Origin of the sequence: Leucobacter sp. NPDC058333 (genome assembly GCF_042726155.1) — a bacterium.
In the GTDB taxonomy this organism is placed as follows: domain Bacteria; phylum Actinomycetota; class Actinomycetes; order Actinomycetales; family Microbacteriaceae; genus Leucobacter.
In genome coordinates this window covers 399,744-515,086 of sequence record NZ_JBHXHV010000003.1, presented here as the reverse complement: position 1 = coordinate 515,086, position 115,343 = coordinate 399,744, and the positions used below count along the sequence as shown (strand labels likewise).

The following is a 115,343-nucleotide window of genomic DNA, read 5'->3' as shown; positions in this document are numbered from 1 at the left end:
GGAGCCGCAGACACGTTCCGCGCCGCAGCGGTCGAGCAGCTCGCAACGTGGGCGGATCGCGCGGGCGTCGATATCGTCAAGCCGCAACAGGCTGGGCAGGATCCCGCATCGGTCGCGTTTCAAACCGTGCAACGCGCTATAGAGGGCGCCTACGACATTGCGATCATCGACACCGCTGGGCGGCTGCAGACCAAGGGCGGGTTGATGGACGAACTCGGCAAGGTGCGTCGCGTTATCGAAAAGCAGGCGCCGGTTGCCGAGGTATTGCTCGTGCTCGACGCGACTACGGGCCAAAATGGACTGGCGCAGGCGGAAGCCTTCATCCAACACGCTGGAGTCACGGGCCTCGTGTTGACGAAGCTCGACGGTTCGGCGAAGGGCGGGTTCGTGCTGTCTGTACAAGAAAAGACGGGCCTTCCGGTAAAGCTCGTTGGTCAGGGCGAGGGCATTACCGACCTCACTGGCTTCACGCCTCACGTGTTCGCCCAGCAGCTCATCGGATGACGGTGCCCACCCCGGGCGAACAGGCACCCCTCGGCGATGCACTGCGTGCCGCCTGGGAGGCAGTGGAAAGCGGTGACCGCGCTCGCATTGCTGAGGCAGAGCATGCCTTTCGCGCGCTGATGCCGCGGGCGATTGCCGCGGCGGGCGAGGGTGGCGTGCCGCACGCATCGGCCCTCAGGGGTCTCGCGGCGGCCGTCGAGGCCGTGGGTCGCCACGCCGAGGCGGCAGAGCTCTTCGAAGTGCTCGCCGCAGTGCTCGACCGTGAGGTCGCTGACGAGTCGGTCGGTGCGCGAGAAGTGCGCACCGATCAGTTGCTGCAGGCCATGGCTCTTGCGGTTACAAATAGCGCGGCGGCTGAACGCTCGGCCGGCGGTGTGGCCGTCGCTGGCGACGGCACCGATCCCGGTGGCGCTCTCCCGCGCATTGACGGCATCATCGCACGCGCCGAGGCCGAACTTGGCGGCACACACGGTCGCACCCTCTGGCTTCTCGCGCGTCGCGCGCAACTGCACACCCGAATTCGCGGCGCAGCGGGTCTTCCGAGCTTCGATCTGTTGATCGCGCGAGCCGCAGCGGAGGAGGAGAACGGCGCGAATCACCTGACGGCACTCGCCGAGAAAGCGACCGAGTTATCACGACTCGACCTTGACGGTGATTCGGCGCTGCTCTGGGAACGCGTGGTCGAGGGGCGACGGCTGCTGTTCGGCTTCGACCACCCTGAGACGCTGAGCGCGTGGTGGTGGGAAGCTCGCACACTGCTCTGGTCAGGCGACGCTGAGGGCGCCGAACGCGAATTCGGCCTGCTCATTCCTGCGCTGCAGCGCACGCTGGGCGATGACGCACCAGGCACGCTCGACGCGATGCGAGCCAGGGTCAACGTGCTGCAGCGGCTCGGCCGGGAGCGATGGGGCGAGGCCCTGGAAATCGCGCGGCGCATTGCGGTGCTTGAGGCCGCCCGTTTCGGGCCAGAGAGCCGCCAGGTGCTCGAGTCGCGTGGCAAGGCGGTTGACCTCCTCGACGATCTCGACCGACTCGACGAGGCGGAAAGCGAATCAGCTGAGCTGTGTGACGAGGCCCTCGCAGAGCTGGGCGAGGCAGCGCAGCTGCCGATCGTGCTCGGCCGCACCAGGCAGTGGATACTGCGCCGGATGCGCGACGCTGAAACCGACCGCGATGCTGCCGAGAGTGGCGCGGTTGCCGCCCAGCTCACCGCGACCGGGATCGCGCTCTGTGACCGTCTAATCGATCTCGCAGAAGCACGCGCACGATCGGTCGGTGGAGACCTTGCCAACGGCGATGCCGATCCTGCCGATCCTGGCGACGGGCTCGCGGATCGCATTCGTCTCTTCGGGCAAACGCTGCACGATCGCGCGAACTGGCACCAGGCGGGGAGTGATGAGAGTATTGCCGCGCTTGCGTCGGCGATCACGCGCGTGGACGCAGCCGACTTTGCCGAAGGGATTGCCGAAGGCACCGAACTGAGAATCGCGCTGCACGACCGCATCGCGTCGGAGCTTTTCTCGGCGGAGCGTCCAGACGAGGCGCTGACGCACTACACCCGATCGTGGGAGCTTGAGCGCGAATTGGCTGTCGTTCCCTCGCGTGCGAGTAGTGCCCCTGAGCGCATTGCACAGTCGGCGAAATCGGTCGGCTCAACACTGCGCAGGCTCGGTCGCACTGAAGAGGCAGAGGCCTGCTTCGCTGACGCACTCGTTGCCGCCGCCGCCGGGGGAGTCAGCGACGGCACCGTCGCGGAGCTGCGCAATGTGCGGGCGCTCGCGCTGCAAGAACTTGGCCGCACTGACGAGGCCGCGCTCGAAATGCACGCACTCTGGGAGGCGAATGGCGATCCGAGTGACGCAGTGGACCTCGCCGTCGTCTATCTCGCGGGCGACCGGCCCGCGGAGGCCGAGTCGCTGCTGAGGGGCGTGCTTGCACAGCTCGAAGCGTCGGGCACGGCTCGCACCCTGACAGCGACCCGCTTGATGGGCAATCTCGCGCTCGCCGCGTGCCACCAGGATCGCGATGCCGAGGCCGCCGCAGCCTACGATCGCCTGCTCGACGTGCAACGTGAGCTGTTCGGAGACACGCACCGCGACGCCCTCACGACGCGCCACAATCGCGCGCTCGAGGAGCTGCACCTGGGCCGAAGTGCGGAAGCGGCTCGGCGACTCGAAGAGGTGTGGCGGCTGCGGGTCGAACATCTGGGGGAGCGCGATCCGCAAACTCTGAGCACCCTCTCGAACCTTGCGGTGGCCGCGCGCGAGGCCGGCGACCTCGACCGCGCCCGCGAGACAGGGCAGCGCGCGCTCGAAGCTTCGCGGGAGGTGCTCGGTGCCACGCATCCCGCGACGTTACGACGCACGCGCGAGCTCGCCCGCACTCTGGAACTCTCCGGGGCGTCGTCGACGGAGCGCGCCGAACTTGATGACGCGGTGCGAGCGGCGGTGCAGCAGCACGGTGCGGGCGACGCGCCCACAGTAGCGACGACGCTGCGCTATGCCGAACACCTGTTGCAGCAGGATCGACCGGGTGACGCGCTGATCGAATTTGCCCGCGCACGAGACGCGAGCTCGGTGACCGGCGCTGGCTCGCACGCGCGGCCGGGCGCGGGTGAGGGCACTTCGGGAGTTTCCGGATCCGGCGCGCTCGATCGGCTCGCTGCGGAGCGCGGTATTGCGGCCTGCCACCGAAAGCTCGGTAGTCACCGCGAGGCAGCAGCCGCGTTCGCCGCGGTCGCAGCACAGACCGAACAGGTGCTCCCGAATGATCGTTGGGCGATAGTCGACGCGCTGAATGAGCAGAGCTTCGCGCTGTCAAAAGCAGATCGCGTCGACGAGCTCGTTGCGCCGCAGCGGCGCGCAATCGTTCTGGCCGAGGCGCTGGGGAACGACCCGAGACGGACCCTGCAGCTGCGGGTGTGGTTGGGGCGTCGGCTCGCGGGCCACGGGCGTACCGAGGAAGCGCTCGTCGAATACCGAGCGGCCTACGAGCTCGCCGTACCTGAGCTCGGCCGCGCCGATGCCCTGGCGGTCGACGCAGCCGATGACGTCGCAGAATCACTCGCGAAGCTGGGGCGCAGTCGCGAGGCGCTCGCGATCTACCGGGAGAACATCCCGCTGATGGAGCGTGCGTTCGGAGTCGACTCGCGTCAGGTACGCCGTGCCCGCGCCAAGCAGAAAGAGGCAGCGACCTTCGTCAGTCGTCTGCCGCGGATCGCTGGGTCAGTGGTGCTCGCTATAGGTGTCATCGGGCTGGTGATCTGGAACACCTTCGGGTGAAGCACTGGTGAAGGGCGGCGGGCTCCGTGCTCTGGGTGGACGCTGCGTGCGGTTCGGGCGACACCGGCTAGAATGAACCCGCTATGGCTACTTTCGGAAACCTCTCGGCGCGACTGACCGACACCCTCAAGAACCTTCGTTCGAAGGGCAAGCTTTCTGCGTCCGACGTCGACAGCACTGTGCGCGAGATTCGCCGCGCGCTGCTCGAAGCCGACGTCGCACTCGAGGTGGTCAAGGAGTTCACCGGCAAGGTGCGCGAGCGCGCACTCGGCGACGAGGTGAACCAGGCGTTGAACCCTGCGCAGCAGGTCGTGCAGATCGTGAACGAAGAGCTCGTCGCGATCCTCGGCGGCGAGCAGCGCCGCTTGCAGTTCGCGAAGAACCCGCCGACCATCATCATGCTCGCTGGTTTGCAGGGTGCGGGCAAGACGACCCTCGCGGGCAAGCTCGCGAAGTGGCTGCGCGATCAGGGTCACACGCCCCTGCTCGTCGCGTGTGACCTGCAGCGCCCCAACGCCGTGACCCAGCTTGGCGTGGTCGCTGAGCAGGCCGGCGTCGAGATCTTCGCACCAGAGCCAGGCAACGGCGTCGGCGATCCGGTGCAGGTTGCGAAGCGCGGTGTCGCCGAGGCGCGCTCAAAGCATCACGATTTCGTCATCATTGATACCGCTGGCCGGCTCGGCGTTGACGCCGACATGATGCAGCAGGCCGCAGACATTCGCCGGGCTACCGATCCCGACGAAGTGCTCTTTGTGATCGACGCGATGATCGGTCAAGACGCGGTGGCGACCGCGCAGGCCTTCCAGGCAGGCGTCGACTTCACCGGTGTCGTGCTGACGAAGCTCGACGGTGACGCGCGCGGCGGCGCCGCACTCTCGATTCGCCGCGTGACCGGTCGCCCGATCCTGTTCGCATCGACCGGCGAGGGGCTCGGCGACTTCGAACCGTTCCACCCCGACCGCATGGCGAGCCGTATTCTCGACCTCGGCGACATTCTTACGCTGATCGAGCAGGCGCAGTCCGCGTTCGACGAGGACGAAGCGCGCAAGGTCGCCGAAAAGATCGCCAAGGACGCGTTCACGCTTGACGACTTCCTCGGGCAGATGCAGCAGCTCCGCAAGGCCGGATCCCTCAAGAAGATGATGGGCATGCTGCCCGGCATGGGCAAGATGCAGGCCCAGCTCGACAACTTCGATGAGCGCGAGATTGTGCACACCGAAGCAATCATCCAGTCGATGACACCGGCGGAGCGCGAAAATCCGAAGCTCTTGAACGGCTCACGGCGTCTGCGCATTGCGCGCGGTTGCGGCATGACCGTGACCGACGTGAACCAGCTCGTGCAGCGCTTCGAGCAGGCCGCGAAGATGATGAAGACGGTCGCGCGCGGTGGCGTGCCGCAGATCCCAGGCATGGGCCCCGTGCCCGGCATGGGCGGTGGCGGTGGACGTAAGAAGCAGCAGCCCAAGGGCAAGGGCAAGCAGCGTTCGGGCAATCCGGCGAAGCGTGCCCAGGAGGCCGCTGGGATCGCAGCGAAGCCCGACGCGGCCGCTGGCGGCTCAGGATTCGGTCTGGCCGGTGGCGGCGCGGCCGCTCAGCCCACCGAAGACGACATGGCTAAGTTGCAACAAATGCTCGGCAAGGGTCTGCGCTAACGACACTCGGCGCCCCGCGGAGCGTGCCGGGGCGGCGACGACACTGACACGGAGGCGTGCGTGACGACCGACGGATCAGACTTCCGACATGACGAGCGCCTTGCACTGTTTCGGTCGGAGTGGCCGCGGCGGGTGAGCTGGCGCGAAGTGCACGAGGCGGAGCCCCGCGTGTTCGCTTCGGCGGCAAAGGGCGTACTGTTACTCATTCCGGCGATCCTGGCCACACTGGCGTGGGGATGCCTCGCACTGGAATTTCCGACCGCACTCACGCTGCCCGACTGGATCGACTGGAGCCGGCCATTCCTCACGATCGCGTCGGCCTTGGCCGCCGTGACATTCTGGATTTGGGCCGCGGCGCTGATGTCGATGCCCGCCGAGACGCGGCGCGAGCTCGCCGTTCAGCGCTTCGCGCAGAACCGCGGGCTGACCTACGCACGCTTTGGCGCGCTGCCCGAACGTATCGGCATCTTTTTCGGTGAGGCCGGGGGAGCTCCGGTGCTCCCCGCACGACTCCGCGATCGGCCGGACCCGGCTCGAAAGCCGCTGTACAACTCGCGGTTCTCGCTGTCAGAGGGGCGCGGCTCTGTGGCTCTCGATCCGCCACTCCAGATAGCGATCGCCGGTTACACAGGCGGTAAGAACGACCCCAAGGGTCCCCGGCCCATATTTCGTTATCTGTCAATGCGGCTGCCGCGCGCCTTGCCGCACCTGATGATCGATTCGCGGCGTAACGGGAGCCTGCGCGCATTTCTGCCCGGATCGCAGCGACTTTCTCTCGAGGGTGACTTTGATCGCCATTTTTCCGCGTACGTCCCGAACGGGTATGAGCGCGACGCCCTGGAACTGCTCACCCCCGACGTCATGGCATGCCTAATCGATCACGGGCGACGCTGGGACATTGAGGTCATCGAAGATCGGCTCATCGTCGCGTCGAGCCGGTTTCGACGCGTTTCCGATCGAAGGGAAGCGACGGCGCTGCTGCGTTTTTCCGAGCTGGTCGGGGCAGAGCTCGGGCACCAGGCGAGCACCTACACCGATCCGCGATCGCCGCGCCCGCGCTCGCAGATCTCCGCGGCCGGGAGCAGGCTTCGACGCCGATCCGGGGCATGGACCACGGCGATCTTCGCCGGTGTGGTGGCTCTGATGCTCGCATTTCCGCACGTGCTGGGCTGGTTTCTTGACCGGTAGCGCCCCAGCCGTCCATTAAAACTCCTGGTCCCATCGAAAATTGCAAATATAGCCCTGGTGTGGCACTATTGATGAGTTCGTGCATCTCGCGCGCCCACGCTTCCGCAGCGGGCAACTCACGCCCCGGCCGCGGCATCGTCCAACGATTCAAGGAGTCATCATGGCTGTCAAGATCCGCCTCAAGCGCCTCGGCAAGATCCGCGCCCCCTACTACCGCATCGTCGTCGCCGACTCGCGCACCAAGCGCGACGGCCGCGTGATCGAAGAGATCGGCAAGTACCACCCGACCGAGCACCCGTCGTTCATCGAGGTCGACTCGGAGCGCGCGCAGTACTGGCTCAGCGTCGGCGCGCAGCCGACCGAGCAGGTCGCGGCCATCCTGAAGCTCTCGGGCGACTGGGGCAAGTTCACCGGCAAGGGTGACACCGAGTCGAAGATCGTCGCCCCCGAGGCAAAGGTTCCCTTTGAGGCCAACGCCTCGAAGAAGACCGTGCTGCGTCCCAAGGCTGAGAAGCCCGCAGCAGCTCCCGCTGAGGAAGCTCCGGCCGAAGAGGCCGCAGCCGAGTCGACCGAGGCCTGAGCCTCTTGGCTCAGCAGGCGCTCGCCGAGGCGCTCGCGCACCTCGTTCGCGGCATTGTCGACCACCCCGATCGCGTGCGCGTAGACGCTCGTGATGCGGGGCGCGGTGATGTACTCGAGGTGCACGTGCACCCGAGCGATCTCGGGCGCGTGATTGGCCGGGGCGGTCGTACCGCCTCGTCGCTGCGCACGCTCGTGTCGTCGCTCGCCGGTGGCGAACGCGTGCGAGTCGATGTCGTCGACACCGACGACGCTGAGAATGATGACTCCGAGGGCGCGATCAGCGCTCAGGCCCCTGAGGGTGTCGCCTAATGGCCGACCCCAACGGGCGCACGCAGGCTCCCCGTCCCGCTAGCGGGGTGGGGAGTTTGCGCGTCGGGCGCCTCACGAAACCGCACGGCCTCAAGGGTGGCCTGAAGGTCGAGCTGTTCACTGACAACCCAGAACTCCGGTTCGTGCCCGGCGCCGAGTTCCATCTGCAGGTGCCCGCCGAGTCCCCGTGGTTTGGGCGCACCATCACGATGCGCGAGCTGCGCTGGTTCAATGAGTCACCGGTCGGCTTCTTCGCCGAGGTGCCCGATCGGAATGCTGCTGAGAGCATCGTTCGTGCCATTCTTTGGATCGATGAGCAGGCAGTGGCCGAGGGCGAAGAAGAAAACGCCTGGTATCACCATCAGCTCGTCGGGCTCGATGTCGTGCGGCCCGCGGATGAGTCTGGCGGGGACCCTGTCAAGCTCGGTGTCGTCGCTGAGGTGCAGCACCTCCCCGCGCAAGACCTGCTCGTTGTAACCACCCCGCAGGGTTCCGTGCTCGTGCCGTTCGTGGAAGCAATCGTGCCGAGCGTTGATCTTGAGGCCGGTGTCGTCCACATGACCCCTCCGGCAGGGCTGTTTGACGAGTCTGAAGCGGAATCCGACGGCACGAACCTGCCGCATTCCGCGGCCGGAGACGACGCGTAATGAAGATCGACGTCGTCTCGATTTTCCCGGGTTATTTCGATGCGCTCGAGCTATCACTGCTGGGAAAAGCACGCGAGCGCGGGATCATTGATCTGCAGGTCCATGATCTGCGTGAGTCGGCGCACGACAAACACCGCACGGTCGACGACACACCCACGGGCGGCGGCGCCGGCATGGTCATGAAGCCCGAGCCGTGGGGAGTGGCACTCGACGGCATTTTGAGCGCTGCCCCGGCAGACGCCGACCCCCTCGTGATATTTCCGTCGCCCGCGGGCGACGTCTTCACGCAGTCGATGGCCCGCGAGCTGGCCACCGAATCGCACCTCGTATTCGGCTGCGGCCGCTACGAGGGCATTGATCAGCGTGTGTTCGACGAGTACGCCGCCCGCGGCCGCGTGCGGCTCGTGAGCATTGGTGACTATGTGCTGAACGGGGGAGAGGTCGCGACGATCGCCATGATTGAGGCGATCGGGCGTCTCGTTCCCGGCGTGGTGGGTAATCCCGAGAGCCTCGTGGAAGAATCCCACGAAGAAGACGGTCTGCTTGAGTACCCCAGCTTCACGAAACCGGCAACGTGGCGGGACCGCGCGGTACCGCAGGTGCTGTTGAGCGGCAATCACGCGGCGATCAGCACGTGGCGTGATGAGCAGCGTATCGAGCGCACTCGCCGTGTGCGGCCAGAGCTGCTGCCGCCCGAGCATCGCGGCGAATCCCGCGGTCGGCACGCGGCCGAGTGATACCGCACGCGGCCGAGTAATCCGGCGCGCGTGCACGTCGCGCTCGGCTGCTGGCCCTAGGCTTAAGAACATGCGTGATGTGCTCTCAGCCGTCGTTGGAAAGTCGGTGCGCCAGGTCGCCCGGTTGCGGGGCGGCGGTTCGGCGCTGCCCGGCCTCGTTGTCGAAAAGCTTGACCCGGGCTTCTTAGGTCGCGTGCTCGGACGACTGCCGTACGGGGTAGTTGCGGTCAGTGGCACAAACGGGAAGACAACGACGACGAAGATGGTCGTGGAATTGCTCGAGGCTCGTGGCCTTCGGGTATTCACGAACCGCACCGGCTCGAACTTCTCTCGCGGCGTCGTGGCTGCCGCGATTCAGGAGTGCGACGCACGCGGACGACTCGACGCCGACATCGCAGTGCTCGAACTCGATGAGGCGCACGCGATGTACTTCATCGATCGGGTCGCGCCCCGGTTTACTCTGCTGTTGAACGTGCTGCGCGACCAGCTCGACCGGTTCGGTGAGATCGACACCACCGCGAAGCTGCTGCAGAGAATCGCTGACGCCACGACGGAGGGCCTCGTTGTGAATCGCGAGGATCGCCTCGTCGCGGCAATCGGGGAGCGCACCCGCGAGCGCATCGACGCGAAGCTCGATGTGCGAGAGTTCGGTCTGTCTGACGCACTGCTCGCGACCTTCCCGAGCGACGACGACTTTCACCCGTCGATGACGGCCGCCGAAGCTGAGCGCGTCGAACGGCCCGCGGCAGACGTGATGCTGCTCGAGGTGGGCGATCACGAAGCTCTGTTCGGGATCGACGGCGGCGAATACCGGACCTCCCTGAAGCTCGAGGGCCTGTACAACACCTTCAACGCTGCGTCGGCGCTCGCGCTCGTGCGTCAGGTGCTCGAAGCCGGGCCGATTGCGCCGGGCGCTGTGACTGGACGCGCCACTGCAACAACTGACGAGCTCGTCGAGGCGTTGGCCGTGATTAGGCCTGCGTTCGGTCGCGGAGAACAGCTGGTGCTCGACGGGCAACCGCTTGAGCTGGTACTGGTGAAGAATCCGGCCGGCTTCCGGCTCGGTCTGGCCTCCTTCCAAGCGGACGGCGTTGCTGCGATGATCGCCATTAATGACCAGTACGCCGACGGTCGCGACATGTCGTGGCTCTGGGATGTCGACTTCACCTCGCTTGCCGAGACGGGGGTGGACACGGTTGGCGGCACGCGGGCGTGGGATATGGCGCTCAGGCTTGAACACGACAACGTCGCGGTCGGCTTCGTCGCCGAAGACCTGCGCGAAGCTCTGACGCAGTTTCGCGAGCGCACCGGTGGTCGGCCCCGACGCATCTACTGCACGTACACGGCGATGCTTGAACTGCGTCGTGCCCTCGCCGATCTCACTGATGTGGAGGATGTCTGGTGACCGACATCGAACGCGAACTCGTCATCGTCTCGCTGTATCCGCGAGACATGAATATCTACGGCGACCGCGGCAACGTGCTCGCGCTGTCGCGTCGAGCGGAGGCGCAGGGGTTCACTCCTCGCATCGTCGAAATTAATCCCGGCGACCCGCTCCCCGATACCATCGACATTGTCATTGGCGGCGGCGGCCAAGATTCCGGCCAGGGCCGCGTTGCGCTCGACCTTGCGACGCGAGCCGATACGGTTCGCGGGCTCGCTGACGACGGCGTACCGATGCTCATGATCTGTGGCCTGTATCAGCTGTTCGGTCATCGCTTCGTGACGCATGCCGGTGACGAGCTCACCGGCATCGGTGTGCTCGATGTCGAAACGCTCGGTGGAACGGAGCGCATGATCGGCAATATCGTGCTTGACACCGACGAGTTCGGCGAGATCATCGGCTACGAAAACCACAGCGGTAGCACGCACCTCGGGCCGGGCTCCGTTCCGCTCGGGCGCGTGGTGCAGGGCGCGGGCAACGCGCCCGACGCGGGTGCCGAGGGTGCGCGAACTGGCAACGTCATCGGCAGCTACCTGCACGGCTCGCTTCTCCCGAAGAACCCTGCGATCAGCGATTTCCTGATTGGTGAGGCTGCGCGCAGGCGCTATGGCAGTTTCACGTCCGTCGCACCCGTAAATGAAACGGTCGTGCGCGCCCGCGAAAGTGCCAAGCGGCGACCTCGCTAGCACTCTGCTGCGCGCCGCAGCGGAAACTTTTTTCGGACGCCGGGAATATTCGTCTGCATGTAATAGTTGTGATCTTCAGAACCTCGCAAGACTAACGAAAGGCACGACATGTCAATTACTGCAGAGCAGATCCCCGGTTACCGCGTCGGAACGTGGGCTGTTGACCCCACTCACTCCGAGGTTGGCTTCTCCGTTCGTCACCTCGCCATCAGCAAGGTCAAGGGCAAGTTCGAGAATTTCGAGGCTACGTTCACCACGGCGGAGAACCCCCTCGATTCGACCGTCACCGCGAGCGCGGATGTCGCCTCGGTGAACACGAACGAGAAGAACCGCGATGGCCACCTCGCCACCGGTGATTTCTTTGCAGCTGACGAGTTCCCGAAGCTCACCTTCGTCTCGACCGGCGTCCGTGAAGAGAACGGCAACTTCTTTGTCGATGGCGACCTGACGCTCCGCGGTGTGACGAAGCCTGTCACGTTCGACTTCGAGTTCGGTGGCTTCGGCGAGGATGCCTACGGCAACTACAAGGCTGGTTTCACGGCCACCACCAAGATCAAGCGCGAGGACTTCGGCCTGACCTGGAACGCTCCGCTCGAAAAGGGCGGCCTGCTGCTCGGCTCCGACGTCACGATCACCCTTGATGTGCAGGCAGCGCTGGTTAAGTAGCGAAGCCGCAGGGTTCGCTGCCAGCGCTGCTGAGGCTACAGCCTCAGTGGTTAAGTAGCGAAGCCGCAGGGTTCGCTGCCAGCGCTGCTGAGGCTACAGCCTCAGTGGTAAAGTAAAGCCCCCTGTCACCCTCACCGCCGGTCTCCGCATACGCGGGGCTGGCGGTGAGTTGTGTCAGTCGAGTGTGCCTGTGATGCGCCCGCGCACGCGGCGCAGATCCTCCATCAGTGAACCGATGAGCACCCAGTGCTTCGGGTTCGGCCGGGGAATCGTGAGCGGTTTCGTGAGCGCCGGCATCTCGGGCGCTTCGCTCCCGGAGGTCTCGGGTGCAACGAGTAGTTCGAGGTCGTGGGCCGCCCGCCGCATTTCCTCGGCCATGCCGATGACAAAGGGGTCTTCGGCGAGCTCGGGGTCGTAGAGGTCGGCGAGCGCGCGCGCCATGCCGATGATCTGCGTCACGATGCGTTGCAGTCGCTGAAACTGCTCGTCGTCTTCGGCGAGTCCTTCGCGATAGCGTCGGCTGCGCGGATTGAACCTGAGGCTCTCGCGCGCCTGCCTGAGTAGGGCGTGTACCCGGGTGCGTTCCTCCTGGAGCCCGCGCGCATCTGCGAGCATCTCAGCCAACCACGGACCCTCGCGTGGGGCGTCGAGCGCGTCGGCGATGCGTCGGAGCACCTCCGCCGAGTGCTCCGTGAGGTCGACGATCGCGAGGTGCACTGACGAGGTACGCACGGGGGCTACGACCAGTGCATTCAGTAGCACTCCGATGAGCGCGCCGATCGCCGTCTCGATGAGGCGCTCAGCGCCGTAGTGCAGTTGGATGCCGCCGAGAGCGATCATCAGGAGTGCGCTGATCGCGACCTGATTCGCGGCAGACGGTGTCATGCGCAGCAACCAGCCGACGCCCATCGCGACGATGATCGCCGCGATGAACAGCCACGACTGCGGGCCGAAGAGAGCGCCAGCGCCGATCGCTACGGAAACGCCGACGAGTACACCGACCACGCGTTCGATACCGCGCGTCAGTGACTGGTCGACGTTGTCTTGCATCACGATCAGCGCGGCAATCGCACCGAAGATCGGAAGCTGCTCCGGGAAGATCGCGAGGCAGACGAACCAGGTCAGGATCGCAGCGGCCGCGCCCTTGGCGAGTTGCCACCACGCGGGTCGCACCGGCACCATGAAGCGTCCCGTGAGATCGCGCTCGAAGCGTCGCCATGGGCGGGTGACGGGGCTCGTCACAGGAGTCCCAGCTTGCGCAGCTCCTCGCGCAGCGTCGCGCCATCGGGGCCGTATACCCACGGCACGCCGCTCGTGCTGCGGTGCAGGCGCGCCTTCGACCTGCCGCCGGCGAGTACTGCCTCGCCCACCGAGAGCTGGCGGATGAGCACGGCGGCCACGTTTTCGGGGTGTGCGGTTGCGAAGTCGTGGTAGAGGGCCTCGTCGTGTTGGCCGTCATCACCGATCAGTACCCAGCGCACTCCAGGGAACTCGCGCACGATGCGGCGCAGCTCGCGACTCTTGTGCTCGCGGCCGCTGCGGAACCAGCGATCGTGAGTCGGACCCCAGTCAGTGAGCAGCAGTGGGCCCATTGGGTACAGGTTGCGCGCGAGGAAGCGGCTGAGCGCCGGGGCGGCGTTCCAGGCACCCGTCGAGAGATACAGCACCGGGGAGCCGGGATGCTCTGCGACGAGATGGTCAAGCATCACGGCCATGCCGGGTGTCGCCGAGCGCGCGTGCTCGTCGAGCACGAAACTGTTCCAAGCGGCGACGAACGGGCGCGGCAGCGCTGTAATCAAGATTGTGTCATCGATGTCAGAGATGACGCCGAGCTTCGCCTCCGGGTTCACGACGTTGACGGGCGCGTCAGCGGCCTCGCTGTCACCGGCCTGCAGCGTGACGGTGTGCCAGCCCGGTTCCAGTTGCACCGGGACCATTGCGTCGATGACGCCTCCCCGGTCGGCGATGACCTCGGTCACCGGCTCGCCGTCGATGAGCACGCGGACGGTCTGGTGCGGCACGGACAGGCTCGTGAACGTGCGCCAGCCGCGTACGCGCGAGACCTCGGCGACGTCGGGCCGAAATCGGGTGTGTTCGCGACTCTCGGGGCGAAGATAGAGCACGCGCCCAAGAACACGTACCCACTCAGTCGTGCCGTACCCGATGTACGGAATAACAGAGGGCTTCTTACCGCGCGAGATGGCGCGCCGAGCCCGGCGCACGTGTAGCCAATCCTCCAGGCGAGCCGCAATGCGGGGTCGGTGGTCTGGCTGGGGGGACGAAGTCACCCAGTCAGTCTAGGGCGTGGGGGTGTGCGGCGCCTCGGTGTCAGAACCAATATCTTGCGTGGCGTTTCCGGCCGCGGCTGAGGCGGCGTCGAGGTGTCGCTGTTCGCGCTTCAGGAACCAACGCTTGAGACCCCAGATCGCAATCGCGACGACGACGGCGAGCCCGGCGAACACAAAGCCGGCGCCCTTGACGCGCCCCGCAAGCTGCTCGTATCCCGCCGCGGCACCCGACCCGAGTGACACCACGATGAGCGCCCACACGACGCTTGCCGAGGCTGTCCACGCGAGGAAGCGACGATAGCGCATGCCCGCCATGCCGGCACTCAGTGGAATCAGTGAGTGGAGTACCGGGAGAAAGCGCGAGAGAAATACTGCGATACCGCCTCGTTCCCCGAGATAGTGCTCAGCAATTCGCCAATTGCGCTCGCCGAGCTTGCGACCCAGTCGGCTCGCGCGAATTCTGGGACCCGCCCAGCGGCCGAGAAAGAAGCCAATACTCTCTCCGGCGATCGCTCCGATGACCAGCGCAACGACCAGCCACACGAATTCGGGGGGCGTCGTGACGCCAACTGCAGATACGAGGGCGATCGTATCGCCGGGCACCACGAGGCCGACGAACACCGACGTTTCGAGCATCATGCCGAAACCCGCGAACAGTGTGCGCAGCACTGGATCTAAGTCTTGGATCCACTCGATCAGCACGGCGAGGAAGTCGGTCACGCCCCCGAGTGTAACCAGGGAGGCTCGGGATCTTCGGAGTACCGCTTCGACGTCGAGAGATATACCGTTCGAGGCCGAGTGAAATATAGTTCGACGCCAAACCGCATTCGCAGCAAACTCACAGTTTCGATAGAATTGAGCCAGTCGGCAGCCCGCCGACGGCTCCGGCGAGAATCACATCTCGTAGCGGATCTCACTAAGGGAGTGCAGCCCTTAGTAGGCCGTGCGACCTTCGTTCTGGAGCGTTACATGAACGAATTTTTTGATCCTCTGACACTGTCTCGATGGCAGTTCGGACTCACGACGCTGTACCACTTCATCTTCGTGCCGCTCACGATCGGCATGTGCCTGCTCGTCGCGATCCTGCAGACAGCCTGGGTCAAGACCGGCAAGCTCAAGTATCTGCGCTTGACACGACTCTTCGGCAAGATCTTCCTCATCAACTTCGCGATGGGCGTCGTCACCGGCATCGTGCAGGAGTTTCAGTTCGGCATGAACTGGTCGAACTACTCGCGCTTCGTTGGCGACATATTTGGCGCTCCGCTCGCTATGGAAGGCCTCATTGCCTTCTTCTTCGAGGCCACCTTCATCGGTCTCTGGATCTTTGGCTGGGACAAACTCCCCAAGAAGATTCACCTCATGACTATCTGGTTCGTCTGGATCGGCACCGTCGCCTCCGCGTACTTCATCCTGGCCGCCAATGCGTTCATGCAGAACCCAGACGGCTTCACCATTAATGAGGAGCGAGGCCGGGCCGAGCTCGAAAGCATCGGAGCGGTGCTCACCAACCCCGTCGCGCTGACGCAGTTTCCGCACACGATCTTCGCGGCCGTCATGTTCGCCGGCGTCGTCGTGGTGTCGACCGCCGCATGGCACCTGCGGCGTGGGCAGTACCTCGAAGAAATGCGCACGGCACTGCGATTCGGTGCGTGGACGAACATCATCGCGTTCATGGGGGTCGGCCTGACCGGTCACACGCTCGGCATGGTCATGACTGAGACGCAACCGATGAAAATGGCCGCGGCAGAAGCGCTGTATGAAAATGCTTCGGGACGCGACGCCTCGTTTTCAATCTTCAGTCTGGGGACGCCCGATGGGGCGCACGAGATTTTCTCGATCCGGATCCCATACCTCCTCTCGTTCCTCTCGAACGGCAACTTCAACGGTTCCGTCGAGGGTATTCGCGACCTGCAGGCCGAATACACCGCGCAGTACTGCGGCGCCGATTCGCTGCTGACGTGCCCGACCGACGGACAGTTCGCCCCCATCATTTGGGTGACCTATTGGGCGTTCCGCTGGATGATCGGCCTCGGTGCGCTCGCTGCGCTGGTGTCGGTCGTGGGACTGTGGATCACGCGCAGGAACATGGATCTGCCCGACTGGGTGTGGAAGGTCGCTATCTGGACGGCACCGCTACCGATGCTCGCTTCGCTGGTGGGCTGGGTCTTCACCGAGATGGGCCGTCAGCCGTGGATTGTGTTCGGGGTGATGACCACGGAGCAGGGAGTGTCGCCGGGAGTGCCCGGATGGGCGGTGCTGATATCGCTCATAGTCTTCACGATCGTGTATGGCGCGCTGGCGGTGGTCGAATTCAAACTGATCACGAAGGCCGCGAAGGATGGCCCGCCCGAGATCGCGCTCAGCGAGGGGACCGACGGCGCCGCCGGCGATCCCGATCATCAGCAGCTCGCGACGGTCTACTAGGAGACGAACATGGAACTCACGACACTCTGGTTCTTTATCGTCGGCGCGATGCTCATCGGGTACTTTGTGCTCGACGGCTTCGACTTCGGCGTCGGAATGTCACTCCCGATCCTCGGGCGCGATGACACTGACCGCCGCCTCATCATCAATACGATCGGCCCCGTTTGGGATCTGAATGAGACCTGGCTGATCGTCGCGGGCGCATCGCTTTTCGCCGCCTTCCCCGAGTGGTACGCGACGATGTTCTCGGGCTTCTACCTCGCGCTGCTCGTGATTCTCGTCGCGCTGATTCTGCGCGGCGTGTCTTTCGAATATCGGCACCAGGGCAAGGGGCGCCGATGGACGCGCTGGTTCGACCAGTTCATCTTCTGGGGCTCCGTGATTCCGCCGCTGCTCTGGGGCGTCGCGTTCGCGAATCTCGCTCAGGGGCTACCGATCGTGCCGATGGAAAATGGCGGTTGGCTCTACGAGGGCACGCTGCTTACGCTGCTGAACCCCTACGGTCTGCTCGGCGGCATCACGATGCTGCTGATCACGTTCGCTCACGGCCTCATGTTTATCTCGCTGAAGACCGCGGGAGAGATGCGGGATCGGGCCCGCGCGCTCGCGTCGAAGGTCGGGATCGCGGCGATCGTCGCCGGAGCCGTCTTCCTTATCTGGACGATTGTTCAGCATCTCGACAGCCCGACGCTCTGGGTGATCGTGCTCAGCTCGGTGATCGCGGCGGTCGCGCTCATCGGTGGCTGGGTCGCGAACGTCTTCGGACGCGAGGGGTGGGCCTTCACAGCCAACGCCGTCGCGATCGCGTTTGCGCTCCTTGCGATCTTCATGGCGATGTTCCCGAATCTCATGGCGTCGACCATCGATCCGTCGTACTCGATGTCGATAGTCGGTGCCGCGAGCTCTCAGAAGACCCTGGAACTCATGACGTGGGTGGCGGTGTTTACACTGCCGCTCGTGCTTGCCTACCAGGCGTGGACCTACTGGATTTTCCGTAAGCGCCTCACCCGGGAGGCAATCCCGGTGGGCGCGCACTAGCGCCCACCGGCCGGCCCGGGGTTTCATCTGATGTGAGACCCCGGGCTCCCGTAGACTGCCCCGAGCGGCTGCGCCTTGTGCGCCCTGTGCCGCCCGCGCCTCGACCCTCAGGAAGCCCGTGAAACCCTTCGATCCGAGATTGCTCCGCTACGCCCGCGCCGCGCGCGGCGTGCTGCTCATCGGCGCTGGCCTGGGGCTGCTGCGCACGTTCGCTGTGCTGGCGTGGGCGTGGTGCCTCGCGCAGGCGATCACGACTGCGGCGCTTCCGGTAATGGACGGTATCCCAGGTCTGCGGGGGCGAGTGGACCAGGGCGCGTTCGGCTCGGAGCAGCTCCCGTGGTTAATGCTGGGCGGTCTTGCAGCACTCGCGGTTCGCGCTCTGACCGGTTGGGGCATGGACCTCGTCGCGGCGCGCGGCGCCGTTCGCGTGAAAGCTCAGCTGCGTGCTGCTGCACTCGACGCGCTTGATGCACGGTCCCCGCAACGCGACGCCGGACCGAGCAATGCTGAACTTGCCGTCTCACTGGGACGTGGCCTGGATGCGCTCGACGGCTATTTCTCTGGCTATGTTCCGCAGCTGCTGCTCACCGCCGTGGCCACGCCCATTCTCGTACTCGCGGTGCTGCTCGCCGACCCGCTGAGCGGGCTCATCGTGATTGTCGTGTTCCCCGTGATCCCGGTGTTCATGATCCTGATCGGTCTTGCGACTCAGGCTGTGCAAGATCGCCAGTGGGACCAGTTGCAGCGGCTCTCCTCGTCTTTTCTCGACGTTGTGGCGGGTCTCGCCACGCTGCGCATCTTCGGGCGAGAGCGGCGGCAGGTCGACCGCATCGCGCGCGAGACTGACGAATACCGCTCGCGCACGATGACGGTGCTGCGAGTCACTTTCCTCTCTGGGTTCGTGCTCGACCTCGCCGGCACGTTCTCGATCGCGCTCGTCGCGGTGACCGTTGGCACGCGGCTGGTCGGTGGAGAGTTTCCGCTCGGCATCGGGTTGTTCGTGCTGCTGTTGTTGCCAGAGGCATTTGTGCCTATCCGGCAGGTGGGCGCGGCCTTCCACGCGTCAACCGAGGGGTTGTCGGCTGCGTCGCGGGTGTTCGAGATCATCGAATCGAATGGCACGTCCGCGGGTGCTGCGTCGCAGGGCGCATCCGCACGCTCTGCGTCGCGGGTCACCTCGCAAGCGGGGATCAGCTTCGACGGCGTGAGCGTTTCCCGCGCCGGCCGGCGGGTCGTCGGCCCGGTGACCTGTGACGTCGCGCCCGGCGAGTTCGTCGCCGTGTCAGGCCCGTCCGGTGCGGGCAAGTCAACGCTGATTGCAATCTTGCTGGGCTTCGTCGTGCCTATTCGCGGCACCGTATCGGCGCCCGACCCGATCGCCTGGGCGGGGCAACGACCGGGACTTCTGCACGGCAGTGTCGCAGCGAATGTAGCCCTTGGCGCAGACAACCCTGATTCTGCGCTCGTACGCCGCGCGCTCGATACCGTCGGGCTCGAATCGCTCGACGCACGCCTTGAACTTGGGGTCTCGGGCGCGGGGGTCTCAGGCGGCCAGGCGCAGCGAATCGCTGTGGCGCGTGCGCTCTACCGGGCCTGGGCACTCGATTGCGGTGCGCTCGTGCTCGACGAGCCCAGCTCAGCGCTCGACGCGGCCAGCGAACAGCGAATCTGCGACGCGCTGCGTGCCGAGGCCGACGCTGGCCGGGCGGTGCTCGTGGTGAGTCACCGCGAGGCTGTGCACCGCGCGGCCGACCGGGTCGTTCGGATCACGCCCGCGCAGCCAGAACCCGACCCCGAACCGATTGCAGCGGGGAGCGACGCATGAGCGTGACGACGACCACGAACGCCGTGTCAACCGCGTCAACCGCATCAGGCCTGCGCGCCCAGCAGCGGCGCGCGGTGCTCGAGCGCGCGATGCCGAGCCGTTCGCGGCGCACGCCGGGCATCTTGCTGGGGATACTCGCCGATGCGAGCATCGTTGGCCTGCTCGGGCTGAGCATGTGGTTGATCGTGCGGGCGGGGGAGCAGCCACCGATCCTCCACCTGACGTTCGCGATCGTCGGCGTGCGCGCGCTGGCAATTGGCCGCGCTGCGTTCCGGTACGCGGAGCGACTCTTCAGCCACGACGCCGCGCTCGCACAGCTCGCGACACTGCGCTCGCGCACGTTCGCGGCACTCGTGCCGCGCGTACCGGGCGGCCTCGAAGCGCACCGCCGCGGCGAGGTGCTCGCGGCGTTCGTCGACGATGTCGATCAGCTGCAAGATGAGCCGCTGCGCGTGCGCCAGCCGCTGATCGTGAGTGGCGTGGTGACCGCGCTCAGTGTCATCGTGATTGCACTCATCTCGGTGCCCGCGGCACTCGTGCTGCTCGTCGCGCTGGTGCTCGGCGGGGGAGCGGCTGTGCTGCTTGCGCGCCGCCTCGCCGGGGATCAGGATCGTGACGTCAGCGCCGCGCGCGCTGCGGTCGTGGACGCGCTGCTCGAACGCTTCTCTGCCGGTGACGTATTGTCGGCGTTTGGCGCCCTCGGGCTGCAGCGAGATCGCATCGCCGCCGCGGAGCACAGGCTCGCCGAGGTGCAGTTGCGCCGCACGCGAGCTGCGGGGCTCACCGGGGCAATCCTCGGCTTCGCTTCGGGCGCCGCGTCGCTGCTTGCGATCCTCGTCATGCTCCCGAATCTGGGCGACGGGCTCACCGCGCCGCTGTTTGCCGCCGCCGTTGTGGTGCCGGCCGCGGTATTCGAGGTCTTTGCGCAGGTGCCCGTCGCGATCAGCGCGCGGCGGGCTGTTGAAGCAAGCGCCGACCGAGTTGCGGTGCTCACCGAGGGCGAACTGCCCGGGGAGCTCGTGGCGGATAGCGGCGACACCGTTGACGAGGACGATGCGAATCGCGTCCTGCGCCCAGTGCCCGGCGCGCCGCTGCTTGAGGTGCGTGGCCTCGCAGCTCGCCACCCCGGGTCCACGGCCGACGCGATCACGGGCGTGTCGTTCACGCTGGATGCCGGTGACACACTCGTTGTGACCGGGGCGAGCGGTGCGGGCAAGAGCACCCTTGCTCTCGCGCTCGTGCGCTTTCTCGAATCACGCGGCGAATACCGCATTCGCGGCGTCGATGCGCGGTCGGTCCCGGCAAGCGCAGTTCGTCATATCGTTGGGCTGTGCGAACAGCGTCCGTACCTCTTTGATTCCGATCTACGTCAGAATCTGAAGTTTGCACGTGACTCGGAGGCGCGCGGAACGGCGAGCGACGACGACCTGTGGGCGGTGCTTGATCGCGTGGGACTCGCCGACTGGGCGCTCGAACGCGGTGGCCTCGATGCTCGCCTCGGTGCTGACGGAGCGTGGGTATCGGGCGGTCAGGCGCAGCGCATTGCGCTCGCGCGGGCGATTCTCGCCGACTTCCCCGTGGTCGTGCTTGACGAACCGACCGCGGGCGTTGATCGCGAGCTGGCAGACCGACTCATCACCGACCTGCTGGGGGCAGTCCCGCGCGATAGGGCCGTCATACTCATCACGCACACTGAGCTTCCCGACACCGTCAGTTCCGTGCAGCTGCGACTCTGACCGGTTCCCAGCGGCGATCGAGCATGCGCTGCACGCGGGCGAGTCGTGTCATGTCAGGCTCTGGATAGGAGACACCGTCGATGTGTGTGACTTGGCGAATACCGTGCAGCGCGTTGACCGCCCATATTTCGTGTTCGGCGAGCTGAGCGAGGGTCACAACGCGAGGTTCGAGCTGCGTCGCATCGCGAATAAGGGCCTCGGTTATCGACGGGACGCGGTCGGGGAGCGCGGAGAATGCGCCAACGCCTGTCGCGGGGTCCCACCAAATCAAGCTGGTCGTGGCGCCCTCGAGCACGCGCTCGGCAGAGTCGAGCAGCAGTGGCTCGCTCAGTAACTCGCGTCGCAGCGAGGCGTACGCCGCGATGTTCGGGCCCTTTCGTTCCGCGTGAGGAAGCGGCCCGCCGGGCGCAGAGCTGAGGGCGATTGCCGACGCGAGCGGCGGCAGCGGTCGCAGAGCAAGCTCGAAGCGCGGTTCGCGTTCACCAGGAAACCTCCAGAGTTCCAAACGCGGGAAGCCGTCGCCCGCGGCCGCGATGTGCTCGCGCGACGCCGCGATGAATGCCGCGATCTTTGCCGCGACAGCGTCGGGGTCAGTGACCGGCACATTCTCGCGCCACGCGGCCGATGCGGCCCCCGCAAATCGCGCGAGATGCCGTTCGAATCCGCGCACCGCTGCTTCTTCGCCCCGCCCGCGCACGCGAAACGAATCAGCCGCGAGCAGCTTGTGCGCGTCGCTCACGGGGCTACACCCACGGCGCGCTCACCGGCGATTCGGTCGGGCTCGTGCATGCCGTGAGCGTATCACCGGCGCTACGCTGAGACGATGCTCGACTCGACGCCTCAGCCGGCGGTGCGCGCCGTCTGGGCGTCTGTCACCGCTGGCGACCTTGCGCGACGGTTTGCCGCGACCGGAGCACCGTGGTTCTGGTTCGACGGCGAGGCCGCCAGCTCGGGCGAGCCGCGCGTGTCGACGCTCGGCCTCGCGAGTGAAGTGCGACGCGCGGTGCGCGGCGAGGAACAGGAGTTTTTGTCGCTCCTCCGCGAGAGTAGCCTCGTGCAAAATCGTGACGTAGCGGAGGCCCCCGACCCGCGCGTCTCCGCAGGTGTTTCTGCGGGGTTCGGCGGCGGCTGGGTGGTGGCGCTCTCCTACGAGTTCGGCGTTGGCCTGCTCGGGATCACGGCGGGCGGGCACAACGAGCCCGGGATCGAGCACGAACCCGAGTCCGAGTCGGCGATCGCTCTCCGGTGCGACGTCGTCGTCGCAATGGATCACGACTCAGGCGTGGCAGAGCTGCGCGGCCCAAGCGACGCGGCAATCGACGCGTGGTTGGTGGATCACGGCGAGTTGCTTCGACGCCACGCTGATCCGGAACTGCCCGTCGACGTTGCTCCGCATACCGATCAGTCTGATCCGGCCGACTCTGCTGACCTTGCCGATCCCGCCGACCCCGCCGACCCCGCCGACCCCAGCGCCGCCCCGCGGTGGCGCCGCGACGACGCTGAATACGCAAGCGCCGTGGAACGATGCCGCAGCGCGATTCGCGAGGGGGACGCCTACGTGCTCTGCCTCACCGACACCGCCGAGGTACGCGGCGAGTTCGACGCCATTGAGGTCTATGGTCGGCTCCGCGCGGCCGGGGTTCCCATCCGGGGCGGCATCATCGACGCGGGATCGCGGGTGCTCGTGAGCGCCAGCCCCGAGCGCTTTCTCTCGGTGCGCGGCGAACGTGTCGCCACACACCCGATCAAGGGCACGAGACGCCGCAGCGCGGTGTCTGCCGACGACCGCGCGCTGGCTGTTGAACTGGGCGCAGACCCGAAAGAGCGCGCTGAAAACCTGATGATCGTGGACCTCATGCGCAACGACCTCAGCCGGGTATGTGAACCGGGTTCCGTGCGGGTCGAGCGGTTCTTGGCGGTCGAGACGCACGCGCACGTGCATCAGCTCGTCAGTACTGTGGCGGGCACGCTCGCGGCGGGTGTCGACGTCTGGGACGCGGTGGGGGCTGCGTTCCCGGGTGGTTCAATGACCGGGGCACCGAAGCGGCGTGCGGTGCAACTGCTGGCGGCAATTGAGGGAGGACCGCGCGGCCTCTACGCCGGTTGCTTCGGCTGGATTGACCGCGGCGGCGACGCCGAGCTTGCGATGACGATTCGCAGCGTCGAACTTCGCCGGGGCGACCGCCCGTGCGCCTACGTCGGGGCGGGCGGCGGTGTCACTATCGACTCGATTCCCGAGCGTGAAGTCGCCGAGAAGCACCTCAAGGCCGCGGCGCTGTTCGCCGCCCTTGCGCCTCAGCCCGAGTGATCCTCGGTTAGACCTCGCTCTCCGCGAGCGCAGCGAGCGCGTCCGTCACCATGCCCCAGCCCTCGACGAATCCGAGCGCCTCGTGCGACGCGCGATCCGCTGCGGTCGCGTGCCGCGCGGTGGCGCGATACTCAGTGCCTTCGGGGTGATCGGTGAACACGAACTCCGCGGTCAGCGGCACCGGTGCGGGCTGCGCGGGGCGCCAGTCAGCATCGATGGCGTTCGTGAATACGATGCGCCGCGATGCCTCAACGGTAACGAAGACCACATTCATGTGCGGTACGAACGTCTCGCCGTCCTCGCTCATGCGGGTGACGAATGCGCCCCCGGGAACCAACTCGAGCCGGTCGACCCGCAGTGACATTGGGGCCGGGATCCACCACTTGGCCAGCCGATCGGCGTCAGCCCACGCACGCCACACGAGCGCCCGCGGTGCGCGGATGACCCGCGTGATTGAGAGGTCGAGCTCAGCGTCGAGCGCGGCAGCAAACGGCGTCACGAGCGGTGCATCAGCGGGGGCGTGAGAGTCTGACATGCGGGCTCCTTCGATAGCGTTGCGCGCACACATCGCAAGTGTGCGCGGGATAACGGGGTGTTGCCCAGTATGCAGTGGCGGTCGGGGCGGCGCTACTGCAGCGCGGCGTTCTCCCTGGTCGGTTTGTGGCCGAGCGGCATGCCGCCGTAACACGGTACTCTGGTCGGAAGTGTGCGCTCACGAATGTGGGCGAATCAATGTGAGATCGAGGTATGTGTGACCGAGCAGCAGGGGCGCGACGCCGAGGGCTATGACTTCCAGGCGATCCAGGATCGTTGGCTCCCGATCTGGGACGAGCTGAAGCCCTTCGAGATCGACACTTCGGGGGCAGCGGATGCCGCTGCGGCCGGGCGTCCGAAGAAATACGTGCTCGACATGTTCCCGTACCCCTCGGGCGACCTCCACATGGGCCACGCCGAGGCGTTCTGCTTCGGCGACGTGCTCGCCCGCTACTGGCGCGGGCGCGGCTACGACGTGCTGCACCCGATTGGTTGGGACTCGTTCGGCCTGCCGGCTGAGAACGCCGCGATCAAGCGCGGTGTCGATCCGCGCGAGTGGACGTACGCAAACATCGCGCAGCAGAAGGCATCGTTCCGGCTGTACGCGCCGTCATTCGACTGGAGTCGCGTGCTGCACACGAGCGACCCCGAGTACTACAAGTGGAACCAGTGGCTGTTCCTGAAGATGTACGAGAAGGGCCTGGCGTACCGCAAGGCAAGCTGGGTGAACTGGGACCCGGTAGATCAGACCGTACTGGCGAACGAGCAGGTGCTCGCCGACGGCACCTCGGAGCGCTCGGGCGCAATGGTCGTCAAGAAGAAGCTGACGCAGTGGTACTTCCGCATTACTGACTACGCGGATCGCCTGCTCGACGACCTCGACAACCTTGAGGGCCAGTGGCCCACCAAGGTGCTCAACATGCAGCGCAACTGGATCGGCCGCTCACGCGGTGCCGAGGTCGAGTTCGAGATCGAGGGTCGCGAAGCAAAGGTGCCCGTCTTTACGACGCGCCCCGATACGCTTCACGGAGCCACATTTATGGTCGTGGCGCCCGATGCTGACCTCGCTGCAGAACTCGCCGCTGGTGCTTCCGACGAGGTGCGCGCGAGCTTCCAGGAGTACCTGGCGCAGACCCAAAAGCAGACAGAGATCGAGCGCCAGAGTGCCGATCGACCGAAGACGGGTGTCTTCCTCGATCACTTTGCGGTGAACCCGGTGAACGGTGAGCGCATTCCCGTGTGGGCCTCCGACTACGTGCTCGCTGACTACGGTCACGGCGCGATCATGGCCGTGCCAGCGCACGACCAGCGCGACCTCGACTTCGCCCTGAAGTTCGAACTCCCCGTTCGCGTCGTAGTCGACGTGCGCGACGCTGATGGTGAGCCGCTGCCCAACCCCGCTGAGAGCGGCGTCGCAACCGCCGGCGAGGGCGTGCTCATAAACTCGGGCGAGCTCGACGGTCTTCCGAAGGCCGACGCCATTGCGCGCGCTGTCGAGGTACTTGAGACCCGCGGCACCGGCCGTGCGACGACGACGTACCGACTGCGCGACTGGCTGATTTCACGTCAGCGCTACTGGGGCACGCCGATCCCGATTCTGCACAACGAAGCGGGCGAGATGCGTCCGGTCGCGGCCGACGCCTTGCCGGTTGAACTGCCCGCATCTGAAGGGCTTGATCTGAAGCCGAAGGGGGCGTCGCCGCTCGGCGCTGCGACCGAGTGGGCCACGGTGGTCGATCCCGACTCGGGGGAGACCTGGACCCGCGATCCTGACACGATGGACACCTTCGTGGACAGCTCGTGGTACTACCTGCGGTTCTTGTCGGCCAACGACTCGACGCAGGCGTTCGACCCGGCGCTCGTCAACGCGTGGGGCCCGATCGACCAATACGCGGGTGGTGTCGAGCACGCCATCTTGCACCTGCTCTACTCGCGCTTCATCACAAAGGTGCTGCACGACCTCGGATACCTTGACTTCGACGAGCCGTTCACGGCACTGCTGAACCAGGGCATGGTGCTGCAGGACGGTGCGAAGATGTCGAAGTCGAAGGGGAATCTCGTCGAATTCGCGAGCGAGCTGCAGGCGCACGGTGCCGATGCACTGCGCGTGACCCTGGCCTTTGCTGGCCCGCCGGAGGACGACATTGACTGGGCCGATGTCTCGGTGCAGGGCTCCGCGAAGTTCCTGGCCCGCGCGTGGCGCGTGGTCGACGATGTGCAGGCCGCGGGTGCCGCGAAGGGCACATCGTTCGCTGCGGGAGACGCGGCGCTGCGGCGCTCGACGCACCACCTGCTCGCGGATGCGCCCGGTCTTATTGAGGCCTATAAGTTCAACGTCGTCGTCGCCCGGCTCATGGAGCAGGTCAACGTCACGCGCAAGGCGATCGACTCGGGTGTGGGTGTCGCCGATCCCGCAGTGCGCGAGTCGGCCGAGGCGCTCACCGTGATCCTGTCGCTGTTCGCGCCGTACGCGGCCGAAGACATGTGGTCGAAGCTCGGCTACGAGCCGAGCGTGGCGCTCGTTGAGTGGCCGATCGCGGATGAGTCGCTCCTCGTCGAAGACGAGGTCACGATGGTGGTACAGGTCGACGGCAAAGTGCGCGACCGCCTCACGCTTCCGGCGTCGGTTTCGGAGGCCGAAGCAGAAGCCGCGGCTCGCGAGTCAGCAGCAGTGCAGCGCGCGATCGGTGATCGTCAGATCGTGAACGTGATCGTGCGCGTGCCGAAGATCGTGAGCATCGCTACGAAGCCGGCTGCCTAGTTCGTTCGGGGCCTGGTCCCGCCAGGCCCCGAACCAGCCGCGCGAGCAGTGGCTCGACGGTGGGTACCGGTTCAGATATTCGCTCACAAGTGGCGCCAGTTCGCTGTGCTGAGCCAACCCTCCACAGATTGTCCTGCCCTCTCAATTCAAGACAAGACCAACGTACGTTGGGCGCATGCGCAACGACCACACGCCCCAGACCCATAGCTCCGAGCGACCGCCTGCAGCACAGAGCAACGAGTTACGGCCGACTGGGCGAGCGCCGACCGTCGCGAAACACGCGTTTTCGAGTGAGTCGATTCTCGCTGCACTAGGTGGTGGGGAACCTGGTGGTGACTGCGGCGATACTGCTCCTGGCCACTGGCAGCGAAGTGATACGACGCGACTGAGTGAACCTGCGCCGTTGCGCTGGGAACGTACCCGATCGATCCGTGACCGGGTACGTCGCGCGGTTACCGTGCCCGCGGCGGTCGGAGCAATCGTATTCGCGACGGCTGTAGCAATTGCCATCGTCATCACCCTCGTTCGCGGCGGTGGTGCAGAGGCGATCCCGGCCGAACCGATTTCTCGCGGTGACACGGCCAGTTCGTCCTCGGAATCCGAGGGGGCCATGATCGAACCGAGCCCCGGGATACCGCCTGCTGTGCCTCACGCTGCGGTGTCCGGTCCGAGTGACCGGGTCGACTCCACCGTCTCGAGGGTGACGGTGCACGTCGTGGGCCAGGTATCGGAGGGCGGCATCGTCGAACTGTCACCGGGCGCGCGGGTGTCAGACGCGATTGAGGCCGCCGGGGGCGCGACTGAGGCGGCAGTACTTGACGCGGTGAACCTGGCGCGGCCGGTCACGGATGGCGAACAGCTTGTGGTGCCAGATGCTGACATGGCCGCGAAGTGGGCCTTGCAGCCGACCGGCGCTGGCGCCTCCGTCGGCGGGCCGGCTGCTGCGGGCTCACCGAACGCTGCTGATCCTCATGCTGCTCCCGGTGTCACCGGAGCGGCGACGGTTTCGCTGAACTCCGCTGCAGCTGCCGATCTTGAAACCCTGCCGCGAATCGGCCCGGCGCTCGCACAGCGCATCATCGATTGGCGAGATGCGAACGGGGGTTTCGCGGCCGTCGAAGATTTGCTCGATGTATCGGGCATCGGTGCGAAGACGCTCGATGGTTTCAGGGAGCTCGTTACGCTATGACCGTCGCCTCGCGTTCGCCTCCGGGAACATGGCGCGTTCTGGCACCGGCCTTCGCGTGCTGGGGCCTTACCTCGATAGCGGTCGTTCGACCGGGCACGGGGCTCTGGCTCGCTCTCGGCAGTGTTATCGGCGTCACTGCGGGAATAGCTGTGGTCGTCGTCTTTGGAGCCGCGTACCAGGCATCGCATGCTTGTGCCGGTCGAACTCGTAATAGCAACGCGAGTATCGATCGCACTCGAGTGTGGTGTTCGACCGTCGCGGTCGGGTGCGCGATGCTTCTCCTCCTGGGGGTTCGCATCGATGCCCTCGAAGGAGCGCGCTCCGATCCCGTGCTCACGCAGGCCGCACAGAGTGAGCGATCGCTCGACATCGACGTCACCCTGCGCGGATTTCCCAAGAGCGTCGACTCCGCAAACGGTGCCGCAGCAGCTTGGGTGCCCGCTACTGCAGATGCGTCGGGCGGCGCAGTTCCGGTTGTGCTCTGGTGTGACGACATTGCGACCTCATCAGAGGAGTCGGCGCGCTGGGCGCCCGGTACGCAGCTTCACGCGGTTGCTCGAGTCGTTGCGCTTGACCCAGGGTCGACGGCGGCGTTTGGATTACGGGTTGCGAAGCTCACCCCCGTCGATGGCGCAAAGCGCCCGGGAGGAGATACGGGGGTCGGCGGAGTGTTCGATTCTGTCGCCCGCCGGATCGGCGAGCGCGCGGCACACCTCCGACTTGGTCTACGCGATATCTCATCGCGTATTGTCGGAGCGCAACTCGTACCCGGACTGGCGGTTGGCGATACGTCCCTGGTCTCCGAGCAGCTACGCACGCGGATGCAGGAAAGCTCGCTGACGCACCTGGTCGCGGTGTCGGGAGCGAATTGCGCCCTGGTGGTGTCGGCCATCGCTGGAGTGGCGGGCCGGCTGGGGGTGCTGCGCCGTGGCAAAATTTTGCTCGCGGGCGCGGCGCTCGCTGGTTTCGTCATGATCGTCGGTCCCGACCCGAGTCTGCAACGTGCAGCGGTCATGGCGACGGTCGTATTGATTTCGTCGCTCGGTGGCAAGCGTGCACTTGCTCTTCCCGGGTTGGGCGTCGCGGTACTGGCACTGCTCATCGCTGATCCGTGGCAGGCACTCCAGCCGGCCTTCGCCCTCTCGGTGGCCGCGACCGCGGGAATTCTGCTGTGGGTTCCTGATATCGCGTCCGTGCTGGGTCGTGTTGGGCCCATTCCTGCCTGGATACGCACACCCGTCGCGGTCGCCATTGCCGCACAATTCGCGTGTGGCCCGTTGCTCTTGCTCGTGCAGCCCGGGTTTCCGGCGGCGGGCCTCCTCGCAAACGTGATGGCGGCTCCCGCCGCGCCCTGGGGAACAGGTCTCGGGCTGCTCGCGATGCTCGCGGCACCGCTGAACGAACCGATCGCCACCCGCTGCGCGTGGCTGGCGAGCCTCGCAGCTCGTTGGATCGCCGCCACCGCCGAAGTGACTTCAGCTCTGCCCGGTGCGCGCTGGGCGTGGCCTGGCGGGTGGGAGGGCGCGGTGCTCCTCGCCGGCGTTGAAGCCGCGGTGCTTGTCGCCTGGTGGTTGATCGACCGGCGCTTCGGCGAACGCGGCGACGTCGGAGACGGCATCGGCATCGGCGCCAACGGCATCCGATGGGCGGGCTACGTGCCGTGGCGTGGCACGCTGCCACATACCCGACGCGTCGCGACTGGTATCTCCGCGCTGATGTGCGGGGCGACGGGTGTATTCCTCGGGCCAACGTTGATTCATCCGGCGACGGAACGGATGAGCGCACCCAGCGATTGGAGTGTCGTCGCCTGTGACGTCGGGCAAGGCGATGCGGTGCTACTGCGCGACCCAGTGACGCCCAGCGAGGTGATGCTCGTGGACACGGGCGACGCGCCCGAACTCTTACGCGCGTGCCTCGACAGATTCGGTGTGCGACGCATCGCCCTCTTGGTGCTGACGCACGATGACCGCGACCACGTCGGGGCGCTCGGCGAAATCGCCACCCGCACAGACAGTGCCCTCGTCGCCCCGAACAATCGTGAGGACGGCGGCGCCCGAGCCGTGCTGAAGCAACTCGCGGTCGCGGGCATTCCGACGAGTGTTGGATCAGCAGGCGTCTCAGCGTCTCTGGGTGGCCTGTCCTGGCAGTTGCTCGCGCCCAAGCCGGACGCCGTCCCCGCCGATACAAACAGCGCGAGTCTCGTGTTACGGGTGCAGGCTGGTGAGCTCTCTGTGCTGTTGCTCGCAGACACCGGCGAAGATGAGCAGCGCGCGCTCCGCGCTCCTGACCTCGACGCCACGGCGCTCGACTCCGACCCCAGCGCGACCCGCCTCTCGGCCGACGTGCTCAAGATCGCCCACCACGGGTCCGCCGATCACGATCCTGCGCTGTTTCAAGCGATCAGCGCCGACGTCGGTTTGGTATCTGTCGGAGCAGATAACTCCTATGGTCATCCATCGGCGCCAACCATCGAGCACGCTCAGCGCGCAGGAACCGAGGTGTACCGCACGGACCGATCGGGGTCGATAGCCGTGAGCGGCGCACCCGGGGCGATCCGAGTGTGGGCGGCGCGCTCCGAAATCGGTACCCGCGCGGAGCCGACAGACACCGAGCTACACGCGGGCGGCTTGGCGGGTCTGCAGTGTGCTCGGGACTGTGCCACCGTCGCAGTCAAGCCCCGACGCGATAAGCGTTTCGTAGTGGGCGATCTTCGCTTCGAGCGTTGCCTCAGCGAGTTCAATGCGGCTGCGGCGCTCATGAAGCATCGCGCGGCTCGATTCGAGCAGTGTAATTCTGCGGCCGTGGCTCGCCGCGCCCTCGCCGAGCAATTCTACGAACTGCTTCATCGCGGCGGCGCTCATCCCGGTGTCGCGGAGCGCGACGAGCAGGGTGACGATTCCCTGTTCACGCGCGTCATACCGACGGTGCCCTGCTGCACTGCGCGTCACTCGCGGCAGGATGCCCTCACGCTCATACCAGCGCAGCGTGTCGACGCTGAGCCCCGTGGACTCTGCCATCTCGGCGATGGTCAACCATGCTCGCTCACTCACATGCAGAGCGTAACTCCTGGAGTGCACTCCAGGTCAACCTGCCGCACCCGCTTGACAGTCACCGCGACTGACAGCCTCAGCGCGGCCCGGGGCGATGACTGACTTGCAGTGGACTGACTTGCAGTGGAGTGCGCTCCAACTTCTAGGCTCACGGGTGCACTCGCCCCCCCCCAATTCAAGGAGAAGCCATGCGCTCGCTCACCATTACCGATACGACCCCCAGCACCAGTTCTGTGTCCCAAGCACCGGGTCAGACGCCTCATCCGCCCCTCCGGAGTCTCGCCGTGACCGATTCCGAAATTCCGGAGCCAGGTGCTGGGGAGATTACCATCGACGTCGAAGCCGCCGGCGTTGGCCTCATTGACGCGTTCTGGGCGACCGGTGTGATGCCGCAACACGAGGGCTTCATTCCGGGCATCGAGGTCGCCGGCACCGTGCGCGCAATTGGGGGAGGGGACATCTCCCTCGTCGTCGGCCAGCGTGTCGCCGCGTTGCTCCCCGGTGCCGGCGGATTTGCCGAAGTGGTGCGCGCCCGCATGGACCTCGTCGCTCCGATACCGGGCGGCATGAGCAGCGCACAGGCCGCCGTCGTTCCCATCAACACCGTTACTGCCCACCTCGCGCTGACGAGAGTTGCGCGGTGTGAGGCAGGCGAGACGGTGCTTGTGCACGCCGGTATCGGGGGCCTCGGATCTCAGTTCGGTCAGATTGCGCGCGTGCTGGGCGCATCCCGTGTGGACGCGGTAGTGGGCACTCCCGACAAACAACAGGCGGCGCTCGAACTCGGTTACGACAACGCCTACCTGCGAAAAGACCTGTCGGCCATCCACGCGGGCACGTACGACATTGTGGTTGATCCGGTCGGTGGTGAGGCGACACGAGACGCATTCCGCGTACTTCGCGGGGGCGGTCGGATGCTTCGCGTCGGCAACGCTTCACAGTCGGCGGATGTCTCAGTGAGCACAATGGCTCACTGGCTCGAGAATAAGACGACGGCGGGCTTCAACGTTGGAGCGTGGCTTGGTACGCACCCCGAACAGGGTGCGGATTCGCTGCGCTGGGCGCTCACCGCCGTCGCCGACGGATCAGTGCGGGTCGACCTCACCGCCACCACGCAACTCGGAGACCAAGACTCACTCATCAGCGACCTGCTTGCGGGCCGGACCACTGGAAAAGTTGCGATTGTGATGCGGTCGTCGACGGCTCTCCGCGCGCACGTGCAGTGAGCGGGGGCCCGAAGCGCGGCGTCGCCATGCCTCGCGACCGGTAGTCTGGAAGGGTGGCAGCAGCACGGAAACCGGCCCCTCGGGCAACGACTTCGCGGGCGAGCGCGAAGATCCCGCAGATCGACTGGAGCGAGGTGCGCCCCGCACCGGTGGTTCTGATTTCTGGGCCTGAATCCTTCCTCGCGGACCGCGCGGGCCAGGCGATTCGAGCGGCGCTCCTCGAAGCCAACTCAGACCTTGAAGTGCACGACGTAGACGCGGCCTCCTACACATCGGGCGAGCTCTTCACGATCGCGAGTCCGTCGCTCTTTGCGGAGCCGCGGCTCATTCGCGTCGAAGGCGTCGAGAAGTGCTCCGATGCGTTCCTTGAGGACGCGAAGCGATACGTTGCCCAACCCGCTGATGACACAACGCTCGTGCTCAGGCACTCGGGTGGTCAACGCGGCAAGGCCCTGCTCGACCTCGTGCGTGGCGGAGCTGGCGGCGGCATCGAGGTCGTGTGCGCTGAGGTGAAAAAGGACCAGGATCGCCTCGCGTTCGTGCAGGCAGAGTTCCGGCGCTTGGGTGCCCAGGCGACTCCCGGAGCCGCCCGCAACCTCGCAGCCGCCTATTCCGGCGGCATCGGGGAACTCGCGGGAGCGATCGGGCAGCTCGTCTCTGATGTCGGCACGAGGATCACCGAGGACCAGGTCACCCGCGCGACCGAGGGTCGTGTCGAGACGAACGCCTTCCGCGTTGCCGACGCTGCAACCGCAGGGCGCGCCGCGGATGCGCTGGTGCTGTTGCGCCAGGCGTTCTCCACCGGCACCGATCCGATTCCGATGCTCGCGGCGCTCAACATGAAGGTGCGGGCGATGGCGCGGGTGTTCGGCGCTGGGGGATCCGGCGGCCAACTCGCGAAGGAACTGGGCATGGCGCCGTGGCAGGTCGATCGCGCTCTCCGCGAGGTGCGCGGCTGGCGCGAAGAAGACCTCGCACGCGCGATCGATATGGCAGCGGAGACGGAGTGGCGCCTGAAGGGCGGCAGCCGCGATCCCGAGTACGCGCTCGAAAAATACCTGCTGTTTGTTGCGAAGCGCGGCCGCGTCTAGACACGAAAAAGGCCCCGCAGAAGCGGGGCCTGAATCGACTGCGAGCGCGAGTTAGAGCGCTGCCACCTGAGCGGCAAGCTTCGACTTGCGGTTCGCTGCCTGGTTCTTGTGGATGACACCCTTCGAGGCTGCCTTGTCCAGCTTGCGACCAGCGGTCTTCAGCTTTGCTTCTGCAACGGCCTTATCGCCACCGGCGATAGCTTCGCGCGCAGCGCGCACAACGGTGCGGAGCTCGCTCTTGTACGCCTTGTTGCGGTCAGTCGCCTTTTGGTTGGTCTTGATGCGCTTGATCTGCGACTTAATATTTGCCACGTGTAAAAGTGTCCTTTAGATCCGGTTGACGGGATGTTCCGCACGGTGAGAGAGGGCACCTTGCGGGTTGTGTGGTGAAGACCACACGCAAGCCAAGAACCAACTCTATCAGAAGTCGGCGGCGATCACAGGGGTTTCAGTTGCGTGCGGCGCTGCTCGACTCACTCGTCAAGGAGTTCGACCTCGTCGCCGACGCTGACCGTGCCCCACACCGCCGTGCCTAGCGAGGTACCCGCTGGCATCGGCTCGTGCAGTGCGGCGGGCAACAGGAGCCTGCCGAGTGTGGGTTCTTGCTGACCGAAACGCTTCGTGAGGGTGGTCAACACGCGGGCATCGCGCTCGCCTGTGTCGGGGTTGGCGTGCGTTGCGAGACAGCGCACGATCGGGGCGGCGGCGCGAAATTCGAGCGTGCCGATGCGAATGCGCCCCTGCCAGGCCAGCTCGTCCCACGCATCGAGACCTTCGATGACAATGTTCGACCGGAAGCGACGACTATCAATGTCGAGCGACTCACCGCCATCGCTCGCGAGTGCATCCGCGAGCGCGCGCACGCTCGCTTCACTATGCACAGACACGTAGCCCTGGGCGCGATCCTGAAATCGCGAGTGGACACCGTCGCCAACGAGTACGAGCGGCAACCGGCCCGGGCGCCCAAGCCGTGTCGACTGAGCACTGTCGAGCACGAATGCCGTCACGGCGTCGACGAGATGCTGGCGCCCCTCGGTATCGAGCCCCGCTTCCACGATTCGGGATCCCGCGTGCGAGACGTCGAGCCGACGAGTGACCTCGTCGTAGCTGAGGCGGAGCGCCGCAAGTGCCGGAAAATCCTGGAGCGACAGCCCCCGCGCTTTCGGCCAATAGTCAAGGCCGTCGCGTTTCTCGGGGCTCGCTGCTTCGGCGAACCGGAAAGCGAGCACCCGGTCGCCCAACACCCGACCGTCGCGCTGAATCGTCAGCTGCGTGCGCAACTCAGGGGTGAAGCCCTTGACGGGATGGCGGTACAGGGCGGCGACGCGAGGCATGCGGGTATTGTCGCAGATCCGGGATTGTCAGGGCCGCGTTCGACGCGCTTGGTGTCCGGCGCGTGGTTTGCGCCCGGCGCGTGCGATAATTGCGAACAATGTCTCCACGCAGCATGAACCCCCCAGCTCCGGCGTCGACCGACCCCGCGATGATTCGCAACTTCTGCATCATCGCGCACATCGACCACGGTAAGTCGACGCTCGCCGACCGCATGTTGCAGGTGACGGGCACCGTTCCCGACCGCGAGATGCGGGCCCAGTACCTCGACCGCATGGATATCGAGCGCGAGCGCGGCATCACCATCAAATCGCAGGCCGTGCGCATGCACTGGCAGACCGACGCGGGCGACTTCGCCCTCAACATGATTGACACCCCAGGGCACGTCGACTTCAGCTACGAGGTATCCCGCTCACTCGCCGCGTGCGAGGGTGCGATCCTGCTCGTTGATGCGGCACAGGGCATAGAGGCACAGACACTTGCGAACCTCTACCTCGCCATGGAGAACGATCTTGAGATCATCCCGGTGCTCAACAAGATTGATCTCCCGGCCGCTGACCCCGAGCGGGTAGCGCGCGAGATTTCCGATCTCATCGGCGGCAATCCCGACGACATTCTCAAGGTGTCCGGCAAGACGGGCGCCGGCGTTGAAGAGTTGCTCGACCTCGTCGTGCAGCGCATCCCAGCACCGGTCGGCAATGCCGACGGACCGCCCCGAGCCATGATCTTCGACTCCGTCTACGACGCCTACCGCGGCGTAGTGACCTACGTGCGCATGATCGACGGCAAGCTGTCACCGCGCGAGAAGGTCCAGATGATGTCGACCGGTTCCGAGCACGAAGCGCTCGAGGTGGGCGTCTCCGCCCCCGAACCGACCCCGACGAAGGGTCTCGCCGTTGGCGAGGTCGGGTACCTGATTACCGGCGTAAAAGACGTTCGACTTTCGAAGGTCGGCGACACGGTCACGGCGAAGCGCAACCCGGCGACGGTCGCACTGCCCGGGTACACCGATCCGAAACCGATGGTCTTCTCGGGCCTGTACCCGCTCGACGGCAGCGATTACCCGGTTCTGCGCGAGGCTCTCGACAAGCTGAAGCTTGAAGACGCTGCTCTGCAGTACGAACCCGAAACCTCTGTGGCGCTCGGATTCGGTTTCCGATGCGGCTTCCTTGGGCTCCTGCACCTCGAGATCATTTCTGAGCGCCTGCGGCGCGAGTTCGATCTCGACCTGATTGCTACGGCCCCGAGCGTGATCTATCAGGTCACGACCGACGACGGCCGCGAGATCACGGTGACGAACCCGTCAGAGTATCCCGACGGAAAAATTTCCAGCGTGCGTGAGCCCGTGGTGAAGACCGCGATCCTCGCCCCGAAGGACTATGTCGGCGCGATCATGGAACTCTGCCAGAGCCGCCGCGGAAATCTGCTCGGAATGGAGTACCTCGGTGAGCGTGTGGAACTGCGCTACAGCATCCCGCTCGGCGAGATTGTGTTCGACTTCTTTGATCACCTCAAGAGCCGCACGCAGGGGTACGCGAGCCTCGACTACGAGCCAATGGGTGATCAAGAGGCGGATCTCGTGAAGGTCGACATCCTGCTGCAGGGTGAGGCAGTCGACGCGTTCAGTGCGATCGTGCACCGCGACAACGCCTACTCGTACGGCACGATGATGGCCGAACGCCTGCGCAAGCTCATCCCGCGTCAGCAGTTTGAGGTGCCAATTCAGGCCGCCATCGGTGCACGCGTGATCGCCCGAGAGACGATTCGCGCGATCCGCAAGGACGTGCTCGCGAAATGCTACGGCGGCGATATCAGTCGTAAGCGGAAGCTGCTTGAAAAGCAGAAAGAGGGCAAGAAGCGCATGAAAATGGTGGGACGCGTCGAGGTGCCCCAGGAGGCATTCATCGCGGCGCTCTCCGGGGATGTGGAGGGTAAGGAAGGTTCGAAGCGATGAGCAAAGAACAGCCGCCCCGCCGCAGTAGCCACGTTGAGATGCCGGTCGCGTATGCCGCCGTTGGTGCCTCGAAAGATCCTGACATCGTGCGTTATCCGCCCGAAGGCATGACGCCCTACGAAGAGGAACTGCGTCTCGGCAGCGGCCAGGAGCGATTCCTGATCGCGTCGAGCCTGTTGATGACCTGGGGCGCCCAGCGCGGCGCCGGAGTGCGCGTCACCGACATTGTGCGCGGGTCCGGATCGGAATACGTGGGTCCGAGCTTCACGGACGACGGCATACCCGAAGCCGCGAGCGAAATCGAAGAGCAGTTCGGCCCAGACGGTGAACCCTACCTCGTCGCCGGGACAACCGCGGTGCTGCACACCGAAGGTCAGGATCCCCGCAGCGTTCTGGTGATCTACACCGTTGACGAGGAACGCCGCGTTGGATTCGCCTGGGGTACGTGCGACGAGGCTGGCGCCGTTGGCGAGCAGCGCTTCGTCATCGAGTTTCGCGCGGACGACACGGTGTGGGCGGTGGCGCGCGGATTCGTCGCAGCACCGAAGAACGGCCTGCTCGGTCTCCGCGGACGCGCCGACGTGCGTACCGCTCTCGACGCAGTGAAACTCCACCTGGCTGCGCTCGCACCGGGTGCGCAGCCGGTCCAGGGACTGGGATCGGATGCCGAACCGGAAGCGGACATCTCGACGGTTGCGACGCCCGAATCGGAGCCAGCAGTGGCCGAGGAGTCGGAGGCCGCAGTGGCTCAGGAGACGGAGCCAGAGACTCCGCCTGAATCCCCGCTCAGTACGGAATCCGAGAACGCGCCCGCGCCTGCGCCTGCGCCTGCGCCTGCGCCTGAGCCAGAACTTGCGCCTGAGCCTGAGCCTGCGCCCGAGCCAGAACTTGCGCCCGCGCCAGAAGCCGAACCAGAGCCCGAACCGGCAGTGTCCACTCACAAGCGTCGGCCGAGCAAACGCCAGTGAGCGTGTCGTCCGCGGCGCGTGACCGCGAGAGGACTCTCGGTGCCAAGCGCGCTGCCTGAGGGTGATCCGGCTCCCGAAGACGGCTCGCTGCCTCCCGAGGTGGCGGAGGGAGCCGAGTCCCGCAACTTCGGGGTCTACGTGCACGTGCCCTACTGCCGGGTGCGCTGCGGGTACTGCGACTTCAACACGTACACCGCGAGCGAACTCGGCGGCACGACCCGCGGCGACTACGCTGCCCAGGTGGGCGTTGAGCTTGCGCTGGGCGCCGGCGTGCTGCGGCGAGCTGGGCTTCCCAAACGACAGGTCTCGACGGTGTTCTTCGGCGGTGGCACCCCCACGCTGTTGCCAGCGTCAGACCTGGCAGGCATGCTGGGTCGCATTCGCGCGGAGTGGGGCTTGGAACCTGGGGCCGAGGTGACGACCGAGGCGAACCCCGATTCGGTCGATGCCGAGTACCTGCAGACGCTTGCGGCAGCGGGCTTCACTCGCGTGAGCTTCGGCATGCAATCGGCGGTGCCGCACGTGCTCGCGACGCTTGACCGTACCCACACACCCGAGCGGGTGCCGCTCGTCACGCAGTGGGCGCGCGACGCCGGGCTACAGGTGAGCGTTGATCTCATCTATGGCACGCCAGGAGAGAGCCTCGCCGACTGGGAACGCTCGATCGACGCGGCGCTCGCCTGCGCGCCAGACCACATCTCGGCGTACGCGCTGATCGTCGAGCGTGGCACGAAGCTTGCGGCTCAGATTCGTCGGGGAGAGGTGCCAGAACCCGATGAAGATCTGCACGCTGAGATGTACGAGCTCGCTGATGCGCGCTTCGCCGCGGCTGGCTTCTCCTGGTACGAGATCAGCAACTGGTCGCGCACTCCCGAGACGCGGTCTCGCCATAACCTGTCGTACTGGACGGGCGAGGACTGGTGGGCGGCAGGCCCCGGCGCGCACAGCCACGTTGGCGGTGTGCGGTGGTGGAATGTGAAGCATCCGGGCGCCTACGCGCAGCGTATCGCTCAGGGCGTATCACCGTCTCACTCCCGCGAAACACTGGCTGCTGAATCGCGTCGAGAAGAGCGCATCCTGCTCGAGACGAGGATCGCCGAGGGTCTCCCATCTGACGTGTTGACGGGGGAGGAGCGCCGAGCCATCCCGCAACTCATCGCAGACGGGTTGCTTGACGGACGCGCCGCGATTCGCGGGCGCGTGATCCCGACCCTGCGAGGCAGACTCCTTGCGGACACCGTTGTGCATCGCTTACTCGGATCGTGACGTTTCGGCTGCGCTAGACTTAGCACTCGGAACAAGTGAGTGCCAGGGTCAGGAGGGGCGATGGTTTCGGAGCGCAGCCTCGCGGTGCTGCACGCGATCGTGAGCGACTATGTGTCGTCGAACGAACCCGTCGGCTCGAAGGCGATCGTAGATCGGCACAGCTTCGGCGTGTCAGCTGCGACGATCCGCAACGATATGGCCCTGCTTGAAGAAGACGAGCTGATCGCGCAGCCCCACACCTCGTCGGGTCGTGTGCCCACTGACAAGGGGTACCGCCTGTACGTCGATACGCTCGCGCGTATTCGTCCGTTGACCGCGGCGCAGCGCGCTGCAATCGAGCGCTTCCTCGGTGAATCGTCCGATCTCGACGACGTCATGGCACGCACCGTGCGCATGCTGTCCCAGCTCACGAATCAGGTTGCGGTGGCGCAGTATCCGTCGCTGCGGCGCACGGTGGTGCGACACATCGACCTCGTTGCCATCGGAGAAGACCGAGTGCTCAGCGTGCTCATTTTGGGTAGCGGCGTCGTCGAGCAGCAGGTGGCCTGGCTGCCTGCATCTCGCGTCACCGAGGCCTGGGTGCGCGGGCTGCGCCAGCGCATCGCCGATGTCGCGATCGGCAATGATCTGGAAACGGCTACGGCGGCGCTCGCGACGCTGGAGGCCGACCTCGCGGAGTGGTCGGAGCCCGACGAGATTGATCTGATGCGCCGCGTGCTCGCGGTCGTGCTGGGTCAGTTGCAGGCGAACCGCACCGATCGCATCGCGGTCGCCGGTGCTGCGAACCTCTCGCGTACCGATGGCGAGTTCGCGGGCTCACTGCCCGTCGTGCTTGATGCGATCGAAGAGCAGGTCACACTCCTGCGGCTGTTCGGCGAACTGGTGCACGACGGTCGCGATGTGTCCGCGTCGATCGGACGCGAGAACGAGGCCTATGGCCTCTCTGAGACGTCGATCATCGCCTCAAACTACGAAGACGGCATCGCCGTTTCGAAGCTTGGGGTGCTCGGGCCGCTGCGCATGGATTACGCGGGCAACATCGCAACCGTGCGTGCTGTGGCGCGGTACCTCAACAGATTCCTGGGGGAGGAGCGGTAGCCGCCGCTCTTCCCACCCTTTTCAACGACTCAATCTACTGAACCTGAGGAGCAAAACAGCGTGGCCGATCATTACGAGACGCTCGGTGTGACCCGCGAGGCGACCCCCGAAGAGATCAAAAAGGCCTACCGGCGCCTCGCGCGTCAGTTGCACCCTGACGTGAATCCGAGCGAGGAGGCGTCAGAGCAGTTCAAGGGCGTGACCCACGCGTACGACGTGCTGAGTGATCCCGAGCAGCGCCAGCGTTACGACATGGGCGGATCGCAGGCGGGCGGTGCCGCGGGCTTCGGCGACATCTTCGAAACGTTCTTCGGGGGAGGCGGCGGCTTCGGTGGCGGCCAGCGCGGCCCTCGATCGCGCTCCGAGCGCGGCGATGACGCGATGATTCGCGTCGACGTGTCCCTCGAAGACGTCATCTTCGGTACCCAGCGCGAGATCACGGTCAATACTGCGGTGCTCTGTGAGGTCTGCCAGGGCAGCTGCTGCCAGCCCGGCACGCATCCCGTAACCTGCGATGTGTGCGGAGGCCAGGGGCAGGTGCAGCGTCAGGTGCGTTCGCTGTTCGGTAACGTCGTCACGATGCACCCGTGCGGCAGCTGCCAGGGGTATGGCACGATCATCGAAAACCCATGCGTCGAGTGTGCGGGCAAGGGTCGCGTTCGCGAGCGGCGCACGTTCCCGATCGACGTTCCCTCCGGCATCGATACCGGCACGCGTCTGCAGATGCGCGGCGGCGGCGAGGTCGGCCCAGGTGGCGGGCCGAACGGTGACCTGTTCATCGAATTCCGCGTGATGCACCACGACATCTTCAGCCGCGACGGCAATGACCTGCTCTGCACGATGCAGCTGTCGATGACCGACGCGATTCTCGGAGCTGACGCGAAACTCACGGGTCTCGACGGCGAGGTTGAGGTTGAGGTCGAGCCCGGCGTGCAGTCGGGCGACATGCTCACGGTGCGAGGCCGCGGTATTCAGGGCCTCCGCAGCACCACGCGCGGCGACCTGAAGATCGCAGTGCAGGTCGCGACGCCGACGAAGCTCTCGAACCGCGAGAAAGATCTGGTGCGCCAGCTCGCCTCGTTGCGCAAGGACGAGGCGCCGCACCTTGGCGAATTCCATCAGGGATTCTTCGGCAAGATTCGCGACCGCTTCTTCCGTCAGGGCTAACCTTGGCGCACCTCTACTACCGCGAGGACCTTGCGGGCTCGAGCTTCGAGCCCGGGTCACTCGTTGAAATCATCGGTGACGAAGCGCGGCACGCGGTGCGCGTGAGCCGGTTGCGAGTGGGGGAGCGCACGAAGGTCGGCAATGGCGCTGGGGTGCTCGGTGAGGGCACGGTCGAAGACGTTGCAAAAGATCGCTTCAGTGTGCGCGTCGAGCGACTTCTTCACGGTGCGCAGGCTGAGCGCGGCGGGCGAGAGACCCTCCCGCGGTTGACGCTGGTGCAGGCCCTCGCCAAGGGCGACCGCGATGAACGAGCCGTCGAACAGGCCACCGAATTCGGGGTCGACGCCATCGCGCCCTGGCAGGCAACTCGTTCGGTGTCGCGCTGGGATGGCGCTGGCGGTGGCGAGAAGACGGCAAAGGGCCTCGCGAAGTGGCGACGCATCGCTCGAGAAGCGGCGAAGCAGTCGATGCGAGCCAGCATTCCCGAGGTGCGGGAACCGCTCACGCTGGGTGCGCTGCGCGAACTCGCCGCGAACGACGATCACGCGGTGATTCTGTTGCACCCGCGCGGCACGCAGACCCTCGCCTCCTGGGCGGCAGAGGCAGCGGCGGCAGCGGAGGCAGCGGAGGGGGCGAGTTCACCGCACCGCCCGACCGACGTGTACCTCGTCGTCGGGCCCGAGGGCGGCTTTGCTGACGAAGAGCTCGCCACTCTTGAGTCGGCAGGCGCCGCAGTGCTCGTGCTCGGTTCGACCGTGCTGCGCACATCGTCCGCGGGTCCCGCAGCCCTCGCTGTGCTGAATGTAGCGTTCGGACGCTGGTAAGGCGGGGGCTTCACCGAAGCCCCCGCCTTACCAGCGCGATCCGTTAGTGGGCTGCCGCGCCAGCGGAGCCGAGTCCTCCTGAGCCCGATCCGGAGCCGTGTGCGCCGCTCGTCGCGACGACGGGCTCCTTAGGTGCAGACCCGTGACCGTCGCCACTGAGTGACGCCTCGTTAAAGGGCACCTCGCCGCTGAGCACGCGACGCACGCGCATCATGTCGACCTGCTTCGTCCACGATCCGATGAGTAGGGTGGCGACGGCGTTCCCGGTGAAGTTTGTGAGGGCGCGGCCCTCAGACATGAACCGGTCGATGCCGACGATGACGCCGACGCCGTCGACGAGTTCGGGCCGGTAGGTCTGCAGGCCGCCCGCCAGGGTCGCGAGACCGGCGCCGGTGACACCGGCGGCACCCTTCGACGCGATGATCATGAACACCAGTAGTCCGATTTGCTCACTGATGCTCATCGGGTTACCCATCCCCGTCGCGATGAACAGCGATGCCATGGTGAGATAGATGGCCGTGCCGTCGAGGTTAAACGAGTAGCCCGTGGGCACTGTGATGCCAACGACCGGCTTCGAGACTCCGACGTGCTCCATCTTCGCGATGAGCCGGGGCAGTGCAGACTCAGACGACGAGGTGCCGACGATCAGTAGGTACTCGCGACCCAGGTACTTCATGAGGCTAATGATGTTGACGCGCGTGACAGCGTAGAGCAGCGTGCCGAGCACGCCGACGATGAAGAGGATGCAGGTGATGTAGAAGGCGACCATCAGCACGCCAAGGCTCCAAATTGCCGCGACGCCGGTCTTGCCGACCACGGCCGCGATCGCACCGAACGCACCGATCGGGGCGATCCAGAGGATCATGCTCAGAATGCGGAAGACGAGCACCTGGAGGTGTTTGATCCCGGCCATGATGGGCGCGCCGCGCTCTCCGAGTCCCTGCAGCGCGAAGCCGGTGAGCAGCGCGATAAACAGCACCTGCAGTACGCTTTCGCCGGTAAACGCGGAGAAGAACGTCATTGGGATGATCCCGAGCAGGAACTCCTGAGTTGTCTTCGCCTCACCCTCAGCGGCGTACTGGGCACCGTGCATGTCGAGGCCCTCGCCCGGGTGGATCAGGTTGCCGACGACGAGACCAATAGCCAGGGCGAAGGTCGACATCGCCATGAAGTAGATCAGTGCAAGGCCGCCGATCTTGCCAACGGTTGCGGCCTTCGCGATCGACCCAACGCCGATCACGATGGTGCAAAAGATAATCGGGGCGATCATCATCTTGATGAGCCCGACGAAGGCCTTGCCCAGTGGTTCAAGCGTGGTGGCGAACTCGGGGACCACGAGCCCGAGCACTGCGCCGAGGACGACGGCAGCGATCACTGAAACGTAGAGCCACGTGTGCTTGTCCCACGACTTTCGGCGTCGGGGGCCCGCCTCTGAAGCGGGTCGAAGTGGTGCTGATGCGGCCATAAAGGTCCTCCTGAGAACGCCGTTGTCCATGCGAAACACACTGGAAGCGAATCTGAAACAGAATCACTGTGCGAAGTTCAAATTAGGGCGGGTGCGCGCAAAATTTGCATTTCGGGCTTATTGGACGTAGCGCGGATTCCGCCAGCCCACGGCTCCCTGAGACGCGACCCGCGGTCGTGAATCACATCCGTGGGAGAGGAAGGTCGCGGCAGGCCGTGTGAGAATACATGGCATGGGTCGAAGAAGTACGCCAAGCGCGACCTCGAGCGTATTTCTCATTCTGACCGTGGGCGTGCTCATCGTGAGCATCGCTGTTACTGCCGTGCTGGTCTGGGACAGCCGACGAGCAGAGTACCGCGAGACCGAGCGTGCAACGCACGCCGTTGCGGTGACGCTCGCCGCGATGCCCACGGTTGTGGCTGCGCTCGGACAGCCGCTCGATGCCGCCCCCGTTGTTGAGCTGCAGCGTGAGATGTCGCGCTTGGGTAAAAGCGCGGGGGTGAGCTACATCACGGTCATGACCGTTGACGGCACACGTTACACGCACCCGGATCCGACCGAGATCGGTGGCACCTACCGCGGCACGATACCGAGGTCGCCCCACCCGTTTACGGAGCGCTGGACCGGAACCCTTGGCCCCTCGGTGCGCACGATCGCGCCCGTCAGCGACGCATCGGGTACGACGATCGGTTGGGTATCCGTGGGCATCACCGTGGAATCCATCGGCAGCGAAGTCGCCCGCGACCTTCCGCTCGTGTTCACGGTGAGCGGAGTGTTTGTCGCTGCTGGGCTGGTTGCTGCGCTGCTCGGGCGACGGGTTACTCGGCGAATCACGGGGGACCTGTCGGCCAGTGCCGTGCGCGACGCCCTCGTGTCGCACGATTCACTGCGCACGCTGAGCGAATCGTTGCGCGCACAGACCCATGAGCACAGCAACCGACTCCATACCGCGATCGCCCTGCTTGAACTCGGGCGCACTGAAGCGGCGATCGACATGTTCACGGAAACGTCGCGGCGAAGCCAAGCGATGATCGATCTGGTCGTCGCGCCAGATTCCTTCGACCCTGCTGTGAGCGCGCTCATCGTGGGTAAGTCCGCGCAGGCGGGTGAGCGCGGAGTCGCGCTCGACGTTCAGATTGATCCTGAGCTGCCCGTCAGTCCCATTGACTCGATGGAACTCGTTTCGGTCGTGGGGAACTTACTCGACAACGCGATCGACGCTGCGGCTATCGGCCGCGGACGCCCACGCTGCGTGAAATTGCGAGTGTATGGCGAGCTCGATGATGCGCTCGGCATCAGCGTCTCCGATTCGGGCGACGGCATCGCCGACGAAGTGCGAGACGCGATGTTCACCCGAGGAGTGTCCACGAAACCAGCTGCGCTCGGCGACGCGTTCGCCGGTCGAGGCGTGGGGCTCGCCCTCGTTGTGCGCATCGTGCACGAGCGTGCCGGCGTGCTGACCGTCGAAGAAGACCCGACGACTTTCACCGTGGTGCTCCCGGGAACGCGGTCTGCACGGTCGAAGCGTGCAGCGCAGGCGTCCGGTGCGCAACGATCGAGCGGACTTGACTCATGACCGGGGAGCGCATCACCGAGGAACGCCCGATTCGGGTCATCATCGTCGACGACGACCCACTGACGCTCGAATTGCATCGCGAGCATCTCGCGCGGGTGGGCGGTTTCACCGTGGTCGCCGCGTGCGAAGGCGCCCGTGCTGCGTCGCGGGCGATCACGAGTGCACGCCTGCGGGCAGACCTCGTGCTACTCGACGTCACCATGCCGGACGGCACAGGACTCGAGGTTCTGCGTCACGCACGCGCCCGCGGCGTGCGCACCGACGTCATTGCCGTGAGTGGTGTCAGGGACGTCGCTGTGGTGCGTGAAATGGTGGCGCTCGGTGCCGTGCAGTACCTCATCAAGCCTTACACGTACGCGATGTTTCGCGAACGGATTGAGGCCTTTCAGGAGTACCACCGGCGCTCGCTTGAAACCGGTGGTTCTGCCACGCAGCACGAGGTCGATGAGATGTTCGCTTCACTCAGAACGGCTCCGATCTCGACACTACCGAAGGGTCTTGCCGCCGGAACGCTGAACGACGTGTCGGCGGTATTGCGGGAGCGCGGCGCGTGCACCGCAAGTGAACTCGCCGAAGAGCTCGGACTGTCCCGTGAGGTGATGCGACGTTACGTCGAGTATTTGGCCGATGTTGGCAGCGTCGAACGGAACCTGCGTTACGGGTCGCGCGGGCGGCCGCAGACCGAGTACGTGTGGCTGCGCGACGTCGAGTCTCCTCCCGGTGAGCCGCAGGAGCCGTAGGTCGGCGCGAGCAGTGAGGCCGTGGTGAGCTGCGAGGCGGGATCGACGAGGGTGGCAGCGTCTACACTGGAACCATGGCAGCAGAGACCGTGTTCGGAAAGATCGTGTCGGGAGAAATCCCTGTCGAGGTGCTCGCGGAGACCGACCGCGTACTCGCGTTCCCTGACATGAGCCCGCAGGCGCCCGTGCACATCCTTGTGATCCCGAAGAGCACGGCGTATGAGAACGTCGCCGAGCTCGCTGCGGCAGAGCCTGAAACGCTTGCAGAAATGATTTCGGTTGCGAACGACCTCGCCAAGGAGCACGCGAATGGCGACTATCGCCTCGTGTTCAACAGCGGTGCGACGGCGGGTCAAACGGTCTTCCACGTGCACGCGCACGTGCTCGCAGGCAACCTCGAGGAGCGGTCGCTCGGTGCTTCCTGAACACGCCGCGGGCGACGACGCGACTTCCGCCGCCGAAGCCGCAGCACGCACACGCTCTGGCGATCCTGAATTGCAACGCACGATCCTGCTCGCGGGCGTCGACCTCGCCTCGTTCCTCGGGCACCGTGATCAGCTCATTTCTGATCTTGAGGCCCAGCATCCCGAGGTCACGTTTCACTCGCGCGATCAGGTGCTGACGCTCCGCGGGCCGGCGGAACGCGTGCGTGCGGCAGAAGAAGTAGTCACCGAAATTGTTGAGCTCGCGAGGCGCAGCGGCGCGGTGTCGCGACGTGACGTACAAGAGGTCACACGCATGGTGCACGACGGCCAGGGCCCGACCGCGGCGCAGCTCTTGAGCGAACCGATTCTGACCGTGCGCGGCCACAGCATTCGCGCGCAGACCCGCGGGCAACGCGCCTACGTCGACGCGATCGACAACAACACGATTGTGTTCGGGATCGGGCCGGCGGGTACCGGCAAGACCTATCTCGCCATGGCGAAAGCCGTGCAGGCCCTACAGCGGCGCGAGGTGGCCAAGATCATTTTGACCCGCCCCGCGGTGGAGGCTGGCGAGCGTCTCGGATATCTACCTGGCACGCTCGAAGACAAGATTGATCCGTATCTGCGCCCGCTGTTTGACGCCATCGGTTCGATGATGGACGCGGATGTCGTACCAAAGCTGCTCGCGAGTGGCACGATCGAGGTCGCGCCGCTCGCCTATATGCGGGGGCGCACGCTGAACGAATCATTCGTGGTGCTCGACGAGGCGCAAAATACGACACCCGAGCAAATGAAGATGTTCCTGACGCGACTTGGCTACGGGTCAAAGATGGTGGTTACCGGCGACATCACCCAGGTTGACCTGCCCATCGCGGCGAGCGGCCTGCGCTCGGTGAACCGGATTTTGCGCGGGGTTGAAGACATTCACTTTGCTGAACTCGGTACCGACGACATCGTGCGGCACAATCTCGTCAGCCGCATCGTCGAAGCCTACGGTGCGCACGATCAGGCCGCGCTGCGGCAGAAGGGAGACGCTTCGTGAGCGTCGAAATCAACAACGAGTCTGGCATCGAGGTCGAGGTCGGCCGTATGCAGCGGCTCGCGGCGTTCGTGTTGGAGTCCCTCTTTGTGCACCCCGACACCGAAGTCGGTGTGATGCTCGTTGACGAAGCCTCGATCGAACGGCTGCACGTGCAGTGGATGGACGAACCCGGCCCGACCGATGTGCTCAGCTTTCCGATGGACGAGCTGCGCCCGGGTCGCGTAGACGCGCAGACCCCGGCTGGGTTGCTGGGCGACATCGTGATTTGCCCGCAGGTTGCTGAGGTGCAGGCCGAAGCGGCTGGGCACGATTTGCAGCAGGAGATCTCCGTACTGCTGACCCACGGCATGCTGCACGTGCTCGGATTTGACCACGCGACGCCCGAGGAGGAAGCCGAAATGTTCGGCCTGCAGCGCGACCTGCTGCTCTCGTTCGCCATGCGTGAGCGGTCTCGATGAGTCTGCCCCTCGCGCTGCTGTTTCTCGCGGCTGCTGTGGTGCTGCTCGCTATCGGCGGGCTGCTCGCCGCGACCGACGCGGCGCTGGGCGTGCGTTCACGCGCCGAACTGCTCGCGCTCGCCGAGGAGTCGCCACGCACCGGAGCCGCGATCCGCGCGATTGCTGAAGATGAGGGGCGTCACGCAAATGCGCTCGGTTTCACGCGTGTGTTCGCGGAAACGCTCTCGGCCGTGCTCATTACGCTGGTGCTTGCCTACTCCCTGCAGGCGCTCTGGCTTGAACTAATTATCGCGACGCTCGTGATGACCGCGGTGACGTTTGTGCTCGTCGGATCGAGCCCCCGAACCGTTGGCATGCATCACGCCGACGCGGTGATTCGGTTCGCGGCGCCGCTGTTGCGCGGGCTGCGCTTAATCTTGGGACCGCTCGCCTCCGGCCTGATGCGGTTCGGTGATCGGGTCACTCCCGGTCGGGGAGCGAACCGCCGTATTCGCGACGAACAGCAGCTGCTGTCAATGGTCGATCAGGCGGCCGAACAGGCAGTGCTCGAGAGCGATGACCGCGACTACATTCACTCGCTCGTCGAATTCGGTGACACCCTGGTGCGCGAGGTCATGGTGCCGCGCATCGACATGGTTACGGTGGACGCAGACGGCAGTGTGCGCGAGGCTCTCGAGCAGATGCTCGCGTCGCGCCACTCTCGCGTGCCCGTGATCGACGACGATGTCGATGATGTCGTCGGCATAGCGTACCTGCGCGACGCGAGCGGCTTTGTGCTCAGGCGACCCGAGGAATCGGAGCAGGCGCCCATCACCCGCATCGCAAAGCCCGCGATTTTCGTGCCAGAGGTGCAGCGAGCTGATGAGCTGCTGCGTCAAATGCAGCGAGAATCGAACCACCTGGCGCTCGCGGTCGACGAGTACGGCGGTATCTCTGGGCTGGTAACGCTTGAGGATCTCATCGAGGAGTTGCTCGGCGAAATCTCCGATGAGCACGACCGCGACGTGCCGGAGCTGACGGCCCGCGCCGACGGATCGTTTGTGATCGGCGCACGCCTACCCGTCGACGAGCTCGGTGAGCTGTTCGGCCTCGAACTCGAAGATGACGAGGTCGAAACCGTGGGCGGATTGTTCGCCAAAACTCTGGGCCGACTTCCAGAACCCGGCGACACCGTCGTTGTCGCCGGCATTGAACTTACCGCGATCGACACGGAACGGCGGCGTCAGCGATTGCTGACCGTCGAGGCGCGTTGGATCGGGGAACCTGAAGGAGAGGACGGCCCATGAGCCAGAATGAGCACACCGAGGAACCCGCCGCGGAACTCGCGGAGCACGCGGAGGCAACTGCCGCCGGGAGCACCGATCAGCACACTGACGAGGCCGCCGCAGACGGTGAGTTTCGAGCGGGGTTCGTCTCGTTTGTTGGTCGTCCCAACGTCGGTAAGTCGACGCTGACCAACGCGCTTGTTGGGGAGAAGATCGCGATCACGAGCCCGAAACCGCAGACGACACGGCGCGCCATTCGCGGTATTGCGCACCGCCCGAATGGCCAGCTGATCATCGTGGATACCCCGGGTCTGCACCGCCCACGCACGCTGCTCGGTGAGCGTCTGAATGCGCTCGTTGAGGCGACGCTCGGCGATGTCGACGTCATCGGATTCTGCGTCCCGGCAAACGAGAAGCTCGGCCCGGGAGACCGGTTCATCAATGACCGTCTCAGCGATTTTCCGCGCGCAAAGAAGGTCGCTGTGCTCACGAAGGTCGATGAGGCCTCGAACAGCGAGATCATCGATCAGCTGACTCGACTTGGAGAGCTGCGGGAGTGGGACGCCGTCGTGCCGATCTCGTCGGTCACCCGCGAACAGCTCGACGTGCTGACCGAGGTACTGCTCGACCTCATGCCGCAATCTCCGCCCCTCTACGAGGCAGAGCAGACGACCGACGAGGGCGAAGACGATCGTATCGCCGAGCTGATTCGCGAGGCTGCGCTCGAGGGGGTTCGCGACGAACTGCCGCACTCGCTTGCTGCAACCGTCGAGGATCGCGAAGAGCGCGAAGATGGTTTGCTCGAGATCTACGCGAACCTCTACGTCGAACGCGACAGTCAGAAGGGCATCATCATCGGGCATCGCGGATCGCGACTGCGCGATGTGGGGGAGCGTGCACGACACGAGATCGAGGCCCTGCTTGGCCGCCGCATATATCTTTCGCTGCGCGTGAAGGTGCTGAAGGAGTGGCAGCGCGACCCGAAGGCGCTCGGCAAGCTCGGCTTCAACTAGGAGGCCGCGTCAGCCGGCCAGACGATGGATTCTCGGGCGGGCGCTTCAACGCCCGCCCGAGAAACCACCGCCGCCGCCGCCACCGGAAAACCCGCCCCCCGATGACCCGCCCGAGCTGCTCGACGTGTAGCTGACGGATGACGTGAGCGAGTTGGTGAACTGCGAGATCGTGCTCGTGAAGTTCGACATACCGGCGAGGCCGACTGCAGGGTACCAAGCGGGGGCGAATCCCGGCTGCGACTCGTACGCGACCTGCAGCACCCGCGTCCACTCTTTCTCCAGGCCAAAGAGCATGGCGTAGGGGAGTAGACGTTCATAGAGGTGCGCAACGTTGACGGTGCCGTCCGCGTAGCGCTCCGCACCTGAGTAGGACTGCAGCATGCGAATTCGATCCGCCTCCGCGACTCGAATAAAGAGACGCACGCCCTCGAGATACTCACGTGTCTCTGCCCCGAACGGTGTGTACACACGTTGCTTGACCATCGAGATGATCGCGATCACGGCGGCACACACGCCCGCGAGTATGAAGGCGACAGCCAGTGCGTTATGCCGCAGCACGAGGGATGCCACGGTCATCGCTGCGAGCACCACGACGAGCCCGAGGGAGACCCAGCCCCACCGGCGCGCCACGGGATTCGCGACCTTCTCGAAATAGCCGCGCGCGACCGCTTCGCGGGCGCCCACCGACTGCACCTGCTGCATGAGCGAACCGAACGACGTGCTCTTGCGTGGGAGCACGACCGCCTCTCCAGGTGTGCCCGTCGGAAACACCGTGTCCATCATTCGCACATCCAGGGGATCGACGGCCCGTTCCGGGTCCATGATGCGCAGCACGGGCTGCGCCGGAAGCCGGCCGAAAAATGTCTGCTCCGGCTGGCCGTCCTCGATGCGGATCGCGCCGCGCACAGCAAGGTGCACGAGTTCGGCCGGTGCGGTCGGCGCTGGCACACCGGCAATGGGTCCCGCGAGCACGGGCGGAAGGTGATCCGGCACGTCATACTGCGGAACGATCGTGCCGCGTCCCAAGCGACGTCGCTTGCGTAACCGAAACGTGGAAACTGCAGCGACTCCGGCGGTGCCGAGTGCGGTGGCGCCGACGAACAGCGGGAGCGTATCGAGAGCGAAGTTCGGGAGACGAGTGGGCGGCTGCACGACGGCACCGGCATCGAGCCCGATCGCCGCCGTGACCCCTTCGCGGCGCCCGAGTCGTACGCCCGAGATTTCATATTTCGCCTCGTCTGAGTAGGCGGACTGCGCTATCTCGCACTCCGCGGTCGACCCCGCGCTGCCCACGTAGCAGCGCGCGTTTCCGTTCAGACGATCTGCGAGGCCGGGGCCAAAGCTGATCGTGGCGGCGAACTGGTCGATCGGTTGCTCGTGCTCGAAATCGACGAGGTCCCAGTAGAACTCGTCGGCTTTGCCGTCTGAGCGCGCGAGTACCGTGTCGTGAAACGTGTACGAGATGACATATGTTTGCTCGCCCCGCACGTAGCTGTCGTCGCCGGTGAGCACCGCAACGAAGCCGTCTTCATGTTCGACCTCAAAGGGCACGTCCGCACCGAAGGCGTCAGTGACCGAGAAATTCGACGGGTTTGTTGAGCTGCCCTCGTACTCGATCGGGAGTCCACGAACAATGCCGCGATTTTGATTGAACATCGGGAACTCGGCTACGAGAGTCTCCGTCACGTGGGTGATCGAGCGCCCGCCCGCATCGGTGTCGAGAGTGTAGTCAACGTCCCAACTCGCATAGGAGAAGTCAGAGACGTCGGCGGATGCGGGGGTTGCGGGGGACGCGAGCGCGGTGAATGCCCACGCCAGCGCCGCCGCCGCCGTGATCGCGCGGGTGATGAATGCTGCGCTGGCGGTGCGGGGGTGCGAACGCGTGCGAAAGGTCATGTCAGCCAGGCTAGGGCACCGGTGCTAGAGTAATGCGCATGCTGTTCGGCTCGCTTCTCCTTAGCTGCCGCGACGAGTCCTCGACTTACTAATCAGTCTCTGGCCTCCCTCGTCGCGGTGTTCGTGTTTGGCTGAGCAAGACCACGACGAGAAAGACGAGTCCATGCAGAACATGCAACAGCCCTCCGGTATGCCGATCCATCGCTACCGCCCGTTTCACGAGATCATCGATGTTGATCTTCCAGATCGCACGTGGCCCTCGAAGCGAATTACCGAGGCCCCGCGCTGGTGTGCGGTTGACCTGCGAGACGGCAACCAGGCACTCATCGACCCCATGAGCCCCGAGCGCAAGCGGATCATGTTCGATCTGCTCGTGAAGATGGGCTACAAGGAGATCGAGGTCGGTTTTCCGTCCGCGAGCCAGACGGACTTCGATTTCGTGCGGCACCTCATCGAAGACGATGCGATTCCGGCTGACGTGACCATTCAGGTACTGACGCAGGCACGCGAGCACCTCATCACCCGCACCTACGAGTCGTTGATCGGCGCGAAGCAGGCGATTGTGCATCTCTACAACTCGACGAGCATTCTCCAGCGGGATGTGGTGTTCCGTTCGGATCGCGCCGGTATCAAGCAGATCGCGGTCGACGGTGCGAAGCTGTGCCGAGCGAGCGAGCACATTTGTGCGGACACCGAGATCTTCTACGAGTACTCACCCGAGTCGTACACCGGTACCGAGCTCGACTACGCGGTCGAGGTGTGCAACGACGTGCTTGAGGTGCTCGAACCGACGCCAGAGCGCAAGGTAATCATCAACCTGCCGGCCACCGTCGAGATGGCAACCCCGAATGTGTACGCCGACTCGATCGAGTGGATGAGCCGGCACTTGAACCACCGTGAGAACGTCATTCTGTCGCTCCACCCGCACAATGACCGGGGCACCGCGGTCGCCGCTGCCGAACTCGGCTACCAGGCCGGCGCTGATCGCATCGAGGGCTGCTTGTTCGGAAATGGCGAGCGCACGGGCAACGTTGATCTCATCGCGCTGGGCATCAACCTCTTCACGCAGGGCATCGACCCGCAGATCGACTTCTCGCGTCTCGACGAGGTGCGTCGCACCGCCGAGTATTGCAACCAGTTGCGAGTACCCGAGCGTAGCCCGTGGGCCGGCGACCTGGTGTACACGGCGTTCTCGGGATCGCATCAAGACGCGATCAAAAAGGGCTTCGAACGGATGTCGCAAGACGCCGAAGCGGCGGGCAAGACCGTGGACGACATAGAGTGGGCAGTGCCGTATCTGCCCGTTGACCCAAAGGACCTGGGTCGGTCGTACGAGGCCGTGATTCGCGTCAACTCCCAGTCAGGCAAGGGTGGGGTGGCGTATCTGCTGAAGACCGATCATCATCTTGACCTGCCACGCCGCCTGCAGATCGAGTTCAGCTCGGTTGTGCAGAGCGTCACCGATTCCTCCGGTGGCGAGGTCTCGAGCGATGAGATCTGGCGCATCTTCCAGGACGAATACCTGCCGTCCCAGGTCGAGGATGCCGAGCGCTGGGGGCGGTACGAGATCTTCCGCACGACGGCGACGAGTGCCGGCGACGGCGTGACCGAACTCACGGTCGACTACCGAGTCGGCGCCGACGACCAGCAGATCACGGCGCGCGGCAACGGTCCGGTCGACGCCTTCATCAGCGCCCTGAACGAGGCTGGCCACGCGGTCACGCTATTCGACTACGTCGAACACGCGATGAGCTCGGGCGGCGACGCGGTCGCCGCATCGTACGTGGATCTCGAGGTTGACGGCCAGCGGCTGTGGGGCGTGGGTATAGACGCCGACACGAGCCGAGCGACGCTTGAGGCAATCATCAGCTCCGTGAACCGTGCGATCCGTAACGGCCAGCGCGAGGTTCAGGCAGCGACCGTAGACGCGTAGCGGCGGTTGGCAACAGCGCGCCACATCGATTTCGTACATATGTTCGAATTTTCGGTGTGGCGCTGCTGTGTTTGGAGCTCCGATCTTCTAGGGTGAACGTGTGATTGCTTCGATTCGCGGGCCAGTGCTCGCTGCGGGTGCTGGTTGGGTCGTCGTGGAGCTCGGAGGGCTCGGCATGCGTGTCGAGGTGCCGAGCGGACGCGTCGCGCAAGCCGTGCCGGGTGACGTTGTTCGGCTGCACACGTCGCTTGTGGTTCGCGAAGACTCGCTGACGCTGTTCGGATTTTCGACGGAGCCGGAACTCGCGGTGTTTGGCCACCTCATCGCCGTCTCGGGAGTAGGCCCGCGCAGCGCGCTCGGAGTACTTTCGGCGCTCACGCCCTCGGAGATCGCCGGGGCTGTGACGAACGATGACGATAAGCCCTTCCGTAAAGTGTCGGGAATCGGGCCGAAGACGGCGAAGCTCATCACGCTTTCGCTCGCGGGCAAACTCACCGAACTTGATCTCGGAGACGACGCTTCGGTCGCGGCCGTTGCGCCCGCTGACGCCCTGGCAGACGGCGTCAGCCAGGGCCTCGTTGGGCTCGGCTGGGGCGAGTCGGACGCGCAACAGGCGGTGCAAGACGCTCGCGACGCTGGTGCACCCGAAGACAGCGCCGGTCTGCTGCGGGCAGCGCTTGCGCTGTTGCAGGCGAGCCGCAGCGGCGGCCGCGGTTCTCGGAGCGGGCGATGACGGGCGAGCTTTCGGCCCAGGCAACGGCTTCGGAACAGGGGTACGAGGGCGCACTGCGGCCAGCGACCCTCGCCGAGTTTGTCGGTCAGTCCAAGGTGCGCCGGCAACTCGGGCTACTGCTTGACGCTGCAACCATGCGACGCCACACTCCCGACCACATCTTGCTGGCGGGACCTCCCGGGCTCGGAAAGACCACGCTGTCGATGATCGTCGCTGCAGAACTCGACAAACCCCTGCATCAGACCTCCGGGCCTGCCATTCAGCACGCGGGCGATCTTGCCGCTGTGCTTTCGGCATTAACCCCCGGTGAAGTGCTCTTCATTGACGAGATCCATCGCATGGCGCGCAGTGCCGAAGAGATGCTCTATCTCGCGATGGAAGACTTCAAAGTCGACATCATGGTGGGTAAGGGCGCAGGCGCGACCTCGGTTCCGCTCGATCTTTCGCCGTTCACGCTTGTGGGCGCCACCACCCGCGCGGGACTACTCCCGAACCCGCTGCGCGACCGCTTCGGGTTCACCGCGCACCTGGAGTTTTACGCTGATGATGAGCTCGCGAGCGTCGTTAGACGCGCGGCCGGGCTGATTGACTTCGCGCTGTCCGAGAGTGGCGTCGATGAGATCGCGCGGCGATCACGCGGCACACCGCGAATCGCGAACCGGCTGCTGCGGCGCGTGCGTGACTACGGTCTCGTGCACGACGTCGCTGGGAACACCGAAACCGTGCAGGCCGCGCTGTCGCTGTACGACGTCGATCACCACGGACTCGACCGGCTTGATCGCGAGGTATTGCGGGCGGTCGTAGAGCGCTTCAACGGTGGCCCTGTCGGCTTGTCGACACTCGCGGTGTCCGTGGGCGAGGAAGCCGAGACGATCGAAGCGGTTGTCGAGCCGTTCCTCGTGCGTACCGGGCTGCTGTCGCGCACGCCTCGCGGACGCGTCGCGACGCGGCTCGGCTGGGAGCACATCGGTGCGGTGCCGCCAGCGGCGCCGGCACCGTAGTCTGAAGTTGTAACTTGGCGCGGTCGGGAGCATTCACAGCGGCAACCCGTTAAACTGGTCCAATCTGTGTCTCACGAGAGGCGCACGTTCGCCTGTTGAAAGGACCACTGTGGCTCTGGACCCGATCACTATTGTGATGTTTGCGCTGATCGCGCTGTTGATCTTCTTCATGTTCCGGAACGGCAAGAAGCGGCAGGCTGCTCAGCAAGAGCTGCAGAGCAGCGTCCGCCCAGGTGCTGAGGTCATGCTGCAGTCTGGCATCTTCGGAACGATCGATTCGATCGATGAGGAGAACAACAAGGTCACGCTGCGCAGCGGTTCGTCGACACTCGTGGTGCACCGCAACGCGGTCACTCAGGTCGTCACGCCGTCTGACGCTCCCGTCGAAGACGCCGCCCCTGAGCTCGCTCCCGACGACGATCCTGCGTTCGGCGAGCGTCTCGGCGCAGCCGGTGCTGCGGGCACCGCTGCCGCGCCGGCAAGCGACGCCGCGCCGCTCGACGGCTCGAACGACGTGCACAACGATCCGTTCACTGCTGAAGTCGATCCGAGCCGCGATGGCGGCGACAACACCGACGTCGATGAGCAGGGAAACGGTTCAGCCCCTAAGGCTTGATCCCGTGGCCGCGGTTTCGACCGCGGCCACACCCTCTCCCGTTTAGAGAAAGCAGTCTGTCTTGGCGTCTTCACCCGCCGTCCGGAGGGCCCGTCGTTCCCTCATTTTCCTGTTGGTCTTCATCGTCGGGCTCGCCGGTTTGATCACGTATGGCGTCATGAGAAGCGACGCCACTTGGACCCCGAAACTTGCGCTTGATCTGCAGGGCGGAACGCAGATTCTGCTCGCCGCCGAGCAGACCGATGGCGAAGCCGTCGCCGGCGATCAACTGCAGCAAGCGGTCTCCATCATTCGCCAGCGCGTCGACGCTGCGGGCGTCTCCGAGGCCGAGATCACGACGCAGGGCAATCAGCACATCTCCGTGTCGATTCCTGGCAAGGCCGACGAGGCCACGCTGCAACGCATTGAGGCTTCAGCGAAACTCGACTTCCGCCCCGTGTTGACGTATGGCATCGGTGCGAAGCTCGATTCAGCGACGACGGACGACAAGGCCGACGACACGGCAAAGACCGATGCTGAGACCAAGGCTGAGTCAGAGGCAAAGGCGAAGGCCGATGCGGCCGCTGCGAGCGACGAAAACCTCGACCCTGAGAAGATTCCCGACAGTGCGGGGGACCTCGCCTGGATCACTCCGGCACTCCAGGCCAAGTTCGACGCATTCACCTGCGACTCGGACTCGGCGCTCGACGCGGGGGATGCGCCCGCCGACCGCCCGCTCATCACCTGTGACGACAGCGGCGCCGCGAAGTACATTCTGGGCCCGGTTGAGCTCGATGGCTCCGTCATCACCGACGCAACTGCGCAGGTCGGTACGACCTCCACCGGTGCGTCGACCGGTGAGTGGGTCGTTCAGATCATTATGAACAAGAAGGGCACCGAGACCTTCGGCAAGATCAGCACGCGGCTCTTTGGAGCCGCTGAGCCGCAAAACCAGTTCGCGTTCGTACTCGATGGTCGTGTGCTCTCGGCGCCGACAATGCAGGCACAGATTCTCGACGGACGCCCCTCCATCAGCGGCCAGTTCACGCAGGAGTCGGCAGCTGCGCTCGCCGATCAGCTGAAGTTCGGCGCGCTGCCCATCGACTTCACCGTGCAGAGCCAGGAAGATATCTCGGCAACTCTCGGTACGAGCCAGCTCGCCGCGGGCCTGCTCGCGGGCCTGATCGGCTTGTTGCTCGTCGTCGTGTACTCGGCATTCCAGTACCGCGCCCTTGGTTCGCTGACGATCGCCTCACTGGTGATTGCTGGCATCTTGACGTACCTGTTGCTGACATTCTTCTCGTGGCGTCAGGGCTACCGATTGTCGCTCGCCGGCGTCGCCGGCATCATCGTAGCGGTGGGCTTCACCGCCGACTCGTTCATCGTGTATTTCGAGAGAATTCGAGACGCGCTTCGCGACGGGTTCTCGATCGAGAGTGCGGTCGAACACGGCTGGAAGCGCGCCTTCCGCACGGTGCTCGCGTCTGACGGCGTGAACTTCCTCGCAGCCGTTATTCTCTTCATCCTCGCCGTCGGCAGTGTGAAGGGCTTTGCGTTCACGCTCGGGTTGACCACGCTCGTCGATGTCATCGTAGTCGCACTGTTTACGCACCCGATGATGACGCTCCTTGCTCGCACACGCTTCTACCAGGGAGGGCACCCGGCATCCGGTCTCGATCCAACCAAGCTTGGTGCCGTGTACCGGGGGCGCATGCAGTTCCGCGAGCCGGTCGTGGCGACACGAGGCGCTGGTAAGAAGACTGCCCGCAGCCAGGGCGAGGCGGCGCGCCGACAGACCATCGCCGAGCGCAAGGCCGTCGCGGCTGATGCGTCCACCGGAAAGGAGAGCTGACCATGGCTCGCTCATTCGCCGACTTCGGCAACGCGCTCTATACCGGTGAGAAGTCGATCAACTTCATCGGTCGACGTAAGACGTGGTATCTCGTCTCGGTCATTCTGATCATCATTTCGATCGCCGGGCCGATGCTGCGTGGCGGCTTCACCTTTGGCATTGAGTTCACTGGTGGAAGCCAGTTCCAGGTGCACCTCTCCGAGGGGCAAGATCGCGACCCGGCCGTTGCCGAGGCCGCCGTGAGCGAGGCCCTGCCGAATAGTGCTCCGCGTGTCTCGCAGCTCGGGCCGACGGACATCCGCGTGCAGACCGAAGCGCTCAACGATTCCGAGAACCGTAAGGTTGCGGCGGCCATCGCTGATAGTTACGGCGTGTCTGTAGACGAGGTGACCACCTCGTACATCGGGCCTGCCTGGGGTAAAGACATCACTCGTCAGGCGATTATCGCGCTGTTCGTGTTCATCTTGTTCGCGGCGCTCGTGATGGCGCTCTACTTTAGAACGTGGAAGATGTCGATTGCCGCGATTATCGCGCTGCTGCACGACCTCGTGGTTACCGCGGGTATTTACGGCATCTCCGGCTTCGAGATCACTCCGGCAGCCATGATCGGCTTCCTGACGATTCTCGGCTATTCGCTGTATGACACCGTCGTGGTATTTGACAAGATACGTGAGAATACCGTGCCCGGTGAGCTGAACGATCGGCGCACCTTCGCGGAGTCAGTGAACCTGGGCGTGAATCAGACACTTGTGCGCTCGATCAACACTTCGATCGTGGCACTGTTGCCGGTCGGCTCGATTCTGTTCATCGGTGCATTCGTGCTGGGCGCAGGCACCCTGCGCGACATCTCGCTGGCGCTCTTCATCGGCATCTTGGTCGGGGCGTACTCGACGATCTTCATCGCGGCTCCGGCGTATGCCCAGCTGCGCGAGGGCGAAGAGGGCATCAAGAAGCGCGACGCGAAGGTGCTGCGCACCCGGTCGCGTGCGAACGCAGCCGGTGCTGACACTGATGACACTGAGGTAGAAACTACTGCTACCTCGGAGCTCGGGAAGTCTGCTCGCTGATCCCCGTGGTGAGGGCCGTCAGGAGCGTCGCTGGTCGACGTCTTGGCGGCCCTTTTCTATATCCGCGCGGAGTTCAGCGTCGTCCCGACCGCGCTGAGGCTTCGCTCATTTTGCTCCGGGCCTCACGCGGGGTGTAGCGTTCAATCAATCTAGGGAGGTGATCCGTGGCAACTCAAGACACGACTGCCAGTGGAACAACCGCGCTCCGACGCCTCGTTCCGCGAATTTTCTCCCGCGGCAGCGCCCCGGGTGCCGTCGATCAGCTGGTGCGTACGGTGCGTGGCAACCATCCTCGTGCAGACCTCTCGATCATCGAGCGGGCGTACGCCGTTGCCGAGCGTGCGCACCGCGGTCAGAAGCGCCGGAGCGGCGAGCCGTATATTACGCACCCGATTGCGGTCGCGCAGATCCTTGCGGAACTCGGGATCGCCCCTGTCGTCATCGCCGCGGCGCTGCTCCACGACACGGTGGAGGACACTGAGTACACTCTCGACCAGCTCACTGAGGAGTTTGGCGAGGAGATCGCGATGCTGGTGGACGGCGTCACGAAGCTCGATAAGGTCAAGTACGGCGACTCGGCCCAGGCCGAGACCGTGCGCAAAATGGTTGTCGCGATGTCTAAGGACATCAGGGTGCTCGTGATCAAGCTCGCCGACCGGCTGCACAATGCGCGGACGTGGGGCTTCGTGTCGAGTGAATCGGCGAAGCGCAAGGCACAAGAGACCATTGAGATTTATGCGCCGTTGGCGCACCGCCTCGGTATCCAGTCGATGAAGACGGAACTTGAGGACCTGTCATTTGCAGTATTGAAGCCCAAGCTTTACGCGGAGATTCAGAACCTCGTTGCGCAGCGTAACCCGCAGCGGGACGAACTCGTCGGTACGGTGATTGGCTCGATCGAGGGCGATCTTCGCGAGGCGAAAATTCGTGGCGAAGTCACGGGCCGCCCGAAAGAGCTGTACTCGATTTATCAGAAGATGATCGTGCGCGGCCGGGACTTCGACGAGATCTATGACCTCGTCGGCATCCGCGTACTCGTGACGTCGATTCGGGATTGTTACGCGGTACTCGGCGCCGTGCACGCGCGCTGGACGCCGGTACCGGGCCGGTTCAAGGACTACATCGCGACGCCCAAATTCAATCTGTATCAGTCGCTGCACACGACCGTGATCGGCCCCGACGGTCGTGCGGTTGAGATTCAGATTCGCACCGTTGAAATGCACCAGCGAGCCGAGTACGGTGTCGCGGCGCACTGGAAGTATAAGCAGCGGCAGCAGGGCCAGAATCAGTCGTCGAACGACATGGCCTGGCTTGCCCACATCTCTGACTGGCAGGCGGAGACCGAAGATCCGAGTGAGTTCCTTGACGCGCTCCGGTATGAAATCGGCGCCAAAGAGGTCTACGTGTTTACCCCGAAGGGCCGCGTGATCGGGTTGCCGGCGGGCGGCACTACCGTCGACTTTGCGTACGCGGTGCACACCGAGGTAGGCCACCGCACCATGGGCGCCCGCGTGAACGGCCGTCTCGTGCCGCTCGAGACAGCGCTGCAAAACGGTGACGTGGTCGAGGTGTTCACGTCCAAGGATCCGAACGCTGGGCCGAACCAAGATTGGCTCGCGTTCGTCAAGAGCAAGCGCGCGCAGAATAAGATTCGGCAGTGGTTCACGAAGGAGCGTCGCGAAGAGGCGGCAGAGACCGGCAAGGTTGAGATCGCGAAGGCGCTGCGCAAGCAGGGTCTGCCGCTGCACAGGGTCATGAATTCCTCGGCGCTGCAGCAGATCGCGCTGCAGCTGCGCTACCTCGACGTGACGGCGCTCTACGCGGCAGTCGGTGAGGGACACGTCTCGGCACAGTCGGTCGTCGAGAAGGTCACCGCGCTCGTATTCGACGAGCAGGTATCGACGGAGCCGGCGCTGTCGTCGATGCCGATCATCGAGGCCCCGCGTGCTCCACGCAGCACGGACTCGAGCGGCGTCATCGTCTCGGGCGCTTCGGATGTTCTCGCGAAGCTTGCGAAGTGTTGCACCCCGGTGCCCGGCGACGAAATCTTGGGGTTTGTGACGAAGGGGCAGGGCGTCTCGGTGCACCGGGTCGACTGCCATAACTTCATCAACCTTCGCTCGCAGGAGGACCGCGTGGTCGGCGTCGAGTGGGCGCCAACCTCGAAGAGCGTGTTCCTGGTGCAGATTCAAGTGGAGGCCCTCGACCGCTCTGGGTTGCTCTCCGATGTCACACGGACGCTGTCGGAACACCACGTCAACATTTTGTCGGCGTCGGTCAACACGTCCACCTCGCGTCTCGCGATCAGCCGATTCGTGTTTGAAATGGCGAATGCGACGCACCTGGACCACGTGCTGAACGCCGTGCGCCGCATTGACGGTGTGTACGACGTCTATCGCATCACCAATTAGCGCGGAGCCGATGCGTGCCGGGTTGCGCGGGCCGATCATAATTCGCGCAACCGGGCCGTCGCGATGCGGCGATACCGGCGTGCACCGGTATTGAGCGCCATGTGCACCGCGGCACGGCCGCCGGGATGACGCGCCAGTAGCAGTCGGCAGGCGACGCGTTCAGTGATGTGATGCGGCGCTGCCGATCTCAGCAGGTCGCACAGCGTGCGCGTTGGCGTGGTGACGCACTGGACGCCAATGCGGCAAATGTCATCGCTCGTGAGCATGTGCTCGTAGACCGTGAGACCCGGTGACGTGAACGACGGCGCGCGTTTGCGGCCGTGCGTCGAACACTCGATCGGTGACCCCGGGTGCTTGGCCGCGCCCCAGACCCACGCGGCCGTTAGCCGGATGGCGACATAGCGCGTGCCCAGCCATGGTGCGAGCGCCGCGAGCCGTACTCGTGGAGTTTCGGGCCAACCAACCGGCCGCATCCCAGGCCCGCACGCGACGAGGCTGCCGCGAATTCGTTCTGCCGACCGCACTGCTTCGGGCCATTCATCGATGGCGGGGAGCACGAGCCGTGGTCGCCGCGCAGCGGGAAACGCGATACCCGCGAGTTCGCCGGGAGAATTTCGCGCAGCGCCGCCGCCCGGGTGACCGGCATCGCGTTCGTGCGCAGAACCAAGAATCGGGCGAGTCATGCTTCCAGTGTGGAGGAAGCCGACTCGCCCGATTCAGGTGCGGTTCAATCTGTGGATAACTTGCTCAGAGGTCGTCAGAGGCCGAGTGGTGAGCGGCCGGCGAAGTCAGTCTCCGATGGCGGCAAGCCACGACTGCTGCGTGGCGAGCTTTTCTTCAGCGTCCTTTGCCTTGCGCGCGTTGCCATCCGACTTTGCCGCTTCAAGCTCTGCGGTAAGTTCCGCGATCGACGACTCGAGCTGGCCGCGGAGGCCCTCGCTGCGGGCCTTTGTCTCGGGATTCGACTTGCTCCAGTGATCTTCTTCGAGATGCTTCACATGATCTTCGATCTTGCGAAGGCGCGCTTCGGTCTCACGCAGCGCCTCACGCGGCACGCGGCCGAGTTCGTCCCAGCGCAGTTGAATCGCGGTGAGCTGCTTGCGTGCCGCAGCGTGCTCGGTGATCTGCAAGATCGGTTCGGCCTCGTCGAGCAGCGCCTGCTTCGCGGCGAGGTTCTCGGCGTACTCTTCGTTTGTCAGAGCAGCTTCTGCGGCCTTCGCTTCATAGAGCAGATCGCCGGCTGCCTTGAAGCGCGCCCAGAGCTGGTCGTCAAGTTTGCGGCTGGCGCGACCTGCGGCCTTCCACTCGTCGAGCAGCGCCCGGTAGGCCGGAATCCCCTCGACACCGCGCGGTGCGAGTGCCTCAGCCGAAGCGATGATGCGCTCCTTGCGCTGCTTCACGTCTTTGTTAGTCGCGTCCATCTGAGCGAAGTGCGAACGACGTGCCGAATCAAACGTCTGGCGTGCGGAGCGGAAGCGCTTCCACAGAGCATCGGCCTGCGCCTTCGGGATCTGAGGGCCAGAGCGCTGTGCAGTCTGCCAATCAGTGAAGAGCTGTTCGAACGCGAGGCTCGTGTCCTTCCAGCGAATCGATGCCTCTGGCTGACTGGCTAGACGCTCCGCCTCGACGGCGATGGTCTCGCGCTGGGCTACTGCCTCCTGGCGCGCGGCCTCACGCTCGGCGTTTTGCTTCTCGCTCAGTTCGGCGGTCTTCTCACCGAGCTTCTCGACGCGCTCGCGCAGCGCCGCAATATTGCCCACCGCCGCGGGCTCTACGAGCTGCTCGCGGAGCTTGGCGACCGTGTCAGCCGCCGATGCGTCGGCCGTGCCGCGCGCAATGCGGGCCTCGAGCAGCGTGATCTGGCCTGCGAGGTCCGAGAACTTGCGGGTGAAGTAGGCGAGCGCCTCTTCGGGCGTGCCATCGGGGAACGACCCAACGACGCGTTCGGTGTCGCCCTCACGCACGTAAACGGTACGGTCCTCGTCGACTCGTCCCCAGGACGTTTCGTTGCTCGCTTCGCTCACGATTGTGCTCACCTGTCGTGTTGTGGGGTCGGCGCACCGACCGGACGGAATAGTCACCACCACTATGCCACAGTGCGCGGCTGAGAACTCGGTGATTGGCGGTCGATACGATGGTGATGTGGATTCGAGACCTGCGCCCGCGAACACGGCACCGCTTGCGGTCCGGATGCGACCGCAATCGCTGGATGAGGTCGTGGGCCAACAGCACCTTCTGAAGCCGGGTTCTCCGTTGCGCACGCTCGCCGCCGACGCCGCGGGCGGCGGGGGAGCCGTTTCGGTAATTTTGTGGGGCCCTCCAGGCACCGGCAAGACGACCCTCGCGCAGGCAATCGCGCACTCCAGCGGGCGGAGATTCGTTGAACTCTCGGCCATCACGGCCGGCATCAAAGACGTGCGCACGGTTATGGAGCGGGCGCTCAATGACCGCGACCTGTACAACATCGCGACAGTGCTCTTCCTTGACGAGATTCATCGGTTCACGAAGGCTCAGCAGGACGCGCTGCTCCCCGGTGTTGAAAATGGCTGGGTGACTCTGGTTGCGGCGACCACTGAGAATCCATCATTCTCGGTGATTAGCCCGCTGCTCTCACGCTCACTGCTGCTGACACTCGAGCCCTTGAACGACCCGGATCTGCGCAGCTTGCTTGAGCGCGCCGTCACTGATCCGCGCGGTCTGGCGGATCGCGTCACGCTGACCGGCGATGCGTTCGATGCGCTCGTTCAGGTCGCCTCCGGCGACGCCCGACGCGCACTGACGGGGCTCGAGGCTGCCGGCGCATCGGCGCTGGCGAGTGCCGAGGGAGACGACCGGCCTGTCGTCACCGCCGAGACGGTGTCGGTGTCGATTGACCGAGCGCTCCTGCGCTATGACAAGAACGGCGACCAGCACTACGACGTGATCAGTGCGTTCATTAAGTCGATGCGCGGATCCGATCCCGATGCCGCAATTCACTACCTCGCACGGATGATCGAGGCCGGGGAAGATCCGCGGTTTATCGCTCGCCGCCTCATGGTGCACGCGGCCGAAGACGTCGGTATGGCAGACCCGCAGGCGCTGCAGATTGCCGTCGCCGCAGCAGAGGCAACCCAGCTGATCGGGTTACCCGAGGCGCGCATTCCGCTCGCGGAGGCGACCATTTACATTGCAACGGCGCCGAAGTCGAACGCCGTCATCAGCGCGATCGACGCGGCAATCTCTGATGTGAAGGCGGGCCGCTTCGGGCTCGTACCGAAGCACCTCCGCGATGCGCATTACCCCGGCGCGAAGCGCATGGGCCACGGCAAGGGGTATCGCTTTCCGCACAACGATCCTCGTGGTGTCTCCGCTCAGCAGTATCTCCCGGACGAGCTGCGCGATCGCGTGTACTACGAACCGACCCTGCACGGCAACGAGCGTGAGGTCTCCGACCGCCTCGAAAAGATTCGCCGGATCACGAGGGGCACGTCGTAGCCGCTGTCAAGCGACTCGCGCCCGACGCTGCGCGCGTAGATGCGCGGAAGGTGATAGGCTAGCCGCTGGCCAACTTCGCCCCCGCTGCAGGCTGCACGCGGGAAGTGAATGGCAGTCGCCCTGTAGCCGGGTTTCTGCGCTGGTCGTTCCCTCACCGAAAACGGTTCGCTGTGTCGCGTGCATCACTCGTTGATGCGGGCACAGCCTGGCCGAGAGAACCTGCACGATTCGATGTTCTGATCGTGCTGTCATATTTCAGAAACCCGAAAGGATTCACGTGTCGACTACGTCGCGTACCCGTTCCCAGACCCGCCTGTCGCGCTCGCTCGGCATCGCGCTGACCCCGAAGGCAGCTCGCTACCTCGAGAAGCGCCCCTACGGCCCCGGCCAGCACGGTCGCACCAAGCGCAAGAGCGACAGCGACTATGCCGTTCGCCTGCGGGAGAAGCAGCGTCTTCGCGCCCAGTACGGCATCCGCGAGAAGCAGCTCACCATTGCGTTCAAGGAAGCCCGTCGTCAGGACGGCCTGACCGGTGAGAACCTGGTTGAGCTCCTCGAAATGCGTCTCGACGCGCTGGTGCTCCGTGCAGGCTTTGCCCGCACCACGGCACAGGCCCGCCAGATGGTGGTGCACCGCCACATCCTCGTTGACGGCAAGATCGTTGACCGCCCGTCCTTCCGTGTGAAGCCGGGTCAGCTCATTCACGTCAAGGAGCGCTCAGAGGCGATCGAGCCGTTCCAGGTTGCAGCCGCAGGCGGCCACGCCGAGGTGCTCCCGAACGTTCCCGGTTACCTCGAGGTCGAGCTCGACAAGCTCCAGGCGCGCCTCGTGCGTCGCCCGAAGCGCGCTGAGGTCCCCGTGACCTGCGAAGTGCAGCTCGTCGTCGAGTACTACTCGGGCCGCTAAGCACTCACTGCGTCGAGCACACGCTGCTCGCGCACACGGGGCGCCGGATTCTTTCCGGCGCCCCGTTTGCTGTATCTGGAAGACATGCGTTCGCAAATGTGCCACCCGCTAAGCTTGGGGAGTGCTGTTGCACGCGTGGCTTCGCGGCCGCGCACCGACACGGATGGTGAGGATCAAGACATGGGCAAGCTGTTCTGGCTAGTCACCGGTGTCGTGCTGGGGTTCGTCGGCGCGCACTTCGTAAATCAGACCGCTGAGGGTCGCCAGTTCTTCTCGCGAGTCAACCGCGGAATGGACGAGTTCGGGCGTGCATTCACTGCGGGCTACGAGTCGGAGGCCGACGACGAGGCAGATGCCGAGGCACTCGCGGCTGCACTCAACGAGCGCGCTTGACCTGATGCGCCCCGCGTTTCCAGCGCGACCGATCCGATGCGGTGAGCTCGCTGGGCGCGGCAGACTCGATGTGCTGAGTTCGTCGAGCGCGACCTCCCCGCACGACTGATCCACCACGGCGTCTCCGTACGCCCGTTTCCCACTGATTTCCACCGAAGGACTCCGGATGCAGACCGCCGAAATTCACCGCCGCTGGCTCGACTTCTTCGAGAAGAAGGGGCACACGATCGTGCCCTCCGCATCACTCGTCAGCGATGATCCGAGTCTGATGTTTACGGTCGCCGGCATGGTGCCGTTTGTGCCGTATCTTTCCGGTCTCGTTCCGGCGCCGTTCCCGCGCGCGACGAGCGTGCAAAAGTGCATTCGCACCAACGACATTGAAGAGGTCGGCAAGACCCCTCGTCACGGCACCTTCTTCCAGATGTGCGGCAACTTCTCATTCGGTGACTACTTCAAGGAGGGGGCGATCCGCTTCGCGTGGGAGCTCCTGACGACGAGCGAGGCCGAGGGGGGCCTCGGGTTCGACGCGAAGGATCTGTGGGTCACGGTCTACGAAGAGGACGAAGAGGCGATCGCGCTGTGGAAGCAGCACTCGACGTTGCCTGACGAGCGCATCCAGAAGCTTGGCAAGGATACGAACTACTGGTCAACGGGTCAGCCGGGCCCGGCCGGCCCGTGCTCCGAGATCTTCTTCGATCTTGGCCCCGAGCACGGCATCGACGGGGGCCCCGCCACCGATGATGACCGCTACGTCGAAATCTGGAACCTCGTGTTCATGCAGTACGAGGTCGCCGACGTGCGATCAAAGACTGACTTCACCATTCTTGGTGAACTCCCGAAGAAGAACATCGACACCGGTCTCGGCCTCGAACGCGTCGCGTTCATCAAGCAGGGCGTCGCGAACATGTACGAAATTGATCAGGTGCGCCCCGTGCTTGATCGCGCCGCCGAAATCGCGGGCAAGACCTATGGCGCGGATCACGCCGACGACGTGCGTCTGCGCGTCATTGCCGACCACGTGCGCAGCGGCCTGATGCTGATCGCCGACGGCGTCACACCGTCGAACGAGGGGCGCGGCTACATTCTGCGTCGACTGCTGCGTCGCGTCACGCTGTCGATGCGCCTGCTTGGTGTCGAGGGACCGTGCTTCGCGGAGCTCTTCCCAGCATCGCGCGACGCTATGAGCACGGCGTACCCGGCCGTCGCCGACGACTTTGACTTCATTTCTCGCGCCGCATACGCAGAAGAGAAGACGTTCCTGCGAACGCTCGCCTCTGGCATTCAGATTCTCGACTCGGCCGTGGACTCGGCGAAGGACGCTGGCGTTGCCGTCACCGGCGACACCGCATTCCTGCTGCACGACACGCACGGATTCCCGATCGAGCTGACACTCGAAATTGCCGAAGAGGCCGGGGTTCCGGTCGATGCCGCCGTCTTCACTGAGCTGATGCAGGAGCAGCGGGATCGCGCGAAAGCTGACGCGAAGGCGAAGAAGGGCCAGCGCGCCGACCTGTCGATCTACAAGGAGCTCCGCGGACAGGGTGAAACCCTGTTCACGGGATACGACGAGCTCGTACACGAGAGCCGCGTGCTGGGCATCGTGCTCGACGGCGCCCCCGCACGCGAAGCGCACGAGGGTGACATCGCGGAGATCGTGCTTTCAGAGACATCGCTGTTTGCGGAGTCGGGCGGTCAAGACTCGGATCAGGGTGTCATCGTCGGTGACGGCTTTGAAGCCGAAGTGCTCGACGTACAGAAGCCGGTTCCCGGACTGATCGTGCACACCGTGCGCGTCGTTATCGGCACGATCGGTCTCGACGTGCGCGCGGAGACCCGTGTCGACGCAGATTACCGTCGCGGTGCTACCCAGGCACACTCCGGAACTCACATCGTGCACGCTGCGCTTCGCGAGGTGCTGGGACAGAGCGCGCACCAGGCAGGCTCCTACAACAAGGCCGGCTATCTTCGTCTCGATTTCACGCACTCCGACGCGCTCTCGCCCGAGACCAAGAGCGAGATCGAGGAGATTTCGAACCTCGCGATCCGGTCTGACTACGATGTCGTGACCCGTGAGATGCCGCTCGACGAAGCAAAAGCGCTCGGAGCGATGGCGCTATTCGGCGAGAAGTACGGTGACCGCGTGCGCATGGTCGATATCGGTGGCCCCTGGTCACGCGAGCTGTGCGCGGGCACGCACGTTTCGAGTTCCGCGGAGATCGGCATGATCAGCTTGATCTCCGAGAGCTCGGTGGGATCGACGAACCGTCGCGTTGAGTCCCTCGTCGGGATCGAAGCGTTCCGCAACTTTGCAGCCGAGCGGGCCATCGTGCAGCAGCTTTCCGGTGGCCTAAAGGTGCCGCGTACCGAGCTTGTGACCAAGGTGCAAGACCTCGGCGCGCAGCTGCGCGCGGCCGAGAAGAAGATCGCTGCGCTTGAGGCTGAGAAGCTTGGCCAGCGCGTTCCGCAGCTGCTCGCTTCGGCGGAGCAGCTTGGCGGCGTGCGCGCTGTGCTCGCCTCACTCGGAACGGTCGGCTCGGCAGACGACCTGCGCGGACTGGCGCTGACGCTGCGTGAGCAGCTCGGGTCAGAGCCCGGCGTCGTCGTGCTTGCGGGCGAGGCCGGTGGGAAGCCGGTGGTCATTGCTGCGACCACGCAGGCCGGACGCGAGGCGGGCGCGCGCGCCGGCGCGCTGGTTCGTGTGGGGGCGCAGGTGCTCGGCGGCGGTGGCGGCGGCAAAGATGACCTCGCGCAGGGCGGCGGCACCGACGCCACGAAGATCGATGCCGCGTTGGCCGAAATTCGACGCAGCCTGGGCGGCTAAGCGTGCGGACCGGCGTGCGAATAGGTGTCGATGTGGGTAAAGCCCGCATCGGCATCGCACGAAGCGATCCGCACGGAATGCTCGCGACCCCGGTTGAAACCGTGGCGCGAGCGGCAGACGGCATCGCTGATCTGGGCAGGATCGCCGAAATCGTTGCCGAGCTCGGCGCATTTGAGGCCGTCGTCGGTCTCCCGTTGAACATGCGCGGCGAGCGCACGCTCTCGACGGACGACGCGGCAGAGTTCGCAGACCGACTCGCGGCGCGGCTCGCAGCCGACAACGTGACCGTGCGTCTGGTAGACGAGCGGCTCTCTACGGTGTCGGCGCAGGGGCAATTGCGTCAAGCGGGCAAGAAGACGAAGCAGAGCCGGTCGATTATCGACCAGGCTGCCGCGGTGGTGATTCTGCAGCACGCCCTTGATATCGAACGCGCGAGGGGTGAGGCGCCCGGCATTCCAGCGAACATAGACACGCCCGCGACCGAGGAGGCCACGGAATGAACGCACGATCGCGTACGGAAAAAAGACGCACCGGAAGGCGGGTGCTGATCTCGTTGCTGGTGACGGTATTGCTGCTCGGCGGGCTCGTGGGGGCCGGTGCGTACCTGTGGTCGCATTTCGGCGCGGGTATCTCAGACGCGATGGGTTGGACCTCAAACGACTACGAAGGCTCGGGTAAGGGCGAAGTTGTTGTCGTCATCACGGAGGGCGAGATCGGTGAAGACGTTGCCGCGTCCCTGAAAGAGGCCGGCGTGGTGAAGACCTCAGAGGCCTTCTATGATCTGTTGCTCGCACAGGATACTGAAGTGGCGTTTCAGCCAGGGTCGTATCGGATGAAGTCGCAGATGAGCTCACAGGCGGCACTCGACGCGCTGCAAGATCCGGCGAACCGTATGGCATTTACCGCGATGATTCCTGAGGGCAAGACGGTCGAGCAGACGCTCGAGCTCGTGTCAGCCGGAGCGGATATCCCGCTCAAGGAACTGGAAGCCGCCGCCAAGGACGTCAAATCGCTCGGCCTCCCCGAGGGTGTCGACAGCGTCGAAGGCTGGCTGTTCCCGGCGACCTACGAGTTTGAAGAGACGACCACCGGTGCCGAGGCGGTCAAGAAGCTCGTAGACACGCAGATTCAGGTACTCGACGAGCTCGGCGTTGCTCCGGAGTCGCGCGAAGAGGTGCTGACCAAGGCATCGATCGTGCAGCGTGAGGGCGGCCGCGTCGAGGACTTCCCGAAGGTCGCGCGCGTGATCGATAACCGAATCGCGAAAGACATGCTGCTGCAAATGGACTCCACTGCGCAGTACGGATACGGGCAGCACGCCGACGGCAGCGTGTGGTCGACCGACGAGGCCCTTGCCGACGATAACCCGTGGAATACCTATGTGCACAAGGGTCTCCCGAAGGGGCCGATCGCAAACCCGGGTCGAGACGCAATTTCTGCGGTGTTGAATCCGCCGGCGGGAGAATGGATCTACTTCGTCGCGGTGAACCTCGATACGGGGGAGTCGGTGTTCTCGACCACGCAGGAGGAGCACGAGGCCGCGATCGCTCAGCTCAACGAGTGGTGTTCCGCGAACCCCAACAAGGGCTGCTAGGTGCCCACCTGCCTCGCGGTGCTCGGTTCGCCGATCGCCCACTCGCGCTCGCCGCGCATTCACGCGGCCGCGTACCGTGTGCTCGGACTGGATTGGAGATATACCGCGGTGCGCTGCGGTGAACCCGGTCTGGCAGCCTTCATCGCGGGGCGCGGACCGGAGTGGCGGGGATTTTCCGTCACGATGCCACTCAAGGTCGAAGCGCATCGCATCGCGGCGGCGCTCGACCCGGTTGCAGTCGAGAGCGGAGTGGCGAATACGCTGCTTCGCCTCGACGGCGGCGGGTGGTTCGGCGCGAACACCGATGTCGCGGGCCTGGCCGCGGCGGTGCGTGGTGCGGCACTCGATGCACGGGTGACAGTGGTGCTCGGGTCGGGCGCAACCGCAGTCTCTGCGATTCTTGCTGCGCGCGATCTGGGTGCTGAGCGCGTCTACATTCTGGCGCGCAATGTCGCAGCGGCAGCGCGACTCGTTGATCGTTTCAGCGGCACGACTGCCGCGCACGCCAGCGCGCCGATGCGCGTGGAGTACCTCGGCGCCGCGAGTGAGGGCTGGGACGCGGTCGAGCGCCCGACGCTCGTCATCTCGACGCTGCCGGGCCCGGCGGCCGCGACTACGACGCTCCCCGAATCAATCACGGCGACACCGCTGTTCGATGCTGCCTATGATCCGTGGCCGTCACCGCTGGCAGCACGGTGGCGGGCGGCGGGCGGTCTCGCGGTGCCCGGAACCGACATGCTTGTGGCGCAGGCGCTCGTGCAGGTGCGGGTATTCACCTCGGGCGATCCCGGCCTTCCGCTCGTAAAAGAAGAAGCGGTGCTCGAAGCGATGCGCGCGGCCGTCTGACGTGGTCGCTCGGGTGTGGGAAGATAGCAGGTATGCTGCGTTGGCTGACCGCCGGAGAATCTCACGGCCCTGAACTGATCGCCGTCCTTGAAGGGCTGCCCGCTGGGGTGCCCATTTCGCTCGACGGGATCCGTGAGGATCTCGCGCGTCGCAAACTGGGTTATGGTCGCGGATCTCGAATGAAGTTCGAGCAAGACGAACTGCACATCTCGGGCGGCGTGCTGCAGGGCGTATCGATCGGCGGCCCCGTCGCCATCCGAATCGGCAACACGGAGTGGCCCAAGTGGACCGAGGTGATGTCGGCCGAGGCGACCGAGCTGTCGGAAAAGTCACGCGGACGCGGTGCTCCGCTCACGCGGCCGCGCCCCGGACACGCCGACCTTGCCGGGATGCAGAAGTACGGCTTTGACGAGGCGCGGCCGGTGCTCGAGCGCGCAAGCGCCCGCGAGACCGCGGCGAGGGTGGCACTCGGTGCCGTCGCGCGCGCGTTTCTCGCCGAGCTGGGCATTCGGCTGGTGAGCCACACCATTTCAATGGGCGAGGTGGCTGTGCCGGGCGGTGCTCCATTGCCGCGCCCCGAAGACGTCGCCGCGCTTGACGCTGACCCTCTGCGTTGTTTCGACGCCGAGACCAGCGCTCGGATGGTGGCTGAGGTCGACGACACGAAGAAGTCGGGCGATACGCTCGGCGGCATTGTCGAGGTGCTCGCGTACGGTTTGCCGCCCGGGCTCGGATCGTACGTGCACTGGGACAGGCGCCTCGATTCCCGCCTCGCTGGTGCGCTCATGGGCATCCAAGCAATCAAGGGCGTCGAAGTTGGTGACGGCTTCGAAACGACTCGCCGTCGTGGCTCGGCCGCGCACGACAAGCTGCACATCGAAGACGGGCGCATCGCGCGAGAGACGATCCGTGCCGGCGGCATCGAGGGCGGCATGACGACCGGGCAGGTGCTGCGCGTGCGCGCTGGCATGAAGCCGATCGCTACCGTGCCGCACGCGCTGCCCACGGTTGATGTCGCTACGGGCGAAGCATCAAAGGCGCACCACCAGCGCAGCGACGTGACCGCGGTACCGGCAGCCGGTGTCGTGGCCGAGGCCATGACCGCGCTCGTGCTCGCTGATGCCGTCGCCGAGAAGTTCGGCGGCGACAGTGTCGCGGAGACGCGTCGCAATCTCGAGGCGTTTGTGTCGGCTATCCCGGAGCGCCTGTCGACCGTCATCGAATCGTGAGCGGAGATCGCCGGGCCGCCCGCGACGTCGGGCCGCCCGCGCTGAAGCCCAAGCCCTCCCCGCCGACGAGCCCGTTGCAGGTGATTTCGGCAGCGGAAGCCGAGGCCGCGAAGGCGGCGAAAGCCGCAAAAGGAAGCTCGACACGCGGGAGCGTACCAGCGGCTCCTGGCGATTCCGGTGACGGTGCTCCAGCGGTGTCTGCCGCGCGCTCGCGCAACCGCCGCCGGCGGCGTCGACGGCCCGGCGCCAAGTTACCGGATCGCGCCATAGTGTTTGTTGGCCCAATGGCCGCGGGCAAGACGAGCCTGGGCAAGCGCGTAGCGCGTGAGCTCGGTGTGCCGTTCGTCGACACCGACGCCGTGATCGTGCGCCGGCACGGCGTGATTACCGAGTTCTTCACGACCCACGGCGAGGCCGAGTTTCGGCGCGTCGAAGCCGAGGTCATCGCGGAAGAGCTCGCTGTCGAGGGTTGCCGCATTGTTGCGCTCGGCGGCGGCGCGGTGCTGAGCGAACAGACCCGCAAGCTTCTGCAGCATCACCCTGTTGTGCTCCTGATGACGACGCAGGAGGCGGTGCTGCGCACGGCGAACATCGCGCGTCGTCCACTGTTGCGCGACGATCCTGAAGCGTGGGGGCGCATTTTGAAAGAGCGCCGCCCGCTCTACGACGCCGTCGCCGACGTCACCTACCGCACTGACCGTGCGAGTCAAGAACAACTCGTTCGCCGCGTCGCCCAGTGGGCCCGCGCGGGTGGACGCCAGCAGCGCAACACCGCTCAGCGCGGTGAGAAGGAGGAGTCATGACTGAAACCGCGAGCGCGGCCAGCGAGCCCGCAGACGTCACCGAGATCACGGTGTCGGGGGAGACCTCCTACACGGTGACGGTGGGCCGGGGCATTCTGGATCGGGTACCCGACGCACTCGGCGACCGCGTCGCGAAGGTGCTCATTGTGCACACGCCGACGGTCGGCAAGATCGCAAATGACCTGCGTGACGCACTCCAGGAGCGCTACACCCAGGTGCTGCTCGCCGAGGTACCCGATGCTGAGTCGGCCAAACGGGTCGAGGTCGCGGCGTTCTGCTGGCAAATTCTCGGCCAGTCCGACTTCACCCGCACCGATGCAATCATCGGACTCGGGGGCGGCGCCGTCACCGACCTCGCGGGTTTCGTCGCGGCGACGTGGCTGCGGGGCGTTCGCCTGGTGCAAATCCCAACGACGGTGCTCGGCATGGTAGATGCATCGGTCGGCGGCAAGACTGGAATCAACACGACCGAGGGCAAGAACCTCGTCGGCAGCTTCTACGCTCCGGCGGCTGTGATCTGCGACATGGACCTGCTGGCGACACTTCCGCGTAACGAGATTCTTGCTGGCTTCGCTGAAGTCGCGAAGTGCGGCTTCATCGCCGAACCCGAGATCCTCGACATTCTTGAGCGCGATGTTGATCGCGCGACCGATCCCGCGACTCCCGAATTTCAGCGCGTGGTCGAGCTTTCGATCGGGGTCAAGGCGCGTGTCGTATCGGAAGACTTCCGGGAGGGCGGTCTCCGTGAGATCCTGAACTACGGTCATACGCTGGGGCACGCCATCGAGCACGCCGAGCGGTACCAGTGGCGGCACGGCGTCGCGATCTCCATCGGCATGATCTACGCGGCAGAGCTCGGGCGCCTCGCCGGGGCGCTCTCAGACGCTGCCGTCGATCGGCACCGGCGAATCCTGTCTTCGCTTACGTTGCCGCTGTCGTATCCGGCCGGCCGGTGGCCGGGACTGCTCGCGGCCATGCAGCGCGACAAGAAAGCGCGAGCCGGTATGCTCCGATTCATTGTGCTCGATGAGATCGGCAAGCCGCGCGTGCTCGCGGGTGTCGACGACTCGATGCTGCAGTTCGCCTACCAGGAGATCGCGAGCTAGCTGCTCGCTGCGGCGGACACGAGTTCGACTGACGGTCACGCGATCCGGAACCCCTGACCCTCGAGAATCAGCGCCAGTACGCGTCGGTCCTCCCGGTGCATGATGCCCTCGACGAACCGGGTGAGGGCGCGATCGAGCGTGATTTCGCCGGCGCTCCCCGCTACCTTTTGCAGGATCGCGACGAGCGTTCGTGGGGCTATCACCGTCTCTTCGAGCCCGGGGCGACCGTCGATCTCCCGTTCGGCGCTTACGTAATCAACGAACCCCGCGCCGTGCTGGCCGGAAAAGACCTGCTGACTGATGAATGCCGCTCGTGCGGCGCGCATCAGCTGATCGGGCGTGAGGTGCGCCGGGAGTTCACCGCGGGCATCGGCCACCGCTGCGACGGCGAGCAACCCGTTTTCGGCGGGAAATGCCGCGTAATCGCAACCAGCGTCGGGGTAGTGAACGCGATACGTGTTCGCGCCGAAACGATTGACGAGTTCGGCGCTCATTCGATCAAGACCGCGGTACCGGTGCGGCGTCTGTTCATTCGCGGTCGCGAGGATCGCGAAGCCCTGGGCGATGGTCACGCGGCGCCCGGCATCCTCTTGCACAGCGAGTTCGTCGCCGGGTCGCAGCTGCAGAATGCGATTGAGTCGCTTCAGAAACTCGGGTGGCATCGCGTTCACCTCGTCGAGGATCACGGGTCGCCCCTCGGTCATCGCGCGGAGCAGCGGACCCGGTGTGAACACCGTAACGGTCGCGCCCTTGTCGGCGCGCAGTTCGTGCGTGCCGATCAGCTGGGCGCTGGTGATATCGCCGTAGCCGGATACCAGTTCGGGCTCACGCCCGAGCCCAGCGCGGGACAGGTGTTCGGCGAGCGCGGTTTTCGCGCCACCAGTCTCACCGACGAGGAGCACGGGATCACCGAGGCGCAACGCGGGCACAGCCTCCGCAATGATGCCGCGCATCTGGTCTGTCTGGAGCAGCCCTTCTCGGAGTTGCTTCCGCGATTCGCGAATGCGCAGGCTACCGAGCGCCTCGAGCACCGTGTCGCGTCGCTGGGTGGTATCGATTGCAGTCTGCCACGCGTCGTCTGTGCTCTGCGACCGGAGCGCCCGCACGCGTTCGTGTTCGCCGGAGGTGAGCTCGCGTCCGCCCCGCGCGGCGCGCGACACGATGATCTCGGCCGCCGCGAGCGCGCGTATGCGGGTCGACTCCGCAGCGCGCGCGGTGACCGCAATGCGAAGACTCGCTGCGCGTTCATCGAGGGCCCGCGCGAGAGTGTCACGATGTTCGGGTGAGGTGGTGAGCTCGTCAAAGGCGCGTTGCGTCGCGGCTAACTCGTCGCTGTGCGCGGCGGCGCCGTCGATTGCGTGCGCGCGGCGCACGCGGCGCAACTCATCTCGCAGCTCGCTGGCCTCGGCGAGTACGGGATCAGAGCCGAGGGGGAGCATGAGCGTCACGCTACCACGGGCCCGGGTGCGTATCAGTGGAGTGCGAGACGATGGTTAGTCTGGGTGCATGGTGGTCGCTGCTTCCGTCGCTGCCGGTCGGTTAGAGGCCGTCGGCGCGATCATCGGCGTGCGGGTGCGTGTCACCGAAGAACCGATCTGGCAGTTCACGGACGACGAGCTGCGCGTTGGGCTTGGGTGGTACGCCGAGCGCGGTCACAGCGAGAACGAGGCCGTCGCGCTTGCCTTTTTGCACCTCTGGGAGGGGCCGCGAAACGCGCGCATCGAAGCGCCGCGCGCCAGGCGACGGCAGTCGTTCTCGCGACTGCGCCGAGATGCGGTTCCCCTGTTCGACGCGGTGTACCGCGTGCAGTCGGGGCTCGAAGTGCTTGCCGCGATGCCCGGCTTGCGCGCACCGCTCGCGGCTGCGGTGTACCGCAGCGTTCCCGATGATGTGACGAGTTGGCCGCGCCAGTTGCAGTGGATCGCTCTCGTGCTGTGCGTCGGGCTCGTGGGGCAGGCTGACGAGCTTCGCGTCAGCTCCGAGGTGCGTCAAGCCTGGGACCAGCTCGTCGCGGAAGCGCCCGGGACATCGAAGTTTGACGCCAAGCGCGAGGTGCCGGATGCCAGCGGACTGATGCGACGTGTCATGGCGCCGGGCGCCGAAAGGTCGGCGGTGCAGCGTTACGAGCGCGCTATAGCGTGGCTCCTGCCGACGTACGATCTGCTCGGAGCGCGTGATGCCCTGGACCGGGGGATCGATGGCCCGGGCGCTGACGGGGACCCGCCGGATCATGACTCCGAAGATGCTCCGCCGACCGGACTTGAGGCGCCCGGCGCGGGCACTGGCGGGGACGGCGGTGCTGGGGACGACGATCCAGAAGGCGCCGATGACCCCGAGGGCTCCGCGGAGAGTGATGCCCCCGACGCGGGCGACGAACGGGCTCGTGCCGGCGACGGCCGGGAGACAGCCGAGGGTTCGGATCTCTTCGCCGCAGAACAGGCGGGGTTCGTGCAGACCATGCTCGAGACCCCCATGCCGGGCTCCGGCACCCGGCTCGACCCGGGGGCACAGCCCCAACGAGACCGCGAAGCTGGGAACCCCGGGGATGCGCCGGCGCTTACCGATGGCGGTGGCCCGGGGGCGGCGGGCGGCGCCGCGAGCGCCTCGCTCGCGGACTATCGTGCCCGAGCGGTGGCACTCGCCGATGCCATCGAGCGCATGCGCGCCGTGTGGGCGAAGGTCGTCGCTGAGCGAGTGGCTCCACGCCGCCTGCCGAGTCCGAGACCGTTGCCGGAGGGTGCTGAGCTCGCGACCGATTCGCTTGCGGCGGCCGTCGCGGAATCGCTGGCCGGTGTCGCGAGGCCGCGAGCGTTTCGGGATCGCGCGACGCGGCTGCGCCGCACCCGTCGCGCCGGCAGCACGGACTATGTGTTGCTGGTTGACCGCTCCGCCTCGATGCAGGGGCCGGCCGCCGACGCAGCCGCCGACGCGATGCTGATCATGTCTGAGGCGCTCGCCGGGGTGACGCGCGACATCGACGCCGCCGAGCGGCTGGGTGGCGCGTCGCTCGATCTCGACATCCGCACTGCTCTCATCGTGTTCGACTCTGCCGTCGAGGTCGTGAAACCACTGTCGAGTGGTCTCGACGATGCGGTGCGACTCGCTGTGCACCGCGCCGTGCGGTCACCTCGCGGATCAACGAACGATGGCGCCGCGCTGCGGGAGGCCGCGGCGCAGCTGGGAATTGCGGATGGCGAGAGCCGACGAATCGACGCGCGTCGCGGCGTCGACGAGCAGAACGGTCTTGAGCGGCGCCGCGTCGTGATCCTGGTGAGCGATGGTGGCTCGAACGACCCGGTCTCTGCGGAGCACGCGCTGCGTCGGCTACACCGAGCCGGCGTGCGCGTCCACGGCATCGGGATCGGCGCGGGCGATCTTGAGGCACGCTATGCGCCGCTGGGTCGCACGCTCACGGACGTGCGCACGCTTCCGGAAGTGCTCTATGAACTCGTGGTCGAAGATTTCGAAGAGGTCTCACCCGGGCGTCGGCTAGCGTGAGGGTGTTCGGATTATGGGCGTTCAGGTTGTGCGTGTTCAGATCGTGCGTGGAGAGGTGACTGGAATTAAATGACAGAGGCAAGCACGGCGTTTCAGAGTGGGTCGGCGTCGGTCGGGCAGGCGTCACGACTTGATCTCGTGCGTGCGCTGTTTCCGGATCTCGCGGCCGAAGTCGATGGTGCAGCCGCTCGCTTTGCCCCGCCGGGACGCGACGAAGCGTTCGATGCGAAACTCGACGCGGCCGCCGCTGCACTGATGCCTCACGCGGCGTTCTCCGATGTCGCCGATACGGAGGGGGCGCGACGGGCTGAGCGTTCCTTCGCGGCAGCGCGAGCGGCGTGTACCTGGCTTGACCTGGAGCTGCCGCAACCGGAAGCCTTTGTGGAGTCGGGGGCTGATCTGGCGGGGCTCGGTCAAGAGCTCGCGCGTGATGCGGAGCTGTGGGCGGTGCCGACGCCGTTTGGGCTGGGAGCGGAACGCTGGCGGGCCGCGTACGTGCGCGCCGCAGAGACGGTTGCGGCACTGGCGCCCAGCGCATCGGGGGAGTCGCCGCTCGTGCTCGCAGCTGAGGCCGAGCGCGAGTTCAAGCTGCTTGATACGCCGCCCGCTGGAGTGCCGGCGGTGAACTCTGGAGGGGCGGCGTGGACGCTGCGTCTGGTGCCAGCGGGTGAACGACCCCCGGTCCTTGGACTGGGGTTCGCCCACGGACCCCATGTGACACTGCCGGAGATGCTCATGCTGCAACTGATGCGGGTAGCATCTGGCGTCGCGCCGGTCGATTCCGCGAGTTTCACCTGGCTCGACGGTGCGCTGGCGGAGGGACGACTCGCCGCGCGTCACGTCTACGACGAGAGTGAGCTCGCAATCAGGATCACGTGCCGCGAAATCGGCAATCAGGGGCCGCACCTGGGTGCGCGCACGCCGCTCTTGGGCGAGAGTTCGTCAGCTACTCCCAGACGCTGATTGCGTCGTCGCGGGTCGACGGGAGCCTGGTCGAGCGACCCCAGGCGAGTACCTCTTCTGGCACGATCAATTTTTCAGGGTCGGCGCCGCTCTTCGCGATGATCTCGGCAACCGGCACGACGCCACCCGAGCGGCGCAGGATGCGGGCGCGCACGATGGCTCGCGCGTGAATGTCTGGCCGGCGCTCGGCGTCTGGGCGCACGAATCGCTGTTCCATGTACACGGCTTGATCGTCGAAGCCGAGGATGCGACTCTCGATCCAGAAGCGCTTCCAGGGGTTGAGCGATTTGCGGTACGAGATTGTCTGCCCGACAACCACCGGGTACCAGCCCTCGCGTGCAAAGAGTTTCCAGACGCCGTTGCGCTGGATCAGATCGAAGCGCGCGACGTCCATGATCGACAGGTACTTGCCGTTGTTCATATGGCGCAGAATGTCGAGGTCGGTGGGCCACACCCGGAACCGTGAGCGCGAGACCCCCTCGAACCCGAGCTTCGAGCCCCTACGGCCGACGAACAGCTGATGCCAGAGCGTGCGGAAGAACATGTGCATGGGGAGAGTGTAGAGGGATCGACAACGCGAACGCCCGGCCGTTGTAGAGGTTCTGCAAAACGGTCGGCGTGTATGCTGGTTCGGCGCGTATTCAGGCGCTCGAACTTTATAGAATCCGGAGAATCCCTGCATGGCCAGCTCGAACGATATTAAAAACGGCACCGTCATCAAAGACAATGGTCAGCTCTGGAGCGTGGTTGAGTTTCAGCACGTGAAGCCAGGCAAGGGCGGCGCATTCGTTCGCACGAAGCAGAAGAACGTCGTGTCGGGCAAGATCATCGACAAGACCTACAACGCCGGCGCAAAGATCGAGACCGCTAACGTTGATCGCCGCGACTACCAGTACCTGTACCAGGATGGCGCCGACTTCGTCTTCATGGACCAGTCGGACTACGACCAGCTGACCGTTTCGGGCGCCGTCGTCGGTGACTCCGCGAAGTTCATGCTTGAGAACCTGCAGGTGCAGATTGCGCTCCACGAGGGCGAGCCCCTCTACCTCGAACTGCCCACTTCGGTAGTACTCGAAGTGACCTACACGGAGCCCGGTCTGCAGGGCGACCGCTCGACCGGCGGCACCAAGCCCGCAACGGTCGAGACCGGCGCCGAGATTCAGGTTCCGCTGTTCCTCGAGACCGGCACGAAGGTCAAGGTCGACACCCGCACGGGTGAGTACCTCGGCCGCGTGAACTAGTCCTCGGTGTCTGCACGTACTAAGGCGCGCAAGCGCGCCCTCGACATGCTCTACCAGGCCGACCTGCGCGGCGAGTCAATCGCCGTGATCGTCAACGCCGAGGCGCAGCGCGCCACCGGCGAACCCGATCGCGCAGCCTCCTGGTTGTACGCCCGCGAAATCGTTGACGGCGTCACGGACCACCGTGACCGCATCGACGATCTCATCATGAGCTACGCCCAGGGCTGGACCCTCGAGCGGATGCCGCACATCGATCGTGCGCTCCTGCGCATGGCCTCGTGGGAGATCCTCTTCAACGAGGAGGTGCCCGCGGCTGTCGCCATCGACGAGGCCGTGGAGCTCGCCAAGGAGTATTCCACTGACGACTCCGGCCGCTTCGTAAACGGAGTGCTCGGCAAGATCGCGGATCACGCCGACGCATAGCGATCCGCGTTCGCGTTCTGCAAGCGATCCGCGTTCGCGTTCTGCAAGCGATCCGCGTTCTGCAAGTTGAAACTGGTCTCGGCCAGATTGCAGAACGCGGATCGCTTGCGTTGCGCGCGCCTCCACGTTTCATCGCTGGCTCCGCGCAACGTGCAAACCCTGTGCGATGGCCTGCATCAGCAAGTGCTGAACCGCTGGCCAGTCGTTCATGATCTGGGCGTACCCCACTCGAATCACGGTGAACCCCAGTAAACGGAGTTGCGCATCGTGCTCGTTGTCGTTCGTGCGCTGCGCGCCGACGTGCGTTCCGCCGTCGACCTGCAAGATAAGCCGCTCGCCGAACAGGAAGTCCACGCGGTGTCCCGCGACCCAGGCCTGTGGAACGCAGCGAACGCGGAGCCACTTGGTGCGAACACGAACGTAGCTTTCGAGCCCCGAGTCCGCGAACTTATCCATTGCGGTGAGCACGTCACGCGCGACACCTGTGAACGGGAGCCGCGCGAGCTGTTGGGCGCTGACGAGCCCTTGATTCGCAGCAGAGTCCCAGACCGCAACTGCATCTTCGAAGTGTAGGCAGTGAGCGACGAGGTCGAGGGCATTTTCGACCGAGTCTTCGAGCGTGTGCGGCGGGCGCTCCAACACGGGCGTGCGCCAGTGCAGCATGGTGCTGCCCGCGTCTGTTCGGCCCGGAACCCTCACAGCCGCATGTCGGCACTTGAGTTGCGGGAGCCACAGCCCGAGGCGACGGGCCTGCGACACGCAACTGATTGTGACGCCGTGGGCAGCTGCAAACACGAGATCAGGATCGGCGTTGATACGAGCAATCCACCCCTTTCTGGGCCGCACCAGCTCTCCACGACGCACGGCCCGATCCAGCTGATGTCGCGAGGCCCCGGCCTTCAGCAGCACTGAGGTACGCGCGACGCCCGCGGGCGGAAACGCTGGACGAACTGAACGCTGGGGAGGAGGCATACATCTACCTTCGCTGACATGAGCGAGGCATAGAGGCGGCTGCATCAATCGGTGGATAACGGGCGGTGTTGTGGGAAAACATCGGGTTGTGAGCGGCGGTGTGGCTCCGAAGTCGAAGAGGACAGCGCCGCGTTCGGCAAGCGATCTGCGTTCGGCAAGCAGGATTTGCCGAGCTTGGGCTTGCGGAACGCGGATTGCTTGCCGAACGCGGGCGGGCGGGGACGCGGGCGGGCGGGGACGCGGGCGGGCGGGGACGCGGGCGGGCGCGGACGCGCCGCGCCGCCCGCCGTGCGCATGCGATATGATGGAGCGGTTGCAAGCTTTTCTTTAAATTCCGTCCCGTGAGGCGGGGAAGGGGGGCTCGGTTATGGGAACGCGAACAGTACTCGAACGTGCTGAGATCTCGCGCGCGCTGACTCGAATCTCGCACGAAATCATTGAAGCGAACAAGGGCGTCGACGGACTCGTTCTCGTGGGTATTCCGACCCGCGGCAGTCTGCTTGCCAAGCGCATCGGTGACATCATCTCTCGCATCGAGGGTGTGCAGGTTCCCGTGGGCAGCCTCGACGTCACGATGTACCGTGATGACCTTGCGCATCACCCGACGCGGGCGCCGCGTCCCACTGAGATGCCGGCCACAGGCATCGACGGCGCGACCGTCGTACTCGTGGACGATGTGCTCTACTCGGGCCGCACGGTGCGTGCTGCGCTCGATGCGCTGAATGATCACGGCCGCCCGCAGGTGGTGCGCCTCGCGGCGCTCATCGACCGCGGGCATCGCGAGCTGCCGATACGCGCCGACTACATCGGCAAGAATCTGCCGAGTGCGAAGCACGAGCGCATCGCGGTGCGGCTGGAAGAACACGACGGCGTCGACGAGGTGACGATCGCGGGCGAGCCCGGAACCGGGCACCCAGGAGATCTCGCGAGCGCGGACACGCGCACCAACGCGAGCACCGAGCCCAACGCGAGCACCGAGCCCGGCGCAAGCACGGAGCCCACCGCATGAGGCACCTGCTCGATACCCGCAGCCTGTCGCGCGACGACGCGATCCTGATTCTCGACACCGCCGAAGAGATGGCGGCGACCCAGCAGCGCGAGATTAAGAAACTCCCCACGCTGCGCGGCAAGACAGTCGTCAATCTCTTCTTCGAGGACTCGACCCGCACGCGTATCTCATTCGAGGCCGCGGCGAAGCGACTCAGCGCCGACGTCATCAACTTCAGCGCGAAGGGCTCGTCGGTCTCGAAGGGCGAGTCCCTAAAAGACACGGCGCAGACGCTTCAGGCGATCGGCGCCGACGGCGTAGTGATCCGCCACCCAGCTTCTGGAGCCCCGGCGAAACTCGCCGCGAGCAACTGGATCGACGCCGGCGTGCTGAACGCCGGTGACGGCACGCACGAGCACCCCACTCAGGCGCTGCTCGACGCGTTCACGATGCGTCGACGGCTCTACGGCGACGCGAGCAGGGGCCGCGACCTCGACGGTGTCTCAGTCGTGATTGTCGGTGACGTCGCGCACTCACGAGTCGCCCGCTCGAATCTCTGGTTGCTGAACGCGCTCGGCGCGCACGTCAGCTTCGTCGCTCCCGAAACGCTGCTGCCCTACGGTGCGCGCGACTGGCCCGTGACGGTGCACCACTCGTTCGACACGGCGCTGCGCGAGGAGCGACCCGATGTGGTGATGATGCTGCGCATTCAGAGTGAGCGGATGCACGCCGCGTTCTTCCCGAACGAGCGTGAGTACGCGCGCATCTGGGGTCTCGATGAGCGGCGGCTCGAATCGCTTTCGGATCGCGCAATCGTGATGCACCCCGGCCCCATGAACCGCGGTCTCGAGATTTCTTCGCGAGCCGCAGACTCTGAGCGCTCGACGGTGCTCGAACAGGTCGCGAACGGTGTCTCAGTGCGCATGGCGGCCCTCTATCTTCTACTTTCTGGCGAGCGAACGGAGCAGGCATGACTGACACGAACTCGATCCTCATCCGCGGTATCAGGCTCGCGGCGGCACTGACCGAGCGTGGTCAGGATCACACCGACGCCGCGCCGGTCGACCTGCGCATCGAACACGGTGTCATCACCGACCGCGCAGTGCACGCGGTGGGCGGGCTCGAACCTCGAGACGGTGAACGCGTGATCGAGGCCGACGGCCTCGTAGCACTGACGGGTCTCGTAGACCTGCACACGCACCTGCGCGAACCCGGCTTCGAGCAGTCGGAAACGGTGCTCACCGGGACGCGCGCTGCGGCGGCCGGGGGCTTCACCAGCGTCTTCGCAATGGCGAACACGCTTCCCGTGCAAGATACGGCTGGCGTTGTCGAGCAGGTTAAAGCCCTCGGCGATTCGGCCGGGTACGCGACCGTGCGCCCGATCGGTGCGGTCACCGAAGATCTCGCGGGGGAGCGGCTGAGTGAAATCGGCGCGATGGCTGACTCGCGCGCCGCCGTGCGGGTGTTCTCCGACGACGGCAAATGCGTACACGATTCACTTCTGATGCGTCGTGCGCTCGAGTACGTGAAGACGTTTGACGGCGTCGTCGCGCAGCACGCACAGGATCCGCGGCTCACCGAGGACGCCCAGATGAACGAGGGCGCCCTGTCAAGCGAACTCGGGTTGAAGGGCTGGCCGGCGGTCGCCGAGGAGTCGATCATTGCTCGCGACGTGCTGCTCGCCGAGCACATCGGCGCGCGGCTGCACGTCTGCCACCTGTCGACGGCAGGCTCCGTCGAGGTCATCCGCTGGGCAAAAGCACGCGGCGTGCAGGTGACGGCAGAGGTCACGCCGCACCACCTGATTCTCACCGAGGAACTCGCGCGGACCTACGACGCGCGCTACAAGGTCAACCCGCCGCTGCGCCGCGAGGAAGACGTGATCGCGCTGCGCCAGGCGGTCGCCGACGGCGTCATCGACATCGTCGCGACCGATCACGCGCCGCACCCGGTCGAGGCAAAAGACTGCGAGTGGGACGCGGCCGCGTTCGGAATGGTCGGGCTCGAATCTGCGCTGCCGATCGCGCTGCTCACACTCATTCAGGCGGGAAACGCGAGTTGGGCAGAGCTCGAAGTGCTGCTGTCGCAGCGCCCGGCCGAAATCGGCCGCCTCGAGGGGCACCCGAAGGCGCTCGACGCGGGGCAACCAGCTGACCTCGTGTTGGTCGACCCCAGCGGCACGAGCACGTTCTCGCTCGGTCATCTGCGCGGGCAGAGTGTGAACTCGCCGTTCCTCGGGATGGAGCTGCCGGGGCGCGTGGCTTACACGGTGCGGCACGGCTATCTCACGCTCGACGACGGCGAGCTCGTTGCGGCAGATATCGTGGCGGCCGCCGCTCGCGACGCTGCGGCACTCGGGGCCACGCGGTGACCCGCGGCGTATTCGCGCTCGTCATGATCGCGCTCGCCGCGCTGGTGCTGCTCGGCATGTGGCTCGGCTGGCGTAGCCGAGCGCGGCGTCACAGCGGCTTTGCCGAGCACGGCGACGCCCTCATCGGCGCGGTGGTCGCGGGCTTCGAGCGCGTGAGTTACGTGTCGACGACTCCGATCGGTGCGCCGCTCGAACGGTTGTCGATCCCGGGCCTGCGATTTAAGGGGTTCGCAGATCTCACGATTCGCACCGACGGCGCGACGATCGAGGTCACCGGCGAACCAGCTGTGCACCTGCCGGTCGCTCGTTTGATCGGAGCAGGTAGTGCCAGCCGGCGCGTCGGCAAGGCGGTCGAGCGAGACGGTCTGTCGCTGCTGCAGTGGCGCGCTGCAGACGGCTCAGAAATCGAATCAAGTTTCAGATTCCCGTCACCCGCAGAACAGCTGCGTTTCGAAGACGCACTCACCCAGATACTTCCGGCTGCGACGCCGGATCACCAGACCCATTTCACTTCCCACACCACCCAGGAGGATGCGTGACTACGAACACGACCGAAGAAGCGGCGAACGGCGCCGTGGCGCCCGAGGGCGTCACCACGCCCCCGGCCTCAGCAGTGCCGAACGGCAGTGCTGTGCTGGTGCTCGAAGACGGGCGACGATACGTGGGCCGCGCATACGGGGCGACCGGGCGCACCCTCGGCGAGGTCGTGTTCTCCACCGGCATGACCGGGTACCAGGAGACACTGACTGACCCCTCGTACGCGGGGCAGATTGTGCTCATGACAGCACCGCACATTGGGAACACAGGCGCGAACGACACCGATATGGAGTCGCGCAAGATCTGGGTTGCGGGCTTCATCGTTCGGGATCCTGCACGCCGCGTATCCAACTTCCGCGCCGAGCGCTCGCTCGACGAAGATCTCGTGAACGACGGCGTCGTCGGCATCTCGGGCGTGGATACACGTGCGATTACGCGCCACATCCGCTCGGCCGGCGCGATGCGCGCTGGCGTCTTCTCTGGCGTCGACTTCGACCTCTCGGAGGAGGAGCAGCTCGCGCTCGTGCAGGCCCAGCAGTCAATGGCGGGGAAGAACCTGTCGGAACTGGTGACCACGCCTGAAAGGTACGACGTACCCGCAGCCGAGGCTACCGAGCGCGTCGGTTCGATCGCGGTGCTCGATCTCGGCATCAAGCGTGCGACCGTGCAGTACCTGTCTGAGCACGGCTTTGACGTCGTCGTGCTGCCCGCATCCACGCCGCTCGACGAGATCCGCGCGATTGCGCCAGACGCGCTCTTCTACTCAAACGGCCCGGGCGACCCGGCCGCGAGCGACGACCAGGTGCTTGTGCTGCGCGAACTGCTGCGCGACGGCGTGCCCTACTTCGGTATCTGCTTCGGCAACCAGCTGCTCGGCCGCGCGCTCGGCTTCGGCACCTACAAGTTGCCGTTCGGCCACCGCGGCATCAACCAGCCGGTGCTCGACAAGCGCACCGGTCGCGTTGAAATCACCGCGCAGAATCATGGGTTCGCTGTCGATGCGCCCATCGAGGGTGAAATCGACGCGCCCGAGGGCTTCGGCCGCGTGCAGGTGAGCCACTTCAGCCTCAACGACCAGGTCGTTGAGGGCCTTGAGTGCCTCGATATTCCTGCTTTCTCGGTGCAGTACCACCCCGAGGCCGCGGCTGGTCCGCACGACGCGTTCTACCTCTTCAACCGTTTCCGCGAGCTGGTTTCAAGCCGCTCCACCCGTTCGACCGGCGCACACGCCCAGGAGGCCTGACCCGATGCCCAAGCGTTCAGACATCAATTCAGTACTCGTCATTGGCTCCGGCCCGATTGTCATCGGTCAGGCCTGCGAGTTCGACTACTCGGGCACCCAGGCGTGCCGCGTGCTTCGCGAGGAAGGCGTCCGCGTCATCCTGGTGAACTCCAACCCGGCGACGATCATGACCGACCCCGATTTCGCCGACGCGACCTACGTCGAACCGATCACCCCCGAGGTTATCGAGTCGATCATCATCAAGGAGCGCCCCGACGCGATTCTGCCGACTCTCGGTGGACAGACGGCGTTGAACGCCGCGATCGCGCTGCACGACCTCGGCATCCTCGAGAAGCACGGTGTCGAGCTCATCGGCGCGAAGGTCGAGGCAATTCAGCGCGGTGAGGATCGCCAGATCTTCAAGAACCTGGTGATCGAGTCGGGCGCGGAGGTTGCGCGCTCGCACATCGCGCACACGCTCGAAGAAGCGAAGGAATTCGCGAAGGATCTCGGCTACCCGCTCGTCGTGCGCCCCTCCTTCACGATGGGCGGCCTCGGCTCGGGCTTCGCCTACAACGAGGAGGATCTAGTTCGCATCGCCGGTGACGGCCTGCACTACAGCCCGACAACCGAGGTGCTGCTCGAAGAATCGATTCTCGGTTGGAAGGAGTATGAGCTTGAGCTCATGCGCGACACAGCCGATAACACGGTCGTTGTCTGCTCCATCGAGAACGTCGACGCAGTTGGCGTGCACACCGGAGACTCGATCACCGTCGCTCCCGCGCTGACGCTCACCGATCGTGAGTACCAGAAGCTCCGCGACATCGGCATCGACATTATTCGTCGCGTTGGGGTCGACACCGGCGGCTGCAACATTCAGTACGCGGTCGACCCGGCCACCGGGCGCATCATCGTCATCGAAATGAATCCGCGCGTCTCGCGCTCGTCCGCGCTCGCGTCGAAGGCCACTGGCTTCCCGATCGCGAAGATCGCGGCAAAGCTTGCGCTGGGATACCGTCTCGACGAGATCCCGAACGACATCACGCAGAAGACGCCGGCGAGCTTCGAACCGTCGATCGACTACGTGGTCGTGAAGACTCCGCGCTTCGCGTTCGAGAAGTTCCCGGCCGCTGACGACACGCTCACCACCACCATGAAGTCGGTCGGCGAGGCGATGGCCATCGGTCGTAACTTCACCACCGCACTTCAGAAGTCGCTGCGCTCGCTTGAGAAGCGCGGCTCGTCGTTCCACTGGGGCGACGAGCAGCGCCCGGTCGCCGAAATTCTCGAGACCATCAAGCGCCCGACCGACGGCCGCATCGTCGACGTGCAGCAGGCGCTGCGGCTCGGCGCGACGATCGAGCAGGTCTTCGAGTCGACGTCGATCGACCCGTGGTTCCTCGATCAGATTCAGCTCATCAATGAGGTTGCTGAGACTGTGAAGCGCGCGCCGCAGCTATCGCTCGACGTGCTGCGCGAGGCAAAGGACCACGGCTTCTCCGACGTACAGATCGCCGCGATTCGCGGTGTTTCAGAGTCTGAGATCCGAGGCCTCCGTCACGGTCTGGGCCTGCGCCCGGTCTACAAGACGGTCGACACCTGTGCGGGCGAGTTCCCGGCGCTCACGCCCTACCACTACTCGTCGTACGACTTCGAGACCGAGGTCATCGCGAGCGACCGCAAGAAGGTCGTCATTCTCGGCTCCGGCCCGAACCGCATCGGACAAGGCGTGGAGTTTGACTACTCGTGCGTGCACGCCTCGTTCGCCCTCTCAGATGCCGGCTACGAGACGATCATGATCAACTGCAATCCCGAGACGGTCTCCACCGACTACGACACGTCGGATCGCCTGTACTTCGAGCCGCTGACGCTCGAAGACGTGCTCGAGGTCATCTACGCTGAGCAGGCGTCGGGTGAGCTGCTCGGCGTGGTGGTGCAGCTGGGCGGCCAAACGGCGCTCGGGCTCGCGCAGCCGCTCAAGGACGCCGGTGTTCCGATCCTCGGCACCACGCCGGAGGCAATTGACCTCGCCGAGGAGCGCGGGGCATTCTCACGCATCCTCGACCAGGCCGGTCTGCTTGCGCCGCGCAACGGCACCGCAATTGACGAGGAGGGCGCCATTCGCGTCGCCGAGGAGATCGGGTACCCCGTACTGGTCCGCCCGTCATTCGTGCTGGGCGGCCGTGGCATGGAGATCGTGTACGACACGGAGTCGCTGCACGGTTACTTCGGTCGCATCGAGGGCCACGCGCTCGTCGGCCCCGGCCACCCGCTGCTCGTCGATCGCTTCTTGGATGACGCCATCGAGATTGATGTCGACGCCCTCTACGACGGCGAACAGCTCTATGTCGGCGGCGTGATGGAGCACATCGAGGAGGCCGGCGTGCACTCGGGTGATTCGAGCTGCACCCTGCCCCCGGTCACCCTCGGGCACGACCAGATTGCCCAGGTGCGCGAGGCCACACTCGGCATCGCTGCGGGCATCGGCGTGCGCGGGCTGCTGAACGTCCAGTTCGCAATCGGCCAGGGCGTGCTCTATGTGCTCGAGGCCAACCCCCGCGCCTCGCGCACGGTGCCGTTTGTTTCGAAGGCGCTCGGGATCCCGCTGGCGAAGGCCGCATCACGGATCATGGCGGGTGAGAGTATTGCCGAGCTCATCGAGTCGGGGCTGTTGCCCGAGCGCGACGGTTCGCGTGCGCCGATCGACGCGCCGATCGCGGTGAAGGAGGCCGTGCTGCCGTTCAAGCGCTTCCGCACTCACGAGGGGCTCGTCGTTGATTCGCTGCTCGGGCCAGAGATGCGCTCGACGGGTGAGGTCATGGGCATGGACCGGGACTTCCCGACGGCATTTGCGAAGAGCCAGTCGGCTGCGGGAAGCGAGCTGCCCGAGAGCGGCACCGTATTCCTGTCGGTCGCAGACCGCGACAAGCGCTCGATCGTGCTCCCCGCGCTCCGCCTGCAAGAGCTCGGCTACCGTATTCTCGCGACGCAGGGCACGCAGGTCGTGCTCGCTCGCAATGGCATCACCTCCGAGGTTGCGCGCAAGCACAGCGCGGGCGCCGACGGTGACACGATCGTCGACCTGATCAACCGGGGCGAGATCGACATGATCATCAACACGCCGTCGGGCAGCTCGGCACGCGCTGACGGGTACGAGATCCGTGCGGCTGCGGTCGCGGCCGATAAGCCGGTCTTCACGACCGTCTCAGAGCTCTCGGCCGCCGTCGGGGCGATCTCGGCTCAGCGCAGTGGATTCGATGTGAAGTCGCTGCAGGAGTACCAGGCCGACCGCGACGCGGCGCTCGCGAGCGCATGACGCACGTGGCCTTTGGAGACCGGCTCGCGGCGGAGTTCGCCGCGGGCCGGTACCTCTGCGCCGGCATTGACCCGCACGGCCCGCTTCTCGCGGGTTGGGGGGTCGCTGACGACGCTGCCGGTGCTGAGCGGATGGGCCGAGATGTGGTCGCCGCCGCTGCCGGTGTCGCCGCCTGCGTGAAACCGCAGATCGCATTCTTCGAGCGTTTTGGTTCCGCGGGGTTTGCGGCACTCGAGCGGGTGTTTGCCGATGCGCGCGAGGCGGGGTTGCTCGTGGTCGCCGATGTGAAGCGTGGGGACATCGGATCGAGTTTCGCAGCGTACGCCGACGCCTGGCTGTCGCCTGGTTCGCCGCTTGAAGCTGACGCAATGACGGTCGTTGCCTACCAGGGCTTCGACACGCTCTCGGGCGCGCTGCACCACGTGGAGCACAGTGGTAAGGGACTTTTCGTGCTTGCCGCGACCTCGAACCCCGAGGCGATCGAGGTACAGCAGGCGCGTCGTGCCGACGGGCGCACCGTCGCAGCAGCGATGGTCGAAGATGCCGCGGCGTGGAATGCGGCTCACGCGGGCTCCGGCGGCGCTGGCGGCGCGGCCAAGATCGGGCCTGCGGGGGCTGTCGGGCCAGTAGGGTCGGTCGGCGTCGTGCTGGGTGCCACACTGGATCTCAGCGCCTTTGAGATCGACACCGCCGAGCGCCCTGCGGGGCCTGCCCTGCCGGTACTCGCGCCAGGCTTCGGTCACCAGGGAGCCCGGCTCGAAGATGCCTCGAGCATCTTCGGTGGTATCGGTCACGCGCTGCTCGCGAACGAGTCGCGAAGCATCTTGACGGGCGGCCCAACCGGTCTCGCAGACCGCATTCGCGAGCGCGCGGAAGCGGCTCACTTCGCTTTGGGCGTTAAAGCGGCCTAGGCTAAGACACATTGCGGAACGGAAGCACTGCGATACGACGAGGGAGCGACACAGTGACGACTGCTCGGATGATGCCAGAGGTGGATCGCGTTGCGGCAAATCGCGCGGCAATCGCTGCACGACAATCACGCGCTGAACTGAAGCGACGATTGCGCTCGGGCGAGGTATCACCCTTTCGTGTACTCGAACAGTCGCGCGTGCCCGGAACCGCCGCTGCCTCGCTACGGATCACCGATTTTCTCCTCTCGTTCCCGGCGATCGGGGCGGTAAAGGCGGAGCGCGTGCGCGAAGACCTCGGCATTTCAGAGCGCAAACGACTCGGCGGTCTCGGCAAACTGCAACGCGACCGCCTCGAGAGTTTCGTCCGTGAGCGCACCGGAACCGTGCGTGCGGGCAAGCGCCCGCCGCTCACGGTGCTCGCGGGCCCAACGGCAGTGGGTAAAGGCACGGTTGCGACCTATATTCGCGAAAACTACCCTGAAGTGCAGCTCTCAGTCTCGGCAACAACGCGCGCGCCGCGCCCGGGTGAGGAACACGGTCGGCACTACTTCTTCGTCGACGACGAGGGCTTTGACCGGATGCTCGCCGCTGACGACCTGCTCGAGTGGGCGACGGTGCACAACAAGTTCAGATACGGCACCCCGCGCCGTCCGGTCGTGGAGGCCGCGGATCGCGGCGCGCTGATGCTGCTCGAGATCGATCTCCAGGGCGCGCGTCAGGTTCGTGCCAGCATGCCAGAAGCGCGGCTGGTCTTTCTTGCTCCGCCGAGCTGGGACGAGCTCGTGGACCGCCTCGTGGGGCGCGGCACAGAAGACGCCGAAGAACGCGAACGCCGTCTTAAAACCGCCAAGGTCGAGCTCGCGGCGGCAGACGAGTTTGACGAGGTCATCGTCAACGACGAGGTGCCGCGCGCGGCAGCTCGGCTCGTTGAGCTGATGCGCGGCGACGGGTCGTAACCAGCAGCTCGCGTCAACATCTCCTGATGAGACAGCATGGCACCCTGGTACCAAGTCGGCCTGGCGCCGGGACTGGCGGAAGCTCACCCGCTAGTGTGGTGCTGTGCAACCGAGCCTGATGGACATCGCCTGGCACGTGTGGGGCCTCGGCGTCTCGCATGCGCTGAACGAGGTGACGGCACTCGACCCGAAGCAGTTTCTCGGCATTCCGCTCGCGCTCATCGGGGCTGCGCTGCTCGCGTTCGGCGCACAATACCAGTCGCGCGGCCTGAATAAGGTTGAGCGCCTCACTGGCGAGAGCGCGGGGGCTGGGCTGTCGTTCAAGCACGTCGCGAGCTTGTTTCGTCGCCCGTCTTGGGTGGTCGGTACTGTGTTTCTCGGCCTCGCCGTAGCGTTCCAGATCGGTTCGTTGTCGCTTTCGCCGCTGATTATTGTGCAGCCAATCGGCGTGGTGGGCCTCGTCATCACTTCTATCCTGAATTCGCGAGTGAGTGGCGTGCGCCTCGGCAAACGAGTGCAGTCGTCAATCGGCTTGGCGGTGCTCGGCATCGTGGTGTTCGTTACCATTGCCGCGTTTACGGCATCCGACCAGATCGTCACGGATAAGAAGCTCATCGAGATTCTGATCACATTCGCGGTGGTGTTCGCGATTATTCTCGTATTGTTCGTTGGCTTTCGGCACCGCAGCGTGGCGCTCATCTACATCGTTGGCGCGGGCGTGCTCTACGGTTTTGTTGCAACGTTCGCGAAGTCGGTCATCGGGCGGCTGCAACAGGGGGAGTTCGAATGGCTTACCTGGGCGTGCGTGGCGGCGCTGCTGCTCGGCGCCCTGATGGGTATGGTGTTCGTGCAGAACGCGTACTCGTCTGGCCCGCCAGACCTCGTGGTCGCGGGACTGACCGTGATCGACCCCATTGTCGCGGTACTGATCGGTATCGTCGTGCTCGATGAGGCGGCGGGTGCTCCCACGTGGGCCATTGTCGCGTTCGTTGCCTCGGCCGCCGTCGCGATCATTGGCGTCATCGGGCTTGCGAAGTTCCACCCGCAAAGCGGCGCATCGGCGCTTGAACCGCTGACCGGCCACGGCACCGCATAGCCACCCGCCCGTCACTCGGGAAGAGCGGTCGGAGCACTACGTCCCGGGCGAAACGCCGAGACGGTCGGGTCTCCGGTGATCCAGAATCGCCACGGGAACTTGGGGCCGCCGGCGACCCCCGCAACCCCCACCCGTGGCCCGGTCGAAATGTCTGGCTCGATGACGCTCGATAGGTCGAGGGCGAATGGGGCGCGCCACAGGCTCAAGCCGTCGTGCGTCTCGCGACGTATGCCGAGTGCCTGTGCGACATTGCCGGGCCCCCGCGCGAGCTGGCGGGCGGTGATGCCGGATCCGGGGCGCCGTGCGGTGCGTCGTGCTGCCGCGATCTCAGCGCCCTCGACCACCTCTCCCGCGCGCACGAGTACACCGGAGGCCGCGCCCTCGGGGGAACACACGAGGTTGATTGCGAAGTGCATGCCGTAGCTGAAGTACACGTAGGCGTGGCCGGGCGGGCCGAACATCGAGGCGTTACGATCCGTGCGGCCGTTTCGGGCGTGGGAGCCGGCATCGTGCACGCCCGGGGCACCGACCCCGTGATACGCCTCGACCTCGGTGATTCGGATCGTGACGGGTCCTTCGGGGGAGTCGACTGACAGCCGAGCGCCGAGCACGTGCGGGGCAACCTCGAGGGCGGGGCGAGAGAAATCTAGCTGTGGCATCCCGGCCATTCTGGCAGTAGCGAGCGACTTTCACTCTGAGCTACGCCTCTGGCGATCACCGCTTGATTTCGCGGCGAATGCCGAGGACGGCCCCGTACAGTTACGAGCACGTAGCGACCATTGCACCCGGTGGTCGCGTGCAAACGACTTTCTCGAGCGTCACCACCCGAACCCGGAGGTTTCCGTGTCCCAGCACCCCATTCCCTTCTCGTCGCCCAGCGGCTCGTCGGGCCCGGCTGGCGCGACCCGCAGGTTCCCGAAGCGCAGCGTGATCACGTTCGGTGTCGTCGTCGGTTTGATTGGTCTCGCGCTCATCATCTGGCCGTTCTTCTCGGCAAGCTGGATCTTGGTGGTGCTCTTCGGCTCGGCCTTGATCGCAAACGGTGCCGTATTGATCGCGCGGGGCCGCGGGTCGCTCGGCGGCATCCTGCTCATCGTCGCGGGTGTGGTCGCGATGGCGTTTACCGGCGCGACAGCGCGCGCACTTGTGAGCTTCGCGGCGTTCGGGCTGATCGCGATTGGTGCGCTCTGGCTATTCGCCGGCGCACGTTTCGCGCGGAGCAAGCCGAGCATCGGCATCGTGCCCGGCGCGGTGCTGCTCGTCGGCGGCATCCTCGCCCTGATCTGGCCCGGCGTCGCCCTGTCCATTGCAGCGATTGTCGGGGGTATTGTGCTCCTCGCCATCGCGACATTCATCGTCTGGGGAGCGACCCGTGTACGCCGGGTTGACGCGTCAGCTGCGACAATCGTGATTTAGTCATGACACTTGACTTTCCCTAGCGCTTGCGAAAGTCTTGTGTCATGGAGCTGCAAATCGCGGATTATGCGCGTGGTGAGGGCATTTCCGTGCAGCGCGCACGCGAGCTTGCCCGCAGGGGCAAGATCAACGCGAAGCGCGTTGGCCGCGCGTGGGTGGTCGTGGACGGTCGTCGCGAGGTACCGGGGCGACGCGCACTGTCGCTCCAATCTCAAGCTGACCTCATTGAGTATCTCAACACTCGTTCGTTCAAGCATGTCGTCGAGCGCCGCAGAGCTCGGTTGGTGGAACGGATCCAGGCGCTGCAGCGCTCGTCCGATCCTGCGAGCCTGCTTCGCGAGTATTTCGCTGGCAGTCCTCAGCCCACGGGCTTCGGCGGTGCGTCGATCGTTCGCGCCGCGACGAGTGGAAAAGACGAGCTCGTGCGCGACGTATTTCGGAAGCTCATGCACCGCGAGAATCTTCCCACTCCTGAAGCAGTCGGACGCAAAATTCAAGACGCGCGCTTGCTGCACGGATTGACGGTCGAAGAAGCCGCCAGTCGGTCTCAGATGGACACGAAGGCCTATCGGCGGCTCGAACGGCGTGGCGAGGCACGGTTGGGCAATGTCACAGCGATTCGAGCGCTCACAGCGGTCGGTTCGCCATTGCCAGCAGTGGTGAGGGCCAAGACCCTCGAGATGGCTTGATGGCCGTGCGCGATGTGCTGCACGCGTGGGTGTGCGGTGAATACGTTGGTCGGTTCGAGCGCGACTTCGACCTCGATAAGCCACGGTTTGTGCGTGATCCCAATTCGTCGGCTGAGTTATCACTGTCGATGCGTTCAGACCGGAAGATCGAAGCAGGGGCACCTCAGAACTTCCTAGACGCGCTCATCCCTGAACGCCAGTCGGCGAAAGACAGCATCCGGCGGGTGACGCATGCAAAGTCGACAGCAACCTGGGACCTGCTCGAAGCCATCGGGGGCGACCTTCCGGGTGGAGTAGTGCTGCATCCTGACCTCAACGGGCCGACACGCGAAGAAGCGTTCTCTCGGGTCGCGTCAGAGGCGCTGGTAGCTGCGCGGATCGCGGACATCAAGGAGGGCGGATCGGGGTTCGACGAGGACTATGGAGACGCACCACGTTTTTCTCTGGCTGGAGCTCAGGGCAAGTTCGCGTTTGCGCAGATTGGAGAGCAGTTCTTTTGGTCGGATTCAGCGTCACCGTCGACGCATATCGTAAAGCCAGAATCGAAAGTTCACGCCGGTCTTGAACTCATCGAGACAGCAACGATGAGACTGGCTCAACTGTCGGGGATCGCGGCTCCAGACACCGAGCGACGACACTTTGCTGGGCAGTCTGCGTTCCAGGTTGTGCGCTTCGATAGGGCAATTGATGCTGACGGAATACCGCACCGCATTCACGCTGAGGATTTTACGCAGGCCCTGAATCACGGCGGCGACAAATATCTCGTGAGCACTGACGAAATTACCGCGATGCTGCGCGAAGCGACCGGAGATGACGAGCTCGGCTACGATTTCTACCGGCAGTATGCGTTCAACTCGATGATTGGGAACGCCGACGCCCACGGGAAGAACTACTCGATTTTGTTTACCGCCGGGGGGCTACAACTCGCGCCAATCTACGACGCGATTCCCATCGGAATGTTTGCGGACTATGCGCAAAACCTCGCGATGCCCGTTGATGGTATGACAAATTACCTTACGATCGGACCTGCGGAATGGATCGCGTCCGCCCAAGAATCCGGACTTGATGTTGACCGGGTGCTGACGATCGTCGCCGAGGTGGCCGCGGGCATACACGAGCACCTGGCGGAGACGCTCGGCGAGATCGGCCACCCTCGCGTGACCGATGCGGCGCTCGATGACATTCGAACCGCAGCAGACCGTCACACCGGCAAGCTAGCTCTCCCAGGCTCGGGTGCCGTCATCTGAGCGGTCGTTGTGCCGCAAGGGCCTGCTGACGCTCGCCTTCTTACACCCGCCAGGTGGCGGAGCGCCTTCGTGACCGGACGGCCATGACCGAAAGCAGCGCGCCGAGGCCGACCAGCAGTGCGATACCGATTGACACGCGTGCAGCCGGGCCGAGCCCCCACAGCTGGACCGACGAGCTGAGCGTGCCGAGAATGCCGTTGATAAGCATGAGGCCCCCACCGAAGCCCAGGGCTGCTGCGAGGAGCACCAGCGGAAAGAGCATTCGACGTGAAAAAGTGCGCGGCGCGAACGCATCGGCATAGCTCGCGGGGGAGCCGAAGGCTTCCCGCGGATCCTCTCCAGAATCCGCGAGGTGGCTAATCGTTTCGAGAACGATGCGATCAATTGCGTCTTGCGGGACGTCGCGCAGCTGGAGTTCCTCCGCGAGCTCGTCGGTATATGTCGCGCTGCTCGTGTGATTGGTTTCGTGAGTCATGGCGCTGCGCCTTCCATCGAATTGAGGACCGAGGTGGTTGCGATCGTGAACGCGGCCCATGATGAGCGAAAGCCGGTAAGCCACTGGCGACCTGCCGCGGTGACCGCGTAGTACTTTCGCCCGGGGCCGCCGTCACCCTCTCGCCAGGTCGCTAGCAGCGTGCCCTCTTGCTCGAGACGGGCGAGCAGCGGATAGAGCGTGCTCCCTTTGATTGAACCGAAGCCAGCCGCCGCGAGACGCTGCGCGATGAGATACCCGTACGCCTCTTCATCGCTCACCAGTGCGACGACGACACCGGGCAGGGCAGATCGTACCCAGTCGCTTGGCCAGCCCGCGTTTCCCATGACTAGATCATTACACGGACTAGTTAATGTTTCTACCTAGTTCGACGTACTCGAATTGCAAACACCGCGCATCCAACGCCGACGAGCGCGGCGACGCCGATGCCAACGGCCATCATCTGAGCGGAGCCGAGCGGTGACGGGCCGCCCGCCGCAACGAGAATGCCTACTATTGCTGACGACACAGCATTCGCGATGAGTTGCGTCGTGCTGACGCCCGCCGCGGCTTTGGCGCCCTCGCTCGGATCGCTCGAGCTGCGCATGGCCGCGACGCTGAGGTGCGGAAACGCCATGCCGATGCCGCAGCCCGCAGTGAACAGCGCGGCTGCCCAAGCGAGCACGAGCCAGCCATCGGCGCCGTCAGCGGCGAGTGCCGCGTAGGCGAACAGGCCCGCGGCGAGTACGCCCGGTCCGAGCAGCATTACCGCACGGCGACCCCGGGCGGAGTTGATGTTCACGCTGAGTAACTGCGCGGTCGTCCAGCCCACCGACAGCGCGGCGCCCAGGAATCCGGCGATCAGCGGCGAGAGCTGCGCGAGCTGTTGCCCGAACAGCGGCACGAATGCCTCTGCCATCGCGCCCGCGCTGAGCAATCCGAGCGTGAGGTAAACCCACTTCAGGGGATTACCCCGTCGGTACGTGAGCCTGGGCAGCACGGTTGCGCTTGCGACACGCTCTCGAGCGACAAACGCGATGAGTACGAGAATCGACAGGCCGAGACCCACCGCGGTGGCGGCTCCACGCGGCAACACCGCTGTCACGCTGAAAGCTGCGGCGGCTAGGGCGAGAAGGGTCAGACCCAGGACCGGGATCGGCGGAACGTCAGCGGTGTTGTTCGCGGCCCCCGGGACGGCCTTTCGCGAGATCCACGCGAGTGCCAGCGCGATGACGGCGAGCAGGGCGAAGGCGCCGCGCCATACGCCGAACTGCGCGAAGAGTCCGCCGAGGCCAGGGCCGAGAAGGTTGCCGACGCCCCACATTGCCGAGACGAGGCCAGCCGCGCGCGTCCAGAGGCGTTCGGGTAGTGCGGTGCGGATGACCGCGTAGCCGAGTCCCGCCAGCAACCCGCCGCCGAGCCCCTGCACGGCCCGGCCCGCAAGAAGCACGCCCATCGAGGGAGCCAGCATGTTAATGAGCGTGCCGACTGCGAAAACGACAAACGCGGCAACATACGAGCGCGCGGACCCGAATCGGGCAACCGCGCGTGTGACGAGCATCGATGAAATCACGGACGCAGTGAGGAACGCGGTCGCAGCCCACGCAAAGAACTCCGCACCACCGAATTCTGCGACCGCTGACGGGAGTAACGCGGCCGTCACGTACACGTTCGTCGCGTACATCGCGACGCCGCCAGCAAGCACGAGAGCTGCGGGGAGGTGCTGGGGGCTGAAGAGGTCGCGCCACGTCCCCGGTGGGGTTGCGGCCCGATCGACGACTGGAATCTCAGAAGTGTTCGAGGGCATGATCACACCGTAGAACCTCAAGTAAGGTTGAGGTCAAGCAATGATGTGCCGCATTGCCCGAATGGAGCAGTGATGACGAAACTCGGGCCCACCGACCTGCTCGCGATCGGCGAAGTGGCTGAGCGCACCGGCGTGGCGGTGTCTGCTCTGCACTTCTATGAACGCGAGGGACTGATTGCCAGTGTGCGCACAGCCGGGAATCAGCGCAGATACTCGCGTCACGTGCTGCGTCGCGTCGCCATCATCAGGGTTGCGGGGCGCATGGGCGTGCCGCTCGCGGAGGTCGCCGCCGAGTTTGCGCGTTTACCCGCCGACCGCATGCCGAGCAAGCGCGATTGGGAGCGCATCAGCAGTCACTGGCGAGGAAAGCTAGAGGCACGAAGGCTTGAAATTGAACGCATGGAGCGGGAACTCACTGGGTGCATCGGCTGCGGGTGCCTCTCTCTCGGCACCTGTCGCGTCTTCAACCCGGATGACACGCTTTCAGCGGACGGACCCGGGCCGCGGTTGCTTCCGAAGATCGATCCGGCGGCGATCGATCCAGCTGAGATCGATCCGGCGGCGATCGATCCAGCAGAGACGGCAGAGCGACTGCGCAACCCCGATTAGGCGGCGCGGTGCTCGTGAACTTCGGTGCTCACGTGGGTGCCGTTGAGCTCGAGATAGATCTGGCTCTCGGTGCGCGAGAGGGTAAATGCATTTCGTCGCGCGACGGCGTCGACGACGTCTGCGACGAACCCCGCATCGAAGCTCACCACCGCGATCTCGGCCGCGCGATGAATCGTCTTGCCCGACCATGCCGCAACGACTTTTTCAGGATCTCGGTGCGTGTACACCACCGCCCGATCGGCCAGCTTGCTGCCGGAGTGCACGCGCGCAGCGTCGGGGGCGCCGACCTCGATCCAGGACGTCATCGCTCCGGTCATGTCGCGCACGAACACCGCTGGTTCGTCGGTGGTCGAAACGCCGCCACCGAAGGCGATGCCCTCCGTGTACTCCAAGCAATACGCCAAGATGCGCGTCACCATGAACGCCTCGGTCTCCGAGGGGTGGCGCGCCACCCGCATGGTGAACTGCTCGTAGACCCCGCGGTCCACGTCAGCCAGGTCCACCTCGAAGGTGTGCATCGTCGATCCAATTGCCATAACGAACGAGTCTACGGTGCCCTGAACTCCGAAACGTCCCGGTCGGGTCGCCAGCCCCGCCACACGGCATGTCGCAGCCGCCCCTCCGGGGTGAGTTCGCGATAGCTGACCTCGCCGACGAGTTGCGGCGTCACCCAGTGCGCTTCGCGATGCGCATCGCGCGGAACCTCGATCGGCGGTGTGGCACGCTCGTGCGCAGCGAGATCCGCCCGAGTGCGCCTACGGCCGTCACTCGTGAATCCACTGGCGATCCTGCCCGCGTATCTCAGCCCGCCCGGTCCCGCGTCGGAGACTCCCTTGATAGCGACGAGCAGCGAGGCAAAGCCCGCGGAGTCGGAGTCGCTGTCCCGCCAGCCGATCACCACAACCTCGACGGTGTCGAAGAGTGGCACCTTGAGCCAGTCGCGTGACCGGGCGCCCGCGCGGTAGGGGCTCGACCGCCGCTTCGCGACGACGCCCTCGAGTCCAAGCTCCCGGCTCGCGGTGAGCGCTGCAGCGGCGTCTCCGTCGAAGGCTGGGGGTACGGTGACCGCTGTTTCAGCGTGCACCTCGGACACACCGCCAACGACGTCGACGAGGAGCTCGCGGCGCTGGTCATAGGGGAGCGACGCACACGCGGTGCCATTTACCTCGAGCACGTCGAATGCGTACCACTGGACGGGAGTCGACTGGCGCGAACGAGCCACATCGCGCGTATCGGAGAGACCCATGCGTTCCTGAAGGCGCGCGAAGCTTGGTGCCCCGCGTCGGTCGAGAGCTACCACCTCGCCATCGAGCACGGCTCCGTCGATGTCGAGCCTCGTGAGCGCCTCACAGATCTCGGGAAAGCTCGCGGTGACGTCGCGGCCTGACCGACTCGTGAGCGTCACGCGAGTGGCGTCGATAATCGCGATCACTCGCATGCCATCCCACTTCATTTCGAACGACCACTCTTCGGCGGTGAGCTTCGCGAGGCTCGACGCGCGCGAACGGGTTGCGAGCATCGGGCGCGGCGCGGGCAGCTGGCGCGGCGCGGATTCCTGTGAACGTGCGGCCTTGAGGTGGATCATCCACTGTGGTGGGTCGACCTGCGTCCGGAAAAGTACGAAAGTACGTGTGCCGCCGAGCGAGCCGTCGGGGGCTCCAGTGAGCGTCGCGATGACCTCGTCTTCCCGCCACTTCTCATAGGTACAGGTGCCCGCATCCCAGATCTCTACCTCACCCGCTCCGTACTCGCCCCGTGGAATGGTGCCCGAGAAGTGTCTGTACTCCATCGGGTGATCCTCCGTCGGGACGGCGAGGTGATTTCGCTTGGGGTCGGTGGGCACGCCCTTCGGGAGGGCCCAGCTCACGAGCACGCCGTCGTGTTCGAGTCGGAAATCAAAGTGCAGACGACGAGCTTCGTGGCGCTGGATCACAAAGACGGGAGCGGGGGAGTCGCCTGCCGGTGCGCGGTGTGATGCCGAGTACGGCTCGGGCACCGGTTCCGGTGTACGAGCCGCATCCCGCATCGACCGGTAGGTGGACAACCGCTCCGTCGTGCGCTGCGCGGCGGCCGCGCGAGAGAGCGCCTCGAGCGGATCACCGCGACGAGACACGCGGTCGAGCACCTCACGAAAATCGAGGTGACGCAGATGCGGCGAGGCGAGCTCGCGCCAGGTTCGGGGAGCCGCGACCGTCGGGCGGGCGCGCCCGCGCAGCGAGTAGGGAGCGATGGTGGTTTTCGAGCCATTGTTTTGGCTCCAATCGATGAACACCTTGCCCGCGCGAAGCCCTCGTTTCATGCTGCTCGTGATGTCGTTCGGGTGGTCCGTCTCGAGCGCTCGAGCAAGCGCACGTGCGACAGCGGAGACCTGATCAGACGTTTGAGAGCCGTCAAGCGCCGCGTACAGGTGGATCCCGGCGCTGCCACTCGTAACCGGAATTGCATCGAGCCCCATGTCAGTGAGGATGTCTCGCGCGAGGAATGCCACCCGTGCGCACTCGCGAAGGTCTACGCCAGGCCCGGGGTCGAGATCGAGCACAAGACGATCGGGTGGCAAGCGCGTCTGCGCGAGCTCAGCCTGTGCCCGGGGGATTTCGAAGCGCCACTGCGGCACATGTATTTCGAGTGACGCGAGCTGCGCGAGCCAGACGAGTGTGGCCTCATCGTTCACGAGCGGGTATTCGTTGTCGTGGTCGCGGTGACGAATGACGCCTCGCCGCAGCCAGTCTGGTGCATCGTCACCAATGTCTTTCTGGAAAAACGAGGGGTGCTTGCCCTCTGCGCCTACTCCGTCCGGCCAGCGCTTGCGGGTCGCGGCCCGATCTTCACAGTGGGGAAGCATGGTCGCCGCGATCGCGCTGTAGTAGCCGATGACCTCACCCTTAGTCGTACCGTCTGGGTACAGTGTCTTGTCGAGGTTCGAAAGCCGGATCGGATGCCCGTCGACTCGCACCGTCTGCTGCACCGAGGCCATGGCTACAGCATGGCCCCCGATGCACGCAAGGCGTAGCCCGTTGACACTCAAATCGGCTCTACTGTAGGCATGAGAGCCATATGGACCGGGGCGATCACCTTCGGGCTCGTCAATGTGCCGGTGAAGCTGTTCAGCGCTACCGACGATCACGACGTCGAACTGCATCAGGTGCATGCGAAAGACGGCGGTCGGATTAGATATCAGCGCAGGTGCGAGGTCTGTGACCACGTGGTCGACTTCGCCGATATCAACCGCGCCTACGTCGAAGACGACGAGACGGTCGTGCTGACGAAGGAGGATCTTGCGGCTATCCCGCAAGAACGAAATCGCGAGATTGCGGTTGTCGAGTTCGTGCCCACCGACCAACTCGACCCGATCATGTTTGAGAAGAGCTACTTTCTCAAGCCTTCGGGCAAGTCTACGAAGGCGTATGTGCTGCTGCGGCGCACGCTTGAGCAGACCGATCGCACGGCGATCGTGCAGTTCGCGCTGCGGCAGAAGACGCGGATCGCCGCACTCCGAGTTCGGGGAGACGTGCTCGTGGTGCAGAATCTGCTCTGGCCAGACGAGGTTCGTGAAGCCGAGTTTCCGGAGCTCGACGAGCGCGTGCGAATCACCGCGAAGGAGCTGCAACTCTCCTCGGCGCTTGTGAAGAGTTTCTCGAGCGACTTCGATGCCTCCGAGTTTCACGACGAGTACCAGGAGGAACTGCGAAAGCTCGTCGCGGCGAAGCTGGCGGAGGGCGAGTCGCTCGACACGGACGCTACGTTCGGCGATGCCGCCAACGAGGAGTCGGGCGACGATGCCGAGGTCATCGATCTCATGAAAGCACTGCAAGAGAGCGTGAAGCGGTCCCGTGCAAAGAAGCGACCGGCGGCGAAGAAACGGCCTGCGGGGTCGAAGGTGGCCTCGACGAAAAAGCGAGCCGCGCCCCACAAGCCTGCCGCGAAGAAGCGGAGCGCTTCGAAGTAACTCTCATGTATCGTTCAGGGTGTCGGCGTATGTTGCTCACTATCGTTCAATGCGATCTACGGAGGCAGTCATGCAGCAGTCATTTGGTTCGTTCGGGTTCGGCGCCGGCACGCCCGGTGAGTCGCTCTGGGAGGCGATGGACCAGTTACGAAGCGGATTCGAGAAGCGAGCGGGTTCACGCATGGCGCGCGGAGACGTGCGCGCGGCCGTGCTGTCGTTGCTCGCTGAAGAGCCGATGCACGGGTATCAGATCATCCGTGAGATCGAGCAGCGCAGCGGTGGTTCGTGGAAGCCGAGTGCGGGCTCTGTGTACCCCACTCTGCAACTGCTGGCGGACGAGGGGCTGATCTCGGCTGAGGAGTCCCACGGTCGCAAGACGTACGCACTGACAGAGGCCGGTCAAGACGCGGTGTCGGCGGGGGATGTGAAGGCGCCGTGGGAGGGCTCGGCGAGCGAGCCTCACAAGCGTCATGGCGCACTGCCGCAGGCTGGGTTTGAGCTGGCGCAGGCGGCCGCGCAGGTTGGTCGTACCGGCAGTGCTGAGCAGACTGCCGAGGCGGTTGCGATCCTTGAGGACGCGCGCCGCCGTCTGTACAGCATCCTCGCCCAGGGCTGAGCCGCGTGTCGCTCGCCGACGCTGCTACTGACGTCGCACCAGGCGACGCGGCCGGAGAACTCGACCGCACCAGATACCGGCGCATCCTGCGATTCGCTGCGCGCCACCTCGCGAACGCCTGGTGGTACGAACTCGTGCTGCCCCGGCTCGGGTTGCAACGCATCACCGAACGCACGCGCGCGCGTCGGATGACGCGGTTCGCGCGCGCCTTTCACGCGCTCGCGATTGAGCTCGGCGGCCTCATGATTAAGGTCGGCCAGTTCATGTCTTCTCGACTCGACGTTTTGCCGCCCGAAATTACGGCGGAGCTCGAGGGTTTGCAAGACGAGGTGCCCGCAGAGTCCTTCGCCGACATTCGCACGCTCGCCGAGGCCGAACTCGGGGTGCCGCTGACGACGGTGTTTTCGGAGGTGAGCGAAACTCCATTGGCTGCAGCCTCGCTTGGTCAGGCGCACGCAGCGTCTCTCGCAGAATCACTCGCCGCCGACGTTGGTTTCGCAAGTGCGGTCCTGAAAGTGCAGCGCCCCGGCATCGATGGAATCGTCGCCGTTGACCTCGCTGCCTTGCGCAAAGTCGGGGGCTGGATGAGTCACATCAGACTCGTGTCGCGTCGCGTCGACATGCCTGCGCTCGTCGAGGAGTTCGCCGCAACGAGCCTCGAGGAGATCGACTATCTCGGGGAAGCATCAAACGCCGAGCGATTCCGTGAGAACTTCGCGGAACACGCCGGGGTCGGGGTACCAGAGGTCGTGTGGGAACGCACGAGCAGGCGCGTGCTGACTCTCGAGGACGTGACGGCCATCAAGATTTCTGATGTCGCAGCGCTTCGTGCCGCTGGTATAGACCCACACGAGGTGGCCCTGCGTTTCGCATCAGTGATGTTCGATCAACTGTTCACGCACGGCTTCTTCCACGCCGACCCGCACCCAGGCAACGTGTTCGTGACACCCGCGACTGAGCCCGGAGAAGACTGGCGACTCACCTTTATCGACTTTGGCATGATGGGTGAGGTGCCGACGGGCACTCGGGGTGCCCTGCGCGGGCTACTGATCGCAGCTGCGACGCGCAATGGCCCGGGGCTCGTGAACGCGATGCGCGAGGTTGGGGTGCTGCTGCCCGACGCGGACGTCGACGAGCTCGAGCGGGCCATGACGCAGCTCTTTGCGCGCTTCGGTGGCATGGGGTTCGCTGAGCTGCGCGACGTCGACCCCCGCGAGATCCGCGATTTCGGGCGCCAGTTCAGCGATGTAATTCGCACGCTCCCGTTTCAGTTGCCCGAGAATTTCCTGCTCATCATTCGCGCCGTCTCGCTCACCTCGGGAGTGTGCAGCGCACTGGACCCGAAATTCAATCTGTGGGACGCGATCGAGCCGTATGCGCAGCGGCTCATTCGCGAGGAGCAGGGGAATCTGATCACCGACGCAGCGAAGCAGGCGGGCGAGGTTGTGCGGTCGCTGGTCGCGCTGCCGACGCGCGTCGACGCGATCCTGAATCGCATCGAGCAGGATCGCATCGACGTGCGCGCCCCCGAGCTTGAACGGCGCGTGCGGCGACTCGAGGTGGCCGGCCGACGTCTCGTATCGGTTACGCTGTTCGGCGTGCTGATCATCGCAGGAGGGGTGCTCCGCCCGGAGGATGAGGTGCTCGGCACCGTGCTGATGGTGACATCGGTCGTACCGCTACTCCAGCTCGTGATTGGGTGGTTCCGGGGGTGAGGGACCCCCAGGTGTGCGGCTGAGCTACGGCACCGTAAGTAGCTCAGGCACGTCGATTGCGCCGCCGGCCGCCACGAAGTCGGCGGTCACCTCGCGCAACAGCTCCCCGTCAGTGACCAGCTCGATCGCGACGGCGGCGAGTGATTTCGCTGACGCGATCACTGCCTCGTCGGCCCGCACGCCCCGCGCATGCTGCACGAACTCTTCGGTGTGCATCCCGACGCCGCTGTCAGCGACGCTGACCATCGGGTGAATCGCCGGGATACGCAGCGACACGTTGCCGAGATCGGTCGAGCCCATACCGGTGCCATTCGGATCAGCGGGGTGCACCGTGCGGCCGAGCCGCGTGAAGTGCCGCCCGAATCTCGCCGCGATCACTGCGTTACTGCGCACCGGCAGGCACGGTGGGAGCGGGTCCCAGTGCACCTCCGCCGCTGTGCCGGTCGCGAGGGCCGCGGCATCAAAGATCGCTTGCAGTCGCAGCGTCAGCTCGCGAAGGCGTTCGGGTGTGGCAGCCCTCAGATAGAAATGCAAGCCGGATCGATCCGGAATCACATTCGGGCTTGTGCCACCGTCGGTGATGATGCCGTGTAGCCGGTCGGTGGGCAACAGCGACTGCCGCAGCTGCGACACGCTTTGGTACGCAGTGACCGCCGCATCGAGCGCATTCAAGCCGAGACTCGGGTTCGCCGAGGCGTGAGCGGCGCGGCCGCGATAGGTGACCGTGACCTCCCGCAAGCCGAGTGATGCTTCAGCGAGAACGTCACGCCCGGCATGGGGGTGCACCATCAATGCGGCGTCGACTCCATCAAAGGCGCCGGCCCTAGCCATGATTTCCTTACCGGTTCCGTTTTCTTCAGCTGGTGTGCCGAGCAGGATCGCAGTACCGCCGAGCTGTTCAATGTGCCGCGCCGCCGCGACATAGGCGCCGACCGAGCTTGCACAGATCACGTTGTGCCCGCACGCATGGCCGATCTCGGGCAGCGCGTCGTACTCAGCGAGAAACGCCACCACGGGCCCACCCGAACCGACACGGCTGACGACCGCCGTTTCGAGGCCGTACGCCCCGATGATGGCCGCGAACCCGTGTTCACGAAGATATCCGGCAACGCGCGCGGCAGCTCGGTGTTCGAGGAAGCCGGTCTCGGGATCATCATGGACCGCGTGGCTGAGACCGAGGAGCGACTCGCGCTGCATGTCAACGAGTGCGTCGCTCGCGGGCGTGGGTTCATGCGACATCAGCCACCACCTCCAGTTCTTCGGTGGCCCCGGCCGAGGCGCGATCGCCGAAACTCAGGTGGCCGGGCCCACGCTTGAGCAGTACGCACATGAATGAAAGTAACCCCATGCCCGCAAAAAACAGCATGACCGGGAACACGGAGTCAAAGCGGATCTGCAGGGCCTGCACAAGCGGCAGGGTAAGTCCGCCGCCGATGACACCTGAGATTTGGTATCCGAGCGATATCCCGGTCTGCCGCACCGGAGTGCTAAACCAGCCAGCCACGAGGGTGCTGATCGGTGCGTAGGCCACGACCGAGATGGCCATGCCGAGCGACATCGCGGCGTAGAGCCCGCCGACGGTTCCGCTCTGCAACAGCATGAAGATTGGATACGCGCCGACGACGTGAAGTCCGAGTCCAATGAGCGTTACCGTGCGCACACCCCATTTGTCAGCGGCAATCGCAGCGGGAGGTACCGTCACGATGGCGATAATCGAAGCGACGACTCCGGCATTGGCAATGTCGCCCGCGCTCAAGTGCAGCTGTTCGGCAGCATAAGCCGAGAAGAAACTTGTGACGATGTAAAAACCACCAATGGTGATCAAGAAACCACCGATCGCGAGCAGCAAGACCCCCCACGAGGATCGCAGCACGTTGAAAAGAGGCAGTTGCTTTCGCTCGCTCGCGCTCTGTGCCGCTTCCGCCTTCACAAATACTTCCGTCTCATCGAGCTGTGAACGAACGATAAGACCTATAGCGACGAGCGCGATCGAAGCGAAGAATGGCAGCCGCCAAGCCCACGCGAGCAATGCGTCGTCTCCGAACAGCGCAACGAGAGAGAACGCGCCGGTGGCCAAGAAAAAACCAACCCCGCTACCCATTTGTGGAAACGAGCCAAACAGAGCGCGCCACCGTTTGGGAGCTGCTTCGATTGCAAAAAGCACGGCGCCACCCCATTCTCCGCCAGCTGCGAACGACTGCAACAGGCGAATGAGCAGGAGTAGAACAGGCGCGAGATAACCGAGAGTGGCAAAGCCGGGAAGGAGTCCAATGACGATTGTCGCGATACCCATAATTAGAAGGGACGCCACGAGTGATTTTCGACGGCCATAGCGATCGCCGATGTGGCCGAACACTGCTGCGCCAATTGGGCGCGCGAGAGACCCGACTGCGATTGTGACGAACGAAGCAAACACGCCGAGAGGGCCGGGCATATCTGGGAAAAACACACTGGGGAAAATCACCGCAGCTGCAAAGGCGTAAATGCCGTAGTCATACCATTCGGCACTCGTGCCGAGGAGTGTCGCTGCCGCGACGCGAACAGGATTATTGCGAGTCGGCTGCGAGGGAGACGGAGGTGCAGCTATGAGCTGAGAAGCACGGGACATTCGGGATCCTTCCGGCCGCATCATCGCGGCGGACGCTATTTGGGTCCGAAGTGACCCAAATACTTCTCGAAAAGCTACTCGCTTCCAACAACAGTGTCAATATTGCACCGTGGACGGCGAATGAAGCTGTCGTAGTCAGTACGCTAATGCCATGAGGGCAGCAGAACGTGTGGCTCAGTTGTTGCGCAGGCGCATTGCGCTTGGCGGGTTCACACCGGGGGCAAAGCTCCCCACCGAGCGCGAACTCGCCGAGTCGCTCGGAGTGAGCCGCAACACCATGCGCGAGGCGATTCGGATGCTCGCGCGTGAAAACATCGTGGCCACGACACTTGGCCGCGGGGGAGGGACCCGCGTAATCGGCTACGGCACCGCAATCCCCGCGGACGAGAGCTCTCAAGCCGCGGCAGAATTTCATCGCTTCATCGACGACCGCATGGAGTATCGGCGACTGATCGAACCCGGGGCTGCCGCGTTTGCGGCTCGCCGTGGCACGGAGGCGGAACGCAACGTATTGACCTCACTGCTCGCGCGAGACGTGCCAGATCTCATCGCCTACCACCAGGCCGACACCGAGTTTCACTTGGCGATCGCGGCGGCGAGTCACAACCCTGTGCTGCAGGAGGCAATTGCGGGCGGCCGGGCGGACCTGTTCATGGGTGGCAACGCACTGTGGTTGCAAGCGGATTGGCACCAGCTGTATGGCGACCGCACGCCGCTCGGAGACGTATTTCGAGCGGAGCACACCAACATCGCTGAGGCTATCGTCGCCGGTGATGCGACTGCGGCCGCGCAGTTCATGTGTGCGCACCTCGACGAGGCAAAGTCACAGTTTATGCAGCTGATCGCAGACCCGGGGTCGCGCGAGTAAACGGTTAAGATCACCCGAATCGGGGGTAGGGATCACTGTGATCCGCACCCCCGATTGCTCTTCATTACCTGTCGCGTGAGTTGCCCGGGGCCACGCGGGCCTTACGACGACGGGTCTCGGTCAGCAGCGCCGCGACGGCTCCTCCGAGCAGCGCCATTCCCGCTGCTGCTGCGAATGCGGGGGACGCTGCGCCGGTTGTCGCGAGCCGACTCGAACTCACTGTCGTCGGGGGAGCAGGTGTCACCTGCTGCTCAACCGGGGTTACCGGCGGCTCCGTAACCGCTGGGCTTTCGGTCTCCCCGCCGTTGTCGATCGTGGTTGGCGGTTCCGCTGTCGGAGGCTCCTTCGTTGGCGGTTCTTCTGTCGGTGGCTCCTCCGTCGGCGGTTCCTCGAAGTGGGTTGCGACGTTCACGATGTCACCGAAGGATGCTGTGGCGCCGTTCGTGCCGTCAGCGCCGAGGGTCACTGCAAACTGCTGATCAGTACGATCGAAACCAACCGGTGCTGCGGTTTCCTTCAGCGTGTAATCACCATAGGGAAGGTTCGGAACCGACAGCTCGCCCGGATCAGCGTCTCCGTCGTTTGCGCCGCCGTCGACTACAGCAAGATCACCAGACGGGCCGGTGAGTAGCCACTCAGAACCGTCAAGAAGCGCGCCCGATTCGGTGACCTTTTGCCAAGACACGGTCCCCGCCCGCGGCGCAGCGTTCGCCTCGTTCTGCAGCACCAGCGAGACGCCCGCGGTGCTCCCGGGCGACACCTCGTACGTGCCGTCGTCGAGCTTCACGACGCCGTCACCCTGCAACGTCCACTGACCCCACACGGTATCTGCGACCTCCGGCAGATCAATCTCCTGGATGATGAACGTCGACCCAAGCACGGCGCGGTCGCTGCGCACCGGCTGACCGACCTTCAGTGACATCTGCTTCGCGGGTTCGTCAGAACCCTGTACGGAGTAACTGACGGTGAAAGTCGCGTCTTGCGCGGCGTTGGCGTTTTCTCCGACGATCGTCTTTTCGAGCGAAAACCGCGTGTACACGACCCCGCTCCCGTCGCCGCCGCCGGCGAGCTCCGCAGTGTGTTGTGACGTCACGATCGTGTTTTCGACACCCGCAGTGTTTCCAAAGACGTCCCCGGGAAGAACGATTCCATCAGCCTGCGTGTTGTAAGCGAGGCGATATGCGTAACCGCCCATGGGGAGGCCGTCTGCCGAGAACTCGGCCGACTTGTAGTCAGCCGAGAACGTCGCGGTAACGAGCGATATGTCGGCTGGCTCCCAGTCGCCAACGAAGTCCCCGTCGACCACGGCGCGACGGTCGAGCCACACCTCACCCGTGTAGTGGTGATTCTCGAGCGACGGATCAAGCTGATCGCTCACCTGGAACGAACCATCTTCTACGTAGGTCGACGGGATTCCGACGGTCCAACGCATGATGCTCGGGTCAGCGGTTGCATTTGAGAATTTGTATGGCTCGCCCCACTCGGCAAGGCTTTCGGGGATGATGCCGCCCTCGCCTGGCAAATCGACAACCACGTGCTGGTCGCCAACCTCGAAAACAACGGTTTCACTGTCGGTCGCGCGAGTTGCCATACCCGATATCCAGAAGGTCCCGCCGACGTCAGATTGGCCCTCAACAGCGGCAGTGAGCGTGCAGACGAGTTCGGGTCCGTCGCCGTCTGAGACCTGGCAATGCGCCAGTTCGGCGCCCGAGCCTGGGTCGGTGAGGGAAAAGTCGCCCGATCCATACCTGCCGAACTCGGGTGGAAGCTGCATGCCGAACGTATCGCCGGCCACGGCCCCGTCTGGCATGGCCCACTCGCCGCTGACGACGACGCGGTCCCACTGTGAGAGCGGGTTGTCTGTCCGGTCTTCGCGAGTGATAGAGAGATTTGAGATGGCATGAGGGTACGTCACAGTCGGCACAGCGATCGCCGGAAGTGCTCCGCCAGCGGTAAAGAATGTCGCGAGAATGATGCCGAGCGCGGCGAGTCTTCCGCTGAATGCGCGCGACTTCGGTTTTCTGCGCGCCTTGAACTTCCAAAATTGTGTTGACATCGCTGTCAAGCCTCCCTAAACGTACCGATCCGCAAGATATTGCAGAACATCCCAATCGATTACACGGAAAAAGTGTTGATTCGTGACGCACGCCTGGATGGAATCGTGTGTAAATACTTGATCGGTACGGAGTGTGGCGCATCGGGTCGTCCACGCCGCGGGTGCTATAGCTGAAAACTATGCGTCACATAGAAGCTATCGCCCTTGTGCCACATATGGCTCTTCTTCACAATTGCTCATGAGTGTCAGCAATGATGCAGTCACCTGGAGAAGAGAAGAGCCGAACCGATGTCTGTTCGCAAACGAATCACTGTGATCGCTGCCCTGGCGGTGGCGGCCATCTCGCTGAGCGCCTGCTCAACTGGCGCGAGCGACTCTGCGGAGTCGAAAGACGGTACCCGCACCGTGACAATCGTCACATCAAACGACGCGCCATTCTCGTATGTCGACGAGTCGAGCGGAGAGCTGACCGGCATCGATGGAGAGATGCTGAACGCCATGGCCGATGAGCTGGGATGGAAGATCAAGGTCGTCACCACCGACTTCGCCACGATGCCGCAGACGGTGCTGTCAAAGAAGGCGGACTTCATCGCTGACGGTATGTATGTCACAGACGAGCGTAAGAAGACCCTCTCGTTCTCCGACACCTGGTACTCCCAGGGCGAAGGCATGCTCGTACCCTCTGACTCGAAACTGAAGTCTCGCGATGACGCGAAGGGCAAGAACATCGGTGTCATGACGGGAACCACTCACCTCGAGATCGCGCAGTCACTCACCGATGAGGCTCACATCAAGATGTACGACTCGCAGGCCAACATGCTGCAGGCCGTCGCGAACAAGCAGGTCGACGCGGCGTTCACTGACCAGGCCGTCGTGGCGTGGAGCCTCACGCAGAACCCCAACGACAAGGTGAAGCTCGTCACGCCTTACGAACCGTATTTCCCCGGCACCATTGCTGCGGCGTTCCGACAAGACGATGACAGCCAGAAGATGCTGAAGCAGCTTAACGGCGCTCTAGCTGATCTGAAGGCAACGCCGGAGTACCTCAAGATCCTCAAGAAGTACGGCCTCGGCGAAGACAACGTCGCGGAGTAACCGTCCTCTGGCGGGGCACCATGTGTGCCCCGCCACACCTTCTGTACAGGGAGCAACATGGAATTCATCGAAAGCGTCTTGGGCGTATTTCCGGCGTTGATACGGGCTATCCCTGTCGTCGCCCAGCTCGCGATCGGGGCGATGATCGTCGCGCTCGTGCTGGGCTTGTTTGTCGCGCTCGCGCGACTGTCGCAGAGCAAGATCCTCCGTACGATCGCCACGGTGTATGTCGAGGTGCTGCGCGGCACGCCGCTGCTCGTGCAGCTTGTCTACATCTATTTCGTACTGCCAGTGGTTGGCATACAACTCGACCCGATCGCCGCGGGCATCATCGGGCTCGGACTGAACTACGCCGCGTATCTGTCGGAGGTCTACCGCACATCGATTCTCGCGATTGACGGTGGGCAAACGGAAGCCGCGCTGTCGCTCGGATATACGCCTACGAAAGCACTGTGGCGCGTTGTGATTCCGCAGTCATTCAAGGTCGCGCTCGGGCCAATTGGTAACTACTTCATCGCGATGGTGAAAGACACAGCGCTGACGTCGGTGATCGCGGTGTCTGAGATCCTGAAGACCGCGAACACGCTCAATGCGCAGACGTTTCAGACCGTCGAAATATACACCGCAGCCGCTCTGCTGTACCTCGCACTCTCGCTGCCGCTTTCGCGCCTCGTGATCGTGCTCGAACGAAAGGTGAGGGCTCGTGCCTAACTCGGTCATCAGGATCCAAGACGTCCACAAGACCTTCCAGATTGGTGAGAAGCCAACGCTCTGGCAGCGGATGCGCGGTCGGCCCGACGCACGTCGCGAACTCGAGGTACTGAAGGGCGTCAACCTCGACGTCGCGCCAGGTGAAGTGGTCGTTGTCATCGGCTCAAGCGGATCCGGCAAGTCGACTCTGCTGCGGTGCATCAACAAGCTCGAGGTGATCAACTCTGGTCGCATCTTCGTGAACGGTCACCTCGTTGGCTACCGTGAGCATCAGGGCGAACTCGCGCCCGAGTCGGCCCGTGAGACTGCGCGCAAACGTACGGATATCGGCATGGTATTTCAGCACTTCAACCTGTTTCTGAATAAGACGGCGCTGGAAAATGTGATGGCGCCGCTCATTGACGTGAAGAAGATGTCAAAGTCCGCCGCGCGTGAGCGGGCGCTTCCGGCGCTGGAGTCGGTCGGCCTGCAGGATCGCATGGAGAACTATCCGTCTCGGCTCTCTGGCGGCCAAAAGCAGCGCGTCGCGATCGCACGCGCGATGGCGATGGAACCGAGCGTGATGCTGTTCGACGAGCCGACGTCGGCACTTGATCCCGAACTCGTGGGCGAGGTGCTCGCGGTCATCAAGCGCATTGCCTCGGGCGGCACCACGATGGTCATCGTCACGCACGAGATGCAATTCGCGCAGGAGATCGCCGATCGCATTGTCGTGATGGACGGCGGCAACATTGTCGAACAGGGACCCCCGTCAGAGGTGTTCGGCGCGCCTCAGCACAGCAAGACGCGCGCGCTGCTGCGCCGATCCGGAATTCTCAATACGCCAGAGACCGAGGTGGTCGACCTGCCGATCGACGAGGATCAGCGGTTCTAGCGTCGTTGTGGCGTGTGCGGCAGCGTCGACAGAATGTGGTCTTCGACGGGCGCGCGGCTGCGAAGTAGCCTGCTGATCAGATCGATGAGCTCGATGAGCGCGGGGGAGAGCACGCTGTTGCGCCGGCGAATGAACGCAATGGTGTCGTAGAGGGGCGTTTCGAACGGCGTGACAAAGATGCCCGGGGGAAAGTTATCGCCGCGGGTCACGGCGCGCGACACCATCGTGTCGCCGATCCCGCGCGACACCAGTTCGAGCGCCCCCTCAAGGTATTCGACCTCGACGAGGGTTTCGATGCGCCGCCCGCGCTCCTGCGCGCGCTCGCTGAGCTGGCGTCGCGTCGGATCATTCCAGCTGTAGCTGGCGTCGTACAGCACGACTGGGTGTTCAGCGATGCGCTCAATCGTCATGGGCGCGTCAACGTGAGCGGGATCGGCGCTAGCCCACAGCACCTCATCGCGAATCAGCGGGAACACCTCCAACTCGTCGTCGGGTACAGGAAGCACCACGATGCCTGCTTCGAGCCGGCCCTCGCGAACCCCAGAGACGACCTCGAAGGAGTTCTGGCCGAACAATCGCAGCTGCACATTCGGGCGATCGCGGTGGAACTGCTCGACGAGGTCGGGGAGAAAATAGAAGTTTGCGTTGCGCAGCACACCCAGCGAGATCGACCCCCGCTGCAGTCCACGCAGTTCGACGAGGGCCTCGTCTGCGCGATCGGCGGTGTCGACGATCTGACGAGCCCAGCTGAGCAGCTCAGTGCCAGCCGCGGTGAGTGTGAGCGACCGCCCCGCACGAATGAACAGGGGGAGCTGGTGGTGTTCTTCGAGCTTGCGAATAAGCGCGGACACCGTGGGCTGCGACACACCCAGTGCTTCGGCGGCTGCGGTGAAGGATCCGCCGTCGACCGAACATACAAAGGCGCGAAGCTGGGTGAGTGTCATAGGCTCATCCTATGCATAGTAGAGCCGGTTGCCTCGTTGTGAGGGGCAGCTGGTGCTCAATACGATCAAGCCATGAAGTTCACACAGCCCATTCTTGATCAATACGCCGGCCGATTTTCAGTGCTGAAGTCGCCGCTCGACGTACCCGCCGCGCAGCGCGACCCGAAGGTCGTTGAAACCGTTTCGGCGATGCTGCTCGACATTGAGCGTCGCGGCACCTACGCGCTGCGTGACTACGCGCGCAAGCTCGACAACTGGGAGGGCGACGACTTCGAGATCTCGGCCGCGGATATTGCGTCGAGCGGTCAGCGCATCGACGCGTCGCTGCGCGAGGCGATCGAACTCGGCGCAGAGCGGACGCAAGCCTTCGCCCAGCGCCAGCGCGCCGGCCACGTGAACTTCGAAGCGGAACTCGCCCCGGGGCTCGTCACTGGAGTGCGCTACATTCCCGTCGGACGGGTTGGCGCCTACATGCCAGCCGGACGGTTCCCGCTCACCGCGAGCGCCTTCATGACCGTGGGCGTTGCGAAAGCAGCTGGTGTGCCGCACGTGGTCGCGTGCACGCCGCCCCAGCCGAACGGCAAGGCGAATGACGCCGTGTTGTACACGGCACACGTCTCACACGTCGACCGCGTGTTCTTGCTCGGCGGCGTGCAGGCGCTCGCGGCGATGGCCTTTGGGCTCATCGATGACCTTCCGGCCGACATGCTCGTTGGTGCGGGCAACGCGTTCGTGGCTGAGGCGAAGCGCCAGTTG

Annotated in this window: 100 protein-coding genes and 1 pseudogene (2 of these 101 cut by a window edge); 76 read left to right on the top strand and 25 right to left on the bottom strand. The window is 65.0% G+C overall.

Annotation, left to right across the window (positions count from 1 at the left end):
* From ftsY to ACFWHR_RS12815, 11 genes are all read left to right on the top strand, one after another.
* Window positions 1-504 carry the 3' portion of a signal recognition particle-docking protein FtsY gene (gene ftsY, locus ACFWHR_RS12865; protein ID WP_382448691.1) on the top strand. The gene continues 372 nt to the left of window position 1, outside the view, so 504 of the gene's 876 nt are visible here — the last part of the coding sequence; its start codon lies off the left edge, out of view; its stop codon occupies window positions 502-504.
* The gene (locus tag ACFWHR_RS12860) at window positions 501-3,785 is read left to right on the top strand and encodes a tetratricopeptide repeat protein (RefSeq protein WP_382448690.1); all 3,285 of its coding nucleotides are present in this window, start codon (window positions 501-503) and stop codon (window positions 3,783-3,785) included. The genes ftsY and ACFWHR_RS12860 overlap by 4 nt, the downstream gene beginning before the upstream one ends.
* A gap of 83 nt (window positions 3,786-3,868) precedes the next feature.
* Window positions 3,869-5,437: a signal recognition particle protein gene (gene ffh, locus ACFWHR_RS12855; RefSeq protein WP_382448689.1), complete on the top strand. Its 1,569-nt coding sequence runs from the start codon at window positions 3,869-3,871 to the stop codon at window positions 5,435-5,437.
* Window positions 5,438-5,497: 60 nt separating this feature from the next.
* Window positions 5,498-6,625, top strand: coding sequence for a hypothetical protein (locus ACFWHR_RS12850; protein WP_382448688.1), 1,128 nt, complete (start codon window positions 5,498-5,500; stop codon window positions 6,623-6,625).
* Window positions 6,626-6,785: 160 nt separating this feature from the next.
* The gene (gene rpsP, locus ACFWHR_RS12845; RefSeq protein ID WP_382448687.1) at window positions 6,786-7,205 is read left to right on the top strand and encodes a 30S ribosomal protein S16; all 420 of its coding nucleotides are present in this window, start codon (window positions 6,786-6,788) and stop codon (window positions 7,203-7,205) included.
* A 5-nt stretch (window positions 7,206-7,210) separates the two neighbouring features.
* Window positions 7,211-7,516, top strand: a complete 306-nt coding sequence (locus ACFWHR_RS12840; RefSeq protein ID WP_382448686.1) for an RNA-binding protein — start codon at window positions 7,211-7,213, stop codon at window positions 7,514-7,516.
* A complete protein-coding gene (gene rimM, locus ACFWHR_RS12835; protein WP_382448685.1) occupies window positions 7,516-8,163 on the top strand; it encodes a ribosome maturation factor RimM in 648 nt (215 codons plus the stop codon). Before ACFWHR_RS12840 ends, rimM begins: the two co-directional genes overlap by 1 nt.
* On the top strand, window positions 8,163-8,900 hold the full coding sequence (gene trmD / locus ACFWHR_RS12830; RefSeq protein ID WP_382448684.1) for a tRNA (guanosine(37)-N1)-methyltransferase TrmD: 738 nt from the start codon (window positions 8,163-8,165) through the stop codon (window positions 8,898-8,900). Before rimM ends, trmD begins: the two co-directional genes overlap by 1 nt.
* 70 nt (window positions 8,901-8,970) lie before the next feature.
* Window positions 8,971-10,305 carry a MurT ligase domain-containing protein gene (locus ACFWHR_RS12825; RefSeq protein ID WP_382448683.1) on the top strand — a complete coding sequence of 445 codons (1,335 nt, stop codon included), beginning with the start codon at window positions 8,971-8,973 and terminating at the stop codon, window positions 10,303-10,305.
* A complete protein-coding gene (locus ACFWHR_RS12820; protein WP_382448682.1) occupies window positions 10,302-11,030 on the top strand; it encodes a type 1 glutamine amidotransferase in 729 nt (242 codons plus the stop codon). The genes ACFWHR_RS12825 and ACFWHR_RS12820 overlap by 4 nt, the downstream gene beginning before the upstream one ends.
* 108 nt (window positions 11,031-11,138) lie before the next feature.
* Window positions 11,139-11,696, top strand: a complete 558-nt coding sequence (locus ACFWHR_RS12815) for a YceI family protein (RefSeq protein WP_382448681.1) — start codon at window positions 11,139-11,141, stop codon at window positions 11,694-11,696.
* A gap of 174 nt (window positions 11,697-11,870) precedes the next feature.
* On the opposite strand, the gene ACFWHR_RS12810 is transcribed toward ACFWHR_RS12815, so the two are convergent.
* Genes ACFWHR_RS12810 through ACFWHR_RS12800 form a run of 3 tightly spaced genes read right to left on the bottom strand, consistent with a single transcriptional unit; the run spans window position 11,871 to window position 14,704 of the window.
* Complete coding sequence (locus ACFWHR_RS12810) at window positions 11,871-12,938, bottom strand: aromatic acid exporter family protein (RefSeq protein WP_382448680.1); 1,068 nt, start codon at window positions 12,936-12,938, stop codon at window positions 11,871-11,873.
* Entirely contained in the window at window positions 12,935-13,984 is a 1,050-nt protein-coding gene (locus ACFWHR_RS12805) for an App1 family protein (RefSeq protein WP_382448679.1), read from the bottom strand. The genes ACFWHR_RS12810 and ACFWHR_RS12805 overlap by 4 nt, the downstream gene beginning before the upstream one ends.
* Window positions 13,985-13,993: 9 nt before the next feature.
* Entirely contained in the window at window positions 13,994-14,704 is a 711-nt protein-coding gene (locus tag ACFWHR_RS12800) for a DedA family protein (protein WP_382448678.1), read from the bottom strand.
* A 249-nt stretch (window positions 14,705-14,953) separates the two neighbouring features.
* On the opposite strand from ACFWHR_RS12800, the gene ACFWHR_RS12795 reads away from it, so the two are divergent.
* The 4 genes from ACFWHR_RS12795 (at window position 14,954) to cydC (ending at window position 21,007) form a co-directional block, all read left to right on the top strand.
* Complete coding sequence (locus tag ACFWHR_RS12795) at window positions 14,954-16,408, top strand: cytochrome ubiquinol oxidase subunit I (RefSeq protein WP_382448677.1); 1,455 nt, start codon at window positions 14,954-14,956, stop codon at window positions 16,406-16,408.
* 9 nt (window positions 16,409-16,417) lie between these two features.
* The gene (gene cydB / locus ACFWHR_RS12790) at window positions 16,418-17,446 is read left to right on the top strand and encodes a cytochrome d ubiquinol oxidase subunit II (RefSeq protein ID WP_382448676.1); all 1,029 of its coding nucleotides are present in this window, start codon (window positions 16,418-16,420) and stop codon (window positions 17,444-17,446) included.
* 118 nt (window positions 17,447-17,564) lie between these two features.
* Window positions 17,565-19,271, top strand: a complete 1,707-nt coding sequence (gene cydD, locus ACFWHR_RS12785) for a thiol reductant ABC exporter subunit CydD (RefSeq protein ID WP_382448675.1) — start codon at window positions 17,565-17,567, stop codon at window positions 19,269-19,271.
* A complete protein-coding gene (cydC, locus tag ACFWHR_RS12780; RefSeq protein WP_382448674.1) occupies window positions 19,268-21,007 on the top strand; it encodes a thiol reductant ABC exporter subunit CydC in 1,740 nt (579 codons plus the stop codon). The genes cydD and cydC overlap by 4 nt, the downstream gene beginning before the upstream one ends.
* Here cydC and ACFWHR_RS12775 read toward each other — a convergent pair.
* The gene (locus ACFWHR_RS12775; protein ID WP_382448673.1) at window positions 20,982-21,746 is read right to left on the bottom strand and encodes an aminotransferase class IV; all 765 of its coding nucleotides are present in this window, start codon (window positions 21,744-21,746) and stop codon (window positions 20,982-20,984) included. The genes cydC and ACFWHR_RS12775 overlap by 26 nt on opposite strands.
* 84 nt (window positions 21,747-21,830) lie before the next feature.
* Between ACFWHR_RS12775 and ACFWHR_RS12770 the strand changes: the two genes are divergently transcribed.
* On the top strand, window positions 21,831-23,315 hold the full coding sequence (locus ACFWHR_RS12770; protein ID WP_382448672.1) for an anthranilate synthase component I family protein: 1,485 nt from the start codon (window positions 21,831-21,833) through the stop codon (window positions 23,313-23,315).
* Between the two features lie 7 nt (window positions 23,316-23,322).
* Here ACFWHR_RS12770 and ACFWHR_RS12765 read toward each other — a convergent pair whose 3' ends face one another.
* Window positions 23,323-23,850 (bottom strand): SRPBCC domain-containing protein, encoded by a 528-nt coding sequence (locus ACFWHR_RS12765; protein WP_382448671.1) that lies wholly within the window; start codon window positions 23,848-23,850, stop codon window positions 23,323-23,325.
* Window positions 23,851-24,066: 216 nt separating this feature from the next.
* On the opposite strand from ACFWHR_RS12765, the gene leuS reads away from it, so the two are divergent.
* From leuS to ACFWHR_RS12750, 3 genes and pseudogenes are all read left to right on the top strand, one after another.
* The gene (gene leuS, locus ACFWHR_RS12760) at window positions 24,067-26,610 is read left to right on the top strand and encodes a leucine--tRNA ligase (protein ID WP_382448670.1); all 2,544 of its coding nucleotides are present in this window, start codon (window positions 24,067-24,069) and stop codon (window positions 26,608-26,610) included.
* Between the two features lie 403 nt (window positions 26,611-27,013).
* Window positions 27,014-27,799 (top strand): ComEA family DNA-binding protein, encoded by a 786-nt coding sequence (locus ACFWHR_RS12755; protein ID WP_382448669.1) that lies wholly within the window; start codon window positions 27,014-27,016, stop codon window positions 27,797-27,799.
* A pseudogene (locus ACFWHR_RS12750) lies at window positions 27,796-30,057 on the top strand (ComEC/Rec2 family competence protein); the annotation flags it as partial. The gene ACFWHR_RS12755 and the pseudogene ACFWHR_RS12750, both read left to right, overlap by 4 nt.
* 354 nt (window positions 30,058-30,411) lie before the next feature.
* Here the strand turns inward: ACFWHR_RS12750 and ACFWHR_RS12745 are convergent.
* Window positions 30,412-30,816 (bottom strand): MerR family transcriptional regulator, encoded by a 405-nt coding sequence (locus tag ACFWHR_RS12745; RefSeq protein ID WP_382448721.1) that lies wholly within the window; start codon window positions 30,814-30,816, stop codon window positions 30,412-30,414.
* 317 nt (window positions 30,817-31,133) lie between these two features.
* Between ACFWHR_RS12745 and ACFWHR_RS12740 the strand changes: the two genes are divergently transcribed.
* A complete protein-coding gene (locus ACFWHR_RS12740; RefSeq protein ID WP_382448668.1) occupies window positions 31,134-32,075 on the top strand; it encodes a zinc-binding dehydrogenase in 942 nt (313 codons plus the stop codon).
* Between the two features lie 53 nt (window positions 32,076-32,128).
* Window positions 32,129-33,166, top strand: a complete 1,038-nt coding sequence (gene holA / locus ACFWHR_RS12735; protein ID WP_382448667.1) for a DNA polymerase III subunit delta — start codon at window positions 32,129-32,131, stop codon at window positions 33,164-33,166.
* Between the two features lie 51 nt (window positions 33,167-33,217).
* On the opposite strand, the gene rpsT is transcribed toward holA, so the two are convergent.
* Both rpsT and ACFWHR_RS12725 read right to left on the bottom strand, forming a co-directional pair.
* On the bottom strand, window positions 33,218-33,478 hold the full coding sequence (rpsT, locus tag ACFWHR_RS12730; RefSeq protein WP_382448666.1) for a 30S ribosomal protein S20: 261 nt from the start codon (window positions 33,476-33,478) through the stop codon (window positions 33,218-33,220).
* 161 nt (window positions 33,479-33,639) lie between these two features.
* Window positions 33,640-34,500, bottom strand: a complete 861-nt coding sequence (locus ACFWHR_RS12725; protein ID WP_382448665.1) for an MOSC domain-containing protein — start codon at window positions 34,498-34,500, stop codon at window positions 33,640-33,642.
* Window positions 34,501-34,598: 98 nt separating this feature from the next.
* On the opposite strand from ACFWHR_RS12725, the gene lepA reads away from it, so the two are divergent.
* From lepA to ACFWHR_RS12695, 6 genes are read left to right on the top strand one after another with little or no spacing between them, the layout of a single operon-like run.
* Window positions 34,599-36,452 carry a translation elongation factor 4 gene (lepA, locus tag ACFWHR_RS12720; RefSeq protein ID WP_382448664.1) on the top strand — a complete coding sequence of 618 codons (1,854 nt, stop codon included), beginning with the start codon at window positions 34,599-34,601 and terminating at the stop codon, window positions 36,450-36,452.
* The gene (locus tag ACFWHR_RS12715; protein ID WP_382448663.1) at window positions 36,449-37,420 is read left to right on the top strand and encodes a DUF1990 family protein; all 972 of its coding nucleotides are present in this window, start codon (window positions 36,449-36,451) and stop codon (window positions 37,418-37,420) included. Before lepA ends, ACFWHR_RS12715 begins: the two co-directional genes overlap by 4 nt.
* Before the next feature lie 39 nt (window positions 37,421-37,459).
* Complete coding sequence (gene hemW, locus ACFWHR_RS12710) at window positions 37,460-38,686, top strand: radical SAM family heme chaperone HemW (RefSeq protein ID WP_382448662.1); 1,227 nt, start codon at window positions 37,460-37,462, stop codon at window positions 38,684-38,686.
* 60 nt (window positions 38,687-38,746) lie between these two features.
* Window positions 38,747-39,784: a heat-inducible transcriptional repressor HrcA gene (hrcA, locus tag ACFWHR_RS12705; RefSeq protein ID WP_382448661.1), complete on the top strand. Its 1,038-nt coding sequence runs from the start codon at window positions 38,747-38,749 to the stop codon at window positions 39,782-39,784.
* Between the two features lie 60 nt (window positions 39,785-39,844).
* Window positions 39,845-40,951: a molecular chaperone DnaJ gene (dnaJ, locus tag ACFWHR_RS12700; RefSeq protein WP_382448660.1), complete on the top strand. Its 1,107-nt coding sequence runs from the start codon at window positions 39,845-39,847 to the stop codon at window positions 40,949-40,951.
* Between the two features lie 2 nt (window positions 40,952-40,953).
* Window positions 40,954-41,775 carry a 16S rRNA (uracil(1498)-N(3))-methyltransferase gene (locus ACFWHR_RS12695; protein ID WP_382448659.1) on the top strand — a complete coding sequence of 274 codons (822 nt, stop codon included), beginning with the start codon at window positions 40,954-40,956 and terminating at the stop codon, window positions 41,773-41,775.
* A gap of 43 nt (window positions 41,776-41,818) precedes the next feature.
* Here the strand turns inward: ACFWHR_RS12695 and ACFWHR_RS12690 are convergent, their stop codons facing one another.
* Window positions 41,819-43,240 (bottom strand): cation:dicarboxylate symporter family transporter, encoded by a 1,422-nt coding sequence (locus ACFWHR_RS12690; RefSeq protein ID WP_382448658.1) that lies wholly within the window; start codon window positions 43,238-43,240, stop codon window positions 41,819-41,821.
* Between the two features lie 232 nt (window positions 43,241-43,472).
* On the opposite strand from ACFWHR_RS12690, the gene ACFWHR_RS12685 reads away from it, so the two are divergent.
* The 7 genes from ACFWHR_RS12685 (at window position 43,473) to era (ending at window position 49,759) form a co-directional block, all read left to right on the top strand.
* Complete coding sequence (locus tag ACFWHR_RS12685) at window positions 43,473-44,816, top strand: ATP-binding protein (protein ID WP_382448657.1); 1,344 nt, start codon at window positions 43,473-43,475, stop codon at window positions 44,814-44,816.
* A complete protein-coding gene (locus ACFWHR_RS12680) occupies window positions 44,813-45,556 on the top strand; it encodes a response regulator (protein ID WP_382448656.1) in 744 nt (247 codons plus the stop codon). The genes ACFWHR_RS12685 and ACFWHR_RS12680 overlap by 4 nt, the downstream gene beginning before the upstream one ends.
* Window positions 45,557-45,630: 74 nt before the next feature.
* Window positions 45,631-45,981: an HIT domain-containing protein gene (locus tag ACFWHR_RS12675; protein ID WP_382448655.1), complete on the top strand. Its 351-nt coding sequence runs from the start codon at window positions 45,631-45,633 to the stop codon at window positions 45,979-45,981.
* A 70-nt stretch (window positions 45,982-46,051) separates the two neighbouring features.
* The gene (locus tag ACFWHR_RS12670) at window positions 46,052-47,023 is read left to right on the top strand and encodes a PhoH family protein (RefSeq protein WP_382448720.1); all 972 of its coding nucleotides are present in this window, start codon (window positions 46,052-46,054) and stop codon (window positions 47,021-47,023) included.
* On the top strand, window positions 47,020-47,481 hold the full coding sequence (gene ybeY / locus ACFWHR_RS12665) for an rRNA maturation RNase YbeY (protein WP_382448654.1): 462 nt from the start codon (window positions 47,020-47,022) through the stop codon (window positions 47,479-47,481). Before ACFWHR_RS12670 ends, ybeY begins: the two co-directional genes overlap by 4 nt.
* Window positions 47,478-48,767 (top strand): hemolysin family protein, encoded by a 1,290-nt coding sequence (locus tag ACFWHR_RS12660; protein WP_382448653.1) that lies wholly within the window; start codon window positions 47,478-47,480, stop codon window positions 48,765-48,767. Before ybeY ends, ACFWHR_RS12660 begins: the two co-directional genes overlap by 4 nt.
* Window positions 48,764-49,759 (top strand): GTPase Era, encoded by a 996-nt coding sequence (gene era / locus ACFWHR_RS12655; protein WP_382448652.1) that lies wholly within the window; start codon window positions 48,764-48,766, stop codon window positions 49,757-49,759. Before ACFWHR_RS12660 ends, era begins: the two co-directional genes overlap by 4 nt.
* 45 nt (window positions 49,760-49,804) lie before the next feature.
* Here era and ACFWHR_RS12650 read toward each other — a convergent pair whose 3' ends face one another.
* A complete protein-coding gene (locus tag ACFWHR_RS12650; protein WP_382448651.1) occupies window positions 49,805-51,655 on the bottom strand; it encodes a DUF2207 domain-containing protein in 1,851 nt (616 codons plus the stop codon).
* A gap of 163 nt (window positions 51,656-51,818) precedes the next feature.
* On the opposite strand from ACFWHR_RS12650, the gene leuA reads away from it, so the two are divergent.
* The 7 genes from leuA to ACFWHR_RS12615 all read left to right on the top strand — a co-directional run bounded on the left by leuA (window position 51,819) and on the right by ACFWHR_RS12615 (window position 61,247).
* Window positions 51,819-53,588 carry a 2-isopropylmalate synthase gene (gene leuA / locus ACFWHR_RS12645; protein WP_382448719.1) on the top strand — a complete coding sequence of 590 codons (1,770 nt, stop codon included), beginning with the start codon at window positions 51,819-51,821 and terminating at the stop codon, window positions 53,586-53,588.
* Between the two features lie 100 nt (window positions 53,589-53,688).
* Window positions 53,689-54,321 carry a Holliday junction branch migration protein RuvA gene (gene ruvA, locus ACFWHR_RS12640; RefSeq protein ID WP_382448650.1) on the top strand — a complete coding sequence of 211 codons (633 nt, stop codon included), beginning with the start codon at window positions 53,689-53,691 and terminating at the stop codon, window positions 54,319-54,321.
* Window positions 54,318-55,322, top strand: coding sequence for a Holliday junction branch migration DNA helicase RuvB (gene ruvB, locus ACFWHR_RS12635; RefSeq protein WP_382448649.1), 1,005 nt, complete (start codon window positions 54,318-54,320; stop codon window positions 55,320-55,322). The genes ruvA and ruvB overlap by 4 nt, the downstream gene beginning before the upstream one ends.
* A 109-nt stretch (window positions 55,323-55,431) precedes the next feature.
* Entirely contained in the window at window positions 55,432-55,938 is a 507-nt protein-coding gene (yajC, locus tag ACFWHR_RS12630; RefSeq protein WP_382448648.1) for a preprotein translocase subunit YajC, read from the top strand.
* Window positions 55,939-55,999: 61 nt separating this feature from the next.
* On the top strand, window positions 56,000-57,769 hold the full coding sequence (gene secD, locus ACFWHR_RS12625; RefSeq protein ID WP_382448647.1) for a protein translocase subunit SecD: 1,770 nt from the start codon (window positions 56,000-56,002) through the stop codon (window positions 57,767-57,769).
* A 2-nt stretch (window positions 57,770-57,771) separates the two neighbouring features.
* Window positions 57,772-58,836: a protein translocase subunit SecF gene (secF, locus tag ACFWHR_RS12620; RefSeq protein WP_382448646.1), complete on the top strand. Its 1,065-nt coding sequence runs from the start codon at window positions 57,772-57,774 to the stop codon at window positions 58,834-58,836.
* A 164-nt stretch (window positions 58,837-59,000) separates the two neighbouring features.
* The gene (locus ACFWHR_RS12615; protein WP_382448645.1) at window positions 59,001-61,247 is read left to right on the top strand and encodes a RelA/SpoT family protein; all 2,247 of its coding nucleotides are present in this window, start codon (window positions 59,001-59,003) and stop codon (window positions 61,245-61,247) included.
* Window positions 61,248-61,282: 35 nt separating this feature from the next.
* On the opposite strand, the gene ACFWHR_RS12610 is transcribed toward ACFWHR_RS12615, so the two are convergent.
* Both ACFWHR_RS12610 and ACFWHR_RS12605 read right to left on the bottom strand, forming a co-directional pair.
* Window positions 61,283-61,930 (bottom strand): hypothetical protein, encoded by a 648-nt coding sequence (locus tag ACFWHR_RS12610; protein WP_382448644.1) that lies wholly within the window; start codon window positions 61,928-61,930, stop codon window positions 61,283-61,285.
* A 105-nt stretch (window positions 61,931-62,035) separates the two neighbouring features.
* On the bottom strand, window positions 62,036-63,274 hold the full coding sequence (locus ACFWHR_RS12605) for a DUF349 domain-containing protein (RefSeq protein ID WP_382448718.1): 1,239 nt from the start codon (window positions 63,272-63,274) through the stop codon (window positions 62,036-62,038).
* 163 nt (window positions 63,275-63,437) lie between these two features.
* Here ACFWHR_RS12605 and ACFWHR_RS12600 point away from each other — a divergent pair, with 163 nt between their 5' ends.
* The 10 genes from ACFWHR_RS12600 (at window position 63,438) to aroB (ending at window position 74,420) form a co-directional block, all read left to right on the top strand.
* Window positions 63,438-64,721 (top strand): replication-associated recombination protein A, encoded by a 1,284-nt coding sequence (locus ACFWHR_RS12600; RefSeq protein WP_382448717.1) that lies wholly within the window; start codon window positions 63,438-63,440, stop codon window positions 64,719-64,721.
* 277 nt (window positions 64,722-64,998) lie between these two features.
* A complete protein-coding gene (gene rpsD, locus ACFWHR_RS12595) occupies window positions 64,999-65,628 on the top strand; it encodes a 30S ribosomal protein S4 (protein ID WP_382448643.1) in 630 nt (209 codons plus the stop codon).
* Window positions 65,629-65,763: 135 nt separating this feature from the next.
* Window positions 65,764-66,021 carry a hypothetical protein gene (locus ACFWHR_RS12590; RefSeq protein WP_382448642.1) on the top strand — a complete coding sequence of 86 codons (258 nt, stop codon included), beginning with the start codon at window positions 65,764-65,766 and terminating at the stop codon, window positions 66,019-66,021.
* Between the two features lie 166 nt (window positions 66,022-66,187).
* On the top strand, window positions 66,188-68,842 hold the full coding sequence (gene alaS / locus ACFWHR_RS12585; RefSeq protein ID WP_382448641.1) for an alanine--tRNA ligase: 2,655 nt from the start codon (window positions 66,188-66,190) through the stop codon (window positions 68,840-68,842).
* Between the two features lie 2 nt (window positions 68,843-68,844).
* Complete coding sequence (gene ruvX, locus ACFWHR_RS12580) at window positions 68,845-69,342, top strand: Holliday junction resolvase RuvX (RefSeq protein WP_382448640.1); 498 nt, start codon at window positions 68,845-68,847, stop codon at window positions 69,340-69,342.
* A complete protein-coding gene (gene mltG / locus ACFWHR_RS12575; protein ID WP_382448639.1) occupies window positions 69,339-70,436 on the top strand; it encodes an endolytic transglycosylase MltG in 1,098 nt (365 codons plus the stop codon). The genes ruvX and mltG overlap by 4 nt, the downstream gene beginning before the upstream one ends.
* Complete coding sequence (locus ACFWHR_RS12570; RefSeq protein ID WP_382448638.1) at window positions 70,437-71,282, top strand: shikimate dehydrogenase family protein; 846 nt, start codon at window positions 70,437-70,439, stop codon at window positions 71,280-71,282. It begins immediately after the preceding gene.
* Window positions 71,283-71,314: 32 nt separating this feature from the next.
* Window positions 71,315-72,511, top strand: a complete 1,197-nt coding sequence (gene aroC / locus ACFWHR_RS12565; RefSeq protein WP_382448637.1) for a chorismate synthase — start codon at window positions 71,315-71,317, stop codon at window positions 72,509-72,511.
* On the top strand, window positions 72,508-73,314 hold the full coding sequence (locus ACFWHR_RS12560; RefSeq protein ID WP_382448636.1) for a shikimate kinase: 807 nt from the start codon (window positions 72,508-72,510) through the stop codon (window positions 73,312-73,314). The genes aroC and ACFWHR_RS12560 overlap by 4 nt, the downstream gene beginning before the upstream one ends.
* A complete protein-coding gene (gene aroB / locus ACFWHR_RS12555; protein ID WP_382448635.1) occupies window positions 73,311-74,420 on the top strand; it encodes a 3-dehydroquinate synthase in 1,110 nt (369 codons plus the stop codon). The genes ACFWHR_RS12560 and aroB overlap by 4 nt, the downstream gene beginning before the upstream one ends.
* Before the next feature lie 35 nt (window positions 74,421-74,455).
* On the opposite strand, the gene ACFWHR_RS12550 is transcribed toward aroB, so the two are convergent.
* Window positions 74,456-75,859 (bottom strand): AAA family ATPase, encoded by a 1,404-nt coding sequence (locus tag ACFWHR_RS12550; protein ID WP_382448634.1) that lies wholly within the window; start codon window positions 75,857-75,859, stop codon window positions 74,456-74,458.
* Between the two features lie 67 nt (window positions 75,860-75,926).
* Between ACFWHR_RS12550 and ACFWHR_RS12545 the strand changes: the two genes are divergently transcribed.
* Window positions 75,927-77,918, top strand: a complete 1,992-nt coding sequence (locus ACFWHR_RS12545; protein ID WP_382448633.1) for a vWA domain-containing protein — start codon at window positions 75,927-75,929, stop codon at window positions 77,916-77,918.
* A 69-nt stretch (window positions 77,919-77,987) separates the two neighbouring features.
* Complete coding sequence (locus ACFWHR_RS12540; protein ID WP_382448632.1) at window positions 77,988-78,881, top strand: hypothetical protein; 894 nt, start codon at window positions 77,988-77,990, stop codon at window positions 78,879-78,881.
* Here ACFWHR_RS12540 and ACFWHR_RS12535 read toward each other — a convergent pair.
* Window positions 78,865-79,431, bottom strand: coding sequence for a thioesterase family protein (locus ACFWHR_RS12535; protein ID WP_382448631.1), 567 nt, complete (start codon window positions 79,429-79,431; stop codon window positions 78,865-78,867). The two genes, ACFWHR_RS12540 and ACFWHR_RS12535, sit on opposite strands and share 17 nt — an antisense overlap.
* Before the next feature lie 130 nt (window positions 79,432-79,561).
* Here ACFWHR_RS12535 and efp point away from each other — a divergent pair, with 130 nt between their 5' ends.
* A complete protein-coding gene (gene efp / locus ACFWHR_RS12530) occupies window positions 79,562-80,122 on the top strand; it encodes an elongation factor P (protein WP_382448630.1) in 561 nt (186 codons plus the stop codon).
* Window positions 80,123-80,128: 6 nt separating this feature from the next.
* On the top strand, window positions 80,129-80,545 hold the full coding sequence (gene nusB, locus ACFWHR_RS12525) for a transcription antitermination factor NusB (protein ID WP_382448629.1): 417 nt from the start codon (window positions 80,129-80,131) through the stop codon (window positions 80,543-80,545).
* A 129-nt stretch (window positions 80,546-80,674) separates the two neighbouring features.
* Here nusB and ACFWHR_RS12520 read toward each other — a convergent pair whose 3' ends face one another.
* A complete protein-coding gene (locus tag ACFWHR_RS12520) occupies window positions 80,675-81,517 on the bottom strand; it encodes a DUF559 domain-containing protein (protein WP_382448628.1) in 843 nt (280 codons plus the stop codon).
* A 367-nt stretch (window positions 81,518-81,884) separates the two neighbouring features.
* Between ACFWHR_RS12520 and pyrR the strand changes: the two genes are divergently transcribed.
* The 9 genes from pyrR to ACFWHR_RS12475 all read left to right on the top strand — a co-directional run bounded on the left by pyrR (window position 81,885) and on the right by ACFWHR_RS12475 (window position 92,914).
* On the top strand, window positions 81,885-82,526 hold the full coding sequence (gene pyrR, locus ACFWHR_RS12515) for a bifunctional pyr operon transcriptional regulator/uracil phosphoribosyltransferase PyrR (RefSeq protein ID WP_382448627.1): 642 nt from the start codon (window positions 81,885-81,887) through the stop codon (window positions 82,524-82,526).
* Window positions 82,523-83,479: an aspartate carbamoyltransferase catalytic subunit gene (locus tag ACFWHR_RS12510; protein ID WP_382448626.1), complete on the top strand. Its 957-nt coding sequence runs from the start codon at window positions 82,523-82,525 to the stop codon at window positions 83,477-83,479. The genes pyrR and ACFWHR_RS12510 overlap by 4 nt, the downstream gene beginning before the upstream one ends.
* Window positions 83,476-84,876 (top strand): dihydroorotase, encoded by a 1,401-nt coding sequence (locus ACFWHR_RS12505; RefSeq protein ID WP_382448625.1) that lies wholly within the window; start codon window positions 83,476-83,478, stop codon window positions 84,874-84,876. Before ACFWHR_RS12510 ends, ACFWHR_RS12505 begins: the two co-directional genes overlap by 4 nt.
* Entirely contained in the window at window positions 84,873-85,415 is a 543-nt protein-coding gene (locus ACFWHR_RS12500; RefSeq protein WP_382448624.1) for a hypothetical protein, read from the top strand. Before ACFWHR_RS12505 ends, ACFWHR_RS12500 begins: the two co-directional genes overlap by 4 nt.
* A 35-nt stretch (window positions 85,416-85,450) precedes the next feature.
* Window positions 85,451-86,656: a glutamine-hydrolyzing carbamoyl-phosphate synthase small subunit gene (gene carA, locus ACFWHR_RS12495; protein ID WP_382448716.1), complete on the top strand. Its 1,206-nt coding sequence runs from the start codon at window positions 85,451-85,453 to the stop codon at window positions 86,654-86,656.
* Window positions 86,657-86,660: 4 nt separating this feature from the next.
* Window positions 86,661-89,951 carry a carbamoyl-phosphate synthase large subunit gene (carB, locus tag ACFWHR_RS12490; protein ID WP_382448623.1) on the top strand — a complete coding sequence of 1,097 codons (3,291 nt, stop codon included), beginning with the start codon at window positions 86,661-86,663 and terminating at the stop codon, window positions 89,949-89,951.
* Window positions 89,948-90,862 (top strand): orotidine-5'-phosphate decarboxylase, encoded by a 915-nt coding sequence (pyrF, locus tag ACFWHR_RS12485; protein ID WP_382448622.1) that lies wholly within the window; start codon window positions 89,948-89,950, stop codon window positions 90,860-90,862. The genes carB and pyrF overlap by 4 nt, the downstream gene beginning before the upstream one ends.
* A 68-nt stretch (window positions 90,863-90,930) precedes the next feature.
* Window positions 90,931-91,818: a guanylate kinase gene (gene gmk / locus ACFWHR_RS12480; protein ID WP_382448715.1), complete on the top strand. Its 888-nt coding sequence runs from the start codon at window positions 90,931-90,933 to the stop codon at window positions 91,816-91,818.
* A 103-nt stretch (window positions 91,819-91,921) separates the two neighbouring features.
* Window positions 91,922-92,914 (top strand): DMT family transporter, encoded by a 993-nt coding sequence (locus ACFWHR_RS12475; RefSeq protein ID WP_382448621.1) that lies wholly within the window; start codon window positions 91,922-91,924, stop codon window positions 92,912-92,914.
* An 11-nt stretch (window positions 92,915-92,925) separates the two neighbouring features.
* Here ACFWHR_RS12475 and ACFWHR_RS12470 read toward each other — a convergent pair whose 3' ends face one another.
* Window positions 92,926-93,573 carry a DNA-3-methyladenine glycosylase gene (locus ACFWHR_RS12470; protein WP_382448620.1) on the bottom strand — a complete coding sequence of 216 codons (648 nt, stop codon included), beginning with the start codon at window positions 93,571-93,573 and terminating at the stop codon, window positions 92,926-92,928.
* A gap of 184 nt (window positions 93,574-93,757) precedes the next feature.
* Here ACFWHR_RS12470 and ACFWHR_RS12465 point away from each other — a divergent pair, with 184 nt between their 5' ends.
* From ACFWHR_RS12465 to ACFWHR_RS12455, 3 genes are read left to right on the top strand one after another with little or no spacing between them, the layout of a single operon-like run.
* Window positions 93,758-94,330 (top strand): DUF308 domain-containing protein, encoded by a 573-nt coding sequence (locus ACFWHR_RS12465; RefSeq protein WP_382448619.1) that lies wholly within the window; start codon window positions 93,758-93,760, stop codon window positions 94,328-94,330.
* Between the two features lie 44 nt (window positions 94,331-94,374).
* Window positions 94,375-95,019, top strand: coding sequence for a hypothetical protein (locus ACFWHR_RS12460; RefSeq protein WP_382448618.1), 645 nt, complete (start codon window positions 94,375-94,377; stop codon window positions 95,017-95,019).
* Window positions 95,019-96,266, top strand: a complete 1,248-nt coding sequence (locus ACFWHR_RS12455; RefSeq protein WP_382448617.1) for a HipA domain-containing protein — start codon at window positions 95,019-95,021, stop codon at window positions 96,264-96,266. The genes ACFWHR_RS12460 and ACFWHR_RS12455 overlap by 1 nt, the downstream gene beginning before the upstream one ends.
* A 40-nt stretch (window positions 96,267-96,306) precedes the next feature.
* Here ACFWHR_RS12455 and ACFWHR_RS12450 read toward each other — a convergent pair whose 3' ends face one another.
* From ACFWHR_RS12450 to ACFWHR_RS12440, 3 genes are read right to left on the bottom strand one after another with little or no spacing between them, the layout of a single operon-like run.
* Window positions 96,307-96,741: a hypothetical protein gene (locus ACFWHR_RS12450; RefSeq protein WP_382448616.1), complete on the bottom strand. Its 435-nt coding sequence runs from the start codon at window positions 96,739-96,741 to the stop codon at window positions 96,307-96,309.
* On the bottom strand, window positions 96,738-97,085 hold the full coding sequence (locus tag ACFWHR_RS12445; protein ID WP_382448615.1) for a PadR family transcriptional regulator: 348 nt from the start codon (window positions 97,083-97,085) through the stop codon (window positions 96,738-96,740). Before ACFWHR_RS12445 ends, ACFWHR_RS12450 begins: the two co-directional genes overlap by 4 nt.
* A 32-nt stretch (window positions 97,086-97,117) precedes the next feature.
* Window positions 97,118-98,545 carry an MFS transporter gene (locus tag ACFWHR_RS12440; RefSeq protein WP_382448614.1) on the bottom strand — a complete coding sequence of 476 codons (1,428 nt, stop codon included), beginning with the start codon at window positions 98,543-98,545 and terminating at the stop codon, window positions 97,118-97,120.
* 72 nt (window positions 98,546-98,617) lie between these two features.
* On the opposite strand from ACFWHR_RS12440, the gene soxR reads away from it, so the two are divergent.
* Window positions 98,618-99,154, top strand: a complete 537-nt coding sequence (gene soxR, locus ACFWHR_RS12435; RefSeq protein WP_382448613.1) for a redox-sensitive transcriptional activator SoxR — start codon at window positions 98,618-98,620, stop codon at window positions 99,152-99,154.
* Here soxR and ACFWHR_RS12430 read toward each other — a convergent pair.
* Together ACFWHR_RS12430 and ACFWHR_RS12425 are read right to left on the bottom strand one after the other, a co-directional pair.
* Window positions 99,151-99,690 (bottom strand): YaeQ family protein, encoded by a 540-nt coding sequence (locus ACFWHR_RS12430; RefSeq protein ID WP_382448612.1) that lies wholly within the window; start codon window positions 99,688-99,690, stop codon window positions 99,151-99,153. The genes soxR and ACFWHR_RS12430 overlap by 4 nt on opposite strands.
* Window positions 99,691-99,701: 11 nt before the next feature.
* Window positions 99,702-102,128, bottom strand: a complete 2,427-nt coding sequence (locus ACFWHR_RS12425) for an ATP-dependent DNA ligase (protein WP_382448611.1) — start codon at window positions 102,126-102,128, stop codon at window positions 99,702-99,704.
* 69 nt (window positions 102,129-102,197) lie between these two features.
* Between ACFWHR_RS12425 and ACFWHR_RS12420 the strand changes: the two genes are divergently transcribed.
* The 3 genes from ACFWHR_RS12420 to ACFWHR_RS12410 all read left to right on the top strand — a co-directional run bounded on the left by ACFWHR_RS12420 (window position 102,198) and on the right by ACFWHR_RS12410 (window position 105,431).
* Window positions 102,198-103,100, top strand: a complete 903-nt coding sequence (locus tag ACFWHR_RS12420) for a Ku protein (protein WP_382448610.1) — start codon at window positions 102,198-102,200, stop codon at window positions 103,098-103,100.
* A gap of 70 nt (window positions 103,101-103,170) precedes the next feature.
* The gene (locus tag ACFWHR_RS12415) at window positions 103,171-103,716 is read left to right on the top strand and encodes a PadR family transcriptional regulator (protein ID WP_382448609.1); all 546 of its coding nucleotides are present in this window, start codon (window positions 103,171-103,173) and stop codon (window positions 103,714-103,716) included.
* Window positions 103,717-103,721: 5 nt separating this feature from the next.
* The gene (locus ACFWHR_RS12410; protein ID WP_382448608.1) at window positions 103,722-105,431 is read left to right on the top strand and encodes an ABC1 kinase family protein; all 1,710 of its coding nucleotides are present in this window, start codon (window positions 103,722-103,724) and stop codon (window positions 105,429-105,431) included.
* Window positions 105,432-105,455: 24 nt separating this feature from the next.
* On the opposite strand, the gene ACFWHR_RS12405 is transcribed toward ACFWHR_RS12410, so the two are convergent.
* Together ACFWHR_RS12405 and ACFWHR_RS12400 are read right to left on the bottom strand one after the other, a co-directional pair.
* Entirely contained in the window at window positions 105,456-106,670 is a 1,215-nt protein-coding gene (locus ACFWHR_RS12405; protein ID WP_382448607.1) for a M20 family metallopeptidase, read from the bottom strand.
* Window positions 106,660-108,039: an MFS transporter gene (locus ACFWHR_RS12400; protein ID WP_382448606.1), complete on the bottom strand. Its 1,380-nt coding sequence runs from the start codon at window positions 108,037-108,039 to the stop codon at window positions 106,660-106,662. The genes ACFWHR_RS12405 and ACFWHR_RS12400 overlap by 11 nt, the downstream gene beginning before the upstream one ends.
* Window positions 108,040-108,190: 151 nt before the next feature.
* Here ACFWHR_RS12400 and ACFWHR_RS12395 point away from each other — a divergent pair, with 151 nt between their 5' ends.
* The gene (locus ACFWHR_RS12395; protein ID WP_382448605.1) at window positions 108,191-108,907 is read left to right on the top strand and encodes a FadR/GntR family transcriptional regulator; all 717 of its coding nucleotides are present in this window, start codon (window positions 108,191-108,193) and stop codon (window positions 108,905-108,907) included.
* 64 nt (window positions 108,908-108,971) lie between these two features.
* On the opposite strand, the gene ACFWHR_RS12390 is transcribed toward ACFWHR_RS12395, so the two are convergent.
* Window positions 108,972-110,963: a SpaA isopeptide-forming pilin-related protein gene (locus tag ACFWHR_RS12390; protein WP_382448604.1), complete on the bottom strand. Its 1,992-nt coding sequence runs from the start codon at window positions 110,961-110,963 to the stop codon at window positions 108,972-108,974.
* Between the two features lie 288 nt (window positions 110,964-111,251).
* Here ACFWHR_RS12390 and ACFWHR_RS12385 point away from each other — a divergent pair, with 288 nt between their 5' ends.
* The 3 genes from ACFWHR_RS12385 (at window position 111,252) to ACFWHR_RS12375 (ending at window position 113,643) form a co-directional block, all read left to right on the top strand.
* Complete coding sequence (locus ACFWHR_RS12385; protein WP_382448603.1) at window positions 111,252-112,058, top strand: substrate-binding periplasmic protein; 807 nt, start codon at window positions 111,252-111,254, stop codon at window positions 112,056-112,058.
* A gap of 57 nt (window positions 112,059-112,115) precedes the next feature.
* Entirely contained in the window at window positions 112,116-112,769 is a 654-nt protein-coding gene (locus ACFWHR_RS12380; RefSeq protein WP_382448602.1) for an amino acid ABC transporter permease, read from the top strand.
* A gap of 70 nt (window positions 112,770-112,839) precedes the next feature.
* On the top strand, window positions 112,840-113,643 hold the full coding sequence (locus ACFWHR_RS12375) for an amino acid ABC transporter ATP-binding protein (RefSeq protein WP_382448714.1): 804 nt from the start codon (window positions 112,840-112,842) through the stop codon (window positions 113,641-113,643).
* Here ACFWHR_RS12375 and ACFWHR_RS12370 read toward each other — a convergent pair.
* Window positions 113,640-114,587 carry a LysR family transcriptional regulator gene (locus ACFWHR_RS12370; RefSeq protein ID WP_382448601.1) on the bottom strand — a complete coding sequence of 316 codons (948 nt, stop codon included), beginning with the start codon at window positions 114,585-114,587 and terminating at the stop codon, window positions 113,640-113,642. The two genes, ACFWHR_RS12375 and ACFWHR_RS12370, sit on opposite strands and share 4 nt — an antisense overlap.
* A gap of 72 nt (window positions 114,588-114,659) precedes the next feature.
* Here ACFWHR_RS12370 and hisD point away from each other — a divergent pair, with 72 nt between their 5' ends.
* Window positions 114,660-115,343 carry the 5' portion of a histidinol dehydrogenase gene (hisD, locus tag ACFWHR_RS12365; protein WP_382448600.1) on the top strand. It continues 633 nt past the right edge of the window, so the window shows 684 of its 1,317 coding nt (coding positions 1-684); the start codon lies at window positions 114,660-114,662; its stop codon lies beyond the right edge, outside the window.

Bases quoted from the DNA above. Each gene is read 5' to 3' on its own strand.
- ACFWHR_RS12445 (WP_382448615.1), bottom strand. From the start codon at position 97,085: ATGGGAAACGCGGGCTGGCCAAGCGACTGGGTACGATCTGCCCTGCCC.
- ACFWHR_RS12815 (WP_382448681.1), top strand. From the start codon at position 11,139: ATGTCAATTACTGCAGAGCAGATCCCCGGTTACCGCGTCGGAACGTGG.
- leuA (WP_382448719.1), top strand. From the start codon at position 51,819: ATGCAGAACATGCAACAGCCCTCCGGTATGCCGATCCATCGCTACCGC.
- pyrF (WP_382448622.1), top strand. From the start codon at position 89,948: ATGACGCACGTGGCCTTTGGAGACCGGCTCGCGGCGGAGTTCGCCGCG.
- ACFWHR_RS12390 (WP_382448604.1), bottom strand. From the start codon at position 110,963: ATGTCAACACAATTTTGGAAGTTCAAGGCGCGCAGAAAACCGAAGTCG.
- ACFWHR_RS12685 (WP_382448657.1), top strand. From the start codon at position 43,473: ATGGGTCGAAGAAGTACGCCAAGCGCGACCTCGAGCGTATTTCTCATT.
- ACFWHR_RS12510 (WP_382448626.1), top strand. From the start codon at position 82,523: ATGAGGCACCTGCTCGATACCCGCAGCCTGTCGCGCGACGACGCGATC.
- ACFWHR_RS12400 (WP_382448606.1), bottom strand. From the start codon at position 108,039: ATGTCCCGTGCTTCTCAGCTCATAGCTGCACCTCCGTCTCCCTCGCAG.
- ACFWHR_RS12420 (WP_382448610.1), top strand. From the start codon at position 102,198: ATGAGAGCCATATGGACCGGGGCGATCACCTTCGGGCTCGTCAATGTG.
- aroB (WP_382448635.1), top strand. From the start codon at position 73,311: ATGACTGAAACCGCGAGCGCGGCCAGCGAGCCCGCAGACGTCACCGAG.
- ACFWHR_RS12825 (WP_382448683.1), top strand. From the start codon at position 8,971: ATGCGTGATGTGCTCTCAGCCGTCGTTGGAAAGTCGGTGCGCCAGGTC.
- gmk (WP_382448715.1), top strand. From the start codon at position 90,931: ATGATGCCAGAGGTGGATCGCGTTGCGGCAAATCGCGCGGCAATCGCT.
- ACFWHR_RS12520 (WP_382448628.1), bottom strand. From the start codon at position 81,517: ATGCCTCCTCCCCAGCGTTCAGTTCGTCCAGCGTTTCCGCCCGCGGGC.
- aroC (WP_382448637.1), top strand. From the start codon at position 71,315: ATGCTGCGTTGGCTGACCGCCGGAGAATCTCACGGCCCTGAACTGATC.
- rimM (WP_382448685.1), top strand. From the start codon at position 7,516: ATGGCCGACCCCAACGGGCGCACGCAGGCTCCCCGTCCCGCTAGCGGG.
- ACFWHR_RS12690 (WP_382448658.1), bottom strand. From the start codon at position 43,240: ATGGCCGCATCAGCACCACTTCGACCCGCTTCAGAGGCGGGCCCCCGA.
- soxR (WP_382448613.1), top strand. From the start codon at position 98,618: ATGACGAAACTCGGGCCCACCGACCTGCTCGCGATCGGCGAAGTGGCT.
- ACFWHR_RS12600 (WP_382448717.1), top strand. From the start codon at position 63,438: ATGCGACCGCAATCGCTGGATGAGGTCGTGGGCCAACAGCACCTTCTG.
- ACFWHR_RS12765 (WP_382448671.1), bottom strand. From the start codon at position 23,850: ATGTCAGACTCTCACGCCCCCGCTGATGCACCGCTCGTGACGCCGTTT.
- ACFWHR_RS12610 (WP_382448644.1), bottom strand. From the start codon at position 61,930: ATGACTCGCCCGATTCTTGGTTCTGCGCACGAACGCGATGCCGGTCAC.
- secF (WP_382448646.1), top strand. From the start codon at position 57,772: ATGGCTCGCTCATTCGCCGACTTCGGCAACGCGCTCTATACCGGTGAG.
- ACFWHR_RS12505 (WP_382448625.1), top strand. From the start codon at position 83,476: ATGACTGACACGAACTCGATCCTCATCCGCGGTATCAGGCTCGCGGCG.
- ACFWHR_RS12545 (WP_382448633.1), top strand. From the start codon at position 75,927: ATGGTGGTCGCTGCTTCCGTCGCTGCCGGTCGGTTAGAGGCCGTCGGC.
- ACFWHR_RS12370 (WP_382448601.1), bottom strand. From the start codon at position 114,587: ATGACACTCACCCAGCTTCGCGCCTTTGTATGTTCGGTCGACGGCGGA.
- ruvB (WP_382448649.1), top strand. From the start codon at position 54,318: ATGACGGGCGAGCTTTCGGCCCAGGCAACGGCTTCGGAACAGGGGTAC.
- era (WP_382448652.1), top strand. From the start codon at position 48,764: ATGAGCCAGAATGAGCACACCGAGGAACCCGCCGCGGAACTCGCGGAG.
- ACFWHR_RS12680 (WP_382448656.1), top strand. From the start codon at position 44,813: ATGACCGGGGAGCGCATCACCGAGGAACGCCCGATTCGGGTCATCATC.
- ACFWHR_RS12405 (WP_382448607.1), bottom strand. From the start codon at position 106,670: ATGTCGCATGAACCCACGCCCGCGAGCGACGCACTCGTTGACATGCAG.
- mltG (WP_382448639.1), top strand. From the start codon at position 69,339: ATGAACGCACGATCGCGTACGGAAAAAAGACGCACCGGAAGGCGGGTG.
- ACFWHR_RS12380 (WP_382448602.1), top strand. From the start codon at position 112,116: ATGGAATTCATCGAAAGCGTCTTGGGCGTATTTCCGGCGTTGATACGG.
- ACFWHR_RS12415 (WP_382448609.1), top strand. From the start codon at position 103,171: ATGCAGCAGTCATTTGGTTCGTTCGGGTTCGGCGCCGGCACGCCCGGT.
- ACFWHR_RS12770 (WP_382448672.1), top strand. From the start codon at position 21,831: ATGCTCGACTCGACGCCTCAGCCGGCGGTGCGCGCCGTCTGGGCGTCT.
- trmD (WP_382448684.1), top strand. From the start codon at position 8,163: ATGAAGATCGACGTCGTCTCGATTTTCCCGGGTTATTTCGATGCGCTC.
- ACFWHR_RS12395 (WP_382448605.1), top strand. From the start codon at position 108,191: ATGAGGGCAGCAGAACGTGTGGCTCAGTTGTTGCGCAGGCGCATTGCG.
- ACFWHR_RS12460 (WP_382448618.1), top strand. From the start codon at position 94,375: ATGGAGCTGCAAATCGCGGATTATGCGCGTGGTGAGGGCATTTCCGTG.
- ACFWHR_RS12860 (WP_382448690.1), top strand. From the start codon at position 501: ATGACGGTGCCCACCCCGGGCGAACAGGCACCCCTCGGCGATGCACTG.
- ACFWHR_RS12795 (WP_382448677.1), top strand. From the start codon at position 14,954: ATGAACGAATTTTTTGATCCTCTGACACTGTCTCGATGGCAGTTCGGA.
- ACFWHR_RS12675 (WP_382448655.1), top strand. From the start codon at position 45,631: ATGGCAGCAGAGACCGTGTTCGGAAAGATCGTGTCGGGAGAAATCCCT.
- rpsP (WP_382448687.1), top strand. From the start codon at position 6,786: ATGGCTGTCAAGATCCGCCTCAAGCGCCTCGGCAAGATCCGCGCCCCC.
- ACFWHR_RS12535 (WP_382448631.1), bottom strand. From the start codon at position 79,431: ATGCACATGTTCTTCCGCACGCTCTGGCATCAGCTGTTCGTCGGCCGT.
- ACFWHR_RS12725 (WP_382448665.1), bottom strand. From the start codon at position 34,500: ATGCCTCGCGTCGCCGCCCTGTACCGCCATCCCGTCAAGGGCTTCACC.
- pyrR (WP_382448627.1), top strand. From the start codon at position 81,885: ATGGGAACGCGAACAGTACTCGAACGTGCTGAGATCTCGCGCGCGCTG.
- ACFWHR_RS12385 (WP_382448603.1), top strand. From the start codon at position 111,252: ATGTCTGTTCGCAAACGAATCACTGTGATCGCTGCCCTGGCGGTGGCG.
- ACFWHR_RS12660 (WP_382448653.1), top strand. From the start codon at position 47,478: ATGAGTCTGCCCCTCGCGCTGCTGTTTCTCGCGGCTGCTGTGGTGCTG.
- ACFWHR_RS12375 (WP_382448714.1), top strand. From the start codon at position 112,840: ATGCGCGGTCGGCCCGACGCACGTCGCGAACTCGAGGTACTGAAGGGC.
- ACFWHR_RS12470 (WP_382448620.1), bottom strand. From the start codon at position 93,573: ATGCCACAGCTAGATTTCTCTCGCCCCGCCCTCGAGGTTGCCCCGCAC.
- ACFWHR_RS12440 (WP_382448614.1), bottom strand. From the start codon at position 98,545: ATGCCCTCGAACACTTCTGAGATTCCAGTCGTCGATCGGGCCGCAACC.
- ACFWHR_RS12455 (WP_382448617.1), top strand. From the start codon at position 95,019: ATGGCCGTGCGCGATGTGCTGCACGCGTGGGTGTGCGGTGAATACGTT.
- ACFWHR_RS12430 (WP_382448612.1), bottom strand. From the start codon at position 99,690: ATGGCAATTGGATCGACGATGCACACCTTCGAGGTGGACCTGGCTGAC.
- hrcA (WP_382448661.1), top strand. From the start codon at position 38,747: ATGGTTTCGGAGCGCAGCCTCGCGGTGCTGCACGCGATCGTGAGCGAC.
- ACFWHR_RS12450 (WP_382448616.1), bottom strand. From the start codon at position 96,741: ATGACTCACGAAACCAATCACACGAGCAGCGCGACATATACCGACGAG.
- carB (WP_382448623.1), top strand. From the start codon at position 86,661: ATGCCCAAGCGTTCAGACATCAATTCAGTACTCGTCATTGGCTCCGGC.
- ffh (WP_382448689.1), top strand. From the start codon at position 3,869: ATGGCTACTTTCGGAAACCTCTCGGCGCGACTGACCGACACCCTCAAG.
- ACFWHR_RS12540 (WP_382448632.1), top strand. From the start codon at position 77,988: ATGACAGAGGCAAGCACGGCGTTTCAGAGTGGGTCGGCGTCGGTCGGG.
- ACFWHR_RS12745 (WP_382448721.1), bottom strand. From the start codon at position 30,816: ATGGCAGAGTCCACGGGGCTCAGCGTCGACACGCTGCGCTGGTATGAG.
- ACFWHR_RS12550 (WP_382448634.1), bottom strand. From the start codon at position 75,859: ATGCTCCCCCTCGGCTCTGATCCCGTACTCGCCGAGGCCAGCGAGCTG.
- efp (WP_382448630.1), top strand. From the start codon at position 79,562: ATGGCCAGCTCGAACGATATTAAAAACGGCACCGTCATCAAAGACAAT.
- ACFWHR_RS12650 (WP_382448651.1), bottom strand. From the start codon at position 51,655: ATGACCTTTCGCACGCGTTCGCACCCCCGCACCGCCAGCGCAGCATTC.
- alaS (WP_382448641.1), top strand. From the start codon at position 66,188: ATGCAGACCGCCGAAATTCACCGCCGCTGGCTCGACTTCTTCGAGAAG.
- cydC (WP_382448674.1), top strand. From the start codon at position 19,268: ATGAGCGTGACGACGACCACGAACGCCGTGTCAACCGCGTCAACCGCA.
- lepA (WP_382448664.1), top strand. From the start codon at position 34,599: ATGTCTCCACGCAGCATGAACCCCCCAGCTCCGGCGTCGACCGACCCC.
- ACFWHR_RS12715 (WP_382448663.1), top strand. From the start codon at position 36,449: ATGAGCAAAGAACAGCCGCCCCGCCGCAGTAGCCACGTTGAGATGCCG.
- cydB (WP_382448676.1), top strand. From the start codon at position 16,418: ATGGAACTCACGACACTCTGGTTCTTTATCGTCGGCGCGATGCTCATC.
- ACFWHR_RS12425 (WP_382448611.1), bottom strand. From the start codon at position 102,128: ATGGCCTCGGTGCAGCAGACGGTGCGAGTCGACGGGCATCCGATCCGG.